General features: G+C 67.4%; 94 protein-coding genes, 1 tRNA gene, 1 pseudogene, 1 CRISPR repeat array and 1 riboswitch (1 of these 98 only partly in view). Of the genes and pseudogenes, 50 read left to right on the forward strand and 46 right to left on the reverse strand.

Going from position 1 to position 115,343, the window contains the following annotated elements; genetic code table 11:
- The first annotated feature begins 75 nt into the window (after positions 1-75).
- The 4 genes from GH2_RS14275 (at position 76) to GH2_RS14290 (ending at position 8,032) form a co-directional block, all read left to right on the forward strand.
- Positions 76-4,125, forward strand: coding sequence for a bifunctional nitrate reductase/sulfite reductase flavoprotein subunit alpha (locus tag GH2_RS14275; RefSeq protein ID WP_066169327.1), 4,050 nt, complete (start codon positions 76-78; stop codon positions 4,123-4,125).
- 170 nt (positions 4,126-4,295) lie between these two features.
- Positions 4,296-6,818, forward strand: coding sequence for a nitrite reductase large subunit NirB (gene nirB / locus GH2_RS14280; protein WP_066169329.1), 2,523 nt, complete (start codon positions 4,296-4,298; stop codon positions 6,816-6,818).
- Positions 6,819-6,860: 42 nt separating this feature from the next.
- Entirely contained in the window at positions 6,861-7,298 is a 438-nt protein-coding gene (gene nirD, locus GH2_RS14285) for a nitrite reductase small subunit NirD (RefSeq protein ID WP_066169331.1), read from the forward strand.
- Positions 7,295-8,032, forward strand: a complete 738-nt coding sequence (locus tag GH2_RS14290; protein WP_066169333.1) for a sirohydrochlorin chelatase — start codon at positions 7,295-7,297, stop codon at positions 8,030-8,032. The genes nirD and GH2_RS14290 overlap by 4 nt, the downstream gene beginning before the upstream one ends.
- On the opposite strand, the gene GH2_RS14295 is transcribed toward GH2_RS14290, so the two are convergent.
- Positions 7,995-9,134 carry a uroporphyrinogen-III synthase gene (locus GH2_RS14295; RefSeq protein ID WP_066169335.1) on the reverse strand — a complete coding sequence of 380 codons (1,140 nt, stop codon included), beginning with the start codon at positions 9,132-9,134 and terminating at the stop codon, positions 7,995-7,997. The genes GH2_RS14290 and GH2_RS14295 overlap by 38 nt on opposite strands.
- Positions 9,131-10,522 (reverse strand): MFS transporter, encoded by a 1,392-nt coding sequence (locus GH2_RS14300; RefSeq protein ID WP_066169337.1) that lies wholly within the window; start codon positions 10,520-10,522, stop codon positions 9,131-9,133. Before GH2_RS14300 ends, GH2_RS14295 begins: the two co-directional genes overlap by 4 nt.
- Positions 10,523-10,841: 319 nt before the next feature.
- On the opposite strand from GH2_RS14300, the gene GH2_RS22135 reads away from it, so the two are divergent.
- Both GH2_RS22135 and GH2_RS14305 read left to right on the forward strand, forming a co-directional pair.
- Complete coding sequence (locus GH2_RS22135; protein ID WP_275583855.1) at positions 10,842-10,973, forward strand: hypothetical protein; 132 nt, start codon at positions 10,842-10,844, stop codon at positions 10,971-10,973.
- 87 nt (positions 10,974-11,060) lie between these two features.
- Positions 11,061-12,785 (forward strand): ABC transporter ATP-binding protein, encoded by a 1,725-nt coding sequence (locus GH2_RS14305; protein WP_066169339.1) that lies wholly within the window; start codon positions 11,061-11,063, stop codon positions 12,783-12,785.
- Here the strand turns inward: GH2_RS14305 and GH2_RS14310 are convergent.
- The gene (locus tag GH2_RS14310; RefSeq protein WP_066169341.1) at positions 12,731-13,651 is read right to left on the reverse strand and encodes an SMP-30/gluconolactonase/LRE family protein; all 921 of its coding nucleotides are present in this window, start codon (positions 13,649-13,651) and stop codon (positions 12,731-12,733) included. The genes GH2_RS14305 and GH2_RS14310 overlap by 55 nt on opposite strands.
- Before the next feature lie 198 nt (positions 13,652-13,849).
- Between GH2_RS14310 and GH2_RS14315 the strand changes: the two genes are divergently transcribed.
- Positions 13,850-14,425: a PadR family transcriptional regulator gene (locus GH2_RS14315; RefSeq protein ID WP_066169343.1), complete on the forward strand. Its 576-nt coding sequence runs from the start codon at positions 13,850-13,852 to the stop codon at positions 14,423-14,425.
- Between the two features lie 66 nt (positions 14,426-14,491).
- A complete protein-coding gene (locus GH2_RS14320) occupies positions 14,492-16,552 on the forward strand; it encodes an NADPH-dependent 2,4-dienoyl-CoA reductase (RefSeq protein WP_066169345.1) in 2,061 nt (686 codons plus the stop codon).
- 41 nt (positions 16,553-16,593) lie between these two features.
- Here GH2_RS14320 and GH2_RS14325 read toward each other — a convergent pair whose 3' ends face one another.
- Entirely contained in the window at positions 16,594-18,024 is a 1,431-nt protein-coding gene (locus tag GH2_RS14325; protein WP_066169347.1) for a DUF222 domain-containing protein, read from the reverse strand.
- 178 nt (positions 18,025-18,202) lie between these two features.
- Between GH2_RS14325 and cmrA the strand changes: the two genes are divergently transcribed.
- The 3 genes from cmrA to GH2_RS14340 all read left to right on the forward strand — a co-directional run bounded on the left by cmrA (position 18,203) and on the right by GH2_RS14340 (position 19,839).
- Positions 18,203-19,009 carry a mycolate reductase gene (gene cmrA / locus GH2_RS14330; protein WP_066169349.1) on the forward strand — a complete coding sequence of 269 codons (807 nt, stop codon included), beginning with the start codon at positions 18,203-18,205 and terminating at the stop codon, positions 19,007-19,009.
- A 56-nt stretch (positions 19,010-19,065) separates the two neighbouring features.
- Positions 19,066-19,665, forward strand: coding sequence for an oligoribonuclease (orn, locus tag GH2_RS14335; RefSeq protein ID WP_066169602.1), 600 nt, complete (start codon positions 19,066-19,068; stop codon positions 19,663-19,665).
- A gap of 101 nt (positions 19,666-19,766) precedes the next feature.
- A tRNA-His gene (locus GH2_RS14340) sits at positions 19,767-19,839 on the forward strand.
- Positions 19,840-20,065: 226 nt separating this feature from the next.
- Here GH2_RS14340 and GH2_RS14345 read toward each other — a convergent pair.
- Together GH2_RS14345 and GH2_RS14350 are read right to left on the reverse strand one after the other, a co-directional pair.
- Entirely contained in the window at positions 20,066-20,716 is a 651-nt protein-coding gene (locus tag GH2_RS14345; RefSeq protein WP_066169351.1) for a transcriptional regulator, read from the reverse strand.
- Positions 20,713-21,108 carry a DNA-binding protein gene (locus tag GH2_RS14350; protein WP_066169353.1) on the reverse strand — a complete coding sequence of 132 codons (396 nt, stop codon included), beginning with the start codon at positions 21,106-21,108 and terminating at the stop codon, positions 20,713-20,715. The genes GH2_RS14345 and GH2_RS14350 overlap by 4 nt, the downstream gene beginning before the upstream one ends.
- A gap of 59 nt (positions 21,109-21,167) precedes the next feature.
- Here GH2_RS14350 and GH2_RS14355 point away from each other — a divergent pair, with 59 nt between their 5' ends.
- The 5 genes from GH2_RS14355 (at position 21,168) to GH2_RS14375 (ending at position 27,598) form a co-directional block, all read left to right on the forward strand.
- On the forward strand, positions 21,168-22,328 hold the full coding sequence (locus tag GH2_RS14355; protein WP_066169359.1) for a PEP/pyruvate-binding domain-containing protein: 1,161 nt from the start codon (positions 21,168-21,170) through the stop codon (positions 22,326-22,328).
- Between the two features lie 151 nt (positions 22,329-22,479).
- A riboswitch (TPP riboswitch) is annotated at positions 22,480-22,572 on the forward strand.
- A gap of 25 nt (positions 22,573-22,597) precedes the next feature.
- A complete protein-coding gene (locus GH2_RS14360) occupies positions 22,598-23,383 on the forward strand; it encodes a 3-oxoacyl-ACP reductase (RefSeq protein WP_066169361.1) in 786 nt (261 codons plus the stop codon).
- 117 nt (positions 23,384-23,500) lie between these two features.
- Positions 23,501-26,305 carry an aconitate hydratase gene (locus GH2_RS14365; protein ID WP_066169363.1) on the forward strand — a complete coding sequence of 935 codons (2,805 nt, stop codon included), beginning with the start codon at positions 23,501-23,503 and terminating at the stop codon, positions 26,303-26,305.
- Between the two features lie 74 nt (positions 26,306-26,379).
- Positions 26,380-27,129 (forward strand): hypothetical protein, encoded by a 750-nt coding sequence (locus tag GH2_RS14370; protein WP_157086097.1) that lies wholly within the window; start codon positions 26,380-26,382, stop codon positions 27,127-27,129.
- A 124-nt stretch (positions 27,130-27,253) separates the two neighbouring features.
- The gene (locus GH2_RS14375; protein ID WP_066169367.1) at positions 27,254-27,598 is read left to right on the forward strand and encodes a YciI family protein; all 345 of its coding nucleotides are present in this window, start codon (positions 27,254-27,256) and stop codon (positions 27,596-27,598) included.
- A gap of 97 nt (positions 27,599-27,695) precedes the next feature.
- Here GH2_RS14375 and GH2_RS14380 read toward each other — a convergent pair whose 3' ends face one another.
- The 7 genes from GH2_RS14380 to GH2_RS14410 form a co-directional block, all read right to left on the reverse strand.
- Positions 27,696-28,853 carry a thiolase family protein gene (locus tag GH2_RS14380; protein WP_066169370.1) on the reverse strand — a complete coding sequence of 386 codons (1,158 nt, stop codon included), beginning with the start codon at positions 28,851-28,853 and terminating at the stop codon, positions 27,696-27,698.
- A gap of 49 nt (positions 28,854-28,902) precedes the next feature.
- A complete protein-coding gene (locus tag GH2_RS14385) occupies positions 28,903-29,688 on the reverse strand; it encodes a crotonase/enoyl-CoA hydratase family protein (protein ID WP_066169372.1) in 786 nt (261 codons plus the stop codon).
- A complete protein-coding gene (locus tag GH2_RS14390) occupies positions 29,685-30,449 on the reverse strand; it encodes an SDR family NAD(P)-dependent oxidoreductase (RefSeq protein ID WP_066169374.1) in 765 nt (254 codons plus the stop codon). The genes GH2_RS14385 and GH2_RS14390 overlap by 4 nt, the downstream gene beginning before the upstream one ends.
- Positions 30,450-30,498: 49 nt before the next feature.
- Positions 30,499-31,647, reverse strand: coding sequence for an acyl-CoA dehydrogenase family protein (locus GH2_RS14395; RefSeq protein ID WP_066169376.1), 1,149 nt, complete (start codon positions 31,645-31,647; stop codon positions 30,499-30,501).
- 32 nt (positions 31,648-31,679) lie between these two features.
- Positions 31,680-32,864: a CaiB/BaiF CoA transferase family protein gene (locus GH2_RS14400; RefSeq protein WP_066169378.1), complete on the reverse strand. Its 1,185-nt coding sequence runs from the start codon at positions 32,862-32,864 to the stop codon at positions 31,680-31,682.
- Positions 32,861-34,180 (reverse strand): MFS transporter, encoded by a 1,320-nt coding sequence (locus GH2_RS14405; RefSeq protein WP_084247503.1) that lies wholly within the window; start codon positions 34,178-34,180, stop codon positions 32,861-32,863. The genes GH2_RS14400 and GH2_RS14405 overlap by 4 nt, the downstream gene beginning before the upstream one ends.
- Before the next feature lie 179 nt (positions 34,181-34,359).
- Positions 34,360-35,361, reverse strand: coding sequence for a LysR family transcriptional regulator (locus GH2_RS14410; RefSeq protein WP_066169380.1), 1,002 nt, complete (start codon positions 35,359-35,361; stop codon positions 34,360-34,362).
- Between the two features lie 109 nt (positions 35,362-35,470).
- Between GH2_RS14410 and GH2_RS14415 the strand changes: the two genes are divergently transcribed.
- On the forward strand, positions 35,471-36,763 hold the full coding sequence (locus tag GH2_RS14415; protein ID WP_066169382.1) for an RNA polymerase sigma factor: 1,293 nt from the start codon (positions 35,471-35,473) through the stop codon (positions 36,761-36,763).
- A gap of 16 nt (positions 36,764-36,779) precedes the next feature.
- Here the strand turns inward: GH2_RS14415 and GH2_RS14420 are convergent, their stop codons facing one another.
- The 10 genes and pseudogenes from GH2_RS14420 to GH2_RS14460 form a co-directional block, all read right to left on the reverse strand.
- Positions 36,780-37,487, reverse strand: coding sequence for a DNA methyltransferase (locus GH2_RS14420; protein WP_244885391.1), 708 nt, complete (start codon positions 37,485-37,487; stop codon positions 36,780-36,782).
- 78 nt (positions 37,488-37,565) lie between these two features.
- A complete protein-coding gene (locus GH2_RS14425; RefSeq protein WP_066169386.1) occupies positions 37,566-39,800 on the reverse strand; it encodes an NADP-dependent isocitrate dehydrogenase in 2,235 nt (744 codons plus the stop codon).
- A gap of 122 nt (positions 39,801-39,922) precedes the next feature.
- Positions 39,923-41,050, reverse strand: coding sequence for an AI-2E family transporter (locus GH2_RS14430; RefSeq protein ID WP_066169387.1), 1,128 nt, complete (start codon positions 41,048-41,050; stop codon positions 39,923-39,925).
- 102 nt (positions 41,051-41,152) lie between these two features.
- Entirely contained in the window at positions 41,153-41,674 is a 522-nt protein-coding gene (locus tag GH2_RS21885) for a DNA-3-methyladenine glycosylase family protein (RefSeq protein WP_204701006.1), read from the reverse strand.
- 70 nt (positions 41,675-41,744) lie between these two features.
- A pseudogene (locus GH2_RS22185) lies at positions 41,745-41,996 on the reverse strand (AlkA N-terminal domain-containing protein); the annotation flags it as partial.
- On the reverse strand, positions 41,984-42,595 hold the full coding sequence (locus GH2_RS14440; RefSeq protein ID WP_066169391.1) for a DNA-3-methyladenine glycosylase I: 612 nt from the start codon (positions 42,593-42,595) through the stop codon (positions 41,984-41,986). The pseudogene GH2_RS22185 and the gene GH2_RS14440, both read right to left, overlap by 13 nt.
- Positions 42,585-43,277: an alpha-ketoglutarate-dependent dioxygenase AlkB family protein gene (locus tag GH2_RS14445; RefSeq protein ID WP_066169396.1), complete on the reverse strand. Its 693-nt coding sequence runs from the start codon at positions 43,275-43,277 to the stop codon at positions 42,585-42,587. Before GH2_RS14445 ends, GH2_RS14440 begins: the two co-directional genes overlap by 11 nt.
- Positions 43,274-43,858: a methylated-DNA--[protein]-cysteine S-methyltransferase gene (locus tag GH2_RS14450; protein WP_066169399.1), complete on the reverse strand. Its 585-nt coding sequence runs from the start codon at positions 43,856-43,858 to the stop codon at positions 43,274-43,276. Before GH2_RS14450 ends, GH2_RS14445 begins: the two co-directional genes overlap by 4 nt.
- Positions 43,855-44,337 carry an RNA polymerase sigma factor gene (locus GH2_RS14455; protein WP_084247516.1) on the reverse strand — a complete coding sequence of 161 codons (483 nt, stop codon included), beginning with the start codon at positions 44,335-44,337 and terminating at the stop codon, positions 43,855-43,857. The genes GH2_RS14450 and GH2_RS14455 overlap by 4 nt, the downstream gene beginning before the upstream one ends.
- A 48-nt stretch (positions 44,338-44,385) precedes the next feature.
- Positions 44,386-44,895 (reverse strand): methylated-DNA--[protein]-cysteine S-methyltransferase, encoded by a 510-nt coding sequence (locus GH2_RS14460; protein WP_066169403.1) that lies wholly within the window; start codon positions 44,893-44,895, stop codon positions 44,386-44,388.
- A gap of 80 nt (positions 44,896-44,975) precedes the next feature.
- Here GH2_RS14460 and GH2_RS14465 point away from each other — a divergent pair, with 80 nt between their 5' ends.
- The 3 genes from GH2_RS14465 to GH2_RS14475 all read left to right on the forward strand — a co-directional run bounded on the left by GH2_RS14465 (position 44,976) and on the right by GH2_RS14475 (position 47,647).
- Entirely contained in the window at positions 44,976-45,623 is a 648-nt protein-coding gene (locus tag GH2_RS14465) for a histone deacetylase (protein WP_066169405.1), read from the forward strand.
- Positions 45,620-46,468 carry a PfkB family carbohydrate kinase gene (locus tag GH2_RS14470; RefSeq protein WP_066169407.1) on the forward strand — a complete coding sequence of 283 codons (849 nt, stop codon included), beginning with the start codon at positions 45,620-45,622 and terminating at the stop codon, positions 46,466-46,468. Before GH2_RS14465 ends, GH2_RS14470 begins: the two co-directional genes overlap by 4 nt.
- Positions 46,469-47,218: 750 nt before the next feature.
- Positions 47,219-47,647, forward strand: a complete 429-nt coding sequence (locus GH2_RS14475; RefSeq protein ID WP_066169409.1) for a DNA-binding transcriptional response regulator — start codon at positions 47,219-47,221, stop codon at positions 47,645-47,647.
- On the opposite strand, the gene GH2_RS14480 is transcribed toward GH2_RS14475, so the two are convergent.
- Complete coding sequence (locus GH2_RS14480) at positions 47,635-48,825, reverse strand: acyl-CoA dehydrogenase family protein (protein WP_066169411.1); 1,191 nt, start codon at positions 48,823-48,825, stop codon at positions 47,635-47,637. The two genes, GH2_RS14475 and GH2_RS14480, sit on opposite strands and share 13 nt — an antisense overlap.
- 276 nt (positions 48,826-49,101) lie before the next feature.
- Here GH2_RS14480 and GH2_RS14485 point away from each other — a divergent pair, with 276 nt between their 5' ends.
- The 14 genes from GH2_RS14485 (at position 49,102) to nuoN (ending at position 64,885) form a co-directional block, all read left to right on the forward strand.
- Entirely contained in the window at positions 49,102-49,464 is a 363-nt protein-coding gene (locus GH2_RS14485; RefSeq protein WP_066169413.1) for an NADH-quinone oxidoreductase subunit A, read from the forward strand.
- Positions 49,465-49,588: 124 nt separating this feature from the next.
- On the forward strand, positions 49,589-50,143 hold the full coding sequence (locus tag GH2_RS14490; protein ID WP_066169415.1) for a NuoB/complex I 20 kDa subunit family protein: 555 nt from the start codon (positions 49,589-49,591) through the stop codon (positions 50,141-50,143).
- Complete coding sequence (locus GH2_RS14495) at positions 50,140-50,832, forward strand: NADH-quinone oxidoreductase subunit C (protein ID WP_066169417.1); 693 nt, start codon at positions 50,140-50,142, stop codon at positions 50,830-50,832. The genes GH2_RS14490 and GH2_RS14495 overlap by 4 nt, the downstream gene beginning before the upstream one ends.
- A complete protein-coding gene (gene nuoD / locus GH2_RS14500) occupies positions 50,832-52,139 on the forward strand; it encodes an NADH dehydrogenase (quinone) subunit D (RefSeq protein WP_066169419.1) in 1,308 nt (435 codons plus the stop codon). Before GH2_RS14495 ends, nuoD begins: the two co-directional genes overlap by 1 nt.
- A complete protein-coding gene (gene nuoE / locus GH2_RS14505; protein ID WP_066169421.1) occupies positions 52,136-52,849 on the forward strand; it encodes an NADH-quinone oxidoreductase subunit NuoE in 714 nt (237 codons plus the stop codon). The genes nuoD and nuoE overlap by 4 nt, the downstream gene beginning before the upstream one ends.
- Positions 52,846-54,207, forward strand: coding sequence for an NADH-quinone oxidoreductase subunit NuoF (nuoF, locus tag GH2_RS14510; RefSeq protein ID WP_066169423.1), 1,362 nt, complete (start codon positions 52,846-52,848; stop codon positions 54,205-54,207). The genes nuoE and nuoF overlap by 4 nt, the downstream gene beginning before the upstream one ends.
- The gene (locus tag GH2_RS14515) at positions 54,204-56,663 is read left to right on the forward strand and encodes an NADH-quinone oxidoreductase subunit G (protein WP_066169425.1); all 2,460 of its coding nucleotides are present in this window, start codon (positions 54,204-54,206) and stop codon (positions 56,661-56,663) included. Before nuoF ends, GH2_RS14515 begins: the two co-directional genes overlap by 4 nt.
- Positions 56,656-57,987, forward strand: coding sequence for an NADH-quinone oxidoreductase subunit NuoH (gene nuoH, locus GH2_RS14520; protein ID WP_066169427.1), 1,332 nt, complete (start codon positions 56,656-56,658; stop codon positions 57,985-57,987). The genes GH2_RS14515 and nuoH overlap by 8 nt, the downstream gene beginning before the upstream one ends.
- Positions 57,980-58,561: an NADH-quinone oxidoreductase subunit NuoI gene (gene nuoI, locus GH2_RS14525; RefSeq protein WP_066169429.1), complete on the forward strand. Its 582-nt coding sequence runs from the start codon at positions 57,980-57,982 to the stop codon at positions 58,559-58,561. The genes nuoH and nuoI overlap by 8 nt, the downstream gene beginning before the upstream one ends.
- The gene (locus tag GH2_RS14530) at positions 58,558-59,424 is read left to right on the forward strand and encodes an NADH-quinone oxidoreductase subunit J (protein ID WP_066169431.1); all 867 of its coding nucleotides are present in this window, start codon (positions 58,558-58,560) and stop codon (positions 59,422-59,424) included. The genes nuoI and GH2_RS14530 overlap by 4 nt, the downstream gene beginning before the upstream one ends.
- Complete coding sequence (nuoK, locus tag GH2_RS14535; RefSeq protein ID WP_066169433.1) at positions 59,421-59,720, forward strand: NADH-quinone oxidoreductase subunit NuoK; 300 nt, start codon at positions 59,421-59,423, stop codon at positions 59,718-59,720. Before GH2_RS14530 ends, nuoK begins: the two co-directional genes overlap by 4 nt.
- 1 nt (position 59,721) lies before the next feature.
- Positions 59,722-61,623, forward strand: coding sequence for an NADH-quinone oxidoreductase subunit L (gene nuoL / locus GH2_RS14540; protein WP_066169435.1), 1,902 nt, complete (start codon positions 59,722-59,724; stop codon positions 61,621-61,623).
- Positions 61,624-61,628: 5 nt separating this feature from the next.
- On the forward strand, positions 61,629-63,209 hold the full coding sequence (locus GH2_RS14545; protein WP_066169607.1) for an NADH-quinone oxidoreductase subunit M: 1,581 nt from the start codon (positions 61,629-61,631) through the stop codon (positions 63,207-63,209).
- Positions 63,206-64,885: an NADH-quinone oxidoreductase subunit NuoN gene (gene nuoN, locus GH2_RS14550; RefSeq protein WP_066169437.1), complete on the forward strand. Its 1,680-nt coding sequence runs from the start codon at positions 63,206-63,208 to the stop codon at positions 64,883-64,885. The genes GH2_RS14545 and nuoN overlap by 4 nt, the downstream gene beginning before the upstream one ends.
- A gap of 170 nt (positions 64,886-65,055) precedes the next feature.
- Here the strand turns inward: nuoN and GH2_RS14555 are convergent, their stop codons facing one another.
- The 6 genes from GH2_RS14555 to GH2_RS14585 all read right to left on the reverse strand — a co-directional run bounded on the left by GH2_RS14555 (position 65,056) and on the right by GH2_RS14585 (position 70,864).
- The gene (locus GH2_RS14555) at positions 65,056-65,541 is read right to left on the reverse strand and encodes an NUDIX hydrolase (RefSeq protein ID WP_066169439.1); all 486 of its coding nucleotides are present in this window, start codon (positions 65,539-65,541) and stop codon (positions 65,056-65,058) included.
- Positions 65,542-66,554: 1,013 nt separating this feature from the next.
- Complete coding sequence (locus tag GH2_RS14565) at positions 66,555-66,866, reverse strand: 4a-hydroxytetrahydrobiopterin dehydratase (protein WP_066169610.1); 312 nt, start codon at positions 66,864-66,866, stop codon at positions 66,555-66,557.
- Positions 66,867-67,015: 149 nt separating this feature from the next.
- The gene (locus tag GH2_RS14570) at positions 67,016-67,927 is read right to left on the reverse strand and encodes an esterase/lipase family protein (protein WP_244885392.1); all 912 of its coding nucleotides are present in this window, start codon (positions 67,925-67,927) and stop codon (positions 67,016-67,018) included.
- 48 nt (positions 67,928-67,975) lie between these two features.
- Positions 67,976-68,521, reverse strand: a complete 546-nt coding sequence (locus GH2_RS14575; RefSeq protein ID WP_066169444.1) for a GNAT family N-acetyltransferase — start codon at positions 68,519-68,521, stop codon at positions 67,976-67,978.
- A 46-nt stretch (positions 68,522-68,567) separates the two neighbouring features.
- Positions 68,568-69,335 (reverse strand): crotonase/enoyl-CoA hydratase family protein, encoded by a 768-nt coding sequence (locus tag GH2_RS14580; RefSeq protein ID WP_157086103.1) that lies wholly within the window; start codon positions 69,333-69,335, stop codon positions 68,568-68,570.
- 11 nt (positions 69,336-69,346) lie between these two features.
- Positions 69,347-70,864: a class I adenylate-forming enzyme family protein gene (locus GH2_RS14585; protein ID WP_084247505.1), complete on the reverse strand. Its 1,518-nt coding sequence runs from the start codon at positions 70,862-70,864 to the stop codon at positions 69,347-69,349.
- 76 nt (positions 70,865-70,940) lie between these two features.
- On the opposite strand from GH2_RS14585, the gene GH2_RS14590 reads away from it, so the two are divergent.
- Positions 70,941-71,522 (forward strand): TetR/AcrR family transcriptional regulator, encoded by a 582-nt coding sequence (locus GH2_RS14590; protein WP_066169450.1) that lies wholly within the window; start codon positions 70,941-70,943, stop codon positions 71,520-71,522.
- A 12-nt stretch (positions 71,523-71,534) separates the two neighbouring features.
- Positions 71,535-72,743 (forward strand): acetyl-CoA C-acetyltransferase, encoded by a 1,209-nt coding sequence (locus GH2_RS14595; RefSeq protein WP_066169452.1) that lies wholly within the window; start codon positions 71,535-71,537, stop codon positions 72,741-72,743.
- Positions 72,744-72,746: 3 nt separating this feature from the next.
- Here GH2_RS14595 and GH2_RS14600 read toward each other — a convergent pair whose 3' ends face one another.
- On the reverse strand, positions 72,747-73,340 hold the full coding sequence (locus GH2_RS14600; RefSeq protein ID WP_066169453.1) for a CGNR zinc finger domain-containing protein: 594 nt from the start codon (positions 73,338-73,340) through the stop codon (positions 72,747-72,749).
- A gap of 94 nt (positions 73,341-73,434) precedes the next feature.
- Here GH2_RS14600 and GH2_RS14605 point away from each other — a divergent pair, with 94 nt between their 5' ends.
- The 3 genes from GH2_RS14605 (at position 73,435) to GH2_RS14615 (ending at position 76,116) form a co-directional block, all read left to right on the forward strand.
- Positions 73,435-74,505 (forward strand): LLM class flavin-dependent oxidoreductase, encoded by a 1,071-nt coding sequence (locus tag GH2_RS14605; protein WP_244885393.1) that lies wholly within the window; start codon positions 73,435-73,437, stop codon positions 74,503-74,505.
- Positions 74,506-74,615: 110 nt separating this feature from the next.
- Positions 74,616-75,245, forward strand: coding sequence for an isochorismatase family protein (locus GH2_RS14610; protein ID WP_066169456.1), 630 nt, complete (start codon positions 74,616-74,618; stop codon positions 75,243-75,245).
- A 100-nt stretch (positions 75,246-75,345) separates the two neighbouring features.
- Positions 75,346-76,116, forward strand: a complete 771-nt coding sequence (locus GH2_RS14615; protein WP_066169458.1) for a YggS family pyridoxal phosphate-dependent enzyme — start codon at positions 75,346-75,348, stop codon at positions 76,114-76,116.
- A gap of 28 nt (positions 76,117-76,144) precedes the next feature.
- Here the strand turns inward: GH2_RS14615 and GH2_RS14620 are convergent, their stop codons facing one another.
- A complete protein-coding gene (locus tag GH2_RS14620) occupies positions 76,145-76,726 on the reverse strand; it encodes a TetR/AcrR family transcriptional regulator (RefSeq protein ID WP_066169460.1) in 582 nt (193 codons plus the stop codon).
- Between the two features lie 59 nt (positions 76,727-76,785).
- On the opposite strand from GH2_RS14620, the gene GH2_RS14625 reads away from it, so the two are divergent.
- The 5 genes from GH2_RS14625 (at position 76,786) to GH2_RS14645 (ending at position 80,351) form a co-directional block, all read left to right on the forward strand.
- Positions 76,786-77,217: a PaaI family thioesterase gene (locus GH2_RS14625; RefSeq protein ID WP_066169462.1), complete on the forward strand. Its 432-nt coding sequence runs from the start codon at positions 76,786-76,788 to the stop codon at positions 77,215-77,217.
- Positions 77,214-77,708, forward strand: a complete 495-nt coding sequence (locus tag GH2_RS14630; protein ID WP_066169464.1) for a pyridoxamine 5'-phosphate oxidase — start codon at positions 77,214-77,216, stop codon at positions 77,706-77,708. Before GH2_RS14625 ends, GH2_RS14630 begins: the two co-directional genes overlap by 4 nt.
- 150 nt (positions 77,709-77,858) lie before the next feature.
- Positions 77,859-78,281 (forward strand): VOC family protein, encoded by a 423-nt coding sequence (locus GH2_RS14635; RefSeq protein WP_066169466.1) that lies wholly within the window; start codon positions 77,859-77,861, stop codon positions 78,279-78,281.
- A gap of 141 nt (positions 78,282-78,422) precedes the next feature.
- Positions 78,423-79,391 (forward strand): acyl-CoA thioesterase, encoded by a 969-nt coding sequence (locus tag GH2_RS14640; RefSeq protein WP_066169468.1) that lies wholly within the window; start codon positions 78,423-78,425, stop codon positions 79,389-79,391.
- 195 nt (positions 79,392-79,586) lie between these two features.
- A complete protein-coding gene (locus GH2_RS14645; RefSeq protein WP_066169470.1) occupies positions 79,587-80,351 on the forward strand; it encodes a DUF4352 domain-containing protein in 765 nt (254 codons plus the stop codon).
- Positions 80,352-80,511: 160 nt separating this feature from the next.
- On the opposite strand, the gene GH2_RS14650 is transcribed toward GH2_RS14645, so the two are convergent.
- The 8 genes from GH2_RS14650 to GH2_RS14680 form a co-directional block, all read right to left on the reverse strand.
- Entirely contained in the window at positions 80,512-81,534 is a 1,023-nt protein-coding gene (locus GH2_RS14650; RefSeq protein ID WP_066169472.1) for an LLM class flavin-dependent oxidoreductase, read from the reverse strand.
- Positions 81,535-82,023: 489 nt separating this feature from the next.
- Positions 82,024-88,227: direct repeats of the CRISPR family, unit length 37 nt; unit sequence CCCTCAACGAAGGTTCCGCGACCGAAGTCGCGGAAGG.
- Positions 88,228-88,412: 185 nt separating this feature from the next.
- The gene (gene cas2, locus GH2_RS14655; protein ID WP_239588984.1) at positions 88,413-88,688 is read right to left on the reverse strand and encodes a CRISPR-associated endonuclease Cas2; all 276 of its coding nucleotides are present in this window, start codon (positions 88,686-88,688) and stop codon (positions 88,413-88,415) included.
- Between the two features lie 20 nt (positions 88,689-88,708).
- Positions 88,709-90,319: a CRISPR-associated endonuclease Cas4/Cas1 gene (locus tag GH2_RS21325; RefSeq protein WP_084247517.1), complete on the reverse strand. Its 1,611-nt coding sequence runs from the start codon at positions 90,317-90,319 to the stop codon at positions 88,709-88,711.
- A 7-nt stretch (positions 90,320-90,326) separates the two neighbouring features.
- Entirely contained in the window at positions 90,327-91,367 is a 1,041-nt protein-coding gene (locus tag GH2_RS21635) for a hypothetical protein (protein WP_157086099.1), read from the reverse strand.
- Positions 91,364-94,108: a type I-G CRISPR-associated helicase/endonuclease Cas3g gene (gene cas3g, locus GH2_RS21330; RefSeq protein WP_169802461.1), complete on the reverse strand. Its 2,745-nt coding sequence runs from the start codon at positions 94,106-94,108 to the stop codon at positions 91,364-91,366. The genes GH2_RS21635 and cas3g overlap by 4 nt, the downstream gene beginning before the upstream one ends.
- Positions 94,109-94,113: 5 nt before the next feature.
- Positions 94,114-95,697: a type I-G CRISPR-associated protein Csb2 gene (csb2, locus tag GH2_RS21335; protein ID WP_169802462.1), complete on the reverse strand. Its 1,584-nt coding sequence runs from the start codon at positions 95,695-95,697 to the stop codon at positions 94,114-94,116.
- Complete coding sequence (cas7g, locus tag GH2_RS14675) at positions 95,672-96,877, reverse strand: type I-G CRISPR-associated RAMP protein Csb1/Cas7g (RefSeq protein ID WP_066169615.1); 1,206 nt, start codon at positions 96,875-96,877, stop codon at positions 95,672-95,674. The genes csb2 and cas7g overlap by 26 nt, the downstream gene beginning before the upstream one ends.
- A 313-nt stretch (positions 96,878-97,190) precedes the next feature.
- Complete coding sequence (locus GH2_RS14680; RefSeq protein ID WP_066169480.1) at positions 97,191-97,970, reverse strand: IclR family transcriptional regulator; 780 nt, start codon at positions 97,968-97,970, stop codon at positions 97,191-97,193.
- Between the two features lie 157 nt (positions 97,971-98,127).
- Between GH2_RS14680 and GH2_RS14685 the strand changes: the two genes are divergently transcribed.
- Positions 98,128-99,402 (forward strand): DUF6986 family protein, encoded by a 1,275-nt coding sequence (locus GH2_RS14685; protein ID WP_174545349.1) that lies wholly within the window; start codon positions 98,128-98,130, stop codon positions 99,400-99,402.
- Between the two features lie 71 nt (positions 99,403-99,473).
- Positions 99,474-100,298 (forward strand): bifunctional allantoicase/(S)-ureidoglycine aminohydrolase, encoded by an 825-nt coding sequence (locus GH2_RS14690; RefSeq protein ID WP_066169482.1) that lies wholly within the window; start codon positions 99,474-99,476, stop codon positions 100,296-100,298.
- A 153-nt stretch (positions 100,299-100,451) separates the two neighbouring features.
- Here GH2_RS14690 and GH2_RS14695 read toward each other — a convergent pair whose 3' ends face one another.
- Both GH2_RS14695 and GH2_RS14700 read right to left on the reverse strand, forming a co-directional pair.
- Positions 100,452-101,174 (reverse strand): aspartate/glutamate racemase family protein, encoded by a 723-nt coding sequence (locus GH2_RS14695; RefSeq protein WP_066169484.1) that lies wholly within the window; start codon positions 101,172-101,174, stop codon positions 100,452-100,454.
- A gap of 44 nt (positions 101,175-101,218) precedes the next feature.
- Positions 101,219-102,754, reverse strand: coding sequence for an NCS1 family nucleobase:cation symporter-1 (locus GH2_RS14700; RefSeq protein ID WP_084247508.1), 1,536 nt, complete (start codon positions 102,752-102,754; stop codon positions 101,219-101,221).
- A 296-nt stretch (positions 102,755-103,050) separates the two neighbouring features.
- Between GH2_RS14700 and allB the strand changes: the two genes are divergently transcribed.
- Positions 103,051-104,454, forward strand: a complete 1,404-nt coding sequence (gene allB, locus GH2_RS14705) for an allantoinase AllB (RefSeq protein ID WP_239588985.1) — start codon at positions 103,051-103,053, stop codon at positions 104,452-104,454.
- A gap of 164 nt (positions 104,455-104,618) precedes the next feature.
- Here the strand turns inward: allB and thiD are convergent, their stop codons facing one another.
- The 4 genes from thiD to GH2_RS14725 form a co-directional block, all read right to left on the reverse strand.
- Positions 104,619-105,407 (reverse strand): bifunctional hydroxymethylpyrimidine kinase/phosphomethylpyrimidine kinase, encoded by a 789-nt coding sequence (gene thiD / locus GH2_RS14710; RefSeq protein ID WP_066169485.1) that lies wholly within the window; start codon positions 105,405-105,407, stop codon positions 104,619-104,621.
- A 75-nt stretch (positions 105,408-105,482) separates the two neighbouring features.
- Positions 105,483-106,868, reverse strand: coding sequence for a wax ester/triacylglycerol synthase domain-containing protein (locus GH2_RS14715; RefSeq protein ID WP_084247518.1), 1,386 nt, complete (start codon positions 106,866-106,868; stop codon positions 105,483-105,485).
- Between the two features lie 55 nt (positions 106,869-106,923).
- The gene (locus tag GH2_RS14720; RefSeq protein WP_066169488.1) at positions 106,924-108,429 is read right to left on the reverse strand and encodes an HAD-IB family hydrolase; all 1,506 of its coding nucleotides are present in this window, start codon (positions 108,427-108,429) and stop codon (positions 106,924-106,926) included.
- A complete protein-coding gene (locus tag GH2_RS14725; RefSeq protein ID WP_157086100.1) occupies positions 108,426-110,708 on the reverse strand; it encodes a glycerol-3-phosphate 1-O-acyltransferase in 2,283 nt (760 codons plus the stop codon). Before GH2_RS14725 ends, GH2_RS14720 begins: the two co-directional genes overlap by 4 nt.
- Before the next feature lie 174 nt (positions 110,709-110,882).
- On the opposite strand from GH2_RS14725, the gene GH2_RS14730 reads away from it, so the two are divergent.
- The 3 genes in view from GH2_RS14730 to GH2_RS14740 are tightly spaced (each overlapping or abutting the next) and all read left to right on the forward strand, a layout consistent with a single transcriptional unit that may run on beyond the window.
- The gene (locus GH2_RS14730) at positions 110,883-112,790 is read left to right on the forward strand and encodes an amidohydrolase family protein (protein WP_244885394.1); all 1,908 of its coding nucleotides are present in this window, start codon (positions 110,883-110,885) and stop codon (positions 112,788-112,790) included.
- Positions 112,787-114,133 carry an MFS transporter gene (locus tag GH2_RS14735; RefSeq protein WP_066169489.1) on the forward strand — a complete coding sequence of 449 codons (1,347 nt, stop codon included), beginning with the start codon at positions 112,787-112,789 and terminating at the stop codon, positions 114,131-114,133. The genes GH2_RS14730 and GH2_RS14735 overlap by 4 nt, the downstream gene beginning before the upstream one ends.
- A protein-coding gene (locus tag GH2_RS14740) for a pyridoxal phosphate-dependent decarboxylase family protein (protein WP_066169491.1) crosses the window boundary here: on the forward strand, positions 114,130-115,343 show its 5' portion. 262 nt of this gene lie beyond the right edge of the window; the window shows 1,214 of its 1,476 coding nt (coding positions 1-1,214); it begins with the start codon at positions 114,130-114,132; its stop codon lies beyond the right edge, outside the window. Before GH2_RS14735 ends, GH2_RS14740 begins: the two co-directional genes overlap by 4 nt.

Genomic DNA, 115,343 nt, shown 5'->3' on the forward strand with positions numbered 1-115,343 from the left:
ACAGTGGGATGGAGTTGACATCGCTGTAACGCCGCGCTGCCCGATCGGAAACACGCCTGCGACACCGTGTCTGACATGACTTCCCCACCGCTGACCCTGCGTCCGGTCGGCGCCGCGCAGTCGGTCGACACCGTCTGCGGATACTGCGGTGTCGGATGCGGCCTCACGCTCACCGTCGACGACGGTGCGGTGACCGGTGCGCGGGGCACCGCCGCGCACCCCGCCAATCGCGGACGCCTGTGCACCAAGGGAGCGACGACCGCCGATCTGCTCAACGCGCCCGGCCGGCTCACCACCGCGCTGGTCCGCGGCCGCCGCGCCGACGCGCAGCGGCCCGCGGACGTCGACGACGCCATCGCCGAGACCGCTCGCAGGCTCACCGACATCCGCGATCGCCACGGTCCCGACGCGATCGCCCTCTACGTGTCGGGGCAGATGTCGATGGAGGCGCAGTACCTGGCGAACAAACTCGCCAAAGGCTTCCTCGGAACCAACCAGATCGAGTCGAACTCGCGCCTGTGCATGGCGAGCGCAGGCACCGGCTACAAGCAGGCCCTCGGCGCCGACGGCCCGCCCGGCAGCTACGACGACCTCGACCAGGCCGACGCGTTCCTCGTGATCGGCGCCAACATGGCCGACTGCCATCCGATCCTGTACCTGCGGATGATGGATCGGGTCGCCGCGGGCGCCCGCCTGATCGTCGTCGACCCGCGGCGCACCGCGACCGCTCGCAAGGCGCACCTCCATCTTCCGGTGCGCCCCGGCACCGACCTGGCACTCCTCAACGGGTTGCTCCGGCTGATCGTCGACGCCGACGGCATCGACCGTGACTTCATCGACGCGCACACCCGCAGCTGGGACCAGCTCGTCGAACTCCTGGACGACTATCCGCCCGACCGCGTGGCCGCGGTGACCGGTGTGGACGAGGACGACCTCCGCGCCGCCGCCGACATCATCCTCGGCGCGAACGCCTGGATGACCCTGTGGACCATGGGGCTGAACCAGTCGACGCACGGCACCGCGAACACCACGGCCATCTGCAACCTGCACCTCGCGACGGGCACCATCTGCCGCCCCGGATGCGGCCCGTTCTCGCTCACCGGTCAGCCGAATGCGATGGGCGGACGCGAGATGGGCTACATGGGACCCGGGCTTCCCGGACAGCGCACCGCGCTCGACCCCGCCCACCGCGCCGAAGTGGAGCAACGCTGGAACGTGCCGGCCGGGACCATCCGCGACGACCCCGGCGGCGGCACCATCGACCTGTTTCAGCGGGTGGCCGACGGCCGGATCAAAGCCGTCTGGATCATCTGCACCAACCCGGTCGCGTCCGTCGCGAATCGGTCGACGGTGATCGCGGCGCTGGAACAGGCGGAGTTCGTCGTCGTGCAGGAGGCCTTCGACGGCGCCGAGACGGCCGCCTACGCCGACGTCGTGCTGCCTGCGGCGCTGTGGACCGAGGCCGAGGGCACGATGGTGAACTCCGAACGCAGCGTCAGCCTCACCCGCCCCGCCGTCGCCGCACCCGGCCAAGCGCGTCCGGACTGGGAGCTGATCTCACAGATCGCCCGCGCGATGGGCTTCACGGACGGGTTCTCCCATCCCGACGCGGCCGCGGTGTTCGACGAGATCGTCGGCTTCCACAATCCGACCACCGGCTGGGACCTGCGCGGCATCGACTACGACCGCCTGCGGACCGGTCCGGTGCAGTGGCCCGCCGCACCGGACGGTCCGGCACGCAATCCCATCCGCTACCTCGGCGACGGGACGCTCCGCTTCCCCACCGCCGACGGGCGGGCGCGGTTCGTCAGCCGTCCGCACCTGCCGCCCGCCGAGGTGCCCGACGACGACTATCCGATGGCGCTGACCACCGGTCGAGTCGCGAATCAATGGCACACGATGACCAAGACCGGTCGCGTCGCCAAGCTGTGCCGACTCGACCCGGAATCGTTCGTCCAAGTGCATCCGGACGACGCTCAGCGGCTCGGCATCGACGCCGGCGCCCTGGTCGAGATCCGGTCGCGCCGCGGAACCGCGCGCGTCAAGGCCCGGATCGACGATGCGGTCGCGGTCGGCGTCTGCTTCGTCCCGATGCACTGGGGCGACGCCGCAGGCGAACTCCTCGCGGTCAACGCCGTCACGAACGACGCCGTGGATCCGGATTCGCTGCAGCCAGAATTCAAAGCCTGCGCGGTCGCGCTCACCCCCGTCGCCGACCCCGCACCCGACTCGCAGGAGGCGCCCGTGACGGCGACCGCACTCCCCGCCGGCCTCACCACCGGACTGGCCGCCGCTCTCGGCGTCGCCGACGTCGAGCACGAGCTCTCCGACGTCGAGCGCGGCTATCTCGGCGGACTGCTGCGTGGACTGACCGCCAATCCGCCCGACGGCGCGATTCCGGTGCTGCCCGACCACGCACCGCTGGCGCCGGTGACGCGGACGTGGGTCGACGGGGTGCTCGCCGGCTACTTCTCGCGAGTGCCGACGAGTTCGGTCGGCGCCGCGGTCGCGGTGGAGAGCGCCGCGCCTGCCCGCACGATCCGGGTGGTCTGGGCGTCGCAGACCGGTACGGCGGAAGGCTACGCCGGAGACTGCGCGCAGGCGCTCGAGGACCAGGGCTTCACCGCCGTCACGATCGGCGCGGATCGCGTCGGGATCGACGATCTCACCGGCGACATCCTGTTCCTGGTCGCCACCACCGGCAACGGCGACGCCCCCGACGCCGCATTCGGACTGTGGGACCTGCTGTCCGGGCTCAGCGCCCAGGACGTGCCCGACGTCCGCTATGCGGTCCTCGGCTTCGGCGACTCCTCGTACGCCGACTTCTGCGGCTTCGCACGGAAACTCGACGCTCGCCTGGACACGCTCGGCGCCGCCCGCCTGGCACCGGCCGCCTACTGCGAGCCCGACTACGCCGACACCGCGCAGACCTGGCTGGACACCGTCGTCACGGCCCTCGACACCGAGCCCGCGGTTCCGGAACCGGCTCCGACGTACTCGCGGAAGCACCCGTTTCCGACCCGCGTCGTCGAGAACGTCGTCCTCACCGACCCGACGGGCGGGCGCGACGTCCGACGCATCGCCTTCGACCTGCCCGACGGTGCGCTGAATTACACGGCGGGCGACGCCCTCGGCGTGTGGCCGCGCAACAGCAGCGCCCTCGTCGAGGAATGGCTGCGCTGCACGCGGCTGGACGGCGCCGAGACGGTCACCGTCGACGACGACCCGATGCCGCTGCGCGCGGCGCTCACCGAGCACTTCGAGATCGCCCGCTGCACCCGCGATGTGATCGCGCTCGTCGCCGACCGGCACGACGATCCCGAGCTCGCCGCACTGCTCGACGATCCGCGCGCGCTCACCGACTGGGCGTGGGGTCGACAGTCCGTCGATCTCCTCTCCACCCACCCCGTCGAGGCGAGCGCCGCTGAATGGCTGACCGTGCTGCGACGGCTCCAGCCCCGGTTGTACTCGATCTCGTCGAGCCCGGCCGCCCACCCGAACCGGGTGGAGGTGACCGTCTCGGTGGTGCGCTTCGGCAGCCCGGACGCGCCGCGACAGGGCGTGTGCTCCGGCTTTCTCGCCGACCTCGACGCTGATCTCGCCGCCGATGCGGAGCCGGGCGCCCCGGTCTCGGTCTTCATCCAGCCCAACGCCGCGTTCGGTCCACCGGACGACGCCGAGGCGCCCGCGATCATGATCGGCCCGGGCACCGGCATCGCGCCGTTCCGCGGGTTCCTCCACCACCGCGCCGCGGCGGGAGCCACCGGCGACAACTGGCTGTTCTTCGGGGAACGGCACCGCGCCACCGACTTCCTGTACGCGGCCGAGCTCGACGCCTTCACCGAGTCCGGTGTCCTGTCGCGCCTGACGCTGGCGTTCTCCCGCGACCAGTCCGAGAAGGTCTACGTCCAGCACCGGATGGCCGAGCACGCCGCGGAACTCTGGGCCTGGATCCGCCGCGGCGCGCACCTCTACGTGTGCGGAGACGCCTCCCGCATGGCTCGCGACGTGGACGACGCGCTGCTCGCGATCGTCGCCGAGCACGGACGCATGGCACCCGCCGCCGCGGAACGGTTCCTCCGTGCGCTCGCGGCCGAAGGACGGTACGTCCGCGACGTCTACTGAGCGCTCGCAGGCGCCGAAATCTCACCGAAACGTGGTGCGGAAGACGTCACGTTCTGGAAACGCGCGACGCTGCGGACCGCAACACCGCGCTCGTAGCGTCGTCGACAAGCCCAGAGCTGGTGCGTCGAAAGCCCCTCGCCCCAGCATCATTCGAAGGGAGTCCCCCACCCATGAGCAACACTGTCGCCGTCGTCGGACACGGCATGGTCGGCCACCGGTTCATCGAAGCGCTGCGCGCCCGCGACACCGAGGCGCACTGGCGGATCGTGGTGTTCGGCGAGGAGTCCGACGCCGCGTACGACCGCGTCGGACTGTCCGGCTACGTCGGGGCGTGGGACCGTGCCGCCCTGGCCCTGCCCGGATCGCAGTATCCCGACGACCCCTCCGTCGAGCTGCACGTCGATCAGCGCGTGGTGCGCATCGACCGTGCCAATCGAGTGGTGCACACCGCGGACGGCGGCGAGACCGGCTACGACGCGCTCGTGCTCGCCACCGGGTCCCGTGCCTTCGTCCCGCCGGTCGCCGGGGCCGATACCCCCGGCTGTCACGTCTATCGCACCCTCGACGACCTCGACGCCATCCGCGCGGACGCCGAACGCGCCCTCGCCACCGCGTCCGACAGCACGCCCGTCGGCGTGGTGGTCGGCGGCGGGCTCCTCGGCCTCGAAGCCGCCAACGCCCTTCGACTCCTCGGCCTCGCCCCGCACGTCGTGGAGGTGAACCCGCGCCTGATGCCGCAGCAGGTCGACACCGGCGGCGGCGAGCACCTGTCGCGGATGATCGGCGAACTCGACATCGAGATCTCGCTGTCGTCCGGCGTCACCGGCATCGAACCCGGCGATTCCGGGATCCGCGTGACGCTGGCCGACGGCACCGTCGTCGACGCGGCGCTCCTCGTCTTCGCCGCAGGCGTCCGTCCGCGCGATGAACTCGCGCGCGACTGCGGACTCGCCGTCGCCGAGCGCGGCGGCGTGCTCACCGACGAGCACTGCGTGACCAGCGACACCGACGTCTACGCGATCGGCGAGGTGGCCGCCATCGACGGCCGCTGCTACGGTCTCGTCGCGCCCGGCTATGCGACCGCCGAGGTGGTCGCCGATCGGATCCTCGGCGGCGACGCGGCGTTCCCCGGCGCCGACATGTCGACCAAGCTCAAGCTGCTCGGGGTCGATGTCGCCAGCTTCGGCGACGCCCTCAGCACCACCCCCGGCGCGCTCGACGTGGTGGTCTCCGACCCGATCGGCGGCACCTACGCCAAACTCGTCCTCTCCGACGACGTGTCGACCCTCCTCGGCGGTGTGCTGGTCGGCGACGCGAGCGCCTACGGTCTGCTCCGGCCCCTCGTCGGCTCCACCCTGCCCGGCGATCCGGTCAGCCTGATCGGTCCCGCCGGCGACGCCCCGGCTCTCGGGGTGGACGCCCTCGGCGACGACGCCCAGATCTGCTCGTGCAACGACGTCTCGAAGGGACAGCTGTGCGCGGCGATCGCCGACGGCGCGTGCGACGTCGCCGCGTTGAAGTCGTGCACGGGCGCGGGCACGTCGTGCGGCTCGTGTGTGCCGCTGCTGTCGCAGATCCTGGCCGCGGAGGGAGTCGAGCAGTCCACCGCCCTGTGCGAGCACTTCACGCAGTCGCGCTCGGAGCTGTTCGAAACGGTCCGGGCCTGCGGCATCCGCACCTTCTCCGGCATCGTCGAACGGTTCGGCACCGGAACCGGCTGCGACATCTGCAAACCGACGGTCGCGTCGATCCTCGCGTCGATCGGCTCCGGCCACATCCTCGACGGCGAGCAGGCCTCGTTGCAGGACTCCAACGATCACTTCCTGGCCAACATCCAGCGCAACGGCACCTACTCGGTGGTGCCGCGCGTGCCCGGCGGTGACATCACCCCCGAGCACCTGATCCTGATCGGCGAGGTCGCCAAGGACTTCGGGCTCTACACCAAGATCACCGGCGGCCAGCGCATCGACATGTTCGGCGCGACGGTCGACCAGCTCCCGCTGATCTGGCGGCGCCTGGTCGACGGCGGCATGGAGTCCGGTCACGCCTACGGGAAGTCGTTGCGCACGGTCAAGAGCTGCGTCGGCTCCGACTGGTGCCGCTACGGACAGCAGGACTCGGTGCGGATGGCGATCGATCTGGAGCTGCGCTACCGCGGGCTGCGCTCGCCGCACAAGCTCAAGATGGGAGTCTCCGGCTGCGCGCGCGAGTGCGCCGAGGCCCGCGGCAAGGACGTCGGAGTCATCGCCACCGAGAAGGGCTGGAACCTGTATGTCGGCGGCAACGGCGGCATGACGCCCCGCCACGCGCAGCTGCTCGCCGGCGACCTCGACGATGCGACCCTCATCGCCTACATCGACCGGTTCCTCATGTACTACATCCGGACCGCCGAACGCCTGCAGCGCACCGCGCCCTGGCTCGACGACCTCGACGGCGGCATCGAGCGGCTGCGGGCCGTGGTGATCGACGACAGTCTGGGGCTGGCCGCCGACTTCGAAGCCGACATGGCACGCCACGTCGCGAACTACGAATGCGAATGGAAGGGCGTCCTCGACGATCCGGAGAAGCTCCGTCGGTTCGTCTCCTTCGTCAACGCCCCGGACGTCCCGGACCCCACGGTCGCGTTCGGCGAAAGCCACGGCCGACGGGTTCCCGTCCTGCTCGGCTCGCCCACCCTGCCCGCCTCCTCGTGATCGGCAGGCCCCGATCCGTTCTCGCACCCGAAAGGCTCTGAGATGACCATCGACTTCGATCTGCACCGTTGGACCCGCGACTGGACCGCGGCGTGCCGCCTCGATCGACTGGAACGGTTGCGCGGCGTCGCCGTCTTGCTGCCCGACGGCGCGCAGGTGGCACTGTTCCGCCTGGCGGACGACAGCCTCCGGGCGGTCGGGAACATCGACCCCATCGGCCGTGCCGCGGTCCTGTCCCGCGGGATCGTCGGCGACCGGAACGGCTTCCCCGTGGTCGCGTCCCCGTTGAAGAAGCAGGCGTTCAGCTTGATCGACGGCCGCTGCCTCGACTCCCCCGGCGTGCGGATCCCGGTGTACGGCACGCGAATCGGGCTCGACGGCACCGTCTTCGTCGCCAACTCCCCCGACATCCGGTTCGGTTTCCGGCCGACCGGTTTCGGGCGTGGGGCATTCGGACCGCTCACCGCCGGGCCGCGATGAGCGTCCTGCTCGTCGCGCACGGCACCCGGAATCCGCTCGGCGTGGAGTCGTCGTACCGACTGGCGCACGCCGTCTCCCGCAGGCTCGGCGAGTCGGTCGCGGTGAGCTTCGTCGATGTGGTGGGCCCGTCGCCGAGCGAGATGCTCGCCGCACTCCCGGACGGCCCGGTCACCGTGCTGCCCGCCTTCTTGGCGCGCGGCCACCACGTCCGCGTCGACGTGCCCCGTCACGTCGCGGAGGTTGATCGCCCCGTGACCCTCGCCTCCGCACTGGGCCCCTCACCGGAACTGGCGCGAGCCCTCATGATCCGCCTGGCCGAGGCCGGGGCGACGCGCGCTGGCACCGTCGTCCTGGCCGCGGCCGGCTCGTCCGATCCGCTGGCGCACCGCGATGTGGAGCGTGCCGCGCGTCTGCTCGCGGCGCGCGTCCACGCGCCGGTGTCGATCGCCTTCGCGAGCGCGTCGGCCGACTCCCCCTACGGATCCGTGCCGGACGTCGTCGCCGATCTGCGCCGCCGAACGCCGGGCGGCGCCATCGCCGTCGCCTCGTATCTGCTGGCCGACGGACTGTTTCAGCGGCGCCTCGACCAGAGCGGCGCGGACGTCGTCGCGCGCCCGCTCGGCCTCGCCGACCCGGTGGTCGACCTCGCCTGCGCGCGTGTCGTCGCGGCGCGGGCCGCCCGTGCGATCCCCGCTGTCACTGCTCGTCGACAGCCAGTCGGTATCCGCGCTTGACCACGGTCGCGATCATCTCGCGGTGACCCAGCGCCGCCCGCAGCCGGGCGATCGCGGTCTCCACCGCATGCTCGTCGTCTGAACCGAGCACCCTGAGCAGTTCCGATCGCGACACCACCGCGCCGGGGGCGTCGCCTCCGAGCGCGGCCAGCAGTCGTCGATTCGCGGCCGACAGCTCCCGGACCTCCCCGTCGACGACCGCCGCACAGGCACGCAGCCCCAGCCGGTGACCGGCGACGGCGAGGTCAGCACGACGCTCGGCGAGGTCTTCGGTCACCAGGCGTGCGAGCGCCCCCAGTCGCATCCGTTCCGGCCAGGCGCTCGGCACCTCGACCGCCGCCAGCGGAGCCGCCGTGACCGGGCCGACGCAGTAGACGGCCACCGGTCCGCGCAGCGCGGCCAGGAGCCGATCCTGGACGCCGAGCTGGCCGGCGCGCGTCAGCAGCGACACCGCCGCGGGCCCGGAGGTGAAGGTCACCGCATCGAGTCGGTCGGTGACGACATCATCGATCAACGCGTCCACCGCCGTCAGATCGGCCGGGCGCCGCCAGCTGTAGACCGGCACGGAGACCACGTCGGCACCCATCGCCTCCAGGCCGTCGATCAGCTCCCGGTTCGGGTCCCAGCCGTCGATCGCTCCGTGCCGCTGCACCGCGATCCGGCATCCGGTGAGATCCTCCGACTGCAGATGCGCCAGCACCTCGGCCGCCGATTCCGACGCGGGCGACCACTCCTCCCGGAGGCCGGCCGCTCGGACCGCGCCGGTCACCTTCGGCCCACGCGAGATCACCCGCGCCGACGCGAAGGCCGCCATCAGCTCATCGGCCAGGCCCCACTCGTCCGCGGCCTCGATCCACCCGCGGAAGCCGATCCCGGTCGTCGGAATCAGCACCTGGGGCGGCTGCGCGATCACCGCGTCGGTTCCCGAGCGCAACGCCGGGTCGTCGGGCAGCGGGACCATCTCGATGACCGGCGCGGCAATGACGCGGGCGCCCCGTCGCTCCAGGAGCGCCGTCAGTTCCTCGGCGCGACGAGCCGCGGTGACAGCGACGGAGTACCCCGCCAGTGACTGCGGGGTACTCCGGGATGCGTCGTCGCTCATGAAGACAGCTTGGCAGAGACCGGTTCTGCGGGCACGTGCTCGGCTCCCGGTCGCGGCACCACCACGTAGACCCGCCAGGTCACCAGCGCCGCCACGAGATAGAACACCGCGAAGACGATGATCGCCGCCGTCGCACCGCCCGACTGCTGGTACGACTGTCGCAGCACCAGGTTGATGCCGACTCCGCCCAGGCCGCCGATCGCACCGGCGATTCCGATGACCGCGCCCGACATCGCCCGCGAGTACGCGACCGGCTCGAGGCCGCCCGACGGGAGACTGCGCGCCTTCGCCTCGTACACCGACGGGATGATCTTGTAGACCGATCCGTTACCCATCCCGGAGAGGACGAACAGGGCGACGAATCCGACGGTCTGCACCGCGATCGAGTCGCCGACCAGCACGACGCCCGCCGCGCCGACCATGCCGATGAACGCGCCGAGGGTCACCCGGCTGCCGCCGACGCGATCGGCGAGCCGCCCGCCGTAGATCCGAGCGATGGAGCCGAGCAGCGGTCCGAGGAAGGCGATCTGTGCCGCGTGCAGCACCGCCTGGGCCTGCGTCTGCCCGTCGTCGAGGAAGCTCAGTGCCAGCACCTGCGAGAACGCGAACGAGAAGCCGATGAACGAGCCGAAGGTGCCGATGTAGAGCAGCGAGATCAGCCAGGTGTCCCGGTCGACCAGCGCCGCGCGCATGGAGGCGACGTCGACGCCGGGCCCCTCCAGGTTGTCCATGAACAGCGCGGCGCCGACGGCGGCCACCGCGAGCAGCAGGAGGTACACGGCGCACACCCAGTACGGCTGGCGGTCGCCCGCCCACGCGATGACCAGGAGTCCGACGAGCTGGACCGCAGGAACCCCGAGATTGCCGCCGCCGGCGTTCAGCCCGAGCGCCCAGCCCTTGAGCCGCTGGGGATAGAACGCGTTGATGTTGGTCATCGACGACGCGAAGTTGCCGCCGCCGAAACCGGTCAGGGCCGCGCACACCAGGTACATCCACAGCGGCTGACCGGGATTCGCCAGAAGCAGAATCGTCGCGACGACCGGGACCACCAGGATCAGGGCCGAGGCGATGGTCCAGTTGCGTCCGCCGAACCGCGTCGTCGCCAAGGTGTACGGGAAGCGGAGGGCAGCACCGGACAACGTCGCGACCGCACCGATCAGGAACTTGTCGCCCGCGGTGATGCCGTACACGTCGGTCGGCATGAACAGCACCATCACCGACCACAGGGTCCACACCGAGAAGCCGATGTGCTCGGCGATCACCGACCACACCAGATTGCGGCGGGCGACCTTCGCTCCGCCGTTCTCCCACGCGAGGGTGTCCTCCGGATCCCAGTCGGTGATCGTCCGCGCCCGCCCTGCGTCGCGGCGTCCTCGTCCTACTGCCATATCGCCTCCTACGTCGAGAGATTCATGCTTCGGCACCGACCGTAAGAGCGCCGTATTGCAGCGACTGTCCAGGATCGTCACGCGCGCATGACGATCACCTCACCGAGCGCGCACCGGTGCGGTGAGATCGACGGGGAGACGACGGATCTCGGCGTTCGCAGATTGCCAGAGGCCTGCCAGGTTCACGGCAGGGCGTGTACAGAACAGGGCCATAGATTCATTCGTGTCGGACGCGAGAGCCGCGGCCGAAGACCCGGAGGGAACGATCACCGTTCCCCACCGACTTCGGATCACACCGACAGAAACAGGAGTTACCTCGATGAGCTTCGGCAGCAGCCAGCAGAGCAAGAACCGCCAGCGTCAGGGTGGCCAGCACAACTCGACGCGCCGTCGCCGGCAGCGCCGCTGGGACAGCCGCAACCGTCGCTGGCAGTGGGTCTGGGTGGGCTGACACCGCCGACTCACACGCCCTTCACGACTGCGCCGTGCCGTTCCCCCGCGGCACGGCGCAGTCGTCTCTTCTCCGGAGCCTTCACCCATGACTTTCGTCGCAGCGGTCCGCCGCTTCTCCCCTTACCTCGTCGGTCAACGCCTCAGGTTGACCGGCGCCGCCGTACTTCTTCTCATTGCGGCCGGCTGCGACGCGATCGGCGTCTTCGTGCTATCCGACGTGGTCGACGGCGCACTGTCCGCCGACGGATGGAACGACTTCACCCGGCTCGCCGCGGTCTGGATCCTGCTGACCGCCATCAGCGTCACCGTCGAATACTTCGGCACCCTGCTCGCCACCGTCGCCTCGGAGAACGTCGTCCTGCGACTACGCACCACACTGTTCGCCCATGTGCAGAAGTTGGCCCCGGTCAGTCACCGGCGGCGCGGTCTCGGCGACCTGATGGTCCGCCATTCCAGCGATCTGGAGGCCCTCGAACACCTCGTCGGCACCGGGATGATGTCCCTGGCCGTCGCCGTCGCCAATGCCGCGGCGCTGCTTGTCGCCGCCTTCATCATGAGTCCCCTCGTCGCCACTGTGGCGCTGGGCGCGTGCCCGGTCCTGTGGGCGGTCTCGGCGTTCTACGGGCGCCGACAGACCGACACGACCTATGAGGAACGCGCTGCGAACAGCGGTATCGCCGACTCCATTCAGGCGGCACTCGCCGCCCATGAGACCACCGTCGCGTACAACCGACAGCAAGAAGAGGCCGACCGACTCCACCGGGACGGGCGTCGGTGGGCGGCGGCCCGCATCCGACAGACGCGGATCGAGGCGGGATTCGGCAGCGTTCTCGGATTCACCCAGGTCTGCGTCTCGCTGGTGGTCACCCTCGTCGCCGTCTGGCAGGTGCGCAACGGCGACCTGACCGTCGGCCGCCTCCTCGCCCTCACCGGTTACCTGGCGATGCTGTACCCCAAACTGCAGGAGGTCGCCGACGTCCGGCTGTCGGTCGCCGAGGCCACGGTCAGCGCCCAGCGCATCACCGAACTGCTCGACGAACCCGTTCACCGACCCGACCGCACCGATGCGCATGCACTCCCCGCCAGCCCCGACGGCACCGCGGTCGTCCGGCTCGACGACGTCCACTTCACCTACTCCGACCGTCACGTTCTCCGAGGCGCCGACCTGGAGTTGCGACCCGGCACCATCACCGCGCTCACCGGCCCCAGCGGCGCCGGGAAGTCGACGCTCGCCTCGCTGATCGGCGCGCTGGAGGATCCCGATTCCGGACGGGTCAGCATCAACGGCTACGACATCGCCGCGACCACTGGCCGCTCCGTCCGCGAGCAGGTGACCCTGCTGCCGCAGATCCCCCACATCCGGCCCGGAACCGTCGCCGAGAACATCGCCTACGGCCGACCCGAGGCCTCCCGCGCCGAGGTGATCGCGGCCGCCGTCGACGCCGATGCGCACCGCTTCATCACCGCCCTGCCCGACGGCTACGACACCGCGCTCGCGGGCGACGGCCTCGAGCTCTCCGGCGGTCAGCGGCAGCGCATCGCGATGGCGCGCGCCATTCTCCGCGACACCCCGGTCCTGGTGCTCGACGAGCCCACCGCGGCGCTCGACGATACGTCCGTCGCCGAGATCATGGCGCCGTTGACGGCGCTGTCACGCGGTCGCACCACGCTGTTGATCACCCATGACGCGCGGATCACCGCGATCGCCGACGAGGTGGTGCGTCTGGACGGCGGCCGGATCCACCGCAGGCCGGCTCATGCGGGGATGTCCAACACCCCGAGTGCGTTCCCGAGGATGGTGCCCAGGTAGAGCGTTCCGTCCCGTTCGGCGACCGCGGTGACGAAGCCGTAGTCCAGATCGTCGATCCGGATGTCGTGCACCAGGGTGCCGTCGAACCGGTAGGCCTGGACCCAGACCACTTCCTCCGGTGCCGGACCGATGCTCTGGGGTGCGCGCGCCAACACCTTCCGAGCTCGGAGCGGCAGCCGGAAGATGCCTTCCAACACGGAGTTTCGCGGCGAGGCTAGCGCCACCCAGAGCAGCCCGTCGCTGCCGATGGACATGTTGTCCGGGTAGCCGCCGAGTCCGTCGAGAAAGACGTCGGAGGTGCCTGCGGCGTCGCCGGTGAGCCAGTACCGGGAGATCCGCGACGCACCGGTCTCGGCGACGAGGACGTACGCGTCGTCCGGGCCGAGGACCAGGCCGTTGGCGAACTGAAGGTCGTCGCGCAGCACCTCGACGTCGGATCCCGGCGCCAGCCGCATCAGGCGTCCGGTGCCGGAGTGCTCGATCAGGTCCGACCGCCAGCGATCGATGGTGAAGTTCTGCGACGACGACGAGAAGTACAGGGTGCCGTCGGCCGTCCGAGCCACGTTGCTGGCGAACCGGAGCGGGCGCCCCTCCACCGTGTCGGCGAGGACGACCGCGCGCGATCCGCCCTGCTCGAGCTTCAACAGCCCGCGATCGTGGTCGCAGAGATAGAGCGCGCCGTCGCCGCCGATCTCCAGCCCGAGAAGGTGCCCCGCGGTGTCGGCCAACACGGTCACCTCGTCGGTGGCCGGGTCGACGACGAGGAGACGACCGTCGTTGAGACCGGTGATCACCCGCCCGTCATCGAGGCACAGGACGTCTTCGGGGGCGGCTCCGGGAAGGGCGATACGGCGAAACGAGGTCACGGCCCTTTCATAGCAGCAATCTCCGTCGAGCGCCCGTGATCGCCACCTCACCCCGCCGGGCTCCGCCGATCAAGCGACCAACGTCCCCATCGTCACGGGACGTCAGGCGCTGTTGTTCCGGATCGGCGTCGACCATATACATCAAGGTTCATATGAAAACTGTTGCATAGTGTGTGGGTGCATGGTTATTCTCGGTTCATGGCACTTGAGCACGCGATCCTGGTCTCGCTCTCCGAGCGTCCGGGAACCGGCTATGAGATCGGCCAGCAGTTCTCGCGGTCGATCGGCTACTTCTGGTCGGCGACGCACCAGCAGATCTACCGAACCCTCAAGAAGCTTCACACCGACGGACTGGTGAGTTTCGAGTCCGTGGTCCAAGACGGTCGGCCGGACAAGAAGGTGTACTCCCTCTCCGACGCCGGGCACGCCATGCTCGCCGAGTGGGTCGCCAGCCCCACCCCGCTGGCTCCGCTGCGGAGCGACCTCGGGTTGAAACTCCGCGCCGCCGACCTCGGCGACCTGGCGACCGTCATCGCCGAACTCCGCGCGCATCGTGAGGAGGCGGCCGCCCTGCTCGCCGTCTTCCAGGGGTGGGAGCGCGACTACTATCCCGACCCCGACGCGCTGACCGGCCGCAAACTCGGTCAATATCTGGTCCTCCGCGGCGGCGTCATGATGCATCAGCACACGATCGCCTGGTGCGACGAGGTCCTCGCCCGATTCGAACGCGAACTCGATCGCACCACCGCCGCCGAAGTCGGCACCTCCTCCTGACCGCCGGAGTCCACAGCCCGCACATTCTCCAGCCCCGCACGTTCCCCGAAAAAGAAAGGTCGCGCCATGACAGCCCAGACGGCGCCCAACGTCCACTACCCCCGACTCTTCGAGCCGCTGACGATCGGCGGCATGACCCTCGACAACCGAGTCGTCATGGGATCGATGCACACCGGTCTCGAGGATCGGCTGTGGGACACGCCCAAGTTGGCCGCGTACTACGCCGAACGCGCTCGCGGCGGGGTCGGTCTCATCATCACCGGCGGTTTCGCGCCGTCGCGCACCGGACTCCTGCTGCCGTTCGCAGGCAAGATGACCAATCACGCCGACGTGCTGCGTCACCGCGAGTTCACCAAGGCCGTGCACGCCGAAGGTGGCAAGATCGCGCTCCAGATCATTCACGCGGGCCGCTACGGCTACACGCCGCTCAAGGTGGCCGCGGGCAGCGAACCGTCGCCCATCCATCCGTTCAAGCATCTGCAGATGACCGAGCAGATCATCTGGCATGTCATCCGATCGTTCGGCTCGGCCGCGAAGCTCGCCCGTCAGGCCGGCTACGACGCCATCGAGATCATGGGCGGCGAAGGCTATCTGATCAACCAGTTCCTGTGCCCGCACACCAACGACCGCACCGACAAGTGGGGCGGCAGCACCGAGAACCGTCAGCGCTTCCTCGTCGAGATCATCAAGGACATCCGCAAGAAGGTTCCGCGCGATTTCCCGGTCATCCTGCGCCAGAGCGTCGCCGACTTCGTCAAGAACGGGCAGACGTTCGACGAGATCGCTCAGCTCGCGCGGAAGGCCGAAGAGCTCGGCGTGGACGCCATCAACACCGACATCGGCTGGCATGAGGCGCAGGTGCCGACGATCATCACCTCGGTGCCGCGCGGCGCGTTCGTGAAGTTCACCGAGCGACTGCGCGAGATCGTCGACATCCCGCTGATCGCGTCGAATCGCATCAACACCCCCGACTTCGCCGAGGAGATCCTCGAACGCGGCAAGGTCGACGCCGTCTCGATGGCGCGCCCGCTGCTCGCCGATCCGGACTTTGTGAACAAGTCGCGTGACGGTCGTGCCGACGAGATCAACACCTGCATCGGTTGCAACCAGGCGTGCCTCGATCACGCCTTCGTCGGCAAAAAGGTCTCGTGCCTGCTGAACCCGCGCGCGGGTCGCGAGACGGTCCTCACCCTCGGCGCCACGCGCACCGCCAAGCGCGTGGCGGTGGTCGGCGCGGGACCGGCGGGCCTGTCAGCTGCGGTGTCGGCGGCCCAGCGCGGTCACCGTGTCGATCTGTTCGAGGGTGGTGACACCATCGGCGGCCAGTTCTCCATCGCCGCCCGCATCCCGGGCAAGGAGGAGTTCAACGAGACCATCCGCTACTACTCGCGGCAGCTCGAGATCAACCAGGTGGCCGTCCACCTCAACACGCGCGTCACCGCGCAGGACATCATCGACGGCGGGTTCGACCAAGTGGTCGTCGCAACCGGCGTGGTGCCGCGCATCCCCGACATCGAGGGCATCGATCACCCGATGGTCGTCTCGTACGCCGATGCGGTCCTCGGCCACCGCGAGATCGGCAAGCGCGTCGCCGTCATCGGCGCAGGCGGCATCGGCTTCGACGTCACCGAGTTCCTGACGGTCGACGAGTCCCCCACCTTGAACCTCAAGGAGTGGGAGCAGGAGTGGGGCGTCACCGACGATCTCGACACCCCCGGATTCCTCACCAAGCCGCGCCCGTTGCCCGCCACCCGACAGGTGTACCTGGTGCAGCGCAAGCCGGGCGGCCAGGGTAAGACGCTGGGCAAGACCTCGGGGTGGGTGCACCGCGCCACCGTCAAGATGAAGGGCGTCGAACAGATCTCGGGTGCGACGTACACCAAGATCGACGACGCCGGGCTGCACATCACCCTCCACGACAAGGAGGGCAACGAGACCGGCACGCGGGTGCTCGAGGTCGACAACGTGGTCGTCTGCGCCGGTCAGGAGTCGGTCCGCGATCTGGTCGATCCGCTGACCGAGGCGGGCGTCATCACGCATGTCATCGGCGGCGCGGACCTCGCCTCCGAACTCGACGCGAAGCGTGCGATCCGGCAGGGCACGGAGGTCGCCGCGGGTATGCCGTAACGGCTCCCCGGCTTCAGCGAACGACTGCGCCCCACTGTGATTCACGGTGGGGCGCAGTGCCGTCTGCTCGGCAGCGGGTCTCCGGGTCTGGGCATGCCGCTGCCCCGGCCGCCTCGTGGGCTACGAGGCGGTCGGGAGGAAGCGGAGGTCGGTGCTGCCGAGCGGTGAGGCGGGATGCGCGGCGAGCAGACCCAGGAGCCGGTGTTCGGCGGTGGAGATCCGCGCCGACGGCGGCCGCGCGGGTGGTGGCGCGTGGTGCAGCGGGAGGTCGACGTGGTGGATCGGGTTGACCGCGGGTGCGACGGCGCGGTCGGCGGGCTTCCAGCCGACACGTCCGGCGTTCTCGCCGGCATCGTCGCCCAGGACCGTGGTGTCCCAGCGGGCGGGGCCGGTGGAGGCGGCGCGGTTATGGGGGCCCAGGCGGCGAACACCTCCAGGTACGGGGTGGCGTCGGCGGCCAGGTCCACGAGGGCGGAGACCGGAAGTCGGGTGCCGGTGGCGGTGACGGCGATCCCGGCGCCTGCGGCGAGGTCGGCCAGGTCGGTGGTGATCACCAACTGGGACGACAGTTTCCCGGTGGCGGTGAGCCCGCTGGGATGGGTGAGGACGAAGTCCAGGAGCGCTTCGAGAGCGTCGTGGCGGCGTTGGGCCGGCGAGCGTTGGTCGCGGGCGGCGGCCGCGTCGCGAACGGCGGGGTCGACACCGGGCGCATCACCCGCGCCGCGGAGCGCGTCGGGGTCGTCCGGGTTGTTGCATCCCGGGGCCGCCCAGGCCTCGAGGACGAGGTCCAGTTTGGCGCGCAGTCGCGGGGTGAGTTCGGCGGTGAGGCGACTCATGAGACGGGCGTCCTGGCGGGCCAGAGTCAGCGAGCGGGTGCGGGCCCGGTCGCGGTCGGCGGTGCGCTGGCCGTCGGGGTCCAGGTGGGCCAGGAGGCGGACTCCGACGTGGGTGAGGTCGGTCGGCGCCAGGGTGCGTGCGGCGGTGGCGAGGTCCGACTCCGCGTCGGCGACGACGTCGGCCGGAATGCGGTCGGGAATGCGGCGCACGATGTCGTGGATGGCGACGACGTGAGCGGTCGAGATGGCACCGTCGGCCAGGGCGGCCGCGGTGGCCGGATAGGCCGGGTCGAGGACCTGACCTTGCAGGTTGGTCAGGTTCGCAACCTTCGAGGCGGCCAGCGTGCGGCGTTTGACCTCGCCCGGAGCCAGGCGGAGACCGAAGCCGAGAAACTGGTTCAGTCGGATCCAGCCGGCGCGGCGGAACGCCTGCCGGTCGGAGACCGCGGTGATCAGAACCGCGTCGGCCGCATCCGCTTTGCGGCGGGCCTGCTCGACGGTTTCGGCGACGGTGACCAACTCGTCCTCGGTGAGAGCCTCGAGGTTGGCCGTCCGCACTGCGTCGGTGACCTGAACCAGCAGGGCGGCCAATGCGACCGGATCGTCCGGGAGGACCGCGGTGGCGTAATCCGACATGACCTCGACCTCCTCACTCGAATTGATTATTAGAACACGTGTTCCTGTTGTTGTGATTTACATTACTTCTATCGCGACAGATCGTCAAGAGGTTTTCGAACAATTTTTCGATTGACCACGCCGGGTGGCCGAAGCCGCCAGCGGATCGAGCACCACGACAGGCCACTACGATGGGCCCATGCCGATTCCCCCTCGCCCTTCTGCTCGCGCCGTCGTCACCGGAGCCTCGTCGGGCATCGGAACGGCGCTGGCCCGTGAACTCGCACGCCGAGGCCACTCGGTGATCCTGGTGGCTCGTCGCGGCGAGATCCTCGAGGAGCTGGCGAGCGAACTGCAGTCCAGTCACGGCGTCGAGGCCGAGGTCCGCGCCGTCGACCTGTCCGATCCCGCGGCCACCCGGACGCTGTGCGACGAACTCCGCGACCGCGAGATCTCGGTCCTCTGCAACAACGCAGGAATCGCGACCTTCGGCCCCGTCGCAGACCTCGATCCCCACTACGAGCGCGCCCAGGTCCGACTGAACGCCGACGCGGTGCACGACCTGACCCTCGCCGTGCTCCCGCAGATGGTGCAGCGCGGGTCCGGCGGAATCCTGATGGTCGGATCGGCGGCCGGAAACATGCCGATCCCCAACAACGCCACCTATGCGGCGACGAAGGCCTTCGTCAACACCTTCAGTGAATCGCTGCGCGGCGAACTGAAGGGCACGGGCGTCAACATCACCCTGTTGGCTCCCGGTCCGGTCCGCACCCAGACCCCGGCGCCCGAGGATCAGTCGATCGTCGACAAGATGGTGCCGGATTTCCTGTGGCACTCCTCCGACAAGGTCGCCGCCATGAGCCTGGACGCCCTGTCCCGCAACAAGATGCGCATCGTCCCCGGTACCCTCAGCAAGGCGATGTCCGTCGCCGGCGGGTACTCGCCGCGCGCGATCGTCGCTCCGATCGTCGGACGGTTCTACAGCCGACTCGGCGACGCCGAGTAGTCGACGGCCTCGATCCCCACGGGCGATCAACAGTCAGCACTACTAGGGTGGATCGAGTGCAAGACAAACTCGTGTGGATCGACTGTGAGATGACCGGCCTCGACGTGGGATCCGACAAGCTCATCGAAATCGCTGCGCTGGTCACCGACAGCGACCTGAACGTTCTCGGCGAGGGCGTCGACGTGGTGATCCACGCCGACGACGAAGCACTCGCCAACATGCCCGAGGTCGTGGTCAAGATGCACGCGAACTCCGGTCTCACCGAGGAGGTTCGCGCCTCCACCGTGACGCTTGCCGAGGCGGAGAAGATGGTCCTCGACTACCTGCGCGAGCACATCACCACCCCCGGCGCCGCTCCCCTCGCGGGCAACTCGATCGGTACCGACCGCGGCTTCATCGCCCGCGACATGCCTGAACTCAATGCATACCTGCACTACCGCATGGTCGACGTCAGTTCCATCAAGGAACTGTGCCGCCGCTGGTTCCCGCCCATCTACTTCGGTCAGCCGGAGAAGGGGCTCGCCCACCGCGCCCTCGCCGACATCCGCGAGTCGATTCGCGAACTCCGCTACTACCGCGAAGCCGCGTTCGTCCCCGCTCCCGGCCCCGATTCGCAGGCACTCACCGAGATCGTCGAAAAGTTGGGGCCTGCGTAAACACGCTGGTCAGAAACCGATTGGAATTTCCGGCCGGTTACCGGCTAGAGTATGAGTCCGGTTCGGAAAACAGTGTGTGAACATTGCGTCCCGTGCCGATGGTGACTGTAGTTCAGTTGGTAGAGCACCAGGTTGTGATCCTGGCTGTCGCGGGTTCGAGTCCCGTCAGTCACCCCGCAGGTGGGAGGCCCTCGAGGGCCTCCCACTTTCGTCTTCCCCAGCGGTGTTGGATGCCGTTGCCGTCCTCCCAGTTGGAGCCCGGTGTCGTAGGTCGCTGGTCGCAGAGAAGGCGGCTGCGCTGCCACGTGCCCTTCCAGTCCGACCGGACGGTAATAGGCCCTAGTCCGGGCGAAGGCTTGGAAGTTCTCGGGCGGTCCGCGCATTCAGGCCTATGGCCAACCTACGCGGGGTCGTCCGAGAACTCAGTGCCCCGGTCGATGCCGAGCGTGGAGACGAGGTCTTCATGGAGCTGGAACCAGACCAGGTGGCAGGAGTCCACGTTGGTCTTGTCGATCCATTCCGGCTCACCATTCACGGCCGCGCGCAGTGCGCTGTGGTAGCGGTCGGCGTATCCGTCGAATCGGGTGAGCACCTCCGTCAGTCGGCGAAGGAGTGGAGCAAGCTCGGTGCCGAGCGCGGTCAGTTCGTTGAGCACTTGCCCATCCCACGCAAGGTCCCGGTGGTCATTCGGTGCGAACTGGTCGTCGTCGGTGGGGTTGATCTGCCACTCGGTCACCGCGCGGACCAGGCGGGTATTGAGAGGAAGGAAATCGCGGTAGACGGCGGCGATCGTGTTGTCGGGGTCAGCGAACCGGCGTTCTGAAGCGAGCTGACGCTCGTTCTCGACCTTGCCGGTATCGGTCAACGACCATCCTTCAAGGTCGGCGAAAGCGAGGTGCTGGACCCAGCCATGACGGTCGGCCTCGTCCAGCACGCGCGCCGCCTCACTGGTGCTGGTTCCGGCGTGTGCGGCGACGGCGTCGCCGCTGGCGAAGCCGATGAGCCTGACCGCGTGCAGGATGAGCAGTTCCGGCGTCGAGCGGTGGCTCATCGCTGCTTGTCCTGACGCGCGGTGAGGCGTTGCACGTACTGCTGGCACGCTTGCGGGGAACGGAACCCCATCACGTCCGCGATCTGAGCCCAGGTCAGCCCCTCGCTGCGGGCGACGAACAGCAGCCCAGACTCCACACCCTCAATCTCGGCCTTCGCTGCGCGGATCAGACCGAGAGCACTGAGCAGTTCAGCGGGGGTGAGGTCGGCAGCACGCCAGAGCGCGTAGTGGACCAGGTCTGCGGCGGTCGGCGGTGCGGGCGCGGGCCGCCACGGGCGCGCGTCGAGTTGATCCGCGCCCATCGCGAGGATGCGGTCCTGTGCGTCGTGCTCTCGCCTCGCCTGCACGCGATCGGCGTGGTCGGCTCCCGCGAGGTCATGCCTGCGTTCCATGCCTCCCATCCTGTTACGATCAATATTGCGTTGTCAATATTTTGTTGATGGGAGGTGTGATGGTCACGAGACTGTCTGATGCGACCAGGGAGAGATACGGAGGAAAGGCCGCCGCGCTTGGTGACCTGTTGCGTGCGGGGCTGCCCGTCCCTGACGGGTTCGTCATCCCTTCTGATGCCGACCAGGGCGCAGGCCACGCTATTTCATCTCTGCTGCGAACCGAAGTGGCGAGCGAACTCGTCCGATTGGGCCATCCGGCGGTCGCCGTTCGGTCGTCGGCGTTGAACGAGGACACCGCTGATGCGTCGGCTGCGGGTCAGTACGAGAGCGTCATCGGCGTCCAGGGAGTCGCGAGCGTGTGCGACGCGATCGCGACCTGCTGGGCATCGGCCGGCTCATCGAGAGCGAACGACTACTGGGGCGCCCAGGCGGATGGGTGTCCACCGCCCGCGAGCATGGCGGTGCTCGTGCAGCGTGTCATCGCGGTCGACGTATCCGGCGTCATGTTCACACCCCAACATCCGGGTGAGCACACTCGGATCGAGGCTTCTTGGGGGCTCGGCCTGTCGGTCGTGGGCGGAACCGTCACCCCCGATGACTATGAGGTCGCAGCAGACTCGTCGGTCAGCCATCGTGTCGGGAGTAAACAGACCCGCATCGACCTCAACGCCGAGCGCGGTGGCGTAGTTGCAACGACGGTCACACCTCGGCAGCAACAGGCTCGGACGCTCGACGACGACACGGTTCTCGCCCTGGCCAGGCTGGGAACGCGGATCGCGGCGCTACAGGGTGGTCCGCAAGACGTAGAGTGGGCGGTCGCCGACGACACGATCTGGATTCTTCAAGCGCGCCCCATCACCGCTGCGCTTCCCCGCGCGCCGCACCTCGCACCATCACCATCTGAGGCTCTTCGGGGAACGCCCGGATCACACGGCACCGTCACCGGCATCGCGCGGACCGTTCGCGGCCCCTCCGATTTCGGCCTGGTTGAGCCTGGACACATCCTGGTCTGTCCCTATACGGACCCTTCCTGGACGACACTATTCCGCATCGCTGCCGGAGTCGTCACCGAGACCGGCGGCGCCCTGTCACACGCCGCGATCGTCGCCCGCGAATACGGCATCCCAGCAGTCCTCGGCGTGCCCGACGCGCTGAACCTCGTCACGTCCGGCAGACGAGTGACGCTCGATGGAACAGCCGGAACCATCACCCTGGCCTGAACGCCAAGGAGAATGAACTCGTGGCGACTGGCTACGTCTACATCGCCCGCCACGGTGACGTCCGCACGGGCGAGGCGCACGGCCTCCGCCTTTGAGCGCCCTTAGTCTTCGATCTCAGGCTGCCGCGACATCCCGAGGTGGTACAACTTCGGAGAGTGACACGGGGTGCTGCGCGGCAGCTGAGACCACACCCGTCGAACCTGATCCAGTTAGCACTGGCGAAGGGATGTCCCCTCCTTCGTCGTTGTCTTCTTCGAAGGAGATCGTCCATGACCGCACCGGCCCTCACCACCCCGACCCTCGCCGATCACCTGGTGCTCGTCACCGGCGGCGCCCGCGGTCTGGGCGCCGCGATCAGCGAAGCCTTCCTGGACGCAGGCGCCAGGGTGATCGTCAACTACCACCGGTCGCAGGACGCCGCGGAGCAACTCTCCTCGCGATTTCCGGACCGGGCGTTCGCCGTCGGCGCCGACGTCCGCGATCCCGATCAGGTACGGCGTCTCGTGACCGACGCCGAAGCCCACTTCCAGACCCCGATCACGACCTTGGTCAACAACGCGCTCATGGACTTCTCGTTCAACGGCGACGCGCGCCCCAAGGCCGACGAACTGACCGCGGAGCAGTTGGCGGCGCAGTTCGTCGGCTCGGTTCAAGCGCCGGTCGATCTGATCCAGGCGGTGCTGCCGAGCATGCGCAACGCCGGCGGCGGCCGCATCATCAACATCGGCACCAATCTGTTCCAGTACCCGGTGGTGCCCTACCACGACTACACCGCGGCCAAGGCCGCACTGCTGTCGATCACCCGCACCTTCGCCGACGATCTCGGTCCGGACGGCATCAACGTCAACATGGTCTCCGGTGGTCTGCTGCGCACCACCGATGCCTCGGCAGCCACTCCGGACGCTGTGTTCGACGCGATCGCGTCCGGCACGCCGCTGCGGCGCGTGACCACTCCGGCCGAACTCGCCGACACGGTGCTCTTCCTCGCCTCGGCGTGGGCGCGCGGCGTCACGGGCCAGAACCTGATCGTCGACGGCGGCTTGGTCAAGGGCTGAGCCCCGACCGTCGCATCCCGCCTTATTTCGGACGAATCCGCGTAGCGTCGAAGGTAGTCAGATGCCTCGCGCGGCCCGGCCCTCAGGCCGCGCTAACGCGGAAGGTGGCGAAAGCACGTGACTACGAACAGCTTTGCAAGCCGGGACCAACTCGCTGTCGGGACCAAGAACTACGAGATCCATCGACTCGATCGGATCGACGGTTCGGCCCGACTCCCCTACAGCCTGAAAGTCCTCCTGGAGAACCTGCTCCGGAACGAGGACGGCACCGTCGTGACCAGTGCTCAGGTGGAAGCACTGCGCGACTGGGACCCGACATCGGAGCAGAATCCCGAGATCCAGTACACGCCGGCGCGTGTGCTGATGCAGGATTTCACCGGAGTCCCGTGCGTCGTCGACCTGGTCGCCATGCGCGACGCGATGACCGAGCTCGGGGGCCCGCCGTCGAAGATCAACCCGCAGATCCCCGCGGAACTGGTCATCGACCACTCCGTGATCGCCGAGGCCTTCGCGAGCTCCGCGGCGTTCGGCATCAACTCGCAGTTGGAGTTCGAGCGGAACAAGGAGCGTTACCAACTGCTCCGCTGGGGTCAGCAGGCCTTCGACGACTTCCTGGTGGTTCCGCCGGACACCGGCATCTGTCACCAGGTGAACCTGGAGTACCTCTCGCGCGTCACCTTCACGCGGGAGCGCGACGGGGTCACCCAGGCCTATCCCGACACCCTCGTCGGCACCGACTCCCACACTCCGATGGTCAACGGACTCGGCGTCCTGGGCTGGGGCGTCGGCGGAATCGAGGCCGAAGCCGCCATGCTCGGCCAGCCGATCAGCATGCTGATCCCCCAGGTGATCGGCGTCCGACTGAGCGGTGAGCTCAGCGCGGGCACCACTGCCACCGACCTCGTCCTCACCGTCGCGGAACTGCTGCGCAGCATCGGCGTGGTCGGCAAGTTCGTCGAGTTCTTCGGCCCCAGCGTCCAGCACGTGCCGCTCGCCACGCGGGCGACGATCGGCAACATGAGCCCCGAATACGGTTCCACGGCAACCATGTTCCCGATCGACGACGTGACGCTGGACTATCTGCGGCTGACCGGCCGATCCGACGAACAGATCGATCTGGTCGAGGCCTACTCCAAGCTCCAGGGACTGTGGCACGACCCCGAGCACGTCCCGGACTTCTCGCGGATCGTCGACCTGGACCTGTCGGCCGTCGAGCCGTCCATCGCGGGACCCACCCGCCCGCAGGACCGGATCCCGCTCGGGGACGCACCGGGAACCGTGCGAGGCCTCTTCGGCGAGCAGACCCAGCAGCGCGCGGCGGGCGGCTTGGACAGCGCGTCGGCCGCGTCGTTCCCCGCGAGTGATCCGATCGCACCCGGATCGGGTTCCGGGGACGACGCCCCGCCGCGGCACACCACGGCCGAGCAGCTCACCGCGAACGAGAAGCTCGGCTGGCCGAGCAATCCGGCCGAGGTCGTCGTCAGCGGACGGAAGGCGATCGTCGACCACGGTGATGTGGTGATCGCCGCGATCACCTCGTGCACCAACACGTCGAACCCGTCGGTGATGCTCGCCGCCGCCCTGCTCGCCAAGAACGCGGTCGAGAAGGGCCTCCGGACCCGCCCGTGGGTCAAGACCACTCTCGCCCCCGGATCACGCGTCGTCACCGACTACTTCGATCGCTCAGGGCTGACCCCGTACCTCGACCAGCTCGGGTTCAACCTCGTCGGCTACGGCTGCACCACGTGCATCGGCAACTCCGGCCCGTTGATCCCCGAGGTCAGCAGGGCGGTCGGCGAGAACGAGCTGAACGTCTCGGCCGTGCTGTCCGGCAACCGCAACTTCGAGGGCCGCATCCACCCGGAGGTGCGGATGAACTTCCTGGCGTCGCCGCCGCTGGTGATCGCGTACGCCCTCGCGGGCAGTCTGCACACCGACCTGCTCACCGAGCCGTTGAACACCAACGACGCGGGCGAGCCGGTCTATCTCCGCGACATCTGGCCGTCGGAAGAGGAGATCGCGCGAGCGGTCGACGAGAACGTCGAGGCCTCGATGTTCACCAAGGGCTACTCGGACGTCTACGCGGGCGACGACAACTGGCGCAGGATGAACATCCCCGGCGGCGACGTCTACGCCTGGGACCAGACGTCCACCTACATTCAGCGCCCGCCGTTCTTCGACGGCATGCGTCGCGAACCGGAGCCGATCACCGATATCAGCGGCGCCCGCGTCCTCGCCAAGCTGGGAGACTCGGTCACCACCGACCACATCTCCCCTGCGGGCGCCATCAAGCTCGACAGTCCGGCGGGCCGCTACCTCACCGATCACGGCATCGAACGCAAGGACTTCAACTCCTACGGCTCGCGCCGCGGCAATCACCACGTGATGATCCGCGGCACCTTCGCCAACGTCCGCCTGCGCAATCAGTTGGTGCCCGGCGTCGAGGGCGGTGTGACCAAGCACTGGCCCGACGGCGAGCAGACGTCGATCTACGACGCCTCGGTCGCCTACCAGCAGGAGGGCGTCCCCCTGGTCGTCATCGCGGGTAAGGACTACGGTTCGGGATCCTCCCGCGACTGGGCGGCCAAGGGCACCCGACTCCTCGGCGTCCGCGCAGTGATCGCGCAGTCGTACGAACGGATCCACCGGTCCAACCTGATCGGAATGGGCGTCCTGCCGCTGCAATTCCACGACGGCGACTCCGCCGAATCACTGAGCCTGACCGGCGACGAGGTCTACGGCGTGTCCGGCATCGCGGACGGCGACGGCGTGGCGGACGAGGTGACGGTGACCGTCGAATCCGACGGCCAGACGCGCGAGTTCCGTGCCAAGGTCCGGATCGACACCCCCGCGGAGGCGGCGTACTACCTCAACGACGGCATCCTGCAGTACGTACTGAGGTCGCTGCTGGCGAAGGCCTAGTGTCGCAGGACACTAACGTCCGACATGCACGGTCGTGGCAGGACGGGAGCATCCCGTTCTGCCACGATCGGACCATGACCGCACTGGGTTGGATGACGCGCTACGACGCTGGACGCCATGACGAGATCTGGCATGAGCTGCGGATGCTCGGCGACCGCGTCCACGAGTCGAGGTACCGTCCGGAAGCACAGGCCGTCTGCGACGAGATGGCGACGCGCGCCCATCAGAACGTGACGACCCTCGTCGCGGCCCTTACCGCCGACGGATACACGTTCACCACCAACGACGACGATCGTGCACCGGTATCGCCGCACGTGTCACCCGGCCCGCGCGCCGCCGAGCTCGCGCACTGGCTCGACGAGCGATTCGGGATCCCGTTGGCCGTGGCGTCGTGGGTGCGGATCGTCGGCGACGTCTGGTTCATCGGAGAACACCCGCGATGGTCGACCGCCGCCGACGCCGATCCCCTGGTGATGGAACTCTCGGGGGCACGCTATCCGGAACAGGACGTCCGAGCCTACCTCGAGGACGACTACGCCCAATGGCAGGAGTGGGCGAAGTCCGAGCCCGCGGAAGCCGGCGTGTTCGGTCTGCCCGCCGCTCCCGATCGGCTGACGAAGGCGAACGTGAGCGGCGGCCTGCCGTACGGATTCCCGATTCCGGACCGATCAGCGGAGGGGACGTTCCGGGGCGATGTCGCCATGCCGTTCGTCGCCTATCTGAACCACGTGTTCGACAACGCCGGATTCCCCCATCCCACGACGCCGCCCGATGAGCAGAGCCGACTCCGCCGGGAGTTGGCGCCGCGCATGCTCCGCCTCTGATCGAGCCGTCCCTGGATCGCTTTCACCAACCTGTCGATCTGGCCGCGTCCCGTACGTCACCATGGTGTCGGGCTGATCGGCCCGACATCACACCACGTCACACTTGTCGCCACTGGGAGATGCCATGAAATACGCACTGTTACTGATGGGCCACATCAACGATCCGGCCTGCGGCGAAGACGGCGGCGCGAGCCCCGAAGAGTTCTTCGCCTTCGATAAAGAGATCACCGACGCGGGGGTGGTCGTCAGTTCCTTCGCACTCGAGGACGAGCGAGTGATGGTGCACACCGACGACTCCGGCGAACGCGTCGTCGCATCGTCCGGACCCTTTGCCGAGGTGCAGGAGTTCGTCGGCGGCGCCTACATCATCGAGGTGGCCGACGTCGACGAGGCGATCGCGTGGGCGCGACGCAGCCCGGGATCGGCGCCGGGCGGACACGTCGAGATCCGGCCGCTGGCGCCGTACTGATCGACCACCTGATCGAGACACGACGACCGCTCGGTGTCGGCACAGCCGACATCGAGCGGTCGTCGTTCGGGTCATTGCTCGTCACAAGCACCGCGGCTCAGACGCTGAGGTTCTCCAGAATCGTCGCGTTGGCCATCCCGCCGCCTTCGCACATGGTCTGCAGCCCGTAGCGAACGCCGCTTGCACGCAGGTGGTGCACGAGGGTCGTCGCCAGGCGGGCGCCCGACCCGCCGAGCGGATGGCCCAGCGCGATCGCACCACCGTTCGGATTCACGAGTGTCTCATCGGCGCCGGTCTCGGTGAGCCAAGCACCGACCACACTGGCGAACGCCTCATTGACTTCGAAGGCGCCGATGTCCGAGAGCGACAGGCCCGCACGCTTCAGAGCGAGCGCCGTCGCCGGAATGGGGCCGGCGAGCATCGTCACCGGATCGGTGCCGACCACGGTCGCGGTGTGCACTCGCGCCAGCGGGCGCAGACCGAGTTCGTTCGCGCGTTCACTCGACATCACCAGCAGCGCCGACGCACCGTCGGAGATCTGCGAGGCATTGCCTGCGGTGACGTATCGGTCCTCGCCGAGGATCGGGGTCAGGGTGCTGAGCTTGTCGACCGTCGAGCCGCGGCGCACCCCCTCGTCGACGCTGAACACGCTGCCGTCGGCGAGCTCGATGGGCACGATCTCCGCGTCGAATCGACCGGCGTCGATCGCGGCGGCGGCGCGGTCGTGCGAGCGGACGCTGTAGGCGTCCATCCAGCCACGATCGATGCCGTACTGCTCCGCGAGCATCTCGGCGCCGCGCATCTGATTGAACTCGATGCCGTCGTACCGGCTCTTGATCCGGTCGCTGTTCGGGTCACCGAGTCCGACCCGCCGGGCCGACCCCATCGGGATCCGGGACATCGACTCGACGCCGCCGGCCACCGCCACGTCGTACTGACCGGCGATCACTCCCGCCGCCGCGAAATGCAGGGCCTGCTGGCTCGATCCGCACTGTCGCTCGATCGTCGTTCCGGGAATGGTCTCCGGCCAGCCTGCGGCGAGCACGGCGTTGCGGCCGGGGTTGCCCGCCTGCTCGCCGACCTGACCGACGCATCCCCAGATCACGTCGTCGACGAGGTCGGGGGCGATGCCGGTCCGTTCAGTCAGGGCGTTCAAGACGTCGGCCGAGAGGTCGACGGGGTGCATGTCTTTGAGTCGGCCGTTGCGGCGACCGAGCGGACTTCGGACGGCGTCGACGATGACGGCATCACGCATGGGTAATCACTTCTCTCTCAATCAGATGTATGGGGGTGCCGGGCTCGCCCTAGGTCGCGGTCCAGACCGGATCGCGACGTTCGGTGAACGCCGCAGCGCCTTCCTTCGCGTCGTTGGACTGCAGGACCGGCATCACGATCTCCCTCGACAGGCTGAACCGCTGGTCACGGGGCCAGTCGGAGGACGCGTCCATCACTGCTTTGCTCGCCTGAACCGCAAGGGGTCCGTTGCCTGCGAGGACGGTCGCCAGTTCCAGAGCGCCGGCGAGCGCGGAACCGGACGGCGTCAGCCGGTTGATCAGGCCGAGCGCGCTCAGTTCTCCTGCCGCTTTCGGTTCTCCGGTGAGAACCATCTCGACAGCGATCGCCCGCGGCAGCCGCTCCGGCAGACGATGCAGACCGCCGGCGGCCGCGACGAGACCGCGTTTCACCTCGGGCAGACCGAACATCGCGTCCTCGGCGGCCACGATCAGGTCGGCGGCGAGCACCAGCTCGAACCCTCCCGCCAAGGCACCGCCTTCGACGGCCGCGATGAGCGGCTTCGTCGGCGGCGCTTCGACGAGTCCGGCGAAGCCGCGCCCCTCGACCCGCGGGCTCTCGCCCCGCAGGAAGGCCTTGAGATCCATGCCTGCGCAGAAGAACCCGCCGGCGCCGGTGATGACTCCGACCCGTAACTCCGGATCAGCGTCCAGTCGCGTGATCGCGGCGGCGACGGCCTCGGCGACGGTTCGGTTGACCGCATTGCGCGCACCGGGCCGATTCAGGGTGATGACGAGGATCGGTCCATGCTGCTCGACGAGCACCTCGTCGACCGTCGAATCGACGGCCGCGGTCATCGCGGACCCATTCGGATCGCGCCGTCCAGACGGACCGTTTCGCCGTTGATCATGCCGTTGCTGATCATGTGCTCGGCCAGGGCGGCGAACTCCGTGGGATCACCGAGGCGCTTCGGATGCGGGACCGCCGCGGCGAGCGCCTCGCGAATGTCGTCCCGCGCGTTGAGCAGCAGCGGCGTCGCGAACACGCCGGGGGCGATGGTGTTGACGCGAATGCCGACCGTCGCCAGGTCACGGGCCGCGGGCAGGGTCATACCGACGACCGCCGCCTTCGACGCCGCATAGTTGATCTGGCCGATCTGCCCCTCGTACGCCGCGACGGACGCGGTGAGCACCACGGCTCCGCGGTCGCCGTCGAGCTCCTCGTTGCTCGCCATGGCCTGCGCCGCGAAGCGGAGGACGTTGAACGTGCCGATCACGTTGAGGCCGATGACCGACTCGAAGGGGTCGAGATCGGTCGCCTTCCCGGCCTTGTCGAGGATCCGCATCGGCTTGCCGCGTCCGGCGCAGTGGACGACGGCGCGAACCGGTCCGCGCGTCTGGGCGTCGGCGAAGGCGGCTTCGACCGCTGCCCCGTCGGTGACGTCCGCGGCGACGAAGGTCGCTGCGGCGCCGAGGCGACTGGCCTGCTCGGCGCCGTCGGAGTTCGGCAGATCGATCAAGGTCACCGTCGCGCCGCCCTCGATGAGCCGAGTCGCGGTGGCGAGGCCCAGACCTGACGCACCGCCGGTGACGACGGCGTTGATGGTGTCGATTCTCATTCTGGAGTGTCCTTTGTGACTGTGAGGTGTGCGGTGGTCCGAGCCGACGTCAGAGGCCGATGGACTTGGAGATGACGCTCTTCATGACTTCGCTGGTGCCGCCGAAGATGCGGGTGACGCGAGCGTCGGCGTAGAGCCGCGCGATCGGGTACTCGGTCATGTAGCCGTAGCCGCCGTGCACTTGCAGGCACTTGTCGATCACGCGTGCCTGCACCTCGGTGCAGAAGAGCTTGGCTTTGGCGGCGTCGGCGGGAGCGAGTTCGCCCGCGTCCAGCGCGACGAGCGCCTGATCGACGAGGGCCTGCCCCGCCGCCAACTCGGTGGCGCATTCGGCGAGGACGAACTTGGTGTTCTGGAAGCCCGCGAGCGGCTTGCCGAAGACCAGGCGTTCCTGGGCGTATTCGACCGCCAGGTTCACCGCGGCCGTCGCGGTCGCGAGCGCGGTGATGGCGATCGACAGTCGCTCCTGCGAGAGGTTGTGGCCGAGCATCCCGAAGGCCCGCCCCTCTTCGCCGAGCAGGTTGCGCGCAGGGACGCGGACGTCGACGAAGCTCAGTTCGGCGGTATCGCTCGACTTCATGCCGATCTTGTGCAGGTTGCGACCGTGGCTGAAACCAGGCATGTCGCGCTCGACGACCAGCAGGGACAGCCCGTCGCGCCGGTTCTCCACGTCCTTGTCGGTCCGGGCCAGGACGATCACCAGGTCGGCGTTGATGCCGCCGGTGATGAAGGTCTTGGCGCCGTTGAGGATGTAGTCGTCGCCGTCGCGGACCGCGGTGGTCGCGACGCCGGCCAGGTCGGATCCGATTCCGGGCTCGGTCATCGCGATGGAGCTGACGAGTCCGCCGTCGGCGAATCCGGGGAACCAGCGGCGACGCTGTTCGTCGTTGCAGTATTCGAGGAAGTACGGGAGCACGGTGTTCAGGTGCACCTGGAATCCACCGAGCGAGGCTGCGGCGTACCCGATCTCCTCGTACACGACGGTGTTGAACAGGAAGCTGTCGATCCCGCCGCCCCCGAACTCCTCGGGGATCTGCAGTCCGTTGATACCGATCTCGGCGGTCTTCTTGTAGAAGTCGCGCGGGATGCAGCCCTGCTCCTCCCAGTCGGGGAGGTTCGGAACGATCTCTTTGGCGATGAACTGGCGGACGGACTCACGGAACGCGTCGTGGTCCTCGGAGAAGATGGTGCGCTTCACGGTAGCGGCCTTTCGAAAGGTGGAGGAGGTGTTCAGAGGGAGACGACGCCGGCGGCGGACAGCCGATCGATGTCGGCGTCCTCGTACCCGAGGTCGCGCAGGACGGCGGAGGTGTGCTGGCCGAGGCCCGGATCCGCCGTGGTGGAGAGCTTGACCATGCTCCCCAGGTGCCACGGCGAGCCGAGAGCGGTGTGCGTCTCGCCGTCGACGTCGGAGACCTCGACGAACAGACCGGACGCACTCACGTCTTCGCTGCGCATCACGTCGGCGTAGGTGTTGATCTGCCCGGCGACCACGCCGTTCGACGTCAGGAGCGCCATCGCTTCGGCACGAGTCATCGTGGAGAAGGCGCTGCGCAGTTCGGTCAGCATCGCCGCGCGGTTCTTGACTCGCTGTTCGTTGTCCGCGAATCGGGGATCCTCGGGCAGATCGGGTCGGCCGATGAGGGTGCACAGCCGGACGAAGTGCGGCTGCGAGTAGGCGGACAGTACGAGGCTTCCGTCCTTTGTCGTCATGACGTCGGCGGCGGGTGCGAGACGGTCCTGACCGTTGCCGCGACGCTTCGGCTCCTGCCCGGTCAGCAGATACTGGCCGTAACCGGTGGCCTGCATGTGAACGGCGACTTCGAGGAGCGAGACCTCGACGGTGTCGCCGACGCCGGTGCGGAGTCGACCGACGTACGCGCCGAGAATCGCCTGCGCGCAGACGTATCCGGTGGCCGCGTCGATGATCTGCGATCCGACCTTCTGCGGCTCACCGTCGGCCTCGCCGGTGACCCACATCAGCCCGCTCTCGGCTTGCGCCGCGATGTCGAGCCCGGGACGATCCTTCGACGGTCCGTGGAGTCCGAATCCGCTGACGGTCGCGTAGATCATCGCGGGGTGCTCGGCGAGAACCTGCTCGGCGCCGAGCCCGAAGGACTCCATGACGCCGGGGCGCAGGTTCTGGACGACGATGTCGGCGCCGGCGACGAGCTTCTTGGCGATGGCCAGGCCGTCCGCCGATTTGAGGTCGAGGGTGATGGCGCGCTTGCCGCGGTTGTAGTTCTGCAGCATCGCCTTGCCCGCGGTGCCGATGACGCGTGCCGACTCCCCGTGGAGGGGTTCGATCTTGATCACGTCGGCGCCGAGGTCGGCGAGCGCCTGAGTGGCGGCGGGGGCGGCGATGAACTGTCCGAAGTCGATGACGCGAACGCCGTCCAATGGTGCGGTGGTCATGCTGTCTTCTCCTCAACGGAAGTACGGATACGAAGGATGTCGCGCTCGGGCTTGACGAGGAACACGGCGATGACCGCGCCGACGATCATGAGTGCCCCGGAGCTCTGGAAGCCGAACGCATAGCCGGCGATCTTGTCGGCAGCCGAGCCGACGGCGAAGCCGAGGACCAGCGGAGCCACCATGCCGGAGATGCTGGCGATGGCCGAGAGCATGCCGAGCACCATGCCGCGTCGCTTGGCCGCCACCACGTCGGCGATCGCCGAGAGGGCGACGCCGAAGGCCGCGGTGTTGAGCGAGAACGCCAGCGAGATCAGGACCAGCTGCACCGGCCCCTGCTGCAGGAAGGTGAACCCTGCCATCGACACGCCTGCGGCGGCGACCAGTGCGGCACTGAGGTAGCCGCGGGCGATCCGACGAGACACGCCGCGCGAGATCAGTCGACCGGAGAACCAGCCGGCGACGATCGCACCGACGGCGGCGAGACCGTACGGCAGCATCATCAGCTGACCGGCGGTGGCGGTGTCGTAGCCGAGACCCTCCTGGAGGTACACGGGCAGCCAGGCGATCTTCAACGTGGTGGACCAGTACGAGCTGAACATCAGGATCGCGATGCCGATGACGGTCCCGGTCTTGAGGATGACGGAGTACGGGGCGTCGACGGTGTCGACGACGACAGTCGACTTGGTGTGCGCTGCCGCGGCTTCCGCGTCCGGCGTGCGGCTGAACGCGAGCCAGGCGATCGCCCAGATCACGCCGAGGGCGATGAGCACATAGAACGCGGCGTGCCAGTTCCATCGGAAGATCATCCAGGTGAGCAGCGGTGCGGCGATCAGCGTGCCGATCGATGCGCCGGCCGAGACGAAGCCTCCGGCCATGGCACGCCGTTCCGGCGGGAACCACGCGTGTGCTGCGTGATTCGCGAGTGCGAAGGCCGGTCCCTCGGCGAAGCCGAGGATCACGCGGCAGGCGATCAGCACACCGAAGCTCACCGTCCCCAGCAGCGGGATCATCGTGGCGACCCAGATCAGCATCAGACCGGCGAGCAGCCAGCGCAGGCTGACTCGCGAGGAGAGCCAGCCGAAGAACAGCGCTCCGGCCGCGAACAGCCAGAAGAACGCGCTCTGCAGCAGGCCGAACTGTTCAGAGCTGAGCCCGAGGTCGGCCTGGATCTGGACACCGGCGAATGCGATGACCGACTTGTCGGCGTGATTGATGAGCATGAAGACAACGAGAAGGCCGACGACCAACCATGCCCGACCGGCCTTCGGCGCCGGGGCACTCTTCTCGATGCCCGGTGCGGGCGCTGTTTGAGTCATCGCGTTCCTTCTCGATCTCTGATGGCGAAATCACGGCGATCGAGGACGACATCTCAGTGGTATGCCGCACAGTCAGTTCTGTAATGCGAACCGCATCGCAGTGATCGAACACACTCAGTGAACCGCTCGGCGATTCATTGCGTCAAAGACCAAAAGAAGAGCGAACTCAATGATATTAACTATGACTGCAGGTCACGCTGGTTATCGTCGCGCAACCTGCGGTCCCCTACACGGCGCATCCCCTCCGCCGCCTCGACAATGGTGAGACCGTCGCGCATGCGCTCGGCGACGCCGTCGGCGAACTCGGCCACGGATTCGCGCGCCGAGATCAGGAACTGTGCGGCGGTCTCCGTCAGTCGCTCGGTCCGGTAGATCACACCCAACCCGCGCAGGAGCCGCGGTTCCAGATCACGAACAACGGCACCGCGCTGCGACGCGTCCAGTGCGCTGCGCAAGGTCACGATCGTCGCGCCACCGCCGGCGAGGACCACGGGCAGAACGGTCCCCCGCTGCTGGACGCGAACCGCGACGTCGGGTTCCACCCCCGCCTGGCGGAGCGAGCGCTCGATGAAGTCTCGTGTCTCCGTACCGGGTTCGCCGAGCACCAACGGCACGCCTCCGAGCCTCGCGACGGGCATCGGATCCGCCCACCGAGCTTCCGTCCCGGCCGGTGCGACCAAGACGAAGTGCTGGTCGATGAGGTGTTCACCGGTGAGTTCGGCCAGGTCGCGGGTCGTCGACACGATGCCGAGTTCGCAAGCACCGGACCGGACCAGTTCCACCACGTCGGCCGTCGAGTCTCGTTCCTGGATCCGAAACCGCACATCCGGATGACTGTGGCGAAACTTCGCCACCCAGACCGACAGCGGATCCGACGAGAGGTCGGAGAGGGCCGCGATGTCGATGTGGCCGCTCCGGCCGGCGCCGACGTCGCGCACGAGGTTCTCGGCGCGCTCCACCAGCCGCAGGATCTCCCTCGCTGAGCCGACCAGCGCCTCGCCCGCCGGGGCCAGCACGAGTCCGCGGCCGACCCGGTGGAACAGTTCCGTACCCAGGCTCTTCTCCAGTCGGCGTACCGATTGCGACAGCGACGGCTGCGCCACGTTGAGGTCAGCTGCTGCCCGGGTGACGCCGCCGGCGTCGACGACAGCGAGGAAGTACTCCAACTGACGCAGGTCCATGGTGCAAATGTACGCATCCAACCGAGCCGACCCGTCGATATCGTCGCCTCCCGTGCGTCACCATGGTGTCGGGCACTGTCGGCCCGGCCCGACACCACCGGGAGGATTGATGACGCAGGAACGCGCTGGCGCGGACGATGCTCGGGCGGCGCTCGCCGACGTCGATCGCGACACGCGCTCACGTGTGCTCGCCACGCTGACGAGCCGCTTCGGGGATCTCGACCTGGCCGAGGACGCCCTGCAGGAAGCGTTGGCGCAGGCGCTCGTCACCTGGCCGGACACCGGGGTCCCGGCGTCGCCCGGAGCGTGGCTCACGACCACGGCCAAGCGGAAGGCGCTCGACGTGGTGCGACGCGAGAAGGTCCTGTCCGACAAACTCGCCCGCCTGCACATCGAGTCCGACCGCGATGCACGACCGGCCGGATACTCCGACCCCGCCGACCTCGACGCCAACGCCCTGCCCGACGATCGCCTGGGCATGTTCTTCGCCTGCGCCCACCCGACCATCACCACGGAAGACCGCATCGCCTTGACCCTGCGGTTCGTCGCGGGCCTGACCACGCCGGAGGTGGCGCACGCACTGCTGGTGCCGGTTCCCACCATGCAGCAGCGGATTGTGCGCGCGAAGAAGCGGATCGTCACGCTGGGCGTGCCGTTCACCGCGCCGACCACCGACGACCTGCCGGAGCGATCCGCCGGCGTGCTGCGCGTCGTCTACCTCCTGTACGCCGAGGGCTTCGCCCGATCATCCGGCGCCGAGCACGTGCGCGACGACCTCACGACCGAGGCGATTCGTCTCGCACGACTGCTGGCACGACTTCTCCCCCACGCGGAGACCGTCGGTCTGCTGGCACTCCTGCTCCTGACGCAGGCACGACGTCCGGCGCGGCTCGACGACGACCGACCGGTTCCACTCGGCAGGCAGGACCGCACGAAGTGGGACCGCGACATGATCGCCCAGGGGCTGCGCCTCGCCGAGGAGGCCGCCGGTTCACCGGGTGCCGGCCCGTACGTGATCCAGGCCGCGATCGCCGCGGTGCATGCCGAGGCCCCGGACACCGACAGTACCGACTGGGAGCAGATCGCCGTGCTCTACCGGCTTCTGCAGACGCATGATCCGGGGCCGGTGGTGAAGGTGGGCAGAGCCGTCGCAGTCGGTCGTGCGCGCGGACCGGAGCACGGCTTGCGGATGCTCGACGACCTCCGCGACGACCGCTCGCTGAGGCGCTATCGGCCCTACCACGTCGCGCGGGCGATCACGCTCGTCGAACTCGGCGACGGCCCGTCCGCGGCGGCGGCCTATCGCGACGCCCTGGCGTTGCCCGGCAACGACGTCGAAGACGAGTTCCTCACCGAGTCGCTGCTCGAGATCACGACTGCTGACCGGCCGCGCACCGAGTGATGTCCGGGCTGCCTCGTCAGCGCTTGCCGAACACCAGCAGCGCGTCGGCCACGAGGTCGTGCGGGTAGCGGTCCCAGACGATCTCGGTGGTTCCGACCTCGTCCAGGTGGTCGGCGAGGACGCGACGGCAGTCGTCGATCAGGTGCGTCGTCCGGTCGCGGTGGCAGATGTCGGCGACGTTCCACACCACATACCCGCCTGTGACGACGACGTGCCTGCACTGCGCCGCGACCAGTCCGAGCTGGTGGAGATAGCGGTCGTAGTCCCCGCCCGACTCCTCGTACGCGGTCAGCGGGTCGGCGTCGTGATCGTGGGACGTCATGTACGGCGGCGACGTGAGGACCAGCTGGGCGCAGTCCGCCGACCGTTCCCCCTCGGCACGGAGGACCCGCACCATGGCACGCGCGTCACCCTCGTGAATCCGCGCATCGGGCAGCGCGCGCCGAAGCGACTCGATCCGTTCCGGCAGCAGTTCGATGCCGACGGACCGGCGACCCAACGCCGCCGCCCGCAGCAACGTGGTGCCGAATCCTGCGAATGGGTCGAAGACGGTGTCACCGGGCGCCGTGCATCGATCGATCACGTGATCGACGATCTCGGCCAGCATGTGCACGTCCTCGTCGGCCGACGGCGGACGTTGGTTCCGGAAATCGTCGTGCGTCGCGAACAGCTGGGCGTCCAACGGAAACCGCACTGCGACGGGCTCATCTCCCACAGTCGTCACCCGTGCAGTGTACCGACAGACGGCAGAACGCCCGACCTGCGCGAAGCGGGCCGGGCGTTCTGCCTCAGAGGGTGTCCGCTACACGCGGGCGGCCTCCAGTGCGGCATTCAGCGTTGCGCTCGGGCGCATCGCCGCGCTCAGCTTCTCGCCGTCGGCCATGTAGTAACCGCCGAGATCGACCGCGTGTCCCTGCACGGCCGCGATCTCGTCGACGATCGTGTCCGCGTCCGCCGCCAGCTTCTCCGCCAGCGGAGCGAACTGCTTGGCCAGCTCGGCGTCGTCGGTCTGTGCTGCCAACGCCTCCGCCCAGTAGAGGGCCAGGTAGAACTGGCTGCCGCGGTTGTCGAGCTCACCGGTGTTGCGCGACGGCGACTTCCGGTTGTCGAGCAGTTTGCTGGTGGCCGCGTCGAGGGTCGTCGCGAGGATGGCGGCCTTCGCGTTGTCGTACTTGCGACCGAGGTCCTCGAGGCTGGCCGCCAGTGCCAGGAACTCACCCAGCGAGTCCCACCGCAGGTGGTTCTCCTCCACGAGCTGCTTCACGTGCTTCGGAGCGGAGCCGCCCGCGCCGGTCTCGTACAGGCCGCCGCCCGCCATCAGCGGAACCACCGACAGCATCTTGGCGCTGGTGCCCAGCTCCAGGATCGGGAACAGGTCGGTCAGGTAGTCGCGGAGGATGTTGCCGGTCACCGAGATGGTGTCGAGGCCGCGCATCGCGCGCTCGAGGGTGTACCGCATGGCGCGGACCTGCGACATGATCTGGATGTCGAGGCCCTCGGTGTCGTGGTCCTTGAGGTACTTCTTGACCAGCGTGATGAGGTTGTTCTCGTGCGGACGGTACGGGTCCAGCCAGAAGACGGCGGGCATGCCCGAGGCGCGCGAGCGCGTGACGGCGAGCTTCACCCAGTCCTGGATCGGGGCGTCCTTGACGATGCACATGCGCCAGATGTCGCCCTGCTCCACATCCTGCGACAGGAGCACCTCGCCGGTGGAGGCGTCGACGATGTTCGCGACACCGCCCTCGGGGATCTCGAAGGTCTTGTCGTGCGAGCCGTATTCCTCGGCCTTCTGCGCCATCAGACCGACGTTGGGCACGGTGCCCATGGTGGTGGGATCGAACGCGCCGTTGGTCTTGCAGAAGTTGATGATCTCCTGGTAGATCCGCGCGAAGGTCGACTCGGGCATCACGGCCTTGGTGTCCTTCTTGCGGCCGTCGGCGCCGTACATCTTGCCGCCGATACGGATCATCGCGGGCATGGAGGCGTCGACGATGACGTCGCTCGGCGAGTGGAAGTTGGTGATGCCGTTGGCCGAGTCGACCATCGCCAGCTCCGGGCGGGTCTCGTGGCACCGGTGCATGTCGGCGACGACCTCTTCGCGCTTCGACGCCGGGAGCGTGGCGATCTTCTCGTACAGATCGGCCAGACCGTTGTTGACGTTGACGCCGAGCTCGTCGAACAGGTCACCGTGCTTGGCGAAGGCGTCCTTGTAGAACACCTTGACCGCGTGACCGAAGACGATGGGGTGCGAGACCTTCATCATCGTCGCCTTGACGTGCAGCGAGAACATGACGCCGGTGTCGCGCGCGTCGTTGAGCTGCTCTTCGTAGAACTCGAGGAGCGCCTTCTTGCTCATGAACATGCTGTCGATGACGTCGCCCTTGTCGAGCTGGACCGTCTTCATGAGGTGGACTTCGCCGTCGGGGGTGACGACCTCCATGCGCGTCTCGCAGGCGTGGTCGAGGATCATCGACTTCTCGCCGGCGTAGAAGTCGCCGTGCGTCATGTGCGCGACGTGCGACTGGGAGGCCATCGACCACTTGCCCATGCTGTGCGGGTTCTTCCGCGCGTACTCCTTGACCGCCTTCGGTGCGCGGCGATCGGAGTTTCCTTCGCGCAGAACCGGGTTCACTGCGCTGCCGAGGCACGCCGAGTAGCGCTCGCGGAGCTCTTCCTCTTCCGGCGTCTTCGGATCCTGCGGGTAGTCCGGGACTGCGTAGCCCTTCTCCTGCAGTTCGTGGATGGCGGCGTTGAGCTGCGGGACGGAGGCGCTGATGTTGGGAAGCTTGATGATGTTGGTCTCGGGAACCTGAGTCAGTCGGCCCAACTCGCCGAGGTTGTCCGGGACGCGCTGCTCGTCGGTCAGCACCTCCGGGAAGGTCGCGAGGATGCGGGCGGCGACGGAGATGTCACTCGTCGTGACGTCGATGCCTGCGGCGCTGGTGAACGTCCGGATGATCGGCAGGAACGCTTCGGTGGCGAGGCGCGGCGCCTCGTCGGTCAAGGTGTAAATGATCGTCTGGTCTTGGGAGGCCATGTGTGGTCAACCTCATTCTGATCGTTGTTCTTGTGGAACTATCTGATATTCAGTCGCCCTATATTGTTCCGCTATTCGTGATCCGAATCGACCCGACTCGCGAATGCGAGACCTGGCACACACTAGTTTTCGTCGCGACCTGCGCTGCTTGCAGAATCAAGCACACATTCGGGGGCCGCTAACGGGTCGCGGGCGGCCCGAAGACGTCGAATCGCGACGACGGATTTGGCCACGGCGGCCGTCACCGGAGCTCCCAGCACCATTCCGAGAAGGCCCGCGACCGTGCCGCCGACCATCGTCGCGAGCAGCACGGTGACGGGGTGTATCCGCAACGACGAGCCGAGCGCCCACGAACTGACGACGCTCTGGATGGTGCCGTTGGAGATCACGAACGTGACACCGATGATGATCGCGGCCGTCGTACCGCCCGAGCCGAAGGCGATCAGCACCGCGAAGACGCCGGTGATCCACGCGCCGAGGAACGGGATGAACGAGAGGAAGAAATACAGCACGAAGATCGGGATCACCAGCGGCACTTCGAGTATCAGCAACGGGATCACGAAGATCGGCGCGGTGACGAGGGCGGTGACGGCGGTGCCGCGGAAGTAGCCGCGGAGCGACTGCCGGCACTGGTCCACCACTTCGTGCACCTCGTCGGCGCGGATCGAGGTCGTCGAGGCGAACCAGTCGGGGAACCGGAGTCCGTCGCGCAGGACGAAGAACAGGAAGAACACCGAGAAGAACACGCCCATCACGAGCGCGACGGCGCCGTAGACCGTGCTCGTCACGGCGCCGAGGACGCCCTGCCCCACCTCGGGTGCGTGTTGCTCCACCGCGGTGCGGACGTGTTCGAGCCAGGCGGTGTCGGAGCCGTGATCGTTCAGCCAGCCCACGAGCACGCCCCACCCGGCGTTGATCTGGCGGAGGATCTCGGGCCACTGATCGATGAAACCCACGACCACGATCGTGACGGTCCCCGCAGCGACCACCAGCAGCACCGCGAGGCACGCGACGGTCGCGAGGACGGCGGGGACGCCGCGCCGCTGCAGCATCTCCGACAGCGGCTCCAGGACGATCCCGATGATCACCGCCACGACCAGCGGGACCAGGATGCCGCTGATCGCGCCGACCGCCGCTGCGGCGACCAGCGCCAGGACGACGATGCCGATCAACGACCAGCTCGCGGTCCCGAGTCGATGGAGGAGGTCGGCGGCGGTCCGACGATCTGCGGGCGCGGCGTCGTCTGTCACTGGGTCCTTCCAGGCGTGCTGTGGAATCCGGCGAATGCCGCTTCAGACTACGGCGGCCGCACGGCGTTTGCAGGCGAGCAGACCATCACATCGGCATCGACGTCAGTCGTGCGCCCCCGACATCGCCCACAGGCGGACGGCCGCGTAGCTGCGGACCGGACGCCAGCGTTCGACGGCGTCGTCGTCGATTCCGTGCGCCGACAGCATCCGGCGCAGCACCGCGTCCTGCGCCGGGAAGGCGTCGGGGTCGTCGCCCGCGCGGACCGCGAAGTAGTCGAGCGTCCACGGGCCGATGCCGTACAGCGCGGCGAGCTCGGAGCGCTCCGGAAGCGGCCCGCCCGGCTCTCGGTCGAGGAAGAAGCCCGCCACCTCGTGCACGGTCCGGGCCCGCGCTCCGGTGACGCGCAGAGTGGCCTGGAGCGAGTCGACCGGGACGGCGCACAGGGTCGCGGGGGTCGGGAATCGTCGCAGACCAGACGGGCCGTCGGCGCCGTACGCGGCTACCAGCCGGGCGTCGAACAGTCGGGCGGCCGCGAGGGTCACCTGCTGCCCGAGAACGGTCTCCACCACGGCTTCGAAAGCGTCGGCACAGCGGGTGATGCGCAGCCCGGGGCGCTGGATCACGTGGTCGGCGAAGATCGGGGCGGCCGCCAGGACGTCGGTTGATCGCGGCCACGTCGGCGTCGAGGTCGAACCACCGCCGGACTCGGTCGGTGAGCGCCTCGTGAACGCCGCCGTCGGCGGTGTCGACGGTGATCGTGACGCCGTCCGCGTCGAGCTCGACAGTCACCACGCGGTCGACGCCGCCGACGGTGAGCAGCCGAGTGATGCCGCGATCGTCGACCACCTCCACCCCGTCGGTGCGATGGGTGCTGAGCACGGCCGACGCGCCGCGGTGGTCGAACGGTCCGTTCGCCTCGACGCGGATCGTGCTCACGAAGGCCACACGCCGGAGGTCCCGCGACGATGCGATCCCAGCAGATGCGTGTCGACGATGCCGACGGCTTCCATCAGCGCGTACATCGTGGTCGGTCCGACGAACGAGAACCCTTCCCTCCGAAGCGCTTTCGCGAGAGCCTTCGACTCGTCCGACTGCGTCGGGATCTCGGCGATCGTGTGCGGTCGCGGCGTCTGCGCGGGTTGGAACGACCACACGAAGTCAGCGAGACCGCCCTTCGCCCGCAGTGCGACGGTGGCGTTCGCGTTGGTCACGGCGGCCCGGATCTTCGCCTTGTTACGCACGATGCCGGCGTCGCCCAGGAGTCGCTCGACGTCGGTGTCGTCGTAGCTCGCCACCTTCTCCGGATCGAAGTCGTCGAACGCGGCGCGGAACGCCGGCCGCTTGCGCAGGATCGTCGCCCACGACAGTCCCGATTGGAACGCCTCGAGGGTGAGCCGCTCGAACATGCCGTGCTCGTCGCGGACCGGCATGCCCCACTCGGTGTCGTAGTACTCGCGCAGCATCGGGTCGACGCTCGCCCACGCCGGGCGTGCGAGTCCGTCCTCGCCGACGACGAGTGCGGTGGACTCGGGATCAGAAGCCATGCGTCTTTCCTACCGGGTCGTCGGCCAGTCCGGTGACGCGCAGGGTCAGGTTGAGCCGTCCGGCGGCGAGCCCGCAGTCGTGCGGGGCGGTTCCGGCGTAGATCTTCTGCACCCCGTGGAACGCCAGTCGCGACGGGCCGCCGAACACGAACAGGTCGCCGGACTGCAGGTCGAGGTCCTGGTAGGGCTGCCCGCGATGCGCGGTGTTGCCGAAGCGGAAGCGTGCGGTGTCGCCGATCGACAGCGAGACGACGGGCGCCGCCGACCGCTCGTCGCGGTCCTGGTGCATGCCCATCTTGGCGGTGCGGTCGTAGAAGTGCGCGACCAGCGTGTCCGGTGTGTACTCGGCGGCCTGCGGGTGGTCGGCGGCCCCCAGCGCCAGCCGCCCCAGCCGCACCATCGACTCGGGCATCGCCAGGACTCGTCGGCCGTTCACATCGACGGCTTCCCGCGAATACGTGTACGGCCGCCAATGCCACCCGAGACAGACCGTCTGCACGCTCATCGGGTGCGCGCCGACCATCGGCGAGTGCGGCGGCACCGGACCCGCAGCCCAGCGCCGAAACTGATCGGCCAGCCACCGCTGCTGCTCGCGCGTCAACCACCCGGGAACATGCACGGCGCCGTCGGGCAGCGCGGGGCGTTCGATGCCGAGTGCGTCGTCGTCGAAGAGGCTGTTCATGTCGTGTTCTCCAACGCGAGCAGCACGGTCTTCGCTGCGAGGCCGCCGAGATAGCCGCCGAGCGAGCCGTCCGACCGCAGCACTCGATGGCACGGCACGACGACCGGCAGCGGGTTGGTGGCGCACGCGGAGCCGACCGCGCGGACCGCGTTCGGGTTGCCGACATGCTCGGCGACCTGCTTGTACGACTGCGTGTGTCCGTAGGCGATGTGCGGCAGGTACTGCTGGACGGTCTGCCGGAAACCGGACGAGAGCCGGAAGTCCAACGGCACGTCGAACGTCTGTCGCCGGTGCGCGAAGTAGTCGTCGAGTTGGGCCGCGACCGCGTCGAGGCGGGCCGGGGCTCGCAGGATGCTCGGGCTCACCCGGTCCGCAATCGTCTGGAGAACTTCGTCGAAGCCCTCCGATTCGAACGCGACGCGCACCAGTCCGCGATCGGTGGCGGCCAGCAACAGCGACCCGACCGGGGTGTCGACGGTCCGGTACGCGACATCGAGGAGTCCGCCGCGCTCGGCAGCCGCGCCGAGGCGGTCGCGGAGTCGAGTCAGGTCGGCGTCGGACGCGGGAAACACGTCGGTCATCGGTCCATCCCTTCTGGGGCATACAGGGTTCGTAGTCGTTTGATGCCGTCGGCGGCGGCGCGGCGCACCGCGGCCGGGGTCCCACCGATCAGGTCCGCCGTCTCGACGTGGGTCAGGTGGCCGAGATAGTGGTAGGCGACGGCCAGTCGCTGTCGTTCCGGAAGCTGCGCGACGGCGTCCCACACCCCGGAGCCGTCCCCCGGCAGCGGTCCCGAGGCCGGCGACTCGGGAAGTTCATCGACCGGCACGGCCCGCCGCGTGCGGCCGCGCACCACGTCGATCGCCTTCCGCTGCGCCACGCGGACCAGCCACGCCTCGACGTTCGTCTCGTCGTCGAGGGTCGGCCACGCCGTCAGCGCCGCCAGGAAGGTCTCCTGCCACGCATCATCGGCATCCGGCCCTCGTCCCAGCACCGCGCGACACACGCGCAGGACGGTGGCACCGTGCTGGTCGACGGCTCGTTCGAACGGTTCTCTCATCGTCATCACACGGTAGACGCGCAGGCTCGGTCGACTGTGAGGTCGCGATCAGAACAGGCGCGACTCCGCGACCTCCGGCGGCTCCTCGATCTCCAGCAGTCGCCGCTTCCGGTCCAGCCCGCCGGCGTATCCGGTGAGCGACCCGTCCGCGCCGACCACCCGATGGCACGGGATGATCACGCTGATCGGGTTGTGCCCGACGCACTGGCCGACGCGTTGCGCCAGCCGCGGATTGCCGAGCCTGGTGGCGAGGGCACCGTAGGTGGTGGTCTGGCCGTACGGGATCTCCTTGAGCATCGCCCAGACCTTCTCGGAGAAGTCGTCGCCGTCGGTGGCGAGCGGGATGTCGAAGTCGCGGCGCTCCCCCGCCACGTATTCGGCCAGTTCCTGCGCGGTCTCGACGAACACCGGATCGTCGGCGGTCGTCTCCTCGCCGTAGGCGGATTCCGCGGGCAGATGCCAGTGGCCCGGGAAGTAGATGGCGGCCAGGTTCGGGCCGTCGGCGATCATCGTCAGATCGCCCAGGTCGGTCGGGACCACTGCGTGCCGTCGCGTCATGTCAATCACCTCTCTACACATTCATAGAGCAGACGCACGGGCGGCGGGAAGCGTGAGGTGGGCGTTCTACGCTCGGTCCCATGGGTTCCACGAAGGTCTGGTACGCGAGCTACGGCTCCAATCTGTGCGCCGCCCGTCTGGCCTGCTACCTGGAGGGAGGTCGTCCGGAGGGTGGTCGTCGGACGTACCCGGGCGCCCGCGACACGACGCCGCCCACGCGGGCCGCGTCGTTGACACTGCCCGGCACCATCTATTTCGCCGGACAGTCCACCACCTGGGGCGGTGGCATGGCGTTCTACGACCACGACCGCCACGGCCCCACACCGGCGCGGGCCTACCTGGTGACCGTCGAGCAGTTCGCCGACATCGCCACGCAGGAGATGGACCGCGACCCGCACCCCGACAGCATCGTGGAACGAGCGCTCCGCGATCCCCTGGTGCTCGATCAGGACGACACGGTCCACCAGTGCGGCACCGGGTTGTACTCGAGGCTGCTGCGCGTCGGAACGCTCGACGGCGCACCGATCCTCACCTTCACCGCCCGGCACGCCATCGACGACGTCCCGCACGTCGCGCCGACTCAGCCGTACCTGGCGATGATCGGTGCCGGTCTGGTCGAGTCGCACGGCTGGTCGTCGGACGCGATCGCGAGCTACCTCGATCAGCGGCGACTGCGGCGGAGTGCTGTCGGCGGCGTCGAGCATCACCCTGACAGAATTGCACGGTGACCACCGACATCTTCACCACCGACGACGCGTCCGGTTTCGAGCTCGATCCGCGGCCGGCTCGAGTCCTGGTCTTCGGCTCGCACCTCGCGGTCGGTTCGGTGGGACTCAACGCCGGGCTCCCGGTCTACGACGAGGCTCGCATCCGCTGTGCGGCGATCCCGACCATCGTGCTGAGCAACCTGCCCCACTACCGCTCGGTCCAGGCCATCGACGTGTCGGCGGAGTGGATCACCGCCTCGTTGCGCGACTTGACGGCCGCCGGACTCCTCGCGAACATCGACGTCGTCGCCGTCGGATATCTGGCGGCACCGGAGCAGGCGTACGCCATCGCCGCCTGGTATCGCGGCCTCGACGAGCCCGCTCGACCTCCGCTGATCCTGGACCCGACGTTCGGTGACGCCGACGTGGGCTTCTACACCGACCCCGCCGTGGCGCCCGCGCTGCGAGACTCACTGGTACCCCTGGCCGCGGTCCTCACACCGAATCCGTTCGAGCTGGCGCACCTGACCGCCGACGGCGGCGAGGTCCGGCCCGTCGACGCGAGTGATCCCGACGCCGTCGCCCGACGCGCTCGCGATCTGCCGTCCGCCGATGACGCCGACGTGGTGGTCACCGGCGTGCACCCGGCCGACGGTCAGATCGCGAATGTCATCGTCCGCGCCGACGCGCTGGAGGTGGTCGCGGGACCGGAGATCCCGACGTCGGCCAAGGGACTCGGCGATACCTTCACCGCGGCACTCGTCGTCGCACTGCTGAACGGGGCTCCGCTCGCCGAGGCCGTGGACGCGGCCGGCGCCCGGGTCCGGAGAGCGATCGCGGGCGGCCAGGGTGGCACCCGAGGATGACGAATCGCGCGAGACCGCCCACCTGATGGCCTCGCCGGCCACCGGCGCGGAATGACGGCCGTGCGCCTCCTCTTAGGCGATTGATTCCCGGTGACCGGCATCCCCAAGCTGGTCGAGTGCTGCCTGCGAGCGCAACGAGCACGCAATTGATCGAGACCGTCGTGAGTTCACTGGAATCGCGGGTGACCGCACCACATCGCTGCCAGTCGCACCACTTGTGGTTCCCGCACTTGGTCGCGACGAAGCGCGAGAACCACAAGTGGTGCGACTCGACGGGAAGTGGTGCGTGACCGCGAATCTCGATAAGACCACGTGCTTGTTGCGCTCCGCCTACTCTCACATGGTGCTGAAAACTGCCTGGTCAGCACCTTCCGGCGGCAATGTTCCGTCGGAAGCGCCTGAGCGGGCAGTTCTCAGCTGGGATCTTCTCGGACGGAGCCTCGCCGACAACCACCGCTTCCCGCCATGGAGGCGGCTGCGGCTCAAACCGGCGGAGCACTGCCGCGATCACCACCTGATGGCAGCGTAAGGCCGGTGATTCCAGCGCACGACGGTCTCGATAACTGCGTACTCGCTCCGCTCGCAGGCAGCACTCGACCAGCTTGGGGACGACCGTCACCGGAACACCAGGTGACCGCCGCGAGGTCCGAATCGCGGCGTGCCGCTATCGCTACGGGCGGTGACGGACTCACCGATGCGGGCAGGACGAAACGACCGTGGGTTCGTCCGCACCGCACTAGGGTCGAGGGTGTGACCAGCCCGGCTTCCTCCCCCGCAGACAATCGTGTGACGCTCCGCGTGCTCGTGTACTCGGACAATCCGAACACGCGGCGGCAGGTGTTCGGAGCGCTCGGCGAACAATTGCACCCGGATCTGCCCGACCTGCAGTTCATCGAGGTCGCGACGGCGCCGACGGTGCTGTCGCACCTCGATGGGGGCGCCGTCGACCTCGCGATCCTGGACGGGGAGGCCGCACCCACCGGCGGCATCGGCCTCGCCAAGCAGATCCGTGACGAATACGAGCCGTGTCCCCCGCTGCTGGTGCTGATCGCGCGGAAGGCCGACCGGTGGCTCGCCGACTGGTCACGCGCCGACGCCACCGCGACCCTCCCCATCGACCCCCTGGAGCTGCCGCGGACCGTGGTCGGGCTGTTGAACCAGCCGGTTCAGAGGCCGTAGCTACGCAGCACCCCTTTGCTGATGATGGTCTTCTGGATCTCACTGGTGCCCTCACCGATGAGCAGGAACGGTGCCTCCCGCATGAGTCGCTCGATCTCGTACTCCGTGGAGTAGCCGTACCCGCCGTGAATGCGAAAGCTCTCCTGCGTCACTTCGGCGCAGTACTCGCTGGCGAGATACTTGGCCATGCCTGCGGCGACATCGTTGCGATCGCCGGAGTCCTTGAGCCGAGCGGCGTTCACCATCATCAGATGGGCCGCCTCCACTTTGGTCGCCATCTCCGCGAGCTTGAACGAGATCGCCTGGTGGTCGACGATCGGCTTCCCGAAGGTGCGGCGCTGCTGCGCGTAGGCCGCCGCGAGCTCGAAACTGCGCAGGGCCACACCGCAGGCGCGAGCTGAGACGTTGACGCGCCCCACCTCGACGCCGTCCATCATGTGACCGAAGCCCTTCCCCGGCTCGCCACCGAGGATGTCTGTGGCGGGTGCCCGATAGCCGTCGAAGACGAGCTCGGTGGTGTCGATGCCCTTGTAGCCCATCTTCTCGATCTTCCCCGGGATCGTGATGCCGGGAACCACCTCGCCGAAGCCCGCCGGCTTCTCGATGAGGAAGGTCGTGAGATTCCGGTGGGGCTTCTCGGCCCCCTCGTCGGTCTTCACCAATGCCGCCACCAGCGACGACGTGCCGCCATTCGTCAACCACATCTTCTGGCCGTTGATCACATAGTCGTCGCCGTCGCGGACGGCACGCGTCCGGATCGCCGCGACGTCGGATCCGAGCTCCGGCTCGGACATCGAGAAGGCGCCGCGCACCTCGCCGGTCGCCATACGCGGCAGGAAGCGCTGCTTCTGCTCGTCGGTCCCGTGCTGGCGGATCATGTACGCGGTGATGAAGTGCGTGTTGATGACCCCCGAGACGCTCATCCAACCGCGCGCCAACTCCTCCACGCACAGGGCGTACGTCAGCAGCGACTCGCCCAACCCGCCGTACTCGGTCGGAATCATCAGACCGAACAGCCCCATCTCCGCCATCTGATCGACGATCGCCTGCGGATAGGTGTCGGAGTGCTCCAGCTCCTGCGCGTTCGGAATGATCTCCTTGTCGACGAACGTCCGTACCGCGGCGAGCACGTCGGTCTGGAACTCAGTCAAGTCGGGAGTCTGCGCGAGTCGAGTCACCGGGGATACGTCCTGTCGGATGCGTGAGTGCGGGCCACTGTGCGGCCCCGGACGTTGTCGTTATATCCCGCAACGACCGCCCTCCGATAGCCCCTGAGAACCCGCATCCGCGTTTCCTCGTCCGCTCCGGTGCAGGCCACACCGCCCGGCACCGCGATTTCACCGAGAAGTCCCACAGCACACGCAATTACGTGAGTAGGGTGTGGATTGAGTCACACGAAATAGTCAACGTGACGACAGTCTCGGACTCCCCGGAGAAGTGGAGGCGCAGCGGGCATGAACGCTTACGGACCGATCCTCGTACTCGGTGCCATCGCGGTGGCGTTCGCCGTGGTCTCGGTGGTCATCTCGTCCGTCGTCGGACCGCGCCGCTACAACCGAGCCAAACTCGAAGCCTACGAGTGCGGCATCGAGACGCTCCCGCCGAGCGCAGGCCTGGTTCAGCGCATCCCGGTGAAGTACTACCTCACCGCCATGCTGTTCATCATCTTCGACATCGAGATCGTCTTCCTCTACCCGTGGGCGGTCGCCTCCAACAGCCTCGGCTGGTTCGGCTTGATCGCCGTCGCCCTCTTCATCGTCAACGTCTCCGTCGCCTACGCCTACGAGTGGCGTCGCGGCGGGCTCCGCTGGGATTGACAGGCGAGCACGCCCGAGTTCCGGACCCCGACTTCTCAACCGAATACGCACGACGCGGACCGCCCACCCACAGCCCCGGGCGGCTCCCGCGGGACACGACGCACTGCACCAAGGAGGCACAGCGATGGGCATCGAGGAGCAACTGCCGGGCGGTTTCCTGTTGACCACTGTCGAGAAGCTCGCCGGGTACATGCGCAAGGGGTCGCTCTGGCCCGCGACCTTCGGACTGGCGTGCTGCGCGATCGAGATGATGGCGACCACCGCCGGCCGCTACGACCTCGCCCGGTTCGGCATGGAGGCGTTCCGCGCCTCGCCGCGGCAGGCAGACCTCATGATCGTCGCCGGCCGCGTGAGCCAGAAGATGGCTCCGGTCCTGCGCCAGATCTACGACCAGATGGCCGAACCCAAGTGGGTCCTGGCGATGGGCGTCTGCGCGTCGTCCGGCGGCATGTTCAACAACTACGCGGTGGTCCAGGGCGTGGACCACGTGGTCCCGGTCGACATCTACCTTCCCGGCTGCCCGCCGCGTCCGGAGATGCTCCTGAACGCGATCCTCAAACTCCACGAGCAGATCCAGGAGATGCCGCTGGGCGTGCACCGCGAGGAGATCATCAAGGCCACCGAGACCGCCGCGCTGTCGGCCCCGGCGACGCTGGAGCTGAAGGGGCTGCTGCGATGAGCAAGGAGGTCTCCCGCCCCGCCTCCGACCGCGCGGTGATCGGCACCCGCCACGGGCTGTTCGGCGCGCAGGACACCGGTGACACCTCGGGCTACGGCCGCCTGGTGACGCCGATCCCGATGCCCGGCACCATGTCTCGCCCGTTCGGCGGCTACTTCGACGAGATCGTCGACGAGCTCGAAGCCGGTCTCGCCCGCCGCGACATCGCCTTCGACGACGCCGTCGACAAGGTGGTCGTCGATCGCGGCGACCTCACCGTCTTCGTCGCCCGAACCCATCTGCTGCCGGTCGCCGCCACCCTGCGCGACGAGCCGTCGCTGCGCTTTGAACTGTGCCTCGGGGTGAGCGGCGTGCACTACCCCGACGAGACCGGCCGCGAACTGCACGCGGTCTATCCGCTGCGGTCCATCACCCACAACCGGCGGATGCGCCTGGAGGTCGCGGTCCCCGACTCCGATCCGCACATCAGCACCCTGCTGCCGGTCTATCCCACCAACGACTGGCACGAGCGCGAGACCTACGACTTCTTCGGCATCGTCTTCGACGGCCATCCGTCGTTGACCAGGATCGAGATGCCGGACGACTGGGAGGGGCATCCGCAGCGCAAGGACTATCCGCTCGGCGGCATCCCGGTGGAGTACAAGGGCACGACCATAGCGCCGCCCGACGAGCGGAGGCGGTACTTCTGATGACCGGCCAGACCACCTTCACCGCCAGCGGACGCGACTGGGACGACGTCGTCCGTGCCGTCCGCGAGCGCGCCGCCGCAGGTCCGGACGACGAGCGGATCGTCGTCAACATGGGACCCCAGCACCCCTCGACGCACGGCGTGCTTCGCCTGATTCTGGAGATCGACGGCGAGACCGTCACCGAGGCCCGCTGCGGGATCGGCTACCTCCACACCGGCATCGAGAAGAACCTCGAATACCGCACGTGGACGCAGGGCGTCGCGTTCGTGACGCGCATGGACTACCTGTCGCCGTTCTTCAACGAGGTGGCCTACTGCCTGGCGGTGGAGAAGCTCCTCGGCATCACCGACGACATCCCGCCGCGTGCCTCCGTCATCCGCGTGCTCCTGATGGAGCTCAACCGCATCTCGTCGCATCTGGTGGCCTTGGCGACCGGCGGCATGGAGTTGGGCGCGGTGACGCCGATGTTCCTCGGGTTCAGCGCCCGCGAGAGGATCCTCGACCTCTTCGAGGACATCACCGGCCTGCGTATGAACCATGCGTTCATCCGGCCGGGCGGTATCGCACAGGACCTGCCGGAGGGCGCCGAGCAGAAGATCTCCGACACGCTCGACGCGCTGCCCGGCCAGATCCGCGAGGTGGAGGCGCTCCTCACCGAGAACTACATCTGGAAGGCCCGAACTCAGGGCGTCGGCTATCTGGATCTGACCGGATGCATGGCGCTCGGCATCACCGGCCCGGTGCTCCGGTCCACCGGGCTGCCCTACGACCTGCGCAAGTCCGACCCGTACTGCGGCTACGAGAACTACGACTTCGACGTCATCACCGACAGCGGCTGCGACTCGTACGGGCGCTACCTCATCCGCGTCGAGGAGATGAAGCAGTCGATCCGCATCGCCCGCCAGTGCCTCGCCGCGTTGGAACCCGGACCGGTGATGGTGGCCGACCGCAAGCTGGCGTGGCCCGCCGACCTCGCGGTCGGTCCGGACGGGATGGGCAACTCGCCCGAGCACATCGCCGAGATCATGGGCATGTCGATGGAGTCGCTGATCCACCACTTCAAGCTCGTGACCGAAGGCATGCGGGTCCCCGCCGGTCAGTGCTACGTGGCGATCGAGTCGCCGCGCGGCGAATTGGGAGTCCACCTGGTGTCCGACGGCGGCACCCGCCCGTACCGCGTGCATTTCCGCGACCCGTCGTTCACGAATCTGCAAGCCGTCGCCGCCATGTGCGAAGGCGGACTGGTGGCCGATGTGATCACCTCCGTGGCGAGCATCGACCCGGTGATGGGAGGTGTCGACCGATGAACGAGCCGGTCTTCGTGGAAGTGACCGTCGGTCCGCCGGACGTCCCGACGTTCTCCACCGGAACGCCCCACCCGCCCGTCGAGTTCGACGGCCCCGACGCCTACTCGGCCGCCGACACGGCCGCACTCGCCGCGGACGCGGCGACGATCATCGCCAAGTATCCTCAGGCCCGATCGGCGCTGCTGCCGCTGCTGCACCTGGTGCAGGGCCACGACGGCTACCTGACCCGCGCGGGCATCGAGTTCTGCGCACAGCAACTCGATCTGACGCCCGCCCAGGTCGCCTCGGTCGCCACCTTCTACACGATGTATCGCCGTGAACCGACCGGCGACTACTACGTCGGTGTGTGCACCAACGCCCTGTGTGCGGTGATGGGCGGCGACGAGATCATGTCGTCGCTGACCGATTCGCTCGGCATCGCCGACGGCGAGACCACCGACGACGGCCGCGTCACCGTCGAGCACATCGAGTGCAATGCAGCGTGCGATCTCGCCCCCGTGGTGATGGTGAACTGGGAGTTCTTCGACAACCAGACGCCGGAATCGGTTCAGCAACTGGTCGCGGACCTGCGCAACGGCGTCGCGCGAGCCCCGAGCCGGGGCCCGTCCACGCTGTGCACCTTCCGGCAGGCCGCCCGGCTCCTCGCCGGCGTCGACCCGGAACCCACGCCCGAACTGCCCGGCTCCGAGGCCCAGGAGGCGCAGTCATGATCGCCGTCAGCCTGCCGTCGTCCACGCCCGAACCCACCCAGGTTCCGGTGCTCAGCAGGTACTGGGACCAGCCCGAGTCCTGGACCCTGCGCAACTACCTGCAGCAGAACGGCTACCAGGGGCTCAAGGCCGCGCTCCGGATGACACCCGACGAGGTCATCGGCCTGGTCAAGGATTCCGGCCTGCGGGGCCGCGGCGGCGCGGGTTTCCCGGTCGGCACCAAGTGGTCGTTCATCCCGCAGGGCGACAAGCCGGGCGGGACCGGCACCCCGCACTATCTGGTCGTCAACGCCGACGAGTCCGAGCCCGGCACCTGCAAGGACATGCCGCTGATGCTGGCCACGCCGCACACGCTGATCGAGGGCGTCGTCATCGCCGCCTATGCGATCCGCGCGAGCCATGCGTTCATCTACGTCCGCGGCGAGGTCGCGGGTGTGGTCCGGCGGCTGCGGACCGCGGTGCGGGAGGCGTACGACGCCGGACTCCTCGGTCGGGACGTCTTCGGCTCCGGATTCGGCGTCGACCTCGTCGTTCATGCCGGCGCAGGCGCCTACATCTGCGGCGAAGAGACGGCACTGCTCGACTCCCTGGAGGGGCGACGCGGTCAGCCGCGACTGCGGCCGCCGTTCCCGGCCGTCGCCGGTCTGTACGCCAGTCCGACGGTGGTCAACAACGTCGAATCCATCGCGAGCGTCCCGGCCATCCTGCGCAACGGAGCGGACTGGTTCCGCGAGTTCGGCACCGAGAAGTCGCCCGGCTTCACCATGTACTCGTTGTCCGGGCACGTCACGCGCCCCGGCCAGTACGAGGCGCCACTGGGCGTGACGCTCCGCGAGCTCCTCGAACGCGCGGGCGGCGTCCGCGAGGGGCATGAGCTCAAGTTCTGGACGCCCGGCGGCTCGTCGACACCGATGTTCACCCCCGATCACCTCGACATCCCGCTTGATTACGAGGGCGTCGGCGGCGCCGGGTCGATGCTCGGCACCAAAGCCCTGCAGATCTTCGACGACACCGTGTGCGTGGTCCGGACGGTCCTGCGGTGGACCGAGTTCTACGCGCACGAGTCGTGCGGCAAGTGCACCCCGTGCCGCGAGGGCACCTATTGGATGGTGCAGATGATGCGCAGGCTGGAGGCCGGCGACGCCACCGAGGACGACCTCACCACGCTGTTGGAGATCACCGACAGCGTCGTCGGGAAGTCGTTCTGTGCCCTCGGCGACGCCTCGGGCGCGCCGATCACCAGTTCCCTCCAGTACTTCCGCGACGAGTACCTCGCGCACTTCCCCCACGACGGCCATCCCGGCGGCTGTCCCTTCGACCCGTCGAAGGCCACCGTGTTCGCAGGAGGCGCCCGATGACCGCTGCCGACTCCACCCGCGCCGACGGTTCGGCGCCGGTGCCCGACGACATGGTCACGCTGACGATCGACGACACCGAGGTCAGCGTGCCGAAGGGGACGCTGGTGATCCGTGCCGCCGAACTGGTGGGGGTCGAGATCCCCCGCTTCTGCGACCACCCGCTCCTCGCCCCCGCGGGCGCCTGCCGACAGTGTCTGGTGGACGTGGAGGGACAACGCAAGCCGATGGCGTCATGCACCATCGTGGCCACCGAGGGGATGATCGTCCGCACCCAGCACACCTCCGACGCGGCCAAGCGTGCGCAGGAGGGCGTGATGGAACTGCTCCTCATCAACCATCCGCTCGATTGCCCCACCTGCGACAAGGGCGGCGAGTGCCCGCTTCAGAACCAGGCGATGACCGCGGGACGGCCGGTGTCGCGCTACGGCGGTGTGAAACGGACCTACACCAAGCCGGTCGCCCTCTCCAGCGAAGTGCTCCTGGACCGCGAGCGCTGCGTCCTGTGCGCACGCTGCACTCGGTTCTCCGACGAGATCGCAGGCGACCCGCTGATCGAGTTGGCCGAGCGCGGTGCACTGCAACAGGTCAGTGCGTATGCCGAGGAGCCGTTCGAGTCGTACTTCTCCGGCAACACCGTGCAGATCTGCCCGGTGGGGGCGCTCACGGGCGCCGCCTACCGGTTCCGGTCGCGGCCGTTCGACCTCATCTCCTCGCCCAGCGTCTGCGAGCACTGCGCGGCGGGTTGCGCACAGCGGACCGATCACCGGCGCGGCACGGTGCTGCGTCGCCTGGCGGGCGACGACCCCGAAGTCAACGAGGAGTGGAACTGCGACAAGGGCCGCTGGGCGTTCACCTACACCACCCGACCGGACCGGATCACCCGGCCGCTGGTCCGCGGCGACGACGGCGAACTCCATGAGGCGGCGTGGTCGTACGCGCTGTCGGTCGCGGCCCGCGGACTGACCCGGGCGCGCGGTCGGGCGGGCGTGCTGCTCGGCGGCCGCAGCACCGTGGAAGACGCATACACCTACGGCAAGTTCGCTCGCGTGGTGCTCGGCACCAACGACGTCGACTTCCGCGCGCGCTTGCATTCGGCGGAGGAAGCCGACTTCCTCGCCGCGCACGTCGCGGGCAGCGGCATCGGACTCACCTATGCCGAACTCGAGAAGGCGCCAACTGTGCTCCTCGCCGGGCTGGAAGCCGAAGAGGAGTGCCCGGTGCTGTTCCTGCGGCTGCGCAAGGCCGTCCGTCGCCACGGGCAGAGCGTGTACTCAGTCGCCCCGTGGGCAAGCCCCGGCGTCACCAAACTCGGTGGCACCCTTCTGCAGTGCGTGCCCGGACGGGAAGCCGCGGTGCTGCGCGACGCCCGTCTGCACGAGCTGCTCGCGGCGCCCGGCGCGGTGCTCCTCGTCGGGGAGCGCCTCGCCGGGTGCCCCGGCGCGCTGACCGCGGCCGCCGACCTCGCCGCCGCCACCGGTGCCCGCCTCGCCTGGGTTCCACGACGCGCCGGTGAACGCGGCGCGCTCGACGTGGGCGCGGCCCCCAACCTGCTCCCCGCCGGCCGACCGCTGTCCTCCGACCGCGCGCGCAGCGACCTCGCCGCCGTGTGGGGCACCCGGCCACCGGCGACACCCGGCCGCGACACCGCAGGCATGCTCGCCGCCCTCACCGCCGACGAGTTGTCCGCGGTGGTGATCGGCGGCGTCGAACTCGACGACCTGCCCGATCCCGCCGCCGCCGACGCCGCGCTGGCATCGGCCGACTTCGTCGTCAGCCTGGAGATGCGGCACAGTGCCGCGACCGCGCACGCCGACGTGGTGCTGCCGGTCGCCGCGGTGGCGGAGAAGGCAGGCACCTTCGTCGACTGGGAGGGACGCCCGCGCCAGTTCGACGTCGCGCTGCCGCCCGCGCAGGGCGACGGGGGCACGCTCCCGCTCGCCGACCACCGGGTCCTGAACGCGCTGGCCCGCGAGATGGGCGTCGACCTGCACTGCGACGACACCGCAGCCATCCACGCCGAGTTCGGCGACATCGGCGCCTGGCACGACGAGCGGCACCTGCCCGCTCCGACGGGTCTCGCCGAGGCTCCGGTCCCGGGCAGCGGCGAAGCGATCCTCGCCTCGTGGCGCATGCTCCTGGACTTCGGCCGGATGCAGGACGGAGAACCGCATCTGGCGGGCACCGCCCGCGCGGCCACCGTTCGCCTGTCCGCGGCCACCGCCGCCGAGATCGGGGCGGTCGACGGCGCCCCCGTCCGGGTCGGCACCGACCACGGGGCCATCACGCTCCCGCTGACGGTCACCGAGCTGCCCGACCGCGTGGTGTGGCTGCCGATGAACTCACCGGGGTCACGCGTGTGCCCGATGCTGCGGGTGCAGCCGGGTGCCGTCGTCGCGATCTCGGCAGCCACGACCGACCCCGACCGGGTCGCTGCCGAGGGAGGCACCGGTGACTGAGTCGACGACGGCGCAGACCGTCTTCCCCGACCTGGACAGCTTCGGGCACGACGCCTGGTGGCTGATCCTCGCCAAGGGCATCGCGATCTTCGCGTTCCTCGTCCTCACGGTGCTGGTCGGCATCCTCGCCGAACGCAAGATCATGGCGCGGATGCAGTACCGGATCGGCCCCAACCGCGTCGGCTGGCACGGCGCCCTGCAGTCGCTCGCCGACGGCGTGAAATTGGCGCTCAAGGAGGGCATGACGCCGTTCAGCGTCGACAAGGTGCTGTACTTCCTGGCGCCGGTGATCTCGGTGGTCCCCGCCATCATGGCGTTCGCCGTGATCCCCATGGGCCCGGAGGTCTCGGTGTTCGGGCACCGGACGCCGTTGCAGCTCACCGACCTGCCGATCGGCGTCCTCTACGTGCTCGCCATGGCGTCGATCGGCGTCTACGGCATCATCCTGGCCGGCTGGTCGTCGGGCTCCACCTATCCGCTGCTCGGCGCTCTGCGCTCCACCGCGCAGGTGATCTCGTACGAGATCGCGATGGGTCTGACGTTCGCCGCGGTGTTCCTGCTGTCGACGACCATGTCGACGTCGGAGATCGTCGCGGGGCAGGTGCATCACTGGTACGGACTGCTGCTGTTGCCGTCGTTCATCATCTACGCGATCTCGATGGTCGGTGAGACCAACCGCGCGCCGTTCGACCTCCCCGAAGCCGAGGGCGAACTGGTCGGCGGCTTCCACACCGAGTACTCGTCGCTCAAGTTCGCCATGTTCATGCTCGCCGAGTACATCAACATGGCAACCGTCTCCGCGCTCGCGACCACGCTGTTCCTCGGGGGTTGGCAGGCGCCGTGGCCGCTGTCGATCTGGGACGGCGCCAACTCCGGGTGGTGGCCGCTGCTGTGGTTCACCATCAAGATGTGGGCGTTCCTGTTCGTCTTCTTCTGGCTCCGCACCACGCTTCCGCGCCTGCGCTACGACCAGTTCATGGGTCTGGGCTGGAAGGTCCTCATCCCGTTCGCGCTCGGCTGGGTGATGGTCGTCGCCGTGATACACGAGGCCTTGCGCGATGCGTCGACATGGACGTCGAGCCTGGTCCTCGCCGTCGCGGGCATCGTCGTCACGGTGCCCTTGCTCATCGCGATCAAACGGGTCACCGTCGGCGGGGCCGCCGCCCCGCCTCCGCCCGCGACCGACAAGCCCTTCGATCCGATGGCCGGCGGCTTCCCCGTCCCGCCGATGCCCGGTCAGGTGCTGCCGACGGCGGCACCGCGGATCGGATCCACCGCGACCACACCCACCACCCGATCTGCAGAGGAGGCCCCGCATGTCTGAGTCGTCCACGAGTTCCGGGTCGTCCAAGCCCGACTCGTCACTGTTCCGGATTCCCGACGCGCTCGCCGGCTTCGGTGTCACGTTCGGCGGCATGTTCCGCAAGACCATCACCGAGGAGTACCCGGAGCACAAGGAGCCGACGTCACGGCGCTACCACGGACGCCACCAGCTCAACCGGTACGACGACGGGCTGGAGAAGTGCATCGGCTGCGAACTGTGCGCATGGGCGTGTCCGGCCGACGCGATCTACGTCGAGGGCGCCGACAACACCGAGGTGGGCCGCTACTCGCCCGGTGAACGCTACGGACGCGTGTACCAGATCAACTACCTGCGGTGCATCGGCTGCGGTCTCTGCATCGAGGCGTGTCCCACGCGGGCACTGACGATGACCAACGACTACGAGATGGCCGGCCCCACGCGCGCCGGGATGATCTACGAGAAGCAGGACCTGCTGGCCCCCATGCTGGCGGGGATGACCCCGCCGCCGCACCCGATGGCCGACGGCGCCCGCCCGGAGAACTACTACCGCGGCGACGTCGGGGCCGACGGGCTGAAGAAACCGAGCGACGCATGACCGGACTGCTGCTGGCGCAGGAGCTGACCCGAACCTCGAGCACCGAGGCGATCACCTTCTGGGTGCTCGGCGTGATCGTCGTGATCGGCGCGCTCGGGGTGGTGCTGAGTCCCAAGGCCGTCTACTCCGCGGTGTTCCTCGCGATGACGATGATCATCCTGGCCGTCTTCTACGTGATGCAGGGCGCGCTGTTCCTCGGCGTGGTGCAAGTGGTCGTCTACACCGGCGCAGTGATGATGCTGTTCCTGTTCGTGCTCATGCTGATCGGCGTCGACTCGTCCGAGTCGCTGGTGGAGACCATCAAGGGGCAACGACTGTCCGCCGTGGGATTGGGTCTCGGATTCGCTGTCCTGCTGATCGCCGCGATCGGCAGCGCGACGCTCAGCGTGTTCGCCGGAGCCCCCGACTACAGCCGTGGATCAGCGGCTTCGACGGGGCTCAGCACCGGCGGGAACGAGAACATCCGCGCGCTCGCGGAGCTGATCTTCGGCCGCTACCTGTGGGCGTTCGAACTCACCGGCGCCCTGCTGATCACCGCGACCCTCGGCGCGATGGTCCTCGCGCACCGACCGCGTCTGGGACCGCGACGCGGTCAGCGCGAGCTGTCGATCGAGCGGTTCGCCAGCGGGTCGCATGCGACTCCGCTGCCGCCGCCCGGGGTGTACGCCCGGCACAACGCCGTCGACGTGCCTGCGCGCGAACCCGACGGCAGCCCGTCGTCGCTGTCGGTCAACGCCATGATCACCGCTCGCGACTTGAGCGCTCGGGAACTCCGGAGTCAGTCCGCGGGCCACGACGAGTCGACCCCCGATCAGGTGACCGGCGCCGCCGGCTCGGACTCGGAGCTGGAGGACCACCGATGAATCCCGCCAATTATCTGTTCCTGTCCGCGCTCCTGTTCGCCATCGGCGCGGCAGGCGTGCTGATCCGACGCAACGCGATCGTGGTGTTCATGTGCGTCGAGCTGATGCTCAACGCGGGCAACCTCGCGTTCGTGACGTTCGCCCGCATGCACGGCACCCTCGACGGCCAGGTGATCGCGTTCTTCACGATGGTGGTCGCCGCGGCCGAGGTCGTCGTCGGTCTGGCGATCATCATGATGATCTTCCGCACTCGGAAGTCGGCCTCGGTCGACGACGCGAACCTGTTGAGGCGGTGACATGAGTTCTGAGCTCACCAGCACCCTGTTGTGGCTGGTCCCCGGACTGCCCGCCGCCGGAGCACTCCTTCTGCTCGTCGGCGGTCGGCGCACCGACCGCTGGGGACATCTGCTCGCCACCGGACTGTCGGCCGCGTCGGCGATCCTCGGCATCGCGATGTGGATCGGCATGATCGGTCGCGACGAGGCCGCCCGGAGCGTCACCAGCGGCGCCTACGACTGGATCGGCGCGGGCTCGTTCCGGGTCGACGCCGCCCTGCTGCTGGATCAGCTGTCGATGTGTTTCGTCCTGCTGATCACCGTCGTCGGGACGTTGATCCACGTCTATTCGATCGGCTACATGGCCCACGATCCGGGTCGTCGCCGGTTCTTCGCCTATCTGAACCTGTTCGTCGCCGCCATGCTGATCCTGGTCCTGGCCGACAGCTATCTTGGTCTCTATCTCGGCTGGGAGGGCGTGGGTCTCGCGTCGTACCTGCTGATCGGATTCTGGCAGCACAAGCCGGTGGCGGCGACCGCGGCCAAGAAGGCGTTCGTGATGAACCGCGTCGGCGACATCGGGATGGTGATCGCACTCGCCCTCATGTTCGCGACGTTCGGCGCCGTCGATTTCGACGGCGTCTTCGGCGCAGCCGCCACGGGCTCGGAAGCCACCCTCACCTTCATCTGCTTCATGCTGCTGCTGGGTGCGTGCGCCAAGTCGGCCCAGGTGCCGCTGCAGGCCTGGCTGGGCGACGCGATGGAGGGTCCGACACCGGTCTCCGCGCTCATCCACGCCGCGACCATGGTCACCGCGGGCGTCTACCTCATCACCCGGTCGGCGCCGCTGTTCAATCTGGCGCCGCATGCGCAGACCGGCGTCGTGGTGGTCGGTGCGGTGACCCTGCTGTTCGGCGCGATCATCGGCTGCGCGAAGGACGACATCAAGAAGGCCCTCGCCGCGTCGACCATGAGTCAGATCGGCTACATGGTGCTGGCCGCGGGCCTGGGCCCGGCAGGTTATGCGGTCGCCATCCTGCATCTGTTGACGCACGGCTTCTTCAAGGCGGGACTGTTCCTCGGTTCCGGGTCGGTGATGCACGCGATGAACGACGAGACGGACATGCGCAAGCTCGGTGGCCTGCGCACCGTCATGCCGATCACCTTCGTCACCTTCGGGCTCGGTTATCTGGCGATCATCGGCGTCCCGCCGTTCGCGGGCTTCTACTCCAAGGACCACATCATCGAGGCCGCGCTCAGCTCCGGCGGCGTCCGCGGGTGGATCCTCGGGCTCGCGGCGATCGCCGGCGCAGGCATCACCGCGTTCTACATGACCCGGGTCATGGCGATGACCTTTTTCGGAGACCGCCGCTGGGCGTCGGACGCGAAACCACACGAGTCGGGCTCGTCGATGACCGGGCCGATGATCGTCCTCGCGGTCGGCTCGGTGTTCTCCGGCGGCCTGCTCGCCATCGGCGGGACCCTCACCGATTTCCTCTCCCCCGTCGTCGGCTCCGCCGGCGAGCACGAGGGTCCGCTGCCGTCGTGGGTCGTCACGGTCGTCGTCCTCGTCGTGGTGCTGATCGGCGTCGGCATCGCGTGGAACCAGTACGGTCGTGCCGCGATCCCGGAGACCGCTCCGGCCGAGGTCTCGGGGCTCACCCGCGCCGCGCGCGCCGACCTCTACGGCGATCTGTTCAACGAACGCGCGATCGCTGCGCCGGGTCAGACGCTCATCACCGGGCTGGTTCAGCTCGAGGACCGGGGTCTGGGCGCGGCGACGTCGGGCGTCGGCACCGCAGTGGTCGAGCTGTCGGACGTCACCCGGCGCAGTCAGAACGGTTTCGTCCGGTCGTACGCCTTGTCGATCCTCGCGGGCACCGTCGTGGTGGCCGCCCTCTCGTTGGTGGTGAGCGTGCTGTGACTGCGATGCCCTGGTTGACGGTGCTGTGGCTGCTGCCCGCGGTCGCATCCCTGGTCGTCATGCTGATGCCGGCCGGCCGCTCCGAGAACGCGAAACACGTCGCGTTCGGCGCGTCGATCCTCACCCTGGTGTGGGCCGTCATCGTCGCCACCCGCTTCTCGTCGGACGGCCGCGGCTTCCAACTCGTCGAAGACGTCAGCTGGATCCCTGCGTTCGGCGCCCGCTACACCCTGGCGTTGGACGGGATCGGCCTCGTCTTGATCCTGCTGACCGTGGTGCTGACCCCGATCCTGCTGCTCGCCGGCTGGCGCGACGTGAGCACCGCCTCCGGCCATGCGCGCCGCACCCACATCTACATCGCACTGATGCTGGCGGTCGAGGCGATGGTGTTGATGAGCTTCGTCGCCACCGACGTCCTGCTGTTCTACATCTTCTTCGAAGCCATGCTGGTGCCGATGTACTTCCTCATCGGCGGCTTCGGTCCCGCCGAGGAGAGGGTCCGCTCGCGTGCCGCGGTGAAGTTCCTGCTGTACAACCTGTTCGGCGGACTCATCATGATGGCGTCGGTGATCGGCCTGTACGTGGTGAGTGCGCGCTCCGGACTCGGCCCGGACGGCAATGGCACGTTCAGCTTCATCGACCTGTCCGATGCCGCCGCGACCGGCAGGCTCGACGCGTCGTCGACCACCCTGAACGTGCTGTTCCTCGGGTTCCTGTTCGCGTTCGCCGTCAAGGCGCCGCTGTGGCCGCTGCACACCTGGCTGCCCGACGCCGCCGTCTCCACCACACCGGCCGCCGCCGTGATGATGATGGCGGTGATGGACAAGGTCGGCACGTTCGCGATGCTGCGTTTCTGCCTCGGCCTGTTCCCGGAGTCGGCGGAGACGTTCGCGCCGTGGATCTCGGCGCTCGCCGTCGTCAGCGTCGTCTACGGCGCGATCTGCGCGATCGGTCAGCGCGACGTGATGCGGCTGATCGCGTACACCTCCATCTCGCACTTCGGCTTCATCGTGCTGGGTGTCTTCGCGCTCACCAGTCAGGGCCAGTCCGGGTCGGCGCTGTACATGGTCAACCACGGGCTCTCCACCGCGGCGCTGTTCCTGATCGCCGGGTTCCTGGTGTCGCAGCGCGGCAGCGCACTGATCGCCGACTACGGCGGGGTGCAGAAGATCGCGCCGATCCTCGCGGGGACGTTCCTCGTGGCGGGCATGGCGACGCTGTCGCTGCCGGGTCTGGCGCCGTTCGTCAGCGAGTTCCTGGTCATCATCGGGACGTTCACGCGGTATCCGGTCGCGGCGATCATCGCCTCGATCGCCCTGGTCCTGTCGGCCATGTACATCCTGTGGACCTATCAGCGGATGATGGGCGGCCCGGAGCGCAAGAGCGTCACCGTCGATCAGTCCGACGCACCGATCCGCGATCTGGATCTGCGGCAGAAGGTGGTCGTCGCGCCGCTGCTCATCGGCCTGCTGGTGTTGGGTTTCTTCCCGAGACTGGCCCTCGACTACATCAATCCGGCGGTGGAGCACCAAGCCCACCAGGTCGAGCAGCACGATCCCGCACCGACGGCGGAGGAGGCACGATGACCGCACTCGCTCTCGATCCCCACAGCATCGACTACTTCCGCCTGTCGCCGATGCTGATCGTGTTCGGCGTGGCGGTGGTCGCGGTGTTGGTCGAAGCGTTCGCCTCGGCCGCGCACCGGTACCGCGTCCAGCTGGCACTCGCCTCGGTCGGATTGATCGCGTCCATGATCGCGCTCGGTTTCGTCGTCGCGTCGTTCCGGACCGACGGCGCCTCCGACGCGATGTCCGGAGCGGTCGTCATCGACGGTCCCACCCTGTTCCTGCAGGGCACGGTCCTGGTGGTCGCCCTCGGTGCGGTCCTGATCATGGGTGAGCGACGACTCGACCGAGTCTGGGCGCCGGTGGAGGTCCAGACCGCGGCCGGGGCCCGCATCTCCGTCACCGCCTCCGGTCGGGACGCCGAGGGGTCGATCGTCGACGATGCCGACCTGCCCGCCGACGCGTTCACCCCGTCCGGTGCGACGGTCCCCGGCTCCCCCGACGAGCTGATCGCCGGCCGCTCCGGGACCGTCACCACCGAGGTGTATCCGCTGGCTCTGCTCGCCGTCGGCGGCATGATGCTGTTCGGCGCGTGCGGCGACCTGCTGACGATGTTCATCGCCTTGGAAGTGCTGTCGCTGCCGCTGTATCTGCTGTGCGCGCTGGCCCGTCGACGTCGACTGCTCTCCCAGGAGGCGTCGCTCAAGTACTTCCTGCTCGGCGCGTTCTCATCCGCGATCTTCCTGTTCGGCGCGGCGTTCGCCTACGGCGCGACGGGGTCGGTCGACCTCGGCGACATCGGAGCCGCCGTCGCGGGCACCGCCTCCGGCGAGGCGTCCGACCACATGCTGGCCCTGCTCGCCATGGCATTGATCGCCGTCGGGCTGTTGTTCAAGGTCGGTGCCGTCCCGTTCGGTTCGTGGATCCCCGACGTCTATCAGGGGGCGCCGAGCCCGGTGACGGCGCTGATGGCGTCGGCGACCAAGGTCGCCGCGTTCGGCGGGCTGCTCCGGGTGTTGCACGTGGCGTTTCCGTCGCTCGAGTCGGATTGGCGACCCGCCCTGTGGGTGGTCGCGATCGCGACGATGGTGATCGCCACCGTCATGGCCGTGACGCAGCACGACATCAAACGCATGCTCGCGTACTCGTCGATCAGCCACGTCGGCTTCGCGCTCGTCGGCGCCGTGACCATCAGCGAGGCCGGAGTCTCGACCACCCTGTTTTATGTGGCCGCCTACGCGGTGTCCGCATTCGGCGCGTTCGCGCTGCTGTCGGTGGTGCGCGACGCCACCGGCCGCGAGGCCACCGACTTCGACGCCTGGACCGGACTGGGCCGTCGACGCCCGCTCGTCGGCGCGATGATGTCGCTGTTTCTGCTGTCTTTCGCCGGGATTCCCCTCACCAGCGGCTTCATCGCGAAGTTCGCGGTCTTCAACGCGGCGGGGCACGACGGGGCGTGGACGCTGGTCATCGTCGGTGTGGTGTGCAGCGCGATCGCCGCCTACTTCTACATCCGAGTCATTGTCGCGATGTTCTTCGCCGACGCGGAGAATCCCGAGGAGGCGCCCGATGTGGTGACCCCGAGCCTGCTGACGTCGATCCCGATCGCCGTCTCCGCCGCCGTCACCCTGGTCCTCGGCATCTTCCCCCAGTGGCTCCTCGACATCGCCGACGCAGCCTCCACCTTCCTGAGATAGCCTCTACGCCGCGCGAGCACCGCCCCGTCACGCTGGTCAAGTGCCGCCTGCAAGCACAGGCAAGCGACTCCCCCTACGCTGGTCGAGTGCCGCCTGCGAGCGCAGCGAGCAAGCGGTGTATCGAGACCGCCCCTCCACGAAACCTCCTGACACACAACACCATTCGCCCCCTACTCCCGCGCGAACACCGTCTCCCCGGTCGCCGCCACCGCCAGCCGGATCCGCTCCCGCAGATCATCGGACGCCACGTCAGCGAGGTCGTCGACCGACTGCCATCCGACCTCCGTGAGTTCGCCGTCCGCAGGCCGCGGTTCGCCGCTGACCCAGCAACACCGGAACGTCAGATCGAGGTAGTCCACTTGATCGCCGTTCACGTGCGTGCGCCGAGGCAGTTGATGCACCCAGGCCAGGTGCTCGACGACGATCTCCACGTCGGCCTCCTCGCGCGCCTCCCGCCGCGCGGCCACCGCGGGCTCCTCACCGGGGTCGACGATCCCGGTGATCGGCGCCAGCGCGCCGTTGTCCGACCGCCGCCCCAGCAGGACCTCGACCCCGTCCGATGTCTCTCGCAGGATCACCGCGGTGACCCCGATGAGGACCAGCGGGTCGTGACCGATGTGCTTGCGCAGGGCGAGGACGTATTCGGGCGTCGGCATGGTCGCCAGGCTACGCGGGCGATGTGCCCCCTCCGTGAACCTTTCAAAGAGGTGATGTCGGGCCTATCGCCTATCTTTCTCGTATGACGTTTGACGAAGGTCGCACTGCCGTAACGAGAGACACCACTTCGAACAATTCGCGTCGAAGGTTGCTTTGGACTCTCGGCGGAGTCATCGCCGTTCTTTTGCTCGTCATCGCTGTCGGTCTCGGGTACCTCCTCGGTCGCGGAACTTCTGACACCCGCGAACCGACTGCGCATCCAGCAGCCAACGAGGGCGAGTCACTGCGGTCCGCAGCGACGCGCATGTTGCGCGAAGGCGAGCGACTCGAAGCACGCGGTAACCCCGAGGAGGAGGTGTTGGCATTCTTCGATCGGTGGGCCGTACCTGCATGCGCGGCAACGATCAAAGGGTTTGCCGAGGCATTCGGAGGATTCGGCACCACCCCCGACGAACAGTCGAAAGCGACGCGTCTTATCTCAGTCAAGGAGTCGGCGACTCCGGCACCGTTGTCACCGAAACCAGCGGGGACAGCGAAACGCAGAAATGGCGCCGATCGTCTGGGCGCTGGATGCTGACCTGCGAAGGTCTCTTCGATCCTGATGACGACACTTCGACTGCCACTCTGCCCACGCCGACGGCTCAGAAATCGACTGCGGAGTTGCCGACGAGCACGCTCGCGACATCGACGACCGCTACGACCGTACCCCGGCAGCAGGCGCCGCAAGTGTTGTTGACGGTCGAGGCAGACACCTCCTCCGTCCAGATCGCCTACTCGCCCGGCGCCTGGCAGTCGTACACGCTCAGCTATTCAAACGCTGCCGGCAGATACGCAATGTCTTTGAACGCCACCCCACAGACCACGCAGAATTTGTACATCGCCGTACGTGGGTCGACCGGACACCACTGCAGAATCCGAGTGGACGGCGTCGTGATCGTGACCGACGCCGGGCCTGACCAGGCGGTCTGTCGAAGTTGAGGGAACAGGTGGCCTGTACCGACATCGGACCAGGCTACGCGGCCTCGATCTCCTTCTCGGCCGCGATCGCGTCGATTCGCTGGGCGAGCGCGACGTCGTATGACGTCAGCTGACCCGCGCTGTGGGTGGTCAAACGATACGTGACCGTCGGATAGCGCAGGTCGATGTCCGGGTGATGGTTCGCCTCTTCCGCGGCCGCGACGACCGCGGTCACCATGTCGAGGCCGCGCACCATGGTGCCCGGTCGGAACGTCGCGACGAGCGCGCCGTCAACGACGGTCCACGCGCCCGACGTCTGCGCGTCGGCATCACGGTCGGTCAGGGGTTCGGGCTGGTAGTCGCTCATGGCATCGACGCTACGCGCGATCGGGATCCGCGGCGGCCGGATGACCCGCCGATCCCGGATCATGTTCCCCGCTGAGCGCCGGCATTGTCTCTTCCGACAACCGTGACGCCCAGCGGGGAATCTGGTCCGGGCAGACGCCAGGATCGCGGTCAGCCACCGGTCACCGGAGCCACCGGAACGCACGGCACCGGCACGGGGTGTGCCGGGTCGAGCGCGTTCAGTACGAGTGCGGCACTGCGGCGGTTCGAGGTGATCGACAGGTGGTCGGAGTGATCGAGACGGCAGCCGTCTTGCACCACGATGTTGCGCACGCTGGTCCCGGGCGGACCGTCGAGAAGACCGGCGGTGTAGGGCGTGACGATCTCGTCGTCCCGGGTGACGATGTTCGTGTACCGCACGCCCGGCAGGTAGGGCGTCGGGATGCGCACCGCTCGGTTGAAGTTCAGGTCCCGCGGCGGCGTCCGGCAGTCGCGGCACTCCGGCCGGACAGGCGCCGGAATGCCCAGTCGCGAGCGGAAGGCGGCGATCGCCTCGCCGCGCGCATCGTCGTCGTCCGGCCCCTGCTTCCAGTACGGCGCCAGTGACACGTAGTGCGCCACATGACCGCGACCGCCGAGGTATTTCATCCAGTACGTGGGTATCTCCGTGCCGAGCGAATGGCCGACGAGATCGACCTGCTCGACGCCCGTCGCCGCCATGACGCGATCTACGAATCGTTTGACGTCCCAGGCGCTGTCGATCTTCGGTCCCAACCCGCCGAGCGCAGACGCCGGCCACACGGACGACACTGCGCCGTAGGTGGGTGCGAAGACGCAATAGCCCGCGTTCGTCAACACCGGGGCGAGCGTCGCCCAGTTGGTCTGCCGTCCGCCGCCGCTGCCGTGCAGCAGCACCACCGGACGCGGATGCTGCACCGTCGGGACACACGAGAAGTCGTTGGTGCCGGGCAGCGATCCGCCGGGGTCGGCCAGCTCCGCACCGATGCCTGCGAGGAAGTTGTAGACGACCGGGAGTTCAGTCCTCGCCGACGCTGTCGGCGCGACGACCCCCAGCGTGGTCACGGCACAGACGAGAAGCACCGCGATCTCGAGGAGCCGGGCACGCACCCGTCATTCCCCGCCGGGCGCGAGCCAGTCGTCGGCGAAGATCGCCATCCGGGTCGCGTCACGGTACACCCCATCGGCGAAGAACTCCTGCCGCAGCACACCTTCGACGGCGAACCCCGCCTTCTCGTAAACGTGCACCGCCGCGACGTTCGCGGTGTCGACCAGCAACCACACCTTGTGCAGATTCAACGTCCGGAACGCGAAGTCGACGGCACGCCGGGTCGCTGCGCTGGCGTAGCCGCGCCCCTGTTCGCTCGGCGAGATGATGATCTGGAACTCGCAGTTCCGGTGAATCGGATCGATGTACATCAATTCCACCAGTCCCACCCGCCGACCGGCCGTCTCGACGATGAATCGTCGCTCATGGTCGCTGCCGCGCCGCCGGTCGAAGCCGTCGTCGAGATCGGCCATGGTGGCGTGCGCCGGTTCGAACCAGTACCGCATCACCTCCGGGTCGTTGAACAGCGCGTGCACATAGGGCAGGTCGGACCGTTCCAGCGCGCGCAGCATCGGTGCAGCGAAGGTCTCCGGAGATGTGGCAGCGCTCATGAACTCGACCCTACTGCGTGGCCGGGCCGGTCGACAGGCGTCGCCGTCAGATGTCCTCGAACGAGCCGCCGCGCCCCTTCCCGGAGGCGAATCGTCCGGCGCCGCCGACGCCGTCGGCCCGTAAGGAGGTCATGCCGATCGCGAACTCGCGCCGGAGCGCAGTCTCCTCCGTGTCGGACCACTGCGCGCGCGCCGACCGACGGTCGCCGCGCATGCAGGTGTCGGGCATCCGGGCGATGTCGTGCGCCAGCGCCACCGCCGCCTGCCGTGCCGTGCCTGCAGGCACCACCCGGTTCACGAGGCCGAAGCTGAGTGCCTCAGCGGCGTCGACGGCGCGGCCGGTGAGGATGAGATCCATCGCGCGGCTGTGTCCGATCAACCGTGGCAACCTGATGGTTCCGCCGTCGATCAGCGGCACACCCCACCGGCGGCAGAAGACGCCGAGGGTGGCGTCGTCGTCGGCGACGCGGAGGTCGCACCAGATGGCCAGCTCCAGTCCGCCGGCGACAGCGTGCCCGTTGATCGCTGCGATCACCGGCTTGTCGAGATCGAGCCGCGTCGGCCCCATCGGGCCGTCGCCTTCCAGATTCAGCGGATTGCTGCGATCGGTCCCGACGGCTTTGAGGTCGGCGCCGGCGCAGAACGACGGCCCGTCGCCCGCGAGCACCGCCACCTTCGCGTCGGAGGCCTCGAACGCCCGGAAGGCGTCGGCGAGCTCACGCGACATGCCGCCGTCGACCGCATTGTGCCGGTCGGGTCGGGCCATCGTCACGATCGTCACGTCCCCGTCGTGGTCCACTCGGATGTCGCGCAGCGTCATCGCGGTCAGCCCTTCTCCCAGAGAGGCTCGCGCAAGGCGCGGCGCAGAATCTTCCCCACGGCCGATTTCGGGATGGCGTCGACGAAGCGCACCGACTTGGGCGCCTTGTGCGCGGCGATCCGCTCGCGGACATGGGCGATCAACTCCGCCTCGGTAACCTCCACGCCGGGTCTGGTCGCGACGAACGCCGTGACGGCCTCCACCCAGGTCTCGTCCGGAGCTCCGACGACGGCGCATTCGGCGACGGCGGGATGTGACGCCAGTGCGTCCTCCACCTCCCTCGGGTACACGTTGTAGCCGCCGGTGATGATCATGTCGCCGCTGCGGTCCACCAGGTGCAGGTAGCCGCGCTTGTCGAAGCGCGCCAGATCTCGGGTGCGAATCCATCCGGACTCGGTGAAGGTCGTGGCGTTCAGCTCGTCGGCGTCGAAGTAGCCCGCCATCTGGAACGGGGCGCGCAGGGTGATCTCACCGATCTCGCCGTGCGGCACCGCGGCGCCCGTGTCGTCGAGCAGCACCAGGTCCACGTCGCTGGCCGGCATGCCGCACGCTCCCCACAGCGACCGATCCGCGTGTGCGTGCTCGTCGAGCGCGGCGATCACGAGCGGAGCCTCGGTCTGTCCGTAGTACTGGGCGAGGATGGGACCGAACGCGGCGATCGACTTCTCCAGGACCGGCATCGGCATCGGGCTCGCGCCGTAGATCACCTTGCGCAGCGACGACAGATCGGCGTCGTCGAGCACCCCGGCATTGAGCAGCATCGCGAACATGGTCGGCACCAGGTTGATCTCGGTGACGCGGTAGCGGCCGATCGCCTCGGCGAATCCCGCGGGATCGAAACCGGGAAGGATGGCAGCGGCCCCGCCCCGGATCCAGTACGGCAGCACGAACGTCCCGCTGGCGTGGATCAACGACGCCGCGTGCAGCATCACGGAATCCGGCTGCGGATTCAACAGGTTCGCGAGGATGTTGGAGCAGATCGCGCCATACGACGCCTGCGTGTGGATGACCGCCTTCAGTGTTCCCGTGGTGCCGGAGGTGTACAGCATCAGCGTCGGTTCGTCCGGCGCCAGGTCCACCGCGGGTTCGCCGACGACGGTCTCGGCAGGAGCCAGCAGATCGCCGTCCCCGCCGGTCCCCAGTTCGAGGACGGTGAGGTCGGGGAATCGTGCGCCGAGCTCTCGTCCGCGGTCGATGAGCGAGGCGTCGGCCACGACGACGTCCGCGCGCGACCCCTCCACCATCGCCGCATGCTCGTCCAACGACAGGCGCGCATTCAGCGGCACCCTCACCAGTCCCGCCTTGATGGCCGCGAACTCCATCGGCACCGAGTTCACGCCGTTGCTCACCAGGAGCGCGACGTGCGTGCCCTTGGCCACCCCGGCGTCGGTCAATCGGGCCGCGATGAGATTCGCACGGTCGTTGACCTCACGGTAGGTGAGGCTCTCGTCGCCGACGTAGATCGCCGTCCGGTCTGCGTGCGCCAGCGCGCCGCGTCGAATCAAGCTTGCCGCCAGTGCCATCAGAAGCCTCTCCCGCGAGTGTGCCGATTCCTAAAACAGATCATTTGGTCTGTTTTTCGTCTGACAGAATTATCGCGTGACCGTTGAGCCCCGTCAAGAGCGTGCCGTCCGCACGCGCGAGCAGATTCTGACCGGCGCCGTCGAGGTGCTCGTGGAGCACGGCTATGCCGGCATGACGATGCAGCGCGTGCAGACGGCCGCGGGCGTCAGCCGCGGAGCACTCACCCACCACTTCTCGTCGATGTCCCAGATCGCCGTGGCGGCAGTCGATTTCATCGCCGAGAACCAGGCCGAGGAGATGCGCGACGCACTGACCCCGGACGTCCCCATCGCGGAGGCCGTCGAGGTGATTCACGAGATCACCCGCCGCCCGACCTTCGTCGCCGGACTACAACTCTGGATCGCCGCGCGCACCGAGCCGACGCTGCGCGATGCACTGCGGCCCGGCGCCCGCCGACTCTTCCGAGACCTGCGCGACGCACTCGCACCGCTGTCACTCGATCTCGACGACGAACACTTCGCCATCTTCCTCGACGGCCTCCTCAGCCTGCTCCGTGGCCTCGCCATCGGCGCGGTTCTCCGCGACCGCCCCGAACGGGAGAAGCAGATCGTGACGGCCTGGCTCACCGCTTTCACCTCTCGGACGGCTCAACCGTGACAGGCTGACCCCATGCGCGATGTGGTGATCTGCGAACCGGTTCGGACTCCGATCGGCCGCTTCGGCGGCGCACTGAAATCGTTGTCGGCGGCACAGTTGGGCGAGGCGGCGCTGCGCGGACTCATCGACCGCACCGGTGTCGCGCCGGAGGCGATCGACGATGTGATCCTCGGTCACTGCTACCCCAGCAGCGAGGCTCCCGCGATCGGACGCGTCGTCGCTCTCGACGCCGGCCTGCCGATCACCGTGCCCGGTGCGCAGGTGGATCGTCGGTGCGGTTCCGGCCTGTACTCGGTGATCGTCGCGGGCATGCAGGTGGCGACCGGCGCCGACGACGTGGTCGTCGCGGGTGGTGCCGAGTCGATGAGCAACGTGCCCTTCTACTCCGCAGACATGCGACGCGGAGTCCACGGCCCCGGCGTGATGCTGCACGACGGCCTGGCCCGCGGCCGCATCACGGCCGGCGGACGTGACCACCCGGTTCCCGGCGGCATGCTCGAGACCGCGGAGAACCTGCGTCGCGAGTACGGCATCACACGCGCAGAACAGGACGAGCTCGCCGCAGAATCACAGCGTCGTGCCGTCGCCGCCCAGGAGTCCGGGGTGCTCGCCGAGGAGATCGTGCCGGTGGTCGTGACGTCGGCGACCGGCGAGACCACGGTCGCCGTCGACGAACACCCACGTCCGGGCACCACCGCGTCGTCCCTCGCCAGGCTTCGGCCCGTGCTGGCGTCGTCGGACCCCGACGCCACGGTCACCGCGGGCAACGCGAGCGGTCAGAACGACGCGGCCGCAGCGTGTCTGGTGACCCACCCGGACCGCGCAGAGCAGCTCGGTCTGCGGCCGATGGCACGCCTGGTGTCGTGGGCGGTCGCGGGCGTCGAACCCGCCCGCATGGGGATCGGACCCGTTCCCGCCACGGCGGCCGCGCTCACGCGCGCGGGCCTGTCGCTGGCCGACATGGACGTGATCGAGCTGAACGAGGCGTTCGCCGCCCAGGTCCTCGCGTGCACTCGCGAATGGGGTTTCAGCACAGACGATTTCGACCGGATCAATGTCCACGGTTCCGGCATCTCGCTCGGCCACCCCGTCGGCGCCACGGGAACTCGAATGCTGGGCGCGTTGGCCCGCGAGCTCGTTCGCCGCGACGCGCTGTACGGCCTCGCGACCATGTGCATCGGCGGCGGCCAGGGACTGGCGGCCATCATCCAGCGGGTGTGAGCGTCAGCGACGCACGGCCGCCGCCTCCCGCTTGCGCGCGAACGCACGGGCAGCACGGACACGATCGCCGCACCGGGTGGAGCACCACTGCCGACGACCATGAGTCCGCAGGTAGAAGCGAGTGCACGGTTCGGCGCCGCACTGAGCCAGCAGAGCGACGTCGTCGCCGGCGAGCAGCGTGGCCGCATCGTCGGCGACCACTGACATGGCGTGCTCGACGAGTTGAGTGACCGGATGCTCGGCCGATCGGGCGAACCCGCCCCCGGCCTTCGTCCGGAGCAGGGACACGTGCGGAGCCGCGACCAGAGCGGCGTTGACACGGTCGAGCACGCGCGGGTCGAGCGGCTCGCCCGTCACCGCTGAGACGAACGCCGCCTGCAGGTCGTTCCGCAGACCGATCAGGCGGTTCTGACAGTACGACTGCAGTTCCGAACCCGTCGCCACCAGACCCCGGTCGATCAACCACGCGGTGGTGGACTCGGGGGTGTCGAGAGCATCGACACTGCGCCCGCCGGGCAGGTGAACAACGCTGTTGACCAGGTCGATGCTCACGTGCTCGGCGGCGCCGGGACTGGGCGGGAGCGGCATCTCGATCATGTATCTCATGGTAACAGTTGCAATTTATCGTGAGTAATCGCTAGGCTTCAATCACGTTAAAGATCGCGATATTCCATGAGATGAGAGTGTCCTCGTGCCCACTGCCCCCTTGTTCGGCTCTGCCCCGTTCTCGCTGTCCGTGCATACCGGGGGCGGTCCCGGGATCGGCCGCACCGCCCAGGACGGGTTGGCGGAGACCATCCGCGTCGCACATGCTGCGGACCGTCGTGGCTATCACCGGTTCTGGATGTCGGAGCATCACGCCATGCCGGGACTGTCGGTCGCCTCACCGCCGCTGATGATGGCGCGACTCACCGCGGAGACCGAGCGGATCCGTCTCGGGGCGGGCGGGGTGATGCTGCCCAACCATGTGCCGCTCGTGATCGCCGAGCAGTTCGGGATGCTCGAGGCCCTTGCGCCGGGGCGCATCGATCTCGGGCTCGGGCGTGCCCCGGGCACCGACCCGGCCACCGCGGCGGCACTGCGTCACGGAGCCGGCGTCAACGACGGATTCCCTCATCAGGTGACCGAGCTGCTGAACTTCCTCGGCGACGACTTCCCGGCCGGCCACCCGTACCGCGACGTGCACGCGGTGCCCGGACCGTGGCAGGCGACGGAGAACCGAGCACCCGGATCGGACACCGGACCCGAGGTATGGATCCTCGGATCGTCTCCGTACTCCGCCCACTTGGCAGCACACCTTGGCCGTCCCTACGCGTTCGCGCTGCAGTTCGGCGACGCCAACATCGACACCGCGTTGCACATCTACCGGACCGAGTTCACGCCGTCTGAGATTCTGGACCGCCCGTACTCGTTGGTCAGCGTTCCGGCCGTGGTCGACGAGCACGCCGACGTCGCCCGTCGGGAGGCGTCCACGATGGCGATGGCCATGCTCCGCATGTTCAAACGCGAGTCGTTCATCATGCCGTCTCCCGATGAGGTCGCGAGCTACCCGGCGACCGCGAACGAGCAGGCGATCCTCGACCTGTACACCGCGCGTTCCTATGCGGGCACCGCGGAGACGGTGGCGGCGCGACTCGAACGACTCCACGCATCCACCGGCGTCGACGAGGTCATGCTCGTGCTCGGCAGCCACACCAGCGGGGCGGCAGAGCGCACCGTCGACCTGCTCGCCGACCACTACGGAATGCCCGCCCACCCCTGAGAACCCACCCCACCGAGTAACCGCCAGATGAGAACCCTCATGCGGAGTCAGCCGCATGAAGAGACTGCCGCATGAGGAGACAGCCTCATGCGGAAACAAAGGAGAATCACATGTCCGCACCACGCCGCGCGCTCGTCATCATCGACGCTCAGCAGGAGTACTTCGAGGGCCTGCTGCCCATCCAGTACCCCGACCGCGACCAGTCCGTCGCTCAGATCGCCACCGCCATGGACGCCGCCGCGCAGGCGAACGTTCCCGTGGTCGTCGTGCAGCACCAGACCGCGGAAGGCGCCCCGATCTTCGCCCCCGGATCGGCGACGTTCCCGCTGCACCCGGATCTCGAGAAGCGCTCAGCGCAGGTGTCGCACCAGTTCACGAAGACGTTCGCCAGCGTCTTCGCAGGCACCGACCTCGAACAGTGGCTGCGCGAGCGGGAGATCGACACCCTCACCCTCGTCGGCTACATGACCAACAACTGCGTCCTCGGATCCGCGGCCGCCGCCGAACCGTTGGGCTTCACCGTCGAGGTCCTCTCGGACGCCACCGGCGCCATCGATCTCGCCAACGCGGCCGGGTCCGCACCGGCGAAGCAGGTCCACGAGACCATCATGACCCTGCTGAACTCGAACTGGGCCGCGGTCGCCGCCACGGAGACCTGGATCAGCGCAGTGCAGTCCGGGTCCGCGCTGCCGGGCGACAACCTGATCGAGTCGGCGGCCCGAGGGCGCAACGCCGAGTAGGGCCCGTGGGACTGGAACCGGCGGAGTCGTCGGTTCCAGTCCAGCTCAGGCGAGATCGGTCGTCGCCGAACCGATTTGCGCCGCTGGGGATACTGGAGACATGACCGATGCAGACTCCGCGAACACGGGCCAGTACACCACCGCCGTCGAGGTCGAGGACTTCCGTCGGAACCTTGCCGCGGTGCAGGCCAAGATCGACGCCGCCGCACACCGCGCAGGGCGAGACCCCGGCGACGTCCGACTGCTGCCGGTCAGCAAGACGGTTCCCGAAGAGCGCATCGTCAACGCCGTCACCGCGGGCTGCCGCGAGCTGGGTGAGAACAAGGTGCAGGAAGCCAAACGCAAGCACGGCAATCTCGCCGATCTGGATGTCTCCTGGTCGGTGATCGGTCACCTGCAGACCAACAAGGCCAAAGACGTCGCCGCCTTCGCGGGCGAGTTCCAAGCTCTCGACAGTCTCCGCGTCGCCGAAGCCCTCGATCGCCGGCTGCAGGCGGTCGGCCGCGAACTGGACGTGTATGTGCAGGTCAACACCTCGGACGAGGAGAGCAAGTACGGACTCGATCCCGACGAGCTGCCCGCCCTGCTGAAGCAGTTGCCGAACTTCTCGTCGTTGCGCGTCCGCGGGCTGATGACGCTGGCCCTGTTCTCCGACGACGTGGACCGCGTCCGCCCCTGCTTCCGACTGCTCCGCGAACTGCGCGACCGCGTCCGCGAGGAGAACCCCGACCTGATCGGCGACGGCGGACTCTCGATGGGGATGTCGGGCGACTACGAACTCGCGATCGAAGAGGGCTCCACCTGCGTGCGGGTCGGACAGGCCATCTTCGGCGCCCGGGCCACCCCGGACAGCATGTACTGGCCCAGCTGATCGGCACCGACCGACGACCGACCGATCGTCATGACGTCGGTGACGGTCGGCTGAGGATCACCGTGGCGAGACGGCGAACCAGCTCGACGTCCCTGTCTGTCGGCGCGCGCCCGGCCTGGAGATGACGCCGCACCACGGCCAGCGGTAGTTCGATCAGCGCGAAGGCGATCTCGTCCGGCGTCGCGAGGGACTGCTCCGCCAGCGTCGCGACGAAGCCGCGCAGCTGCGCGTGACCGGCGTGAACGTCGGCCTCCTGCGCGGGCCACTCGTCGGGACCGAAGGTGCGCGGCCCCGCCTGCAACACCTGTGCCTGCGCAGGATTGTCGCGGCACCATTGCACGATCCACGCCGCCGCGTCGATCGCCTCCTCGATGCCGGGTTCGTCGCCCAGCTGCTGCGTGTAGTGATCTCGGAATCGCTGCGCCGTCCGCAGCCACACCGCCTGCAGCAGACTCTCGCGGTCCGGGAAGCGGTAATAAACAGAGCCGTTCGCCGCCCCGAGCCTGCCTGCCACCGCTGCCAGTGTCACGGCACGGACGCCGTCGTCGGCGAAGATCGCGACAGCGGCGTCCAGGAAATCATCGATCGTGTGCTTGGCGGGCCTTCCCATATTTGTAGAGTACATGCTCTAATAGATTGTAGAGCTACCACTCCACTAAGGAAGTCGACATGTCCGCTTCGACAGAGCCCCTCTCGGTCGCCCGGTCCGTTCTCGCAGCGCAGCCCTTCAACCAGCTCGTCGGTGCCACCATCGAGCGGTTCCACGCCGGCGAGGCGATCATCGAACTCGAGATCGCCGATCACCACCGGCAGCAGTACGGCGTCGTCCACGGCGGCGTCTACGCCTACCTGGTCGACAACGCCTTGACGTTCGCCTGCGGCACCGTCCTCGGCACCAGCATCATCACCAGTGGCCTGACCGTCACCTATCTCGCCGCGGCGCGGGAGGGCACCTTGCGCGCCACCGCCACGGTCACCGCGCACGACGGTCGCCACGCCGTGGCGACCGTCGTCATCGAATGTCTCGGGGCCGACGGCGCCGCCCGAACTTGTGCGGTCGGCCAGGGCTCGGCGACGCGAACGCGCGGCGAGACGTCATGATCACCGACCGGCAGTGGTCGGAGGCCAGACGAATCACCCGTCGAGCGATCCGCAGTTCTCTGCACTGCAGCATTGCGAGCCGCAACCCAGGCGGATCGGCGCACGTCACGCCGATCGGTTCCGTCCTGCTCGGCTCCCATGGAACGGGCATCTACTTCGACGTCTTCAACACCCGACTCGCACACAACGTCGACCTGCGGCCCGAAGTGGAGATCCTCGCTGTCGACAGCAGTCGCACACTGTGGCTTCCCGGGCTGCTCCGCGGCGCGTTCGCACGACAGCCCGCGGTCCGGTTGATCGGCACCGTCGGCGAGCAACGCGCCAGCACGGCGGAGGAGATCGCGCGATTCCACCGGATCGTCGGCCCGCTGTTGCGCACGCGCGGCGGGGCCCTGCTGTGGCGATCGCTGCCGCGGGTCCGCGACATCGAGATCCACCGGGTGGAGCGGATCACGTTGGGCGCGATGACCGCCGCGTCGCGTTCGCGCTAATCGACAACAGCGCGCGAGCACCACCGAGATTTCGGCGCCGACCCATCCGCAAAGACCCCTGCCAGCGTCCGATTCCCTTGGTACTCTCGCGGCACGGATTCACCTCCCGCGACAACATGTGACCGCGACACTCAACGACAAGGACACCTGATGGCTTCGCATTCCTTCAGTCCGTACGTCAGCTTCCCCGGTAACGCCGCCGAGGCTTTCACCTTCTATCACGAGGTCTTCGGCGGCTCGCTGGACCTGCAGAAGTACGGCGACACCGACACCACCGGTTTTCCCTTCACTCCGCCGCCCGACGCGGTGGCCCACGCACAACTGAGCGGCGGTCTGATCACTCTCGCCGGCGGCGACGGCTTCGGTGACGACCAGCACCTGACCTCCGACGTCTACTCGTTCCTGATCGGACTCGAGTCGGTCGCCGAAGCCGAATCGCTCATCGCGGTCCTGACCGGACGTGGATCTGAGATCGCGATGCCGTTCGCTCTCGCACCGTGGGGTGATCACTATGGTCAGGTCCGCGACCCGTTCGGCGTGCTCTGGGCGCTGGTGGTGTCGACGGAGGAGTGACGCGGTTCGTCGCGTTCATCGACGTCGACCACATGGCGACGGTGTTGCGCCTGCGTCAACGACTCCTCACCGCCCTCCCCCGACCGACGGTGAGGTCGGGCGCCGGTCCATGATTGCCACACCCAGCTCGAGGAGAGACACATGACGACAACCGACCGACAGATCACCCTCCGCTTCATGGCGGCGCCCACGGACGTCTCGTCACTCGGCGGAGGCGTCCGCGGCGGACGCATCCTGGAATGGATCGACAAGGCCGCCTACGCCTGTGCGGCAGCATGGTCGGGCGGCTACAGCGTGACCGCGTACGTCGGAAACATCAGTTTCGGTCGCGACATCGATTCCGGCGACATCGTCGAGGTCACCGCAGACCTGGTCCACACCGGCCGGTCGAGCATGCACATCGAGTGCCGCGTCGCCTCCGCCGATCCTCGGCTCGGCGACTTCACCGAGGCCAGCCGCTGCATCCTCGTCTTCGTCGCGGTCGACGACGACGGGAAGCCGACCCCCGTCCGCCAGTGGTCGCCGACCAGCGTCGACGACGTCGCGCGGTCGCAGTACGCAGTGCAGCGCAGCCAGGTCCGCGACCAGATCACCGCAGCGATGGCGGGAGCCGACTACGCCGCGCCCTCGGCGGCGCCGGAGGCCGCGACGCGTTTTCTCGCCGCCCCGACCGACGTCAACTGGGGAGGCAACACGCACGGCGGCCGAGTGATGGGCTGGATCGACGACGCCGCGTACCTCGTCGGAACGCAGTGGTGCCGCGGCGAGGTCGTGACGGTGTACATGGGCGGCGTGCGGTTCTACGCCCCCATTCGCATCGGCCAGGTGGTCGAGATCTCCGCGCGTCTGATCCACACCGGACGCCAGACCATGCACGTTTCGGTGCACGTCTATGCGCATTGGCCGAGAGAGGGCCGGGAGACGCGCAGGCTCGCGGCACACAGTCTGACCGTGCTCGCCGCGCTCGACGAGAACGGCGACGCCGTCACCACCCGAGCATGGGAACCGCACCTCGACGGCGACGTCGCCCTCGACGCCCACGCGCGCGAACTCATCGCGATCCGCGGCCAGCGTCGCCCGGCCCGGGAGCATCGGATGGTCGAGATCTGAGCTCGCCGAGGGGTGATCAGAGAAGAACGCACAGGCGATCGGCGACACCGGTGCCACGGAGATCGAGTTCGTACGGTCTGTCACACGAACAGATCAATTAGGTCATTTATCGTTAACACCCCAATCGTCTAATCCGATACCTGACGTGGATGCCACCGCATCCAATGCCATCAGTATCAGGAGCACTCTCTCAGAATGACCAACCCGCCTCCCGTGCCGCCACATGACCCCAACCAGAATCCTGGACAGGGTTACCCGGACCAGCCCGTTGCGAATGGTTCGTACCCGGCCCCCGGTTACGGCTACCAAGGACCGCCTGCCGCAAACGTTCCCTACCAGGTGTCCGGACAGGGCTACCAGCCTGCGATGCCACCCGCCAAGAAGCGGAAGAAGTGGCCGTTCGTTGTTGGTGCGATCGTCCTCCTCATTGTTCTCGGCGCTGCGTTGAGCGGAAATGACGAGGATTCGTCGAGTGAGTCCGCAAACAGCGGTACGAACACCAGCACGAGCGACAGCACGGCGACTCCCGCTACCGGTGACTCCAAAGACGCGGCCACGGCCCCCGGACTCAACACCGCGGTCCGCGACGGAAAGTTCGAGTTCACGGTGACGGATGTTGCGACGGGACTGTCGTCCGTCGGCGACAACCCGTATCTCAAGCAAGAGGCCCAAGGTCAATTCGTCGTCGTCACGATCGAGGTCGAGAACATCGGCGACAAGCCCCAGTCCTTCTCGCCGTCAGCGCAGAAGCTCGTCGACAACAAGGACCGCACGTTCGAGTCCGACACGACCGCTCAGATTGCTCTCGGCGGTTCGGACATCCCGGTCTGGGACAACATCAATCCTGGAAACTCGGTCAATGTGAAGCTCGTGTTCGACATGCCGAAGAACGCAACTCCCGCCTCGATCGAGTTGCATGACTCACTATTCTCCAACGGCGCCAAGGTTTCACTGAAGTAGGACGATGGCGACCTGGACGGTTGCCGGCATGACCACAGCCGATCAGGTCGGCGCCTTCCACGCTGCCGAGATCTGCCCTCTCAGCAACCTCCACTGGCAATCTTCCAGCGGAGGGCGCTGTCCGGGCAGATCTTGGCAGTAAACGAGCGGCACCGCCGCCTCAGCGCCACCCCAGCGCCGGTGCCACGTGCGTCAGCAGCGACTCGATGACATGTGCGTTGTAGTCGACACCTAGCTGGTTGCGCACGGTGAGCAGAAGCGTGTCTGCTGCGGCGATCGCCTCGTCCTCGCGCAACTGCTCGATGAGGTCGTCCGGCTCGGCGGCGTAGGTTCGGCCGAAACGGGCCGTGGCCCCGTCGATCACGCCCACTTGGTCCTTGCACGCCTGTCCGCGGAGGCCGAAGTACCGGTTGTCCTCCTCGGTGACGATCGGGAAAATGCTGCGGCTCACTGACACTCGCGGTTCCCGCTCGAATCCCTGAGCGTTCCACTCGGTGCGAAACCGGTCGATCTGCTCAGCTTGCAGCTGGTGGAACGGAATCCCGGTGTCCTCGGTGAGCAGGGTCGAACTCATTAGATTCAAGCCTTGGCGCGCGGTCCACTCCGCAGTGGCACGCGACCCGGCGCCCCACCAGATTCGCTCGCCCAGTCCCGGCGACTGCGGTTCGATCGGCAGCAGTCCGCCCGGGTTCGCGAACATCGGGTTGGGGTTCGGCTGAGCGAAACCCTCACCGTCGATGACCTTCAAGAACACGCCGGCGTGCTGACGCGCCATATCGGCGTCGGACTGACCGTCGCCGGGCACGTAGCCGAAGTACTTGTAGCCGTCGATCACCTGCTCGGGCGATCCTCGCGAGATTCCCAATTGCAGCCGACCTCCCGCAATCAAGTCGGCGGCACCGGCCTGCTCAGCGAGCGCGAGCGGATTCTCGTAACGCATATCGATGACTCCGGTACCGATCTCGATGCGGCTGGTCCGCGCGCCGATCGCAGCGAGCAGAGGGAATGGAGTGCCGAGCTGCCGTGCGAAGTGGTGAACGCGGAAGTACGCGCCGTCGGCGCCGAGCTCCTCGGCAGCGACGGCGAGGTCGATCGACTGCAGGAGGGCGTCCGCGCCCGAGCGGACGAGCGAGCCGGGAACGTCGGACCAGTGTCCGAACGAGAGGAAACCGATGTTCTTCACGGTCGTTACAGCGCGTGACGGTGCCCTGCTATTCCTCAGCGAGCTCGTGCCCTTCTCGGCAGCAAGTTACCGGAGCCGCTGGACGATCTGCACGCTCACCCCAGTGCGCCGACCGTGGTCGCATCTACGCTTCCCGCGCCCCGATCAGCGCATCCGAAATGACGCCGGTCGCCCGCCCCAACGCCACGACCGCGCGTTCCAACACGTCGTCAGTCATGCGTGAGGTAGGCACCTTCTCGACTTCGGCGAACGCGCCGGACAACGACGTGACGCCGTGTTCGGTGGTCGAGGGAAACCCGGCCTGCGAAACGCAGTTTCACGATCCGAGGGTCGTCGAGGTCCGACAGCTCGGCCTTACCCAGACCGGAATTGTGCAGGTTGACTCTCCTGCCGACTTTGTTGTTGGTCCGCATGGCGTGCGGCGACGGGACCTGCGCTGTGTGGGCGGAAGGTGCCGTAAGAGTCAGTCGTCGTGTAGGAGATTCCAGCGTCTCAACGAAGGTTCCGCCACCGAAGCCGCGGAAGGTCGTGCCCGCAGTATGACCACCACCAGGGCCGCCGTTGCCTCAACGAAGGTTCCGCGACCGAAGTCGCGGAAGGGCCCGACATGGATGCCATCAACCGATGGCTCATCGACCAGCCTCAACGAAGGTTCCGCGACCGAAGTCGCGGAAGGTCTCGCCGGTGCCGTTGCTTAGTTCCGTCTGTCCCTCGCCTCAACGAAGGTTCCGCGACCGAAGTCGCGGAAGGTGCATCGGGCGAGTCTGGCGCGACGGTCGGCGAGACCGGCCTCAACGAAGGTTCCGCGACCGAAGTCGCGGAAGGTTGCTGCTCGCTCAAACTTGTTCATGTCAAATCCTTTCGCCTCAACGAAGGTTCCGCGACCGAAGTCGCGGAAGGTTTGGCCGATGCCTTCGAGGATGCTGCCGGTCGCCCCTCAACGAAGGTTCCGCGACCGAAGTCGCGGAAGGCAGTCCGAATCTCGATGTGTACGCGGCCCGATTGACCAGCCCTCAACGAAGGTTCCGCGACCGAAGTCGCGGAAGGCTCCGGCTTTACCGACGAAACCCCGATGAACGCCGCCATCCCTCAACGAAGGTTCCGCGACCGAAGTCGCGGAAGGCCGACACCGCAGAGCCTCCTGAAAGGAACTCCATGTTCCCTCAACGAAGGTTCCGCGACCGAAGTCGCGGAAGGTCCGCTTGCCGAGGCTCGGATGATGGACGTGATCGCCCGCCCCTCAACGAAGGTTCCGCGACCGAAGTCGCGGAAGGCTTGGCGGCGTCGACGACGTTCTCGACGATCACCGCACGCCCTCAACGAAGGTTCCGCGACCGAAGTCGCGGAAGGCTCGAGAGACGCCACCCCGCGTTCTTCCATTTCCACCCTCAACGAAGGTTCCGCGACCGAAGTCGCGGAAGGCGCATGCTGCGCAGCTCGTGCTCGGCCATGCGGTTGCGCCCTCAACGAAGGTTCCGCGACCGAAGTCGCGGAAGGGCAAAGTCCCGGTCACAGTCCACCGAGACTGATCACCCTCAACGAAGGTTCCGCGACCGAAGTCGCGGAAGGTCTCAGCCAAGGACAGGCTCGACACCGCGATCCTGGACCCTCAACGAAGGTTCCGCGACCGAAGTCGCGGAAGGCTGGCGCGAAGTGGGCGGCGGCCTTGTGTTTGTTCCCTCAACGAAGGTTCCGCGACCGAAGTCGCGGAAGGCGGTCACGCGGTCGTGTCGGGCGCTGATGCCGTTCGCGGTCCCTCAACGAAGGTTCCGCGACCGAAGTCGCGGAAGGTTTATTCTCACACACATTGAGAGTGCCTACTACCAACCCTCAACGAAGGTTCCGCGACCGAAGTCGCGGAAGGTCCAGCAGCAGCTCGGCGTGACCGGCGCGCCGTACGGCCCTCAACGAAGGTTCCGCGACCGAAGTCGCGGAAGGAGCGACGGCAGTCTGGTGTGCCTGGTCGCGAACGCTTCCTCCCTCAACGAAGGTTCCGCGACCGAAGTCGCGGAAGGCCGCGGCCAGTGAAGGATCATTACCTTTCAGGATCCCTCAACGAAGGTTCCGCGACCGAAGTCGCGGAAGGACCCACGACGGACCCGGCCGCGCCAGGCTGCACCGCGCCCTCAACGAAGGTTCCGCGACCGAAGTCGCGGAAGGTGAAGAACGTTTCCGAGGTCGGCCCGGTGCTCGCCCTCAACGAAGGTTCCGCGACCGAAGTCGCGGAAGGCGCATCCAGACGGGCACGCCTGGGCGAGAGAAATTCCTCCCTCAACGAAGGTTCCGCGACCGAAGTCGCGGAAGGGTGCAGGGCAAGGCGTTCGACGCCTACGTCTCGGATCGCCCTCAACGAAGGTTCCGCGACCGAAGTCGCGGAAGGCCGGTCCACGAATCCGCGTATTCGACGGCAACATCAACCTCCCTCAACGAAGGTTCCGCGACCGAAGTCGCGGAAGGTTCGTGCTTCGCTGCGAGCTGGGATAGCGGTTCCAGCCCTCAACGAAGGTTCCGCGACCGAAGTCGCGGAAGGCGCTGTGGGACGGCCTGTTTCAGGTTCACGCCAAGTCCGCCCTCAACGAAGGTTCCGCGACCGAAGTCGCGGAAGGCCTCGATGACGTACGGGGGATAAGGCGTGTCGATCACCCTCAACGAAGGTTCCGCGACCGAAGTCGCGGAAGGCCCATCTCCACATTCGTGCCATCAGGCAAAGTCCCCGCACCCTCAACGAAGGTTCCGCGACCGAAGTCGCGGAAGGCCGACACGTGACGATCCTGATGCCCGCGGCGACCTCCACCCTCAACGAAGGTTCCGCGACCGAAGTCGCGGAAGGCCGACTCCGATACCGACGCGCACTCGATCTTGGTGCGCGACCCTCAACGAAGGTTCCGCGACCGAAGTCGCGGAAGGTAGCCATAAACCCAGCAAGATCAGGCCACGTCACCCCTCAACGAAGGTTCCGCGACCGAAGTCGCGGAAGGGTCGACGACGAGGGCAACCACCTACGGTTCACGCTCCCTCAACGAAGGTTCCGCGACCGAAGTCGCGGAAGGCAATCGAGAAGCTCGACGCGGTGCGTGTGCGGGGCGCACCCTCAACGAAGGTTCCGCGACCGAAGTCGCGGAAGGCGGAGTCCTTCGCGGCCGCGGCTTCCGCTGCAGCGCCCTCAACGAAGGTTCCGCGACCGAAGTCGCGGAAGGTGGAGTGGAGAACTGCCACACCCGGACGATGCTGAGAGCCCTCAACGAAGGTTCCGCGACCGAAGTCGCGGAAGGCCAGGTGCGACGGGCCGCGGATATCGCGAGTTGGTCCCTCAACGAAGGTTCCGCGACCGAAGTCGCGGAAGGCAAAGCGTCGCATTGAGGCAGGTGCAGCATGATCGACCCTCAACGAAGGTTCCGCGACCGAAGTCGCGGAAGGACCGCCATCGTCAGCACGTACTGGGCCAGCCAGAAACTCCCCTCAACGAAGGTTCCGCGACCGAAGTCGCGGAAGGCTGGTTTGACGATGCGGGCCTGCTTGGTTTGGACGTTGACCCTCAACGAAGGTTCCGCGACCGAAGTCGCGGAAGGGCGAAGACGTCACGTGGGACGAGATCGAAGCAGCGCCCTCAACGAAGGTTCCGCGACCGAAGTCGCGGAAGGCCGTGGGGCGATGCACCATGCGCGGATGAGTTGGAGGCCCTCAACGAAGGTTCCGCGACCGAAGTCGCGGAAGGCGTCGGGTTCGTCGGTGGTGGCTGGTGCCTTGACTGCCCCCTCAACGAAGGTTCCGCGACCGAAGTCGCGGAAGGGAGAGATCGAGGCCGGTCACGGTGAGTGCGGTCATGTCTGGCCCTCAACGAAGGTTCCGCGACCGAAGTCGCGGAAGGCTGGTCGTGATGATGCTGCTCGCGTGGATCGCACACAACCCTCAACGAAGGTTCCGCGACCGAAGTCGCGGAAGGAGTCGCCGAGGTAGAGGCGGATGTCGCCGGTCTCGTACCCTCAACGAAGGTTCCGCGACCGAAGTCGCGGAAGGGCCGAGTCGGAGGACTGCGATCTCATCGAGTCCCGCACCCGCCCTCAACGAAGGTTCCGCGACCGAAGTCGCGGAAGGAGCGCGAACCCGCTGTAGAACAGGAACGACTCAAGGACCCTCAACGAAGGTTCCGCGACCGAAGTCGCGGAAGGCTCCGCCCATAGGAGTTCGTAGCGGCGTGCCTGGATTTCCCCTCAACGAAGGTTCCGCGACCGAAGTCGCGGAAGGGCAGGTGCAAGAAGTCGGGCTCATCGGTGACGAGCTTCCCTCAACGAAGGTTCCGCGACCGAAGTCGCGGAAGGTCGATCCGCGGGTTCGTCTTGTCGACAGGCCCGATCCGCCCTCAACGAAGGTTCCGCGACCGAAGTCGCGGAAGGAGCACGCATCCACCCCGACCTCGGCGAACGCGCCGTCCCCTCAACGAAGGTTCCGCGACCGAAGTCGCGGAAGGGTCGGTGACGCTCTCGGGCATCGGGTTCGACTTAGCCCCCCTCAACGAAGGTTCCGCGACCGAAGTCGCGGAAGGCCAAGACAATCAACGCCTAGGTGATCGTAAAACTTGGCCCCTCAACGAAGGTTCCGCGACCGAAGTCGCGGAAGGTGGAACGTACCCGAGTACTCACTCTGGGTGATGACCCCTCAACGAAGGTTCCGCGACCGAAGTCGCGGAAGGCCTCGTCGACTTCGTCCGCGCCGCACTGGCGGGCGGCGCCCTCAACGAAGGTTCCGCGACCGAAGTCGCGGAAGGGTCTTCGCGATTGTCCTTGAATGTTGCAGCAGTCAGCCCTCAACGAAGGTTCCGCGACCGAAGTCGCGGAAGGTTCTTCATCAGTTCGAGCGACGCGGCCGGATCGAGTCCCACCCTCAACGAAGGTTCCGCGACCGAAGTCGCGGAAGGCTGTTCTTTCGTTGAGGACGCGCAACGCTTCTTCGAGCTTCCCTCAACGAAGGTTCCGCGACCGAAGTCGCGGAAGGTCGACCCGCTAGCGTCTGCGGTCAGACCCCGCACGAACCCTCAACGAAGGTTCCGCGACCGAAGTCGCGGAAGGCCCGCCCGCCGGAACACCCACCCCGAGCAGGATGAGGCCCTCAACGAAGGTTCCGCGACCGAAGTCGCGGAAGGCCGCCACGAGACCGCGGGAAGCGTCACCGAGTTTCCATTCACCCTCAACGAAGGTTCCGCGACCGAAGTCGCGGAAGGTTCGAACCAATAACCGCTCGTTATCTTTCGGCGGGTGTCCCCTCAACGAAGGTTCCGCGACCGAAGTCGCGGAAGGCATTCCCGAACTGTATTTGACCGAGACGGCACCGCTGCCCCTCAACGAAGGTTCCGCGACCGAAGTCGCGGAAGGCGGACTCGAGTCGCAGTTCGGGGTCAAGGCGTCCACCCCTCAACGAAGGTTCCGCGACCGAAATCGCGGAAGGGAGTACGTCACTAGGCGCACTAGACTCGCTTCACACCCTCAACGAAGGTTCCGCGACCGAAGTCGCGGAAGGGCGAAGGAACCACTGTGACCGACGTCGATTATCTCGACCGCCCTCAACGAAGGTTCCGCGACCGAAGTCGCGGAAGGGCCGTACCGCAACCACCTGAACTTTGGTGGCGGCAACCCTCAACGAAGGTTCCGCGACCGAAGTCGCGGAAGGCGCTTGGCGGCGGCGGAGCAACGGTGTCAAGGACCCTCAACGAAGGTTCCGCGACCGAAGTCGCGGAAGGCGACCGCCATTCCGGCCACCCTTCGCGCCACTATTCACCCCTCAACGAAGGTTCCGCGACCGAAGTCGCGGAAGGCGTGATCCGGTGGATGTTTTGGTGGATGATGAGCCCCCTCAACGAAGGTTCCGCGACCGAAGTCGCGGAAGGCCGAACAAGTGGATCGCAGTACCGCCAAGTAAACTAGACCCTCAACGAAGGTTCCGCGACCGAAGTCGCGGAAGGGCAAAGACTCGCGGGCGCTGGCGTCGGAAGTCCTGCCCTCAACGAAGGTTCCGCGACCGAAGTCGCGGAAGGCGCCGGAGACACCGCTGCCAGGCAATGCACCGACCACCCTCAACGAAGGTTCCGCGACCGAAGTCGCGGAAGGGGGATGCCGCGGTCCGCGAGCTGGTTCAGCTCCATCGCCCCTCAACGAAGGTTCCGCGACCGAAGTCGCGGAAGGAAGGAGCCCTTGTGACCGGCGTCGATTATCTCGACCGCCCTCAACGAAGGTTCCGCGACCGAAGTCGCGGAAGGCCGCTAGGCCGGGTTCCGCTCCTGACCCCACACCAACCCTCCCTCAACGAAGGTTCCGCGACCGAAGTCGCGGAAGGTTCGTCTCACTGTCGCTGGCGTGACCCGTCTCGGCCCTCAACGAAGGTTCCGCGACCGAAGTCGCGGAAGGTTGAGCGTCGTTGTGCGTCGGTTAACGATATCCTCCCTCAACGAAGGTTCCGCGACCGAAGTCGCGGAAGGACGAATGCTTCGAGGTCTCCGAGCGTCATTCCGCCCCCTCAACGAAGGTTCCGCGACCGAAGTCGCGGAAGGGTTACCGGCGGCGGCAAGCCGCGTCCATTTGCGGAGGCTCCCTCAACGAAGGTTCCGCGACCGAAGTCGCGGAAGGCGGCGTCCGGTCGACGGGTACCGCGTACTGATTGCGGAACCCTCAACGAAGGTTCCGCGACCGAAGTCGCGGAAGGTGCCCCCAGAATACACAAGCTCTGACCTGCACTTTCCATGGCCTTCGCGAGCGGTACCCGCGGACACGCCAGGCGGCTGCCGTCTCGAAACCGCGAATCAGCGCGAGTTAGGTCTGACCAGGCGTTTCCCAACGCGAGACGTGGCCGTGACTTGCCAATGTGTTCGGCGCTCTCGCGACGTCCTGTCACACGATGAACTCGATCTCGTCCGGAGTCGGCCTGCGACGGCCGAGGAAGCTCAAAACGGGGTCTCTACCACCACTACTGAGACCAACGACGCAGAACAGAACTGAGTCAGTTTGCGCATCGATCGTCTTAGCGACCTCGCGACGCAACCTCACTTCCCCGGCTGCGGTCAGGTCGATCAGGAATACGCTGTACTGAATACGGTCGCCGTACGACTGGAGCACCTTGGCGAGCTTCGTTCTGCGGAGGTCATCGACGATGTCGTACGCAACCAACAGCCTTCTCGTAGACGGAGTCATCGCGTCCGAATCCCGGTGTACTCGTCACGCGTTCCATCAAGAATTCCCAGAACCATACGCGCCTGGACTTCGATCGCGCGCCGCCAAGAAATTTTGTACTTGAATATCGGATGAGTGAACTCGTGCCCAATTCTCCGCTCAAACTCGGAGGTCAAGGCCTTCCGCCCCGAGACCCGCAATCGAGTCGATCCCGCGACTTCGGAGAAGTCGACCCCCGTCAGTAGTCCGTTATTGATAGCCGAAAGTACCGCAGAATCCGCAATGACTGGGCGAAACTGCTCCATGAGGTCCAGCGCGAAGGCCGGTTTATTGCGGCTTGAAGAATGAACGAAACCTGCGTGCGGATCCAGTCCTGCCGCGCAAATTGCCCGAATGCAATCCGCGACGAGCAGTCCGTAAGCATAATTGAGTGCCACATTCAGCGGGTCACTTGCTCCCCTCCCAGAACGCCCTTTCCAACGTTCGAGGAAGACTCGATCGGCCGAATCAGACACCATCGAGGGAAAATTTTCAAAGTAGACAGACGCCGCTTCGCCCTCAAACCCGAAGATCTCGGGGATGCTCGATGCCGTCGCGATCTGTTTGCTAATCGTCCGCATCCGACCGACATCGGCTTTGAGATCGATTCTCGTTCCACGCCGAAGTTGCGTGGCCTGGTTCGAGACCTTGGTAGCCATCAGTTCTCGCGCAAGGGCAAGGTCCCCAGTGTATGCCCGGACATGCTGCATCAGTCGCGGGTACCCGTTTGGCGACTTCGACGAACGCGCATGTCCCACCACGCGGCCGCTGCTTGAACACCACACAATTCCGTATCCACGCCAGAGGATCTCGCGAATCAAAGCGGACGAGATGTCGACGTTGCCGTGAACCACCAACCCGACCACTCGCTCCAAAGGCACGGACGTCGATTCTTCTCTCGCCTTGTGCACAACGACTCGGCCGGCTTTGATAGATGCGCGACTCCCAGGCGTTGTCAGATGAAGGACATCACCCGCTGGATCGCCAACGGCGATGCGCCGCACGCGAACCAACTCTTGCGCCACATGCTCGTCAGGCAGACACACGCCGACATGGGAGCAGAAACGACACCGCGGGTCATCGACCAGGGGTTTCGGAGCCTCTGCGGCTTCGACGATCTCACGCGTCCGCGCCACCCAGGCATGTGCGTCCTCAAAATCAGAAGGGCTGAGCGGCACGTGCACCGACCGCCGGTGATTTGTGAAATAGACGCGTTGATCGTCGACCTGCGTGCCGGCAGCCTCCAGACAAATCCGTTGAAGTGCCAATTGAACAATATTCGCGTCAGTCACTTCTGGTACCCGCCGAAGTGGCGTTGCCTTGTACTCCACGATCGCGGTACCAGCATCGTCAGCCTCAAGAACGTCGCACTTTCCTATGAGACCGAGTCCATCGTGCGATATGTCAACGGATCGACTCACGCCTTCGGTCGATACGGCCGAATCCACCCTCGCGTGTGCGTGCAGTCCCGCCTCGATCTGCGCGCTGTCAACGCGCTCACCGACCGCCTCGATCCACGCTCGTCGCGCACAGAAGACCGTATGCGCGACGAGGCTGATCGGAATTGCATTTGACTCCGGGTCGCTCATGACTGTGTCATCTGCCTCGCCCGAGAAGCGGAACCACACGGCCGGCGAGGACTTGCCGTTCCGGTGCGCTACTGCTTCCAGCCTTCTTGATCGGGAATCGCACCAATGCCCGAACTCCCTGCGTCGTCAGCCTGTCGTACGCTGCCTGTCGACGAAGATCCCCTGATTGGTTTGCACCTTCCTCACCGAATGCAGCTTCAGCCAGATCCTGCGATCGCAAGATACGACGAACTTTCGCCGGTGACGTGGGAATCGTAAAAACCGGCAACACCATCTCGGTCGGATGAAACCTATTGTGCGGGCCTGCCGCAGGCGTCACTGCAAGTCCGCGCACACGCGGGTAGAGGGCGAAACTCGCGATGCCCCACAAGGCGCACCAGGCAACTGCGTCGTCAACGGAACCCGGTGGAACCAGTCCAGTCCCAGTACGGGAATCCGGCCCAGCCTTCGAATCATTCAAAGCCTCGCCGTTGAGTCCCCGCGCGATCTCGTCTGCCGCACGGTTTGACACGGATGCAGCTAACAGAGCCAGCCGATTACGGGTGAAGTCTTCCCCACGGTTGCGGGTCTTCATCTCCCATCGAGACGCACCTTCGTCGTATCGAGCATCCTTGTCCCCAAACTGCCAGTAGGCGGGTTCACCAATACTTTGCAGCATCATCGCGTCGAGCCACGTCTGATTGACCGATTGATCGAGTGCTGATCGCCTCGCCGAATAGAGATTGATCCACGAATGTGGGCTGCCCGGTGCCGCAATGCGTGGGCTGAACAATCCGATCTCAACTGTCTTGCCGGACCCTGCGAGATCATGTCGTTGTTGAACCCACGATCCAGGATCTGCGTGGGCTAGTGCGTGCGCTAGAACCAGTTCAGGAAGTTCCGAACTCGCTGCTCCTGGCGCGAAGAGCACCATTCGCGGCGACGAGTCGTCCGACCACCTGAGCCGCACATCTCTAATCCCCCAGTCCTCGAGTAGTGACGCCGCTCCGAACGCCGCGAAATGCGTGAGCGCGTGCTCGATGCCGCCACCGAAGACGAACTCAGTCATGACCCCTCCTTCGACACCGCGCAGTCAGCGGCTCTGACGATCGCTTCCAAATAGGCACACGACCAAACGCCCCACGTGCGGTCCGTCACCGTGATGAGTTCGTCCCACCCGCCCTCGTCGAACAGTGTGACGGCTGTGGACAACAGGTCCGCGAACTCACCTCCGAGCAATTGTTCCGACTGGTGCACGAACGCATCTCGGCCACGACCGTGGCTGGTGCCGACGAGGCGAAGAATCAGATCTCGATCATCACGAGATCTATTCTCGAGCTTCGCTTTCGCCACGACGACCGACAACTGCTCGTGTCGCCACCCGAGAGGCAACGAACTGCGTCGCGTTCGGCGACCGGGCTCATCAGCCGTACGGTCGCCACTCTTCGCCAGGACTTCCTCGCCCTCTGCGTGTCCAAGAATCGCTTGAAAATCGGGGTGTGCCTTCCCATCGTCATGGAATAGACCTGCCGTGTGCAGAACATCCAGCGCAGTTGACGGTAAGCCGATCAGCTCGCCGAGGTGACGTGACGACTCTGCGACAGCCCGACTGTGGACCGACAGCGCGACCTTCTTTCCGGTCCATTTCTGTCGGTGATCTTCGTCGGCGACAATTGAGTCGTCGGTCCGAACTACCAACCACTCGAGGAACTCTCGTTCGTCGTCAGGAAGCCGCGGTGTGATGACTTGCAACGACTGCCCCTGCTGGTCAGCACGAATCACTGGGTCGAACTCTTCCAAGTACTCGAGCGCCGCGGCTTGCTCTGCCACTGCGATGTCGTCACGGCTTGCCTCTGGCAGCCTTCGAGTGGCTTCTCTCGTACTCCGGAGAATCCTGGTGAGTTCCCGCAACTGAGCATCATCACCTTGCGCCCGGCTACGGACTAGAACTGCGTCCCCTTGCGTCACGGTGCGCGCCGGCGCTCCGTCAGCGCTGACGATCATTCCCTGATCGACGATCGGATGAACCGAGTCGAGGACGAAGAGATCACCGGGCCGAATGTCGACAGCAGGATGGAACAAGTCCGCGAGTGATGAAGTCCCGTCTCGAACAATAATCGCCCGTGCAAAGCGGTCACCAGACGAACGTACGACGTCCTCAAGGACATCCCTTCCCACTGGAAGTGAGACTGGGAAGATCTCATCTGCTGTGACGGGCGTTGCCGTCACCAGTTGCAGCGCCGCGATATCGCTGACCGGCAGCCCTTCCCGCAGCACTATTCCGACAGTCGGCGCGTCATCGTCCAGATCTTCGCGAAGCCAGAACGCGAGATCGCAATCCGCGACGGTCTTCTCCGAAGTATGAGCGAGCCGGAACGTGTCCCCGCGCTCCAGCCTCGACAACACTGGTCGTGAACGAGCACCTGCCGGGACGGGATTTCTAACCTGTCCGACGTAAGCAATTCCATCGGAATCTGCGGCCAGCGCCTGCACCCATCGATAGGCTGCGGAAATCTCCTCGGCAGCATAAGGCCCCGTACGGCTGGTCGGTTCCGAATCCGGCACCACGATCACGCACATGCCGTGATCACGCAGCCCCCGGCGATTCACGCGTCCCGCCCGCTGCACCAACGACGGACCGGGCGCAAGTTCAGTGACCATCGCGGCGAAGTCGACGTCTACTCCGACTTCGAGTGTTTGCGTTGCCACGATTACGCGAACTCCGTCGTCGCCTTCGACGGTGAACGCTCCCGGATGCGCGTCCCGCGCTGCCTTGAGATCGAGTGGCCGCATCGGTCCTACCCACATCAGGACTGCGGCGTCTCCGAGTTCCTTGGCGAGGATGCGACCTACTTCACGCGCAGTGAACACCGAATTGACGATGCAGCCGACCGTCGCGTCACGATGTTGCTCAACCTGCTCACTGACGAGTCCAGCGATGATCCCGGCGTACTTACGTGACGGTCGACGTGCCCCCGGCCAGTCCGCAGTCGCACGCAGCACCACAGGTTTTGGTTTCTGCAGTCGCGACGCAATGACGGGATCAGCGAAGTCTTCGTCGGTCACACTGACCACCTGTCCCCGGTCCTCGAGGTCGGGCGTGGCCGTCGTCGCGACGACTTGGAGAACAGGAACCCCGATCTTCGTCGGTTCAACCAATTGTCCGATCCGCTTCGCGGAAAACAGCAGTTGCTGACTCAGGTGAGCCTCATCCACGACAAGTACGTTGTCGAACGCCAGCAGACCAGCTTCTCGTGGTCTCGCATACCGCGACGACCCGTATCCGTTGAACAGGATACGACTCCCCCACATGTCCGGCGTCGCACAGATGACCGCACAGGCCGATGGATCGTCGATCCAAGACGAGTCGGTAGGGAGTCCCCCGCGGATGGTCGAGACCACAAGCGGAGGATCAGACTCGCGGACATTCTCCCCCGGTGATTCGACGATTGGCCGAAACTGCAGTCGACGAAGTCCATCTGCGACGAGGCGCGGCGTTCCCTGCACGGCGTCCGACATCAACTTCTGCTGAATCAACTGCGCATGATCCACGTGTGCGTCAACGATCGCCCGTCGGTTCACGACCACCGATAGCCGACGCGGGACACGTGGACCTTCGCCCCAACCGAAGAGCGCATTAGCGAAGACGTGCACATCGACGACGTTCGATTTCCCAGTTCCGGTCGGAGCCGCAATGGTGTCCGGCCACCGGCCATTGTCGATCACTGAAGCCAGTAGCCGTTCTTGCCAGGCGAACGGCTCGTAGCCGTTGACCTCACGAATGAAGTCGCGAAATGCGCTGGCAGTCAAGATAGTCACTCCTTGACTCCCCATGCTGATGCGATCGCTGCCGGGAGATCCAGGGGAACGAGCAGCCCACCGCCGAGGTGACGGCTTTGGCCGATCGCAACCAATGACTGGGGTGGGATCAGATCTCCTGAAGTGATCGACAGGCGATACGGCTGAACGACGACTCCTCGCGGTGCCTTGTGGACATATTTGCCGACGTCGACGCCGGCAATCAGCGAGGTGTTCAATGGCTTCACTGATCGCGCAGCGACTGCGTCGACGATCGCGGCATATCGGTCGGCGCCGCGGTGCGCGGGGGCTATCGAGAGCTGATCTCTAAAGACGAACCCGACGGAGAGCAATGCCGAGTCCGCCAGTGACCAATCGCGTGACTTCTGACGACGCGTTTCCGGCACCACCGCTGGAAGTGCAGCCCACGTCCGTACGTGGCCGGGTTCGACGGGCTTCCAGAAATCCATTGTCGACAGGTGCACAGGCTGCCCAAGGCTGACCGCCCCAGCGCCGCCCCGATACAGCCGACGCAGTGCGGTCACAGCTGGAAGCACTCCGTCCAGTGCTTCCGCACCAGGAATGAGAATTGCTATTCCCGCGCCGAGCTGTGGATGGTTCGTCTGATCCATCACTTCTCGCGACAGCACCTGAACCGCAACTCTATTCGCGGGCTGCACCGCTCCCGCTTGATACCGGCCAGTCACGACCGGTGTCGCGTCATCACCCAGTGCCGCGACGAGTGCGCGATGCATTGCCACCGACCACCCCAAGCACTCCTCCGGCGGTATCTCCGTAGTCAGCGGAAAGAAGATCATTTCCGACCACGGCGCGCTCGACACAGGCGGCGACGCAATGATGGGCTCGTACCCGAGTTCAACGGCACGGTGATGGCTGATCGCGGGCGGGGTCGGCAGTTCGCTACCGGTCCACCGGTCCGCACTCTGGGTCGGCGCCTTCACAGGATTCGCACGCCGATACAGATCGTCCAGTTCCTGGAGACGCCCACCTCTTGGCACACTCAGTTTCAACGCAACCGGATCAAACGGACCAGCGGCGTGGTTTCTCCGGTGGGTCGGTGCAATCTCGCCGACTTCCAACACCACAGGAGAATCACCCTCGCCAAGGCACGGGACATCGGCACACAGTGAATCGAGCTCGAGCGCAACATCGTCGGGCATCGAAGTCCAGCCCCAACCGAGCGCTCCCCGCAACGCGGTCGAATCGACGACTGTCCGTGGCGTCTTACGACGAATCGGCGACTTCTTGACGTTCTCTACCACTCCCTCGTCTCGGTAGGCGAAAGCTTTGTCTACGCCGAGCCCGTTCTCCACGACGTCAGGCAATTCGACGAACTCAGGCGGATTGTCCTCCAACCATTCGAGTGCTCGTGTCGCGTCGCTCGTCCTACACAAGGCACCCGCTTCAACAAGCGCCGTCGTGCCGTCGCCTGCGGCACTGACCAACGCTGCGTGAAGCCGCAGCGGGGAGGGCAGGAGGTCGTACTGTCCGGCACCGATGTGACCGCGATACACGCCGGAGGGGAACCGAGCGCGGATGCCTCTGACGGACATCTCACGCCTCGCCATCGTCGGATGCATCGGCATTCGTGGTGATCACGTCATTGCCCGTCACCTCGAAGACCTGCCCGTCCCACCGGATGCCGGCAGCTGTCCGAGCGTTGACGATCGCGTCCGACAGCAAGCCGTCCGCGGCTTCCACCGTCAACGGGGCGAGGGATCGACTACGGCCGTGACGCTCGTCGATCTCGACCGCTGTCTCGCCGACCTCGCGCAGGTTGCAATTGGCGCGAATGTCGAGAGCCGCATCGGCGCGAGCCAGCCCAGCGAGGGCATACGCAGCCAGAAGTGCGCGGCAAGCGGCATCGCCCTGCGGACCGCTTCCGAACCGCAATTGGCGCAGGGCACTGAACGACAACACGTGGGAGCGGATGATCCGACGGCAAGCGACCAGACCGAGACCGTTCAGGGCGGGCGGGATCGCTCCGAGACCGATTGTCGACGCCGACGTTCTACCGCTCTTCGATGCCTTGATCTCGCCTTCGATCTTGCTGACCAGATTGGGCGAGAGTTCGTCGCGTTGATCTTCGAGCAGCCCCTTCAACTGCTGGCCCGTCAGACGCACACTTGCCGCAATCGGATCGACACGAGCACCGCCCCGTTTGGCAACGTTTGTGCCATTTGGCCCCTGATCTGCGAGCACGCCGATGATCTCTCCGGTCAGCGCGCTGCGGTAGCGCCCCTGCCGAGACTTCCGCGTCGAGTCCCACCCACCGAGTACGAGTGCGGTCGGCGCCAGCTCCAGAATCGGTCGGACATCCGCTGTCGTCGCATTCCGCGCCGCGAGGTAGTGAGGATGCTTCGTGACTGACACCCCATCGACGCTGCCCGCGCGGATGTGCCCGTCGTACAGTCGGTGCGGCAACGTGTAGTCATACTCCCGGTTGCCATTCCCGTACGTCACCGCGATGCGCGGGGTCTGCGAGAGCGGCGCCACCCCGTCAGCGATCGCCCATGCGATCTGCTCCTCCGCCCGGTTGAGTTGGGACCCTTTCGAGTCAACCATCACCGTGGTTTGAGCCTCGCCGTCGACATAGCGTGTCTCAAAGGCATAGGCGGCGTCGCGGCCCGTCACGAATCGCGCCGGCGCAATCCCGCCATGACTGCCTTCCGCCGGCGCGAGCTCGGTGACCGAGGTGAGGGTGGCAGCGCCGCCCGCGGTGCAGCCGGCGATCAACGAGTCCAAGCTGAGTGCATCCATCGAATCCTCCATGTTTGAGCGTTTTGTCAGTAGTAGTCGTTATGGTGCTTCCCAACCCACCGTAGCCAGGACCTCGCAGGGCTACAATGGTCCAAACAGATGGAGATCTGATCAAGCTTGGGCGCAATTACCAGAACGAACTAGATACCGTTCAGTGATAGAATCAGCGAGGACGGAGGGTTCCAGGCACCGCAACACCCCGAGAACCCTCCGTCCGCTCAATGAAGGGCCGCCCGCAGCGGGCGGACAGCGCCACACCGAACGCGCAGTAGCCTGAACGAACCAGACCTCAACGAAGCGCGCTCCACCGAATCTACGCTTCCCGCGCCCCGATCAGCGCATCCGAAATGACGCCGGTCGCCCGACCCAACGCCACGACCGCGCGTTGCAACACGTCTTCAGTCATGCGTGAGGTAGGACCGGAGATCCCGACGGCCATCGGCGTCGGAGCACCGGGGATCGCCATGGCGACGCACCGCACGCCGATCTCCTGCTCCTGATCATCCACCGCGTAGCCGTTGGCCCGCACCTTCTCCACTTCGGCGAACGCACCCGACAACGACGTCACGCTGTGTTCAGTGGTCGCAGGAAACCCGGCCTGCGAAACGAGTTTCACGATCCGAGCGTCGTCGAGCTCCGACAGCACGGCCTTGCCCACACCCGAATTGTGCAGGTTGACTCGCCTACCGACCTCATTGTTGGTCCGCATGGTGTGCGGCGACGGCACCTGCGCGGTGTAGATGGCCATGTCGCCGTCCAGGACGGCGAGACTGGCCGTCTCCGACAGTTCGGCGACCAGCGACTCGAGCACCGGCCCGGCGACCGCACCCAATTGGCGATTGGCGACCTCGCCCAGCCGGATCAACCGAGGCCCGAGCGCGTACCTCTTGTTCGGCAGTTGGCGGACGTACCCGATCCCGACCAGGGTGCGCAGCAACCGATGGATGGTCGGCGGCGGCAGCGGCGACTCGGTCGCCAAGTGAGTCAGCGAGCACTCACCGCCCGCCCGGCCGATGAGTTCCATCAACTCGAAAGCGCGCTCGACCGACTGCACGCCACCACCGGCGTTCGACCCACGAGTGCTTCCAGGCATTCCATCTCCTCCGACGACTCCTTCGAGCCTATCTTCCACAATGCGGAATCAACAGCGTCACCACTGCGCAAGAATCCTTGTGTCGACGACGATCTTCTCGTAAACTCCACGATGCGGAATTATAATTCCGCAAATCGACAGACCACCGGGAGGATTCATGATCAGCGGCCACCTCGACGAGAGCTTCCTGGCACACGTCGACGAACAGCTCGCCGACGCCGATGCCGCGCTCGCGCGCCGCTACCCCGGCGACGACGGCCGCCGCCAACCGATCCACACCGTCTACGTCTCCGCCGACCGCTACACCCCCGACCTCCCCCAGCAGTGGGGCGCCACCGCACTCGAGACCGCACGCGAGGCAGGCGGTCTCGACGCCGTCGCCGCTCTCGTCGGCCTGGGCGGCTCCCCCGATTCCGCACCCGAGCGACTCGCCGAGCTCGTCGCCGCCAAACTGACCGCCGAACCCATCGAGGACCTGCGCCTCGATTTCGAGGACGGATACGGCAACCGAGGAGACGACGTCGAGGACGCGCACGTCCACGCTGCGTCCGCCGCGGTTCGTTCGGCCGTGGCGGCAGGCATCGTACCGCCGTTCATCGGCATCCGCTTCAAGTGCTTCGAAGCCCCGGTCCGCCGTCGCGGCCTCCGCACGCTCGACGGGTTCATCGGCGGCCTCCTGGACGGTGGGACGCTGCCGGACGGTCTCACGCTGACGCTGCCGAAAGTCACCTCGGTGGCACAGGTCGAGACGATGGTCGAGGTCGCCGCAGCCCTGGAACGGATCCACGACCTGCCTGCCGGTCGCATCGGCTTCGAGGTCCAGGTCGAGACGCCGCAGGCGATTCTCGCCGCCGACGGCACCGCGCCGGTCGCGCGGTTGATCCACGCAGGCGACGGCCGCGTCACCTCCCTGCACTACGGCACCTACGACTACTCCGCGTCGCTCGGCATCGCCGCCGCCTACCAGTCCATGGAACATCCCGCCGCCGACCACGCCAAGAACGTCATGCAGCTCGCCGTCGCGGGAACCGGCGTCCACATGTCCGACGGCTCCACCAACATTCTGCCGATCGGCGACAACGTGGAACCCGCCTGGCAGCTGCACGCCCGACTGGTGCGACGACACCTGGAACGCGGCATCTACCAGGGCTGGGACATGCATCCGGCGCAGCTGGTGACCCGCTTCCTCGCGACCTACGCCTTCTACCGCGACGGCTTCGCTCCCGCCGCCACTCGACTGCGCAACTACATGCACCGCGTCGACTCGGCGATCATGGACGAGCCCGCGACCGCGAAGGCCCTGGCCGGATTCATCAACCGCGGCGCCGTCTGCGGCGCATTGCCTACCGCGGACGTCGAAGCCGCCACCGATCTGCCGATCCAGACCGTCCGCGACGTCGCGTTCGGCCGCCAGACCAGCCCACTCGTCTGACTCGGCCCCGGAACCCGCTAACCACGGGGTTCTCGCCCATGAGACCTGCCCAGCCCCACAAAGGAGAACCAATGACCGCACCGCAGAAGGCGACGTACTACACGCCCCGAGGCGGCCTGCCGCCGCAGACCGACCTGCTGACCGACCGCGCCATCGTCACCGAGGCGTACACCGTCATCCCGCGCGGCGTCTTCTCCGACATCGTGACCTCGGTGTTCCCCGAGTGGACCGACACCCGCGGCTGGATCATCAACCGGCCCGTCGCCGGCGGAGCCACCACCTTCTTCCAGGCGATCATGGAAGTGAAGCCGGGCGGCGGCGCGGAGCGCCCCGAACCGCAGGCCGAGGTGGAGGGCTTCCTCTTCGTCACCTCCGGTGCGCTGACGGTCGCGGCCGACGGCCAGACCCAGACCCTCACCGAAGGCGGCTTCGCGTACCTCCCGGCGGGCACCATCTGGTCGGCTCGCAACGACGGCGACGCGGACGTCAGTTTCGTGTGGATCCGCAAGCGATACGAAGCCATCGAGGGCCACACGCCGTCGGTCAAGTTCGGAAACGAGCAGGAGATCGAGCCGAACGCGATGCCCGACACCAACGGGGCATGGCGCACCACCCGCATGCTCGACCCGCAGGACCTCGCCTACGACATGCACGTCAACGTCGTCACCTTTGAGCCGGGCGCCAGCATTCCGTTCGCCGAGACCCACGTGATGGAACACGGCTTGCTGATGCTCGAGGGCAAGGCCGTCTACCACCTCAACGGCGACTGGGTGGAGGTCCAGGAGGGCGACTACCTCTCGCTGCGCGCCTTCTGCCCGCAGGCCTGCTACGCGGGCGGTCCGTCGAACTTCCGCTACCTGCTCTACAAGGACGTCAACCGCCAGATCATGCTCTGATCTCCGCTCCTCAAGCTCCGCCCGGCGCGCGCCTCCCCGACCGCGCGTCGGGCGGTTTCCACGTCCGCGGGCGGGTGTCGATCGCTCGGCGACGAAGACGACCGATACCGGGCACCTGGGAGGTGGTGTCCGGCATCGGCGGGGAAGATCGGGTCAGAACTGGAAGGGCCAGCCGATGACCTTCTTCTGACGCGGCGTCGCATACGTGCGAACCTTCGACGTCGACAGTCCCATCCGCACCAGCCCCTCCGCCACAGTGACGGCGGCGCGCACGCCGTCGACGATCGGCACCCCGGTCGCGGCCTTCACCTTGTCCTCCAACTCGGCCATGCCACCGCAGCCCAGGCAGATCACCTCGGCGTGATCACGGTCGACGGCCTCGCGCGACTGCGCGACGATGGCCTCCACCGCACGCTCGGGGTCGGATTCCAGTTCCAGCACACCCAGGCCCGACGCGCGCACGGACGCGCAACGCGAATCCAGCCCGGCGAGTTTCAACCGGTCCTCGATCAGCGGGACGGTGCGATCCAGCGTGGTGACCACCGAGTACTTGTGGCCGAGGTACATCGCCGTGGACGCTGCCGCCTCGGTGATGTCGACGACCGGCACGTCCAGGAGCTCCTGCAACCCCTCGCGTCCGTGCTCGCCGTAACCGGCCTGAATCACCGCGTCGAACTCGCCGTCGTACGAGGTGATCGCGTCCATGACGGCGATCGCCGCAAGGTAGCTCTCGAAGTTGCCCTCGCACGAGTCGGCGCCGAATCGCGGGGTGATGCCGACGATCTCCGTACCCGGCGAGGCCGCCGAGCGCGCCGACTCGGCGATCGCGTCGGTCATCGACGCAGTGGTGTTGACATTGGCGACGAGAATCCGCATGGGTCCCTCCCCTTCCTGGGGTGTCTTGAGATGAACGGGCGAGATCAGTGCGTGCTGACGACGGCGATGGCCTCGCCCGAGACGTCGTTGAACTGACGGTGGCGGTCGGCCACCAGCAGGTAGACGACGGCGCCCAGGCCCGCGCCGATGAACCACGAGTACTCGGCGACCACGCCGAAGGCAGGCACGAAAGCCATCAGGAGCGCGGCACCGGCGGTCGGCACGAACGCCGCGACGGCTCGCAGGTTGACGCCGTTCTGGTAGAAGTACTCGCCGTCCGGGCTCTCGGTGAACAGCGCCGGAACGTTGATCTTCTGCCGACGGGTGATCCAGTAGTCGGCCATCACGATGCCGAACAGCGGGCCGAGCAGCGCGCCGAGACCGCCGAGGAAGTAGGTGATCACCGCGGGCGTGTTGTAGAGGTTCCACGGCAGGATGACCAGACCGATGACCGCTGACACCAGGGCCGAGCGACGGAAGTTGAGCTTCTTCGGGAACAGATTGCACAGGGCGTAGATCGGCGCGACGAAGTTCGCCATCATGTTGACCGCGACGGTGAGGATCAGCAGGGCGAGGCAGGCCAGGACCAGCAGCAACGTGTTCGGGACGGTCTCGACGATGTCGGACGGCGACTCGATGATGCGGCCGTCGACCCGGAACTGCGCACCGGCGAGGACGATGACGATGCCGCCGAAGAGCAGCATGTTCAGCGGGATGCCGAAGAAGTTGCCGCGCACGATCGATCCCTTGGACTTCGCATTGCGCGTGAAGTCGCAGAAGTTGAGGACGAAGGTGCCGTAGATCGCGACCCAGAGGCTGGCGCCGCCGATGATCTTGGCCCACATCTCGCCGCCCGACACGGTGTCCGGGGTGCTCCACGCGATGGTCCAGTCCGCCTCGCTGAGCATCCACACCGCCAACGCCACCATGGTGATGAGAATGATGGGACCGGCGAAGGCCTCATACTTGCGGATCATCTCCATGCCGTAGCTGACGATGATCACCTGGACGATCCACAGCGTCACGAACGAGATCCAGCCGAGCGTCGAGAGGCCGAGGACGTTGTTGGTGTCCCAACTCGCCGACGACGGGATCAGCGCGACGATCATGATGCGGAGCACCACCGAGGCGAGGTAGGTCTGGATGCCGAACCACGCGATGGCGACGGCGCCGCGGACCAGGGCGGGGACCTGCGCACCGCGAATGCCGAACGAGATGCGGCTCATGACCGGGAACGGCACGCCGGTCTTCTCGCCCATGAATCCGGACAGGTTGAGCAGCAGGAACAGGAAGACGCCGCCGAGGCCGAGCGCGACCAGGATCTGCCAGCCGCCGAGTCCGAGGGCGAACAGACCGATCGCGAAAGCGTAGTTGCCGAGGCTGTGGACGTCGTTCGCCCACAGCGTGAAGATGTTGTACGAATGCCACCGGCGACCTTCGCGCTTGGTGGGGGCGAGATCGCCGTTGTACAGCGCGGGGCTCACGCCGTCCGGCAACTGCTCGGTTCCGGCGGTGGTGGGCGACGAAGCAGGACCGGCGGGCCGGGCGTCCTCGATTACTCCGGAGGATTCGGTGGTCATAGTAGGGCTTTCACGTCGTCGCGGAGGACCTTGCCGCCAACCGCGCCATTCCACTATGCGGAATTATTATTCCGTGGGTGTGATTATTTACGCCTACCCGCCGGTCACATGTCAACCCCTACCGGACAACTCCGCATAACTCGACACCCTCACAACACCGTCGATCACCACCGAGAACCCCGACCGATGGCCGCCAGATTCCACAAAACAGATTCCAAATTCCACTATGAGGAATTACCCTGGGGTATCGTCGTACCAAACCCCTTCCGATCATCCCGCCCGAGGAGCCACCGCACATGAGCAATGTCCCGGAGAGCACCGAGAACGACACCGCCGCAGCAGCACCGTCCGACGCCGCCGCGACGGCCCCCTTCGACCTCGTGCTCCGCGGCGAGCAGATGCTGACCACCGCAGGCATCGTCGCCCGTGAGATCGGCATCCGCGACGGCCGCGTCACCGCCATCGAGCCGCTGGGCAGCGGACTGCAGGGCGCCGAGATCATCGAACTCGAGCCGCACCAGGTGATGATCCCCGGCCTGGTCGACACCCACGTGCACGTCAACGAGCCCGGTCGCACCGAGTGGGAGGGCTTCGAGTCGGCTACCAAGGCCGCCGCCGCGGGCGGCGTCACCACGCTGATCGACATGCCGCTCAACTCGATCCCGTCGACGGTCACCGTCGAAGCCCTCAACATCAAGCGCGCCGCCGCAAAGGGCAAGACGCACATCGACGTCGGGTTCTGGGGTGGCGCCGTCCCCGGCAACGAGGACGACCTCCGCGGTCTCCACGACGAAGGCGTCTTCGGCTTCAAGTGCTTCCTCCTCCACTCGGGCGTCGACGAGTTCCCGCACCTGACCGCGGACGAGATGGAAGCCGACATGGCCGAGCTCGCGAAGTTCGACTCGTTGATGATCGTGCATGCCGAGGACTCGCGTGCGATCGACCATGCGCCCACCGCCGAAGGCAATCAGTACGCCAACTTCCTCGCCTCACGCCCGCGCGGCGCCGAGAACGTCGCCGTCGCCGAGGTGATCGAGCGCGCCCGCTGGACCGGTGCCCGCGCCCACATCCTGCACCTGTCGTCGTCCGACGCGCTGCCGATGATCGCCACCGCACGGCGCGACGGCGTCAAGATCACCGTCGAGACCTGCCCGCACTACCTGACGCTGCTGGCCGAGGAGATCCCGAACGGCGCGACCGCCTTCAAGTGCTGCCCGCCGATCCGCGAGGCGTCGAACCGCGAGCTGCTCTGGCAGGGTCTGCTCGACGGCACCATCGACTGCATCGTCTCCGACCACTCGCCGTCGACCGTCGACCTCAAAGACGTCGAGAACGGCGACTTCGGCGTCGCGTGGGGCGGCGTCGCCTCGCTGCAGCTGGGACTGTCGTTGATCTGGACCGAGGCCAAGCGTCGCGGCATCGACCTCCCGCAGGTGATGCAGTGGATGTCGGCCAAGCCTGCCGAGCTCGCCGGACTGACCCACAAGGGGCGCATCGCCCTCGGCTACGACGCCGACTTCTCGATCTTCGAACCCGACTCGGCGCAGGTCATCGACGTGCACCAGCTCCACCACAAGAACCCGATCAGCCCCTACGACGGCCGCGCCCTCGCCGGCGTGGTCCAGGGAACCTGGCTGCGCGGCCAGAAGATCGATTTCACGACTCCCCTCGGCCGCATGCTGCGCCGCGGAGACGTCTGACCAGACCTCACCTTGTCACGGGCGATCCCACCATCCCGGGATCGCCAGTATCGGTCAGACACACAAGCGAGCGGCACTCGCGGGGCACCACCTCGCGAGTGCCGTTTTGCGTTGCGGTGCCGAACTGCCTCGAGCCGGCCGCACCGCTGCGCGTCAACCGCAGCTCAGCCCTGGCGCACCGCCGCGAACGGCAGATTGCCCGTCACTCGCGCTGCGATGGCGGCGGCAGTGAAGTCTTTCGCTCGCGCGGCGGCATCGGCTACTGATGCCCCCTTCGCCAACTCGGCCGTCACCGCGGCCGCGAGGGTGCACCCGGCGCCGGAGACGCGCTCGGACCCGATCTTCGGCGTCCGCAGGACGGTGACGTCGGCGCCGTCGTAGAGAACATCGACGGCGTCGTCGCCGGGGAGTTCCACGCCGCCCTTGGCCAGGACGTACTGCGGACCGAGATCGTGGATGCGGCGGGCCGCCTCGACGAGGTCGTCGACCGTCTCGATCGCCGCCATGCCGGACAGCGTGGTGGCCTCGAACAGATTCGGCGTCACGACCGTCGCCTGCGGCAGCACCTGCGCGCGCAGCGCGGTGTCGGTGTCGAGCGCGGCGCCCGGCTCCTGCCCCTTGCAGATCAACACCGGATCCAGGACCACGTGCCGCCACGACTGCTGCTTGAGCGCATCGGCCACGACGTCGATGGTCGCGGGGGTGCCGAGCATGCCGATCTTGACGACGTCGAGTCGGTACGCCGAGGTCGCGGCCTCGATCTGGTCGGCGATCACCTGCGGATCCACCGGCACGAACCGATGGTTCCACCCGTGGTTCGGATCGAACGACACGATGCAGGTGATGGTGCCGAGCCCGAAGGCGCCGAGTTCCTGAAAGGTCTTCAGGTCCGTCTGGATTCCAGCACCCCCGGTCGCTTCGGATCCGGCGATGACATATGCGAAGTCAACCACGGTGACGAACCTACCGGTTCGCGCGCGCGAACCGGTCAGCGAACCCGCGACTGCCTGCGATCGGTCGCAGCGCTGTCAGTCGACCACCCGGATCAGCCTGCCGGTGACCTCACCGTCAGCCAGATCCAGCACCTCGTTGAACCCGTTGACGAGGCAGTCGGCGAACAGCTCCGGGTCGGTGACGGCGGCAGCATCGAGGTTGACGCCCAAGCACGCGGTTCCGTTGTGCGTGATCATGGTCGCCATCACCGCACAACCCGGCAGCGGCCCGAACGGGTACATCCGCTCCACTTTCGCTCCCGCGACGAAGGTCTCCCACGGAATGCCGGGCACGTTACTGGCCTGCAGGTCGTTCTGCGATGTGGTTCCGCTGAACTGGGTGAGAACCGAGCCCGGCAGCCACGCCAGGACCGGGCCGATCGCGTTGAGGACGTCCACGGCGGGTTCGGACCGCGCGGCGCGCACCTGCTCGCGGATGGTGAGGACCCGCTCGAACGGATCGTCGATCCCGACCGGGCCCGCCAGGCGCCCGACGGCGATCCGATTGCCGCCCGCGGGATCGTCGGGCTTGCGCACTGAGATCGGAATCGCGACGGGGATCGATTCCACGGAGGCGCCCATCGCATCGTGGTACTTGCGGAAGCCGCCGATCAGCCCGCCGAGGTAGACGTCGTTGACCGACGCGCCCGTCGCCTTGGCCGCCGCGTGGACGGCGTCGAACGGGACTTCGAACGCGCTGAACCGCCACGAGACGCTGCGACCGGCGAGCAGCGGCGACCCGGGCGGACTGATCATGCCCGCGACGCGCGGCACCGAGCGGCCGTACCGAAGCACCCGGCTCAGCGCCTTCTTGGGGTCGGTCAGGGCGAGCACCCCGTCGACCGCCATCCCGGCCATTCGCGGGATCCGACGCACCTCCTCCCCGATCTGACGGGTCAGGACGTCGAAGCCCGACAGCTGGCGCGGCAACGGCGCCGCCGGCTGCGGCTTCCCGGGAATCGGATCGCGCGTCGTCGAATGCAGTTGCGCCAACACCCGAATCGCGCCGAGACCATCGGTGAGGGCGTGGTGCCCCTTGAGGAGGTAGGCGGTCTTGCCGTTGGCGAGACCGTCGATGAGGTATCCCTCCCACGGTGGCCGCGCCGAGTCGAGCGGCGTCATCGCCAACTGCTCGCACAGGGTGAACAGGTCGCGCATGCTGCCGTCGCCGGGCACCCGGACGCGCCGCAGGTGATAGTGCAGGTCGAAGTCGGGATCCACTTCCCAACTGGGCGTGCCGGTGTGCAACGGCGATTCGATCACCCGCTGCCGGAACCGCGGCGCCATTCGGCTGCCCCAGTCGTGCGCGGCGACGAGCCGGTCCCAATCCGGCTCGCTGTCGTAGACCTCGACCACCGAGATGGTCGACCGCAGTCGGCGGTCGGTGTCGCCGCGCCACATCACGGTGTCGACGGCGCTCATCTCCGGTTCGGTGCCCCAGTCCAACGGCTGGTCCGCACCGTTCGCTGCACCCGATTCAGTCACGCCCACGCTCCTGCCATTCGAAGACTCCCATCGTTCTGGTCATCCGCCCGTCGTCGAAGGCGGTGACCGGCCAGTCCGCCAGCGCGTCCAGGTACTGCTGACGCACCTCTTCGGCGTACTCGCCCGCCTTCTCCGGCACCCACGACGACGTGTCGACCGGCGGCAGCACGCGCACTTCCACGGTGCCCGGCTTGATCAATTGCGCACCGCGCCACATCAATTCACCCGCATTGCGCAGGACCACCGGCACGATCGGGACGCCGGCGCGCATCGCGATGTGGAACGGCCCCTTCTTGAAGGCTCCGATGCGGGGCGTCGCGGAACGGGTGCCTTCCGGTGCGACGACGAGTGAGAATCCCTCCTCCTCGATCTTGTTCACCACCGGCTCCAGTTGTTCGATGGCGCGGCCGGCGTCGGCTCGGTCGATGAACGCGACTCCGCCGACCTGCAGGATCTTGCCGAACAGCGGCAGATCCCGGATCTCCTTCTTCGCGACCCCGGTGGCCTGCTGCCGGATGAGGTGAATCATCACCGGCAGATCGAGCTTCGACTGATGGTTGAACAGGAACACGCAGGGCCGCGCCGACGTCAGATACTCGCCGCCGTCGAGCACTTCGACGCGGACGCCGGCCAGCGCGAACCCGGTGTCGATACCCGCCGAGACCGCCCCCTGCATGGCGTCGGTGCCGTCCTCGCTGATCAGCCCCTTGGCGAAGCCCACTGCCGCACCGCTGAGGAACGATCCGTAGAAGGCGCTGGTCCGCGCCATCATGCCGAGCGTGTTGTAGGTCGGATTGTGCAGGTCCAGAATCGGCCAGCCGCGACTCTCGGCCACCGCCCGCAGCCCGCGCTGCGGCGACACCGCAGCGGGATGGCCCACCGACTCGAGGTACGGCACGTCCTCGTTCCCGTCGCTGTAGGCGAACGACGACGCCAGATCGAGGTCGTACTCCTTGGCGAGGCGTCGCACCGCGGCGGCCTTGCCCGGCCCCCACAGCGGGCGTCCCAGAATCCGTCCGGTCACGATGCCGTCGACCACCTCCACATCGGTGGCGAGCGCGTGATCGGCGTCGATCTGTTTGGCGATCGGCTCGATCTGGAACCGAGTGGCCGACGACGCGATCACGATCCGATGCCCCTTGGCGCGATGTGCACGGATCACCTGCCACATCTGCGGCCGAAGCTTGGCGGCGGTGTCCTCCTTGAACAGCTTCTCCCCCATCGCGAGCAGCTCGGCATACGTCTTGCCGGTGAAGGCGGGCTTGGTGGCCTCGAGGACCTCCGCGTAGTCCTGCTCGGACGAGCACCCGCGCAGCCCGATCATCAGCACGTCGAGCAACTCGCCCGCGGTGAACTCCATGCTGCGCAGTCGCGCACGCAGAATGGCGGTCGCCGAGAAGCCCTCCAGCAGCGTCCCGTCGTAGTCGAAGAACGCGCACACCTGTTTTCCTTCGGGTGCCGCGGCGATCTGGCGTAGCCGATCGGCCAATGCGCTCACTGCTGGGACTCCTTCTCGAGTGTCAGGGCTGCTTGCTCGGCTTCGATCGCGGCGAGTCGCACCAGCCGCGCACGCATCGTCTCGACCTCGGTGAGCCAGACGCGACGGGCCGTCGCCACCTCGTCGAACGACGTTCCGCTGACCGCACCGCGGTTGTCTGCGAGCTGGTAGGCGGCGTCGTACAGTTCGCGCGAGACCGAGTCCTTGCTCTGCACCTCGCCCTGCAACGACAACTGCTGCCCCAGGCCCAGGCAGTCCGCCAGGATCGATTCCTTGTCCCGTTCCTGCGCGCCCAACGCGACCAGACGTCGTGCGACGACGAACTGTGCGTCGAAGAAGGTCTGCAGTGTTCGACGGGCGAACAGCTGGCCCGCGCCGGCCAGCAGCGCATCGTGCACCCACTCCTGGGTGGGTGCGGAGGTCCGCCAACCGGGTGCGATCAGATCGGTCTCCGCGCCGAGACGATGCAGAAACTCCTTCTTCGCGGGGAAGAAGAACTCGAACTTCAGCAGATCACGGATCCGGAGCGCCTCCTGCTGCGCCGGAGCCAGCAGCCCCTCGGACGGGTCGGCCTGCGCATCCGGGGCGGGGCCGCCTTCCACGACGTCGCCGTCCGAGACGGCGAGCATGCCGAGCTCCACGATCGCGCGGTCCACGAAGTGGTGCAGCGCGCCGTTGCGGTAGTAGGCGGCGACCGAGTGGTTGCCGGGCGCAATGGACCACACCTGCTCGGGCCCGCCGTCGAAGGTCTGCAGCACGTCTGCGTCGGTCAGTTCACCGAGTGTGGTGAGCAGGCCGAGACCGCGGCACAGCGACGGATCCGGCCCCGGCAACGATCGTGCGGCGATGTAGTCCAGGAGCGGCTCCAGGATCACCTCGATCTCGCGGGCGGTGTACGCACGGTCCTCGGCGCCCAGCAACGCGAACCCGGCCAGCGAGGTCGCCGAGATCGGGGTGGCCGCATTGATCTCGTCCATCACTTTGAACGCGACCTTCTCCAGGCGTACGCGCCCACTGCCTGCGTCGGCGAGCGCCTGCCGCAACGAGAACGGCTCGCCGAAGCGAACGCGCGCCTCGCCGCGGTACGTGCGCTGCCCGCGCGCGTACTTGAGCAGCCATTTCAGGTCTTCGGGCGTCTTGGTGCCGCCTGCCGACTCCCGCGCCATCGCCGCGATCTCCGGGAGCTGGTCGTAGACGATGGAGGTCGGGACCACCATCACGTCGGCGTCGTCGAGAGCCTCCACGGCATCAGCGACGTACGCGAGCAGGCCGAGCATCGGCGGGCGGAGCTTGCCGGTGCGACTGCGCCCGCCCTCGATGTACCACTCGAGATTGAAGCGCTTCTCGACGATGAACGAGAGATACGACCGCATCGCCAGCTTGTACACCGGGTCCGACCCGAACTTGCGCCGGATGAAGATGGTGCCCGCGCGGCGCGCGATCGGTCCCATCGGCCAGAATGCGAGATTCTCGCCGCCGAGGACCAGGTTGGGCGGAAAGTCGTGCTGATGCAGGACGCTGGCCAGGATCAACGAGTCGACGTACGAGCGGTGCGACGGCAGAAAGACCAGCGAACTCTCTTTGTTCAGTGCGCGCAGACGGCCGAGCGTGTCGAGGTCTGCCGACACCGACCACGCGCGCTCGTACAGCCCGCTGAACGCCGAGGTGAACAAGTCCTGCACCAGTCGGCTCTGGGTGGCGACGAAGGTCCCCATCTTATCGGTGGCCTCCTGCGCCACCGACGTCGCGGTCCGACCGAGCGTCGCGGCCAACTCGGCGGCTGCGGTCTGGAAACGAGCCGACGAACTGATCTGCTCGGCGACCAAGCGGGGCACCTTGTAGCGGGTACCGACCAGTTCCAGTTCCGCGCGCTCCGCGGACAGGGAGGCGCGCATCCCGACGAACGCCGCGAACGACTCCCCGACCGCCTGCTGTTCCTCATATCGCTCGCCGAGTTCGGCGACCGACGCGGCCACGCCTTGGACGACGCGGACTCGGTCCGGGCCCATCTTGCGAATCGCCTGCTGCCGAAACTCCGGGGGCCGACGGGGATTCGACAGAACGATCGCATCGGCGAGGGCCACCTTGCGCTCGCCCCGTCGTACCGGCGGCAGCCACACCACCCGCGCCGGGATCAACACCGTCGCCGGGTCCAGTCCTGCGATATCGACTGTCTCGAGGGTGCGAACGTCCACGCCCGGGTGTTCCCGCCGGGCCCACTCGATCACCATCTCCTGCTCGACTCCGGTCCGCACATCGGCCAGAACGATCTCGCCCAAGATTCCACCCCTCCGCACCGTGGTTCCACCCCGCATCAATCGCCGGGTGACGGGTGCCATTGTCGCCGATGCCCACACTCCGTGGATCCGAATCGTAACGAAACGCCGGGACGGACGACGACGCAGACCACGAAAGCGGCCCCGACGAGTTGATCATCTGATCTTCTTGAGGATGTGACCTTCGCCTCACTGTGCCGATCCGCGGGACGTCTCGCCGCCGCTGCGCTGGTCGCCGCCGCACTCGCGACCGCGCCGAGCACGCCCCCTGCCGCGACGGCCGACCCCGGTGCACCCGCCTACTCCCTCGCGGGAACTTGTGTACGGCTCGCTGACGATGCCAGGCGGCCGATCATCGGTCGCGGTCCGTCGACGGTCAAAGCGGCAGGCCTGGGTGAGTTCCTCTTCTACGACACCGCCGGAACCGTGCTCACCGAGCTCGCAGGCTCGCTGGTCCGGCGGCAGCAGGTGTCGCCGAAGGCCGTGTGGACGGTCGAACGCACCGCGACCGGCTATCGGATGACGTCGTCGAGCGGGCTGGCGCAGACCGTACGACTGTCCCCGGCGACCGGCTGTCGTGCGTTCCCGGAAGCACAGCTGAACGTGGCCGGCGCACCGCACACCGGTACCGACGCCGACGGCAATCTGACCGGATTCGTCGACTCCCACGCCCACCTGATGGCCGAGCAGTTCCTCGGTGGACGCTTCCACTGCGGCACACCGTTCAGTCCGTTGGGCATCACCTATGCGCTCACCGACTGCCCCGATCACCGACCCGGCGGGTGGCCCGCCGTCGGCGAACAGATACTCTCCACGCCCGGTCCGCACGACACCCACGGCTGGCCGACGTTCCGCGGCTGGCCACGCTGGGATTCGTTGACGCACGAGCAGACCTACTTCCGCTGGCTGGAGCGGGCGTGGCGCTCCGGAACCCGGATCGTCAACAACTACTTCGTGCAGAACCGGGTGCTGTGCGAGATCTATCCGCTGCAGGACCAGCCGTGCGATGAGATGGAGTCGGTCCGAATCCAGCACCGGATGCTGCTGCAACTGCGCGATTACGTCGACGCCCAGGCCGGCGGCCCCGGGCGCGGCTTCCTCCAACTCGCCACCAGCGAAGCGGAACTGCGGCGGCTCGTCGCCGCAGGCAAACTGGCCGTCACGATGGGCATCGAGATCTCCGAGCCCTTCGGCTGCCGCACGTCCACCGGTCGCCCGACGTGCACCGAGCACGACATCGACCGCGGGCTCGACGAGCTCCACCGCCTCGGAGTACGTCAGGTGATCCTGGCCCACAAGTTCGACAATGCGCTCGGCGGCGCCCGCATGGACTCCGACCTCACCGGCGTCGGCGTCGAGATCGGGCAGGTCTACGCGGGCGGAGGACTGTGGCAGACCGCGCCGTGCACCACCGCCCTGGTCGACAACCAGCCGCCGCTCGGCGCACCCGGCCAGTGCAATGTCCGCGGTCTCACGCCGCTCGGCGAGCATGCGGTCCGCGCCGTCGTCGCTCGGCGGATGGTGATCGACGTCGACCATCTGTCGGTGAAATCGTCGACCCGGGTGCTCGACATCCTTGCGCAGCTTCGCTATCCGGGCGTCGTCTCGTCGCACAGTTGGACCGACCCGCACAACTACCGAAGGATTCTGCAGGCCGGCGGCGTCGTCGGACTGTACGCCTCCGGCGCACTCCCCGGCAGCAACGAAAAGCACGACGCCGGCTTCGTCGACCTGTGGCGGACGGTGCGCTCAGCGGCACCGGCCGGCGCCTTCTTCGGTCTGGGCTACGGACCGGACATGAACGGCCTCGGCAAACAGGCGCCGCCGATCGCCGACACCGCTTCTCCTCCGGTGCGCTACCCCATCGTCATGCCCGACGGCACCCGCGTGAACAAGCAGCGGACCGGCACCAGGACGTTCGACGTCAACCGCGACGGCACCGCGCACTACGGGTTGATCCCCGACTGGATCGAGAGTCTGCGCGTTAGCGCAGGCACAGACGGCGCCGCGCTGGTGACCGACATGTACCGTGCGGCCGAGGCGTACGCACGGCTCTGGCACCGCGTCGCGGACTACGACCGGTGAACCGCCCCGATGAGCACGCAGGCACCGTGGCGCGCCGGACCACCGCGGGGTTCGCGGTCGGCAGTCTCGGCACCGGCGGTTTCGGGGTGCTGCCGGGGCTGGTGCTGGCGTACTACCTGACCGACACCCTCGCGGTCGGCGCGCTGCTCGCGGCCGTGATCGTGGTGATCCCCAAGATCGTCGACGTCGTGATCAATCCGCTGATCGGGGCCCGCAGCGACCACGACGTCGCCGCCACCGGCGCCCGCACGCGACTCATGTGGATCGGCTCGGTCGCGATCGTGCCGACGTTCATCCTCACCTTCTGCGCTCCGACGAGGGTCTCCCCGCTGGTCGGCGCAGTGTGGGTGCTCACCTTCTTCACGCTCGCCGCCGTCGCGTACGCGTGCTTCCAAGTCCCGTACATCGCGCTCCCCACCGATCTGACACCCGACTACCACGGCCGGACCCGATTGATCTCGGCCCGCATCGTGGTGCTGGCGTTGGCCATCCTGGTGATCGGCGCGGGTGCGCCCGCCGTCCGAGACGCGCTCGGCGGCGGGACGGGCGGGTACGCCGCCATGGCAGTGGCCGCCGTCGCACTCATCGCCACCGGCATGGCCGTCTCGACCGCGATCGCCGGGTCGGCCGCACGCCGGGCGGTCGGCGACACCGCCTCGCACCCCGAGACCCGCAACGCCTTCGCGGCCTTCCGCGTGTTCCAGCAGCATCGGCACTACCGGATCCTGCTGTGCGCGTATGTCATCCAGGCGTTGGCGAGCGCGGTGATGCTGGCGGGCGCGCAGTATCTCGCGACGTACGTCCTCGACGACCCGAGCGCGCTCACTCCGCTGTTCCTGGCCCTGGTGGCGCCGGCGCTCCTCGTGATGCCGCTGTGGGTGCGCGTCGGCCGACGGTTCGGCAAACTGACCGGACTTCGCGCGGCGTCGACGGTCTTCCTGCTCGCGGACCTCCTCCTGGCGGGCGCCATCGCAGCGCCCGGACCGTGGGTCTTCGGGGTGGTCGTGCTGACCGGAGTCGGCTATGCGGGCATGCAGACGTTTCCGTTGGCGATGCTGCCCGACGTCATCGACGAGCACACCGATCGCACCGGTGACGACCGCGGCGGCGCCCTGTCGGGCCTGTGGACCGCGGGCGAGACCCTCGGTCTGGCAGTCGGACCGGGCGTCTACCTGGTGGTGTTGGCGGCAACCGGCTTCGTCTCGTCGTCCGGGGACACCGTCGTCGACCAGCCGCACAGCGCGATCATCGGCATCACCGCGGGCTTCTCGATGCTCCCCGCCGCACTGGTCGCGGTCAGCATGCTGCTTCTCCTCCGCTACGACCGAAAGAAGACACCATGAGCGCCTCCGCCGCCGATGTGCTGGCCGAGCTTCGCCGGCTGCGCAGCACCGATGTGCCGACCCACGGCGGTCACATCCTCTCGTACGTGTACGACAGCGGGCAGGCACGGCTCGATCGCCTCGCCGCCGACGCCGCCGAGTTGGTGCGCCCCGTCAACGGACTGGACCCGACCGTGTTCGGATCGGTCGCCGCCATGGAGCGCGACCTCGTGCCGTTCTCGGCGGCCGCGCTCGGCGGGGTCGACGCGGTCGGCACCGTCACCTCCGGCGGCACCGAGAGCTGCCTGCTCGCGGTGCTGGCCGCTCTGCGCGCGAGCGGGGTGGACCGCCGCCGCGCCAACGTCGTCGCGCCCACCACAGCGCACGCCGCCTTCCTCAAAGCCACCGACCTCTTCGGCGTCGAACTGCGTCGCGTACCCGTCGACCCGCGCACCACCGCGGTATCACCTGCGGCGATCGCGGCGCACATCGACGCGGACACCGTGCTCGTGGTGGCCTCGGCGCCCAACTATCCGACCGGAGCGATGGACCCCATCGACGAGATCGGCGCGGTCGCCGAAAAGCACGGCGTCCCTTTGCATGTCGACGCCTGCCTCGGCGGCTTCGTGCTCGCCTGGTGGCCCGATGTGCTCCCGCCGTGGAATCTCGCGGCACCGGGTGTCACGAGCATCTCGGCCGACTTCCACAAGTACGGCTACTCCCCCAAGGGCGCGTCGATTCTGCTGCACGCCGATCGAGACCGGCACCGTGCGGGATACTTCGCGACGGCCGACTGGCCCGGGTACCCGATCGTGAATCCGACGCTCCTCGGATCGCGGTCCGCGATGGGCACCGCGTCCGCGTGGGCCATCACTCGCTGTCTGGGCGACGACGGGTTCACGGCACTGGTGGCCGACATCGCAGCGGCGCGCACCCTGCTGCTCGACGCAGTCCACGGCATCGACGGACTGCGCGTGGTCGGAGATCCGCGCGGCCCGGTCTTCGCCGTCGCCGCCGATCGTGACGCCGCCGTCCCGATCGATCCGCACCGCTGGGCTGACGAAGTGGCCGCCCGCGGCTTCACCCTGCAGGCGCAGCCGCGCTACCCGCAGTCCGACCACACCGAGCTCGCCGCCAGCACGCATCTCACCGTCACCCCGGTGACACTCACGGTGGCGAGCGAACTCGTCGTCGCGATGCACGACGCCGCAACTGCCGCGCGCGGCCTGCC

Source organism: Gordonia hydrophobica NBRC 16057, assembly GCF_001592365.1.
GTDB classification, from domain to species: Bacteria; Actinomycetota; Actinomycetes; order Mycobacteriales; family Mycobacteriaceae; genus Gordonia; species Gordonia hydrophobica.

Coding starts and splice junctions, on each gene's coding strand:
- GH2_RS14275 (WP_066169327.1), top strand. CDS start 76: ATGACTTCCCCACCGCTGACCCTGCGTCCGGTCGGCGCCGCGCAGTCG.
- nirB (WP_066169329.1), top strand. CDS start 4,296: ATGAGCAACACTGTCGCCGTCGTCGGACACGGCATGGTCGGCCACCGG.
- nirD (WP_066169331.1), top strand. CDS start 6,861: ATGACCATCGACTTCGATCTGCACCGTTGGACCCGCGACTGGACCGCG.
- GH2_RS14290 (WP_066169333.1), top strand. CDS start 7,295: ATGAGCGTCCTGCTCGTCGCGCACGGCACCCGGAATCCGCTCGGCGTG.
- GH2_RS14295 (WP_066169335.1), bottom strand. CDS start 9,134: ATGAGCGACGACGCATCCCGGAGTACCCCGCAGTCACTGGCGGGGTAC.
- GH2_RS14300 (WP_066169337.1), bottom strand. CDS start 10,522: ATGGCAGTAGGACGAGGACGCCGCGACGCAGGGCGGGCGCGGACGATC.
- GH2_RS22135 (WP_275583855.1), top strand. CDS start 10,842: ATGAGCTTCGGCAGCAGCCAGCAGAGCAAGAACCGCCAGCGTCAGGGT.
- GH2_RS14305 (WP_066169339.1), top strand. CDS start 11,061: ATGACTTTCGTCGCAGCGGTCCGCCGCTTCTCCCCTTACCTCGTCGGT.
- GH2_RS14315 (WP_066169343.1), top strand. CDS start 13,850: ATGGCACTTGAGCACGCGATCCTGGTCTCGCTCTCCGAGCGTCCGGGA.
- GH2_RS14320 (WP_066169345.1), top strand. CDS start 14,492: ATGACAGCCCAGACGGCGCCCAACGTCCACTACCCCCGACTCTTCGAG.
- GH2_RS14325 (WP_066169347.1), bottom strand. CDS start 18,024: ATGTCGGATTACGCCACCGCGGTCCTCCCGGACGATCCGGTCGCATTG.
- cmrA (WP_066169349.1), top strand. CDS start 18,203: ATGCCGATTCCCCCTCGCCCTTCTGCTCGCGCCGTCGTCACCGGAGCC.
- GH2_RS14345 (WP_066169351.1), bottom strand. CDS start 20,716: ATGAGCCACCGCTCGACGCCGGAACTGCTCATCCTGCACGCGGTCAGG.
- GH2_RS14350 (WP_066169353.1), bottom strand. CDS start 21,108: ATGGAACGCAGGCATGACCTCGCGGGAGCCGACCACGCCGATCGCGTG.
- GH2_RS14355 (WP_066169359.1), top strand. CDS start 21,168: ATGGTCACGAGACTGTCTGATGCGACCAGGGAGAGATACGGAGGAAAG.
- GH2_RS14360 (WP_066169361.1), top strand. CDS start 22,598: ATGACCGCACCGGCCCTCACCACCCCGACCCTCGCCGATCACCTGGTG.
- GH2_RS14370 (WP_157086097.1), top strand. CDS start 26,380: ATGACCGCACTGGGTTGGATGACGCGCTACGACGCTGGACGCCATGAC.
- GH2_RS14375 (WP_066169367.1), top strand. CDS start 27,254: ATGAAATACGCACTGTTACTGATGGGCCACATCAACGATCCGGCCTGC.
- GH2_RS14380 (WP_066169370.1), bottom strand. CDS start 28,853: ATGCGTGATGCCGTCATCGTCGACGCCGTCCGAAGTCCGCTCGGTCGC.
- GH2_RS14385 (WP_066169372.1), bottom strand. CDS start 29,688: ATGACCGCGGCCGTCGATTCGACGGTCGACGAGGTGCTCGTCGAGCAG.
- GH2_RS14390 (WP_066169374.1), bottom strand. CDS start 30,449: ATGAGAATCGACACCATCAACGCCGTCGTCACCGGCGGTGCGTCAGGT.
- GH2_RS14400 (WP_066169378.1), bottom strand. CDS start 32,864: ATGACCACCGCACCATTGGACGGCGTTCGCGTCATCGACTTCGGACAG.
- GH2_RS14405 (WP_084247503.1), bottom strand. CDS start 34,180: ATGACTCAAACAGCGCCCGCACCGGGCATCGAGAAGAGTGCCCCGGCG.
- GH2_RS14410 (WP_066169380.1), bottom strand. CDS start 35,361: ATGGACCTGCGTCAGTTGGAGTACTTCCTCGCTGTCGTCGACGCCGGC.
- GH2_RS14415 (WP_066169382.1), top strand. CDS start 35,471: ATGACGCAGGAACGCGCTGGCGCGGACGATGCTCGGGCGGCGCTCGCC.
- GH2_RS14425 (WP_066169386.1), bottom strand. CDS start 39,800: ATGGCCTCCCAAGACCAGACGATCATTTACACCTTGACCGACGAGGCG.
- GH2_RS14440 (WP_066169391.1), bottom strand. CDS start 42,595: ATGGCTTCTGATCCCGAGTCCACCGCACTCGTCGTCGGCGAGGACGGA.
- GH2_RS14445 (WP_066169396.1), bottom strand. CDS start 43,277: ATGAACAGCCTCTTCGACGACGACGCACTCGGCATCGAACGCCCCGCG.
- GH2_RS14450 (WP_066169399.1), bottom strand. CDS start 43,858: ATGACCGACGTGTTTCCCGCGTCCGACGCCGACCTGACTCGACTCCGC.
- GH2_RS14455 (WP_084247516.1), bottom strand. CDS start 44,337: ATGAGAGAACCGTTCGAACGAGCCGTCGACCAGCACGGTGCCACCGTC.
- GH2_RS14460 (WP_066169403.1), bottom strand. CDS start 44,895: ATGACGCGACGGCACGCAGTGGTCCCGACCGACCTGGGCGATCTGACG.
- GH2_RS14465 (WP_066169405.1), top strand. CDS start 44,976: ATGGGTTCCACGAAGGTCTGGTACGCGAGCTACGGCTCCAATCTGTGC.
- GH2_RS14485 (WP_066169413.1), top strand. CDS start 49,102: ATGAACGCTTACGGACCGATCCTCGTACTCGGTGCCATCGCGGTGGCG.
- GH2_RS14490 (WP_066169415.1), top strand. CDS start 49,589: ATGGGCATCGAGGAGCAACTGCCGGGCGGTTTCCTGTTGACCACTGTC.
- GH2_RS14495 (WP_066169417.1), top strand. CDS start 50,140: ATGAGCAAGGAGGTCTCCCGCCCCGCCTCCGACCGCGCGGTGATCGGC.
- nuoD (WP_066169419.1), top strand. CDS start 50,832: ATGACCGGCCAGACCACCTTCACCGCCAGCGGACGCGACTGGGACGAC.
- nuoE (WP_066169421.1), top strand. CDS start 52,136: ATGAACGAGCCGGTCTTCGTGGAAGTGACCGTCGGTCCGCCGGACGTC.
- nuoF (WP_066169423.1), top strand. CDS start 52,846: ATGATCGCCGTCAGCCTGCCGTCGTCCACGCCCGAACCCACCCAGGTT.
- GH2_RS14515 (WP_066169425.1), top strand. CDS start 54,204: ATGACCGCTGCCGACTCCACCCGCGCCGACGGTTCGGCGCCGGTGCCC.
- nuoI (WP_066169429.1), top strand. CDS start 57,980: ATGTCTGAGTCGTCCACGAGTTCCGGGTCGTCCAAGCCCGACTCGTCA.
- GH2_RS14530 (WP_066169431.1), top strand. CDS start 58,558: ATGACCGGACTGCTGCTGGCGCAGGAGCTGACCCGAACCTCGAGCACC.
- nuoK (WP_066169433.1), top strand. CDS start 59,421: ATGAATCCCGCCAATTATCTGTTCCTGTCCGCGCTCCTGTTCGCCATC.
- nuoL (WP_066169435.1), top strand. CDS start 59,722: ATGAGTTCTGAGCTCACCAGCACCCTGTTGTGGCTGGTCCCCGGACTG.
- GH2_RS14545 (WP_066169607.1), top strand. CDS start 61,629: ATGCCCTGGTTGACGGTGCTGTGGCTGCTGCCCGCGGTCGCATCCCTG.
- nuoN (WP_066169437.1), top strand. CDS start 63,206: ATGACCGCACTCGCTCTCGATCCCCACAGCATCGACTACTTCCGCCTG.
- GH2_RS14555 (WP_066169439.1), bottom strand. CDS start 65,541: ATGCCGACGCCCGAATACGTCCTCGCCCTGCGCAAGCACATCGGTCAC.
- GH2_RS14565 (WP_066169610.1), bottom strand. CDS start 66,866: ATGAGCGACTACCAGCCCGAACCCCTGACCGACCGTGATGCCGACGCG.
- GH2_RS14575 (WP_066169444.1), bottom strand. CDS start 68,521: ATGAGCGCTGCCACATCTCCGGAGACCTTCGCTGCACCGATGCTGCGC.
- GH2_RS14585 (WP_084247505.1), bottom strand. CDS start 70,864: ATGGCACTGGCGGCAAGCTTGATTCGACGCGGCGCGCTGGCGCACGCA.
- GH2_RS14595 (WP_066169452.1), top strand. CDS start 71,535: ATGCGCGATGTGGTGATCTGCGAACCGGTTCGGACTCCGATCGGCCGC.
- GH2_RS14600 (WP_066169453.1), bottom strand. CDS start 73,340: ATGATCGAGATGCCGCTCCCGCCCAGTCCCGGCGCCGCCGAGCACGTG.
- GH2_RS14610 (WP_066169456.1), top strand. CDS start 74,616: ATGTCCGCACCACGCCGCGCGCTCGTCATCATCGACGCTCAGCAGGAG.
- GH2_RS14615 (WP_066169458.1), top strand. CDS start 75,346: ATGACCGATGCAGACTCCGCGAACACGGGCCAGTACACCACCGCCGTC.
- GH2_RS14620 (WP_066169460.1), bottom strand. CDS start 76,726: ATGGGAAGGCCCGCCAAGCACACGATCGATGATTTCCTGGACGCCGCT.
- GH2_RS14625 (WP_066169462.1), top strand. CDS start 76,786: ATGTCCGCTTCGACAGAGCCCCTCTCGGTCGCCCGGTCCGTTCTCGCA.
- GH2_RS14630 (WP_066169464.1), top strand. CDS start 77,214: ATGATCACCGACCGGCAGTGGTCGGAGGCCAGACGAATCACCCGTCGA.
- GH2_RS14635 (WP_066169466.1), top strand. CDS start 77,859: ATGGCTTCGCATTCCTTCAGTCCGTACGTCAGCTTCCCCGGTAACGCC.
- GH2_RS14640 (WP_066169468.1), top strand. CDS start 78,423: ATGACGACAACCGACCGACAGATCACCCTCCGCTTCATGGCGGCGCCC.
- GH2_RS14645 (WP_066169470.1), top strand. CDS start 79,587: ATGACCAACCCGCCTCCCGTGCCGCCACATGACCCCAACCAGAATCCT.
- GH2_RS21325 (WP_084247517.1), bottom strand. CDS start 90,319: ATGAGCGACCCGGAGTCAAATGCAATTCCGATCAGCCTCGTCGCGCAT.
- GH2_RS21635 (WP_157086099.1), bottom strand. CDS start 91,367: ATGACTGAGTTCGTCTTCGGTGGCGGCATCGAGCACGCGCTCACGCAT.
- csb2 (WP_169802462.1), bottom strand. CDS start 95,697: ATGCATCCGACGATGGCGAGGCGTGAGATGTCCGTCAGAGGCATCCGC.
- cas7g (WP_066169615.1), bottom strand. CDS start 96,877: ATGGATGCACTCAGCTTGGACTCGTTGATCGCCGGCTGCACCGCGGGC.
- GH2_RS14680 (WP_066169480.1), bottom strand. CDS start 97,970: ATGCCTGGAAGCACTCGTGGGTCGAACGCCGGTGGTGGCGTGCAGTCG.
- GH2_RS14685 (WP_174545349.1), top strand. CDS start 98,128: ATGATCAGCGGCCACCTCGACGAGAGCTTCCTGGCACACGTCGACGAA.
- GH2_RS14690 (WP_066169482.1), top strand. CDS start 99,474: ATGACCGCACCGCAGAAGGCGACGTACTACACGCCCCGAGGCGGCCTG.
- GH2_RS14695 (WP_066169484.1), bottom strand. CDS start 101,174: ATGCGGATTCTCGTCGCCAATGTCAACACCACTGCGTCGATGACCGAC.
- GH2_RS14700 (WP_084247508.1), bottom strand. CDS start 102,754: ATGACCACCGAATCCTCCGGAGTAATCGAGGACGCCCGGCCCGCCGGT.
- allB (WP_239588985.1), top strand. CDS start 103,051: ATGAGCAATGTCCCGGAGAGCACCGAGAACGACACCGCCGCAGCAGCA.
- GH2_RS14715 (WP_084247518.1), bottom strand. CDS start 106,868: ATGAGCGCCGTCGACACCGTGATGTGGCGCGGCGACACCGACCGCCGA.